Raw genomic sequence first — 111,179 nt, forward strand, 5'->3', positions numbered from 1 at the left:
TGACCCTTGACGATTGACCCTTGACGATTGACCCTTGACGATTGACCCTTGACGATTGACCCTTGACTAATGACTCTTGACTATGATGTTGTAATTATTGGCGGTAGTTTTGCAGGGCGTTCTGCTGCCTTGATGGCTACTCAACTTAAAGCTAAAGTTGCTTTAGTAGAACCTAAAATAGATTATGGATTTATTCATCATCATGTTTTGAGCGAAATTGCCAGATTCCAACACTTAAGTGATGCTGCTCGATTAGGAATCGCTGTTTCCAAGCCTCCAGATATTTTTTATTCTACAGGTGTCTACAACGGCACAATTAATAGTTCAACGGACAAAACAGAGGAATTTACCCAACAAGATCCTTTTTCGACTATATCTTTGGGAAAATCTCAAACATCTGTAGAGTGGTCAGAAGCATTACTCTATGCTCGTGGTGTTAGTTCTAATTTAGAAGAACAAAATTCACCTGCTGTATTAGCAGCTCAAGGTGTGGATATCATTATTGGTAAAGGACAATTTCAAGCTTCACCCGATTTAGTATTTGTTGTTAATAATCGTTCATTACGCGCACGTACCTATTTATTAGCTAGTGGTTCAGTTCCCCTAATTCCAGATATTGAAGGTTTGCAAAAAACTGGTTTTCTGACATTATCGGAAATTTGGCAATCTCTGGCGAGTTCTGTACCACCTAAGAATTGGGTAATTATTGGTGGTATTCCCCAAAGTATCGAGGTAGCACAAACTTTGGCGCGCCTGGGTTGCGGTGTCACATTCGTAACTCATCATCCTTCGATTATCCGTCATGCTGACCCTGAAGTTACTCAAATTCTGCAAGCACAATTAGAAGCAGAAGGTGTGCATGTTCTCACAAATACAACAGTGACTCAGGTGCGATTAATAGAAGATAAAAAATGGCTACAAGCAGGAAACAAAGCTATTGAAACTGATGAGATTTTAGTAGCGATCGCACAGCAACCAAATATTGAATCCCTGAATTTAGCAGCTGTAGGTGTGAAATGGCGTCACCAGCGCTTGGTAGTAAATGAAAAACTACAAACAACTAACCACCAAATTTATGCTTGTGGTGATGTGATTGGTGGTTATGAATTTCCTCACGTTGCTAATTATGAAGCAAGAATTGCTTTAAAAAATGCTTTGTTTTTACCTTTGTCTAAAGTTAATTATCATGGCGTTCCCTGGGGAGTATTTTCTCACCCCAGACTGACACAAGTTGGTTGGACAGAGACACAAGCAAAACGCCAGTATGGTAAAAATGAAATTATCGTCTTACGGCAGTATTTTAAAACTCTAGCAGCAGCTCAAATTCAGGAAGAAATCACCGGTATTTGTAAATTAATTGTTCGACGTCATGGAGAAATTTTAGGAGCTGCGGTTTTGGGAGTAGCAGCAGATGAATTAATTAATATTATTGCATTAGCGATCGCTCAAAAAATTAAAATCAATCAGATAGCAAATTTAGCTGCGATATTTCCCAGTTTTTCCGAAATTTTAGAACAAACCGCTAGACAATGGCATCAGCAAAGATTGCGAAATAATACGAGATTGCAAGATTTATTGGAAAGTTTCTTCCACTTTCGCCGCGATTGGAAAATTTGAAATCAGTTATCAGTTAGCTAGAGACGCGAAAAACATCGCGTCTGTACAGTTATTAACCTATTTTTTGTTTTGTTCGCTTTTGCGATCGCGTCCTTTGTTGCTACTTGTTTATTTCTCTATAGTTCTTGTAACTAGCTTGCGATCGCGGTAACGCCTGCGTTCAGCGGATGCAATTAACATTGAACCAAGCATCAAAGACTTCATTCATTCCGCTGCAACGCACTTGTTAGCCTGCTGCCTCTACATAACATGTTTAAAACTTCCTACATCTATCCATCACCGTCTACCACAGCTTCAGCATCGACTTCTACGAGAAATCTCTCCTCAGCTAGGGCTTGTACGCCAATCAAAGACATTGCTGGAAGTTGACCCACACTGAAGTATTGCTGTAGCACCTCACCAATTATCTCTGCATCTTCAGGCTGATAATTCACCACATAAATATTCATTTTGATAATATTTGCAACTGTCGCCTCAACACTTTCTAATGCTGTTTGAAGATTCCTAAATGTTTGTTCCACTTGATCTCGTAATTTACCGTTGCCAACTAGATTCTTTTGATTGTCAACTCCAACTTGTCCAGCCAGGTAAATCATTTTGATACCATTCTTTTCAACTACAGCCACTTGGGAGAAGTAGGTACTCCAATCTGGCAAAGTTGCAGGGGTAAGATAGTACTTCTTCAAAAAGTGCTCCTTGCGCTACAAATTTTCTAAGATTCCCCTTCAAGGAGGTATACAGATTCCATTTCGGATACTATACTGAATTTTTACGTATAACTACCCTTCACGGGAGGATTATAAAGAATTTTTCTGTATAACATCCTTGAGCGTACACCACACTCATAGTTTAAAGTCTTCTGGCTTCAGCCTCTTTACTTGTTCGTAGGTCATCAATGCTACCAAACTCTAACCTACTTGTCCCACGCATCTAGGACTTTTGCAAGAGGTCTACTAACCACTAACAACACTAATCATTAACCACTAACCACTAACTTTTTTTATTCTGTCCTTCTGGTACTGAAACACTACCAATCCCTTGTAAAATACCACGAACAATTAAACCCAAACCCCGACCGACTATTTTTGTGAGTAAAAATACTACTCCACTTCCTAAGAAAGATAATAATGATTTCAAAGGAGGAGCGATCGCATCACTTAATTCTAGTCCTAATGTGACTACTAAAGGAATTCCCGAAAGTGCTTCTAACTCTTGGCGACGAGGAGCGTAAATAGATGTTTTGGCGATACCACGTGGAGAAAATACAAATAACTCATAGCGACTTTCAAAAATTGCTTTCGGTTCGCCGACTAAGTTTCTGACGCGGTATTTCCAAGATAAACTATTTCTAAAGCTTTCAATATCTCGTGTTGAAATAAACTTACGGTTATAAAAATTATTTTTAATATCTTCGATATCTCCTAAATAATTCAGTAGAGGCTGGATGACAGCATTTCCTACTTGAATTAGCAAGTTTTCTAACAACATTTCTGCATTTTGATTTGCTTCAAAACTTCCGGCAGAAAGATTGGTATTATTAATTGTTAAATCTGTTTGAAATAGTAAGTAAGAAAATAACTCAGAGAATAAGGGGATTTGATTTAAAATTCCTGTTTGTAATGCTCCCGAACCTTGAGAAATCACGCTGGTAATTTCTACTTGATTGTGACCAATTTTTACACGAGAGAATTTACCAAAAAAATCTGTAGCAGATTCTTTCCATAATTCGTATAAAATTGCATTTTTTATTTCAGCTAATTGATTAATTTCTATCTGAGAACTACGTAATTCATCCAGAGTATCAGCAACTTTTTGCAAAATTAAATATAGTAATTCTCGTTTTTTATCTGAAAGTAATATATCTATTTCTAAAGACTCATCTGTAATATTTTGCAGAGGAAATTGCAGTTTATTTATACAAGATGTAAATAAAGTTGCTTGCAATGCTCTGGGGCTAAGTAGAGAAGGAGTACGCGGAATAATGCTGCGATCGCTTGGGAGATTTTCTACAGGTAGTGGTAATTGCTCAAAGGTCTGAGATTCCATTTGATCATTTATTGGCTCAGGTTGCGATGTTGATGTTATCAATAAATGATTAATCAACCAACGAGCTGCTAATAACTCTCGTTGTTGTCCAGCTAGCACTGCTCTTTCTAATACCGACTGTCCAGGAATCTGTAATTTTGTTGTTACTGCTGCTAAATTAGCATTTATTTGGGCATTTCCTGACAAACGCCAGTTTTCTAATAAGCGGCTCAAAAAACGGTGGGGAGTGCTTGGAGTCTGGGGAAATAGGGGTGATTCTTCTGTTTTTGGGTCATTGAATTCATACCAATAAATGTCACCACTTGCGACTGCTTGCATAATAGCAACCAAGTCAGTAACAGGTGTACCTTTAGGACAGTAACCATCTACACCAATCGCCTTGGCTGCTAATAGTAGTCCTTGGTCTTGTAAAGAACTCAATAATAATATAGGTAAATTTGGATACTGATTTTTGATTTGCCGACATAGTTGTAAACCCAGTTGCTGACTATTGAGCGAGCGATTATTACCTAGTTCCAAGACAACTAAATTTATACTCGTCGGGTCTTGTTGGGCAAATTCCGCAAGAATCTGCAAGACAGCAGTATTTGTTTGTGCTTCTGATACTACTTGTACATGGGAAAATTCTTCTAGAGCAACCCGTAATCCTAACCGGAAGATAGGGTCTTGGTCAACTAGCAATAATTTCAGAGGGCGATCGCTCATAATTAAAACTATTAAGTGTAGCGCTGTTTTTTGAAATTACAGGTTTTGATACTTAAATCATTGTCCCTTGTGTCGCCCAAACTATTCTCAATTCAGATCAACAGATTTTTTATCAGGGGGTACGTCAAATCCTATAAACCCTTCCTTTCCAAGCACCACCTCGTCCTTGCCAATAACGCAGTGCTGAGTCTAAAGTCATTAAATTATAGAGCAAGGCAATTATCGGTAAACAAAAAGCTAACCAAACAGGACATTGATAAAAACGAATCATTGGTAAATAAGCCAAACTCATGAGCAACCATGCTGATAAACCTGTGAGTGCAACTAACCAATTTCCTGTCAAAGCAGCGACAATGAAACCCAAAGGTGGAACGATGTAAACCAAAATCATGCCGATGATGGTTCCAATTAACAACAATGGCGAGTAGTTGAGTTGAGTAAAAGCTGTACGAGCAACCATATCCCAAATTGGGGACAATGATAAATAGGGACGTAAGCTGTGAGTTGAAGAACTTAGTCCGAGCCAGATTTTAGAAGAGTGTGGAGAAGAAATTGTATTTTCTTGTGATTTTCTATCCTGAGATTGATTAAAGCCTGATTTGACAGCATGAGCAAGGGCGCAATCGTCAATTAATGCTTGGCGAATCGCTTCCATCCCACCGATGCGTTTGAGTGTTGCTGTGTGTATAAGGATACAACCTCCCGCAGCAGCAGCAGTTGATTTTTTGGGATTATTTACCCAGCGAAAAGGGTAAAGTTTTTGAAAGAAAAACACAAAAGCCGGAATCAGAAGTTTTTCCCAAAAGCTTTCACATCTAAGTCGTACCATCAGGGAAACAAGTTCTAAATCTTCCTGTTCAGCTTTGGTAACTAGTTGATAAAGATTAGCTACATCATGTTCAATATCTGCATCAGTTAGTAGCAAATAATCTGGTTCAAGTGTTGCGATCGCTTTATTAATACCTTGTTCCATTGCCCAAAGTTTACCACTCCAACCAAGGGGTAACGCTTGGGAAGTAATAACGTGTAATTGTTGATTTTTGTTTAAAGTTTGGGCAGTTTGTTGAGCAATTTCAGCAGTTCCATCTGTACTTTGGTCATCTACCAAAAATATCGTAAATGAACCTGGGTAGTTTTGGCAAAAGAGCGATCGCAATGTTTTTGGTAACAAATCAGCTTCGTTACGCGCTGGGATAACAGCACAAACCGATGGTAATTTTCCTACGTGAGTTTCTGTACTCTTTAATTGCTGATCTGTTCGCCAAAATTGTCCCCACAAAGTTATCAGTCCGAGCCAAATCAATAAAGATAGAAGTACTACAGGAAATATAATTTCTGTCATAAATAAGTAATTGGTTATATCAGGGAACAGGGAAATTTTAGCAGCTTGAAGAATGTGTAATTAAACAAAATTATATTGGAGCTAATGAGCATTTAATCCCGATCCCCAATCCCCRATCCCCGATTAATAATGCAAGTGATTTTTATCAAATTCTATTTGACCGTATTCAAGTTTAATGATTCGGTCTGCTAAATGAAAATATCGGTCATCGTGACTAATTGCTAAAACTGTTTTACCTTGTTCTCGAAGCTTTGGTAGCAATTCTGTGTAAAATATTTCTTTAAATGCGGGGTCTTGATCAGCTGCCCATTCATCAAATAAATAAATTGGTCTATTTTCTATATATGCTGTCAGCAAGGCTAATCTTTTACGCTGTCCTTGTGATAGAGAAGTGGTAGAAAGTTTTCCATTTTTAACTTTAACTTTATGCTCTAACTGCAAAAGCTTAAGATAATCTTGGACTTGATAATCTAAATCAGAATTTTCTAATCCCCATAGTTCATCAAATAAATAAAAATCAGCAAACACTACCGAAAAATGCTGGCGATACCATTCGCGATTTTGTTCACTAATTAACTCTTCATCGAGTCTGATTTCTCCACTTTCAGGAATATAAAGTCCAGTAATGAGTTTAGCTAAAGTTGATTTCCCGCTACCGTTTCCCCCCACTATAAATACAAGTTCTTGAGGATAAATTGTCAAATCAATTGGTCCTAAAATAAAGCTATTATCTTCTTCTGCTGTGTGATAAGTGTGAGTTACATGCTTGAGTTGTAAGCTGTGCCAAGAAGTCTTGACAATGGCTGGTGCTGTTGATATTTCAGCTCGACTAGCAAGAGATAACCCTAAAGATTCTATTTTGTGTAATGCAATGCTGGCTTTGCTTAACTCAGGCAATTTGCCAATAATATTGTCCATTGGCAGCATTAAGTAAGTAAGAGTCAAGATGTAGCCAGAAAGAGTTTGAGGGTTAAGAGTAAGTATATTAGGCAGAGCAAAGATCACAAAACCCATCGCAAAAAAGAAGACAAGTTGACCCCAGCTAGTAGTGATGGCAAAAAATGTCAGACCACCAACATTGTGAAGACGGTAGGTAGTAGCAGTGGATTTGAGTTTTTTCTCTAGGAAAACTTGCCGCCGTTTGTAGTGTAATTTTAATTCCTTAATTCCTTCAGTGATAGTACGAAAGTCTTTAAAGAGAGTATCTTGGTCATCACGCGCGAGGGCTAGCAATTTTTCTCCCCTATTTAGTAGCCATTGACAACTAGCAATTGCCACTACTGTAAGTCCCGCAACCATTACAAGTACTATCCAGGATAACCAGGTGATGTATACTACACAACCTAAGATAATCGCCAAATTCATAAATAGGAAAGGCATCTGGTAGACGCCATCAGCGACCGCTTGGACATCTTCGGTCAGAGTTGCTAATAGTCGGGGGCTTCCTAGCCCTTCTAGATGACTCAACTCAGAAGAGAGAATTTGGCGACTCAAGCGCATCCGTAACTGCAAGACTGCATTTTGAGATAGGCGAATCAACATCACTTGAGAGACAATGCTGGTAACAAGTGCAACCATAGCCAGCCCAATAAAAGCCCAGATTATACTGATAAAAGACGAACTAAGGCTACGACTCGCAGTATTACTAATTAAAGCAATCAGACCAGCACTGCTACCACCACTGAGGAATCCAGTCGCGATCGCGATCGCCACCATTCCCCAAGAAGAACGCAGTAGAAAATAAATTAAATTCATGACATTTTTTATACATTTATTCAGTGAGCGCTTCTAGGGGAGTATTTTGATTTTGTTTTTTGATTTTATACCATATAAATATTTAATTATTATCAATAGCATATTGTTGAGCAAAGTCTCGATGAATTTGATATTGTATAATTTTTTGTTGAGCTATCGCATAATTAGAACTGGTGTATGGTACAGTCTTCAAAAGTGCGATCGCTTCATCCCAGTTTTCAACAACGATATTCCATTCATCTTCAGATTGTGCTAATTTTGCCAGCTTTGCAGTACGTTTAGCTTGGTTAATTGCTTTGAGATAATTATCTTTTGGTTGAGCTTTATTAGTAGTGAGTGTTGATGGATTTTGACCAGATATATTTGTTGCGGATATACTTTGTTGAAATTCTGGTAATTTAGCAAATGAATATATCCATAAAGCAACTAAAGGTATCAAAACAAATGTAAATATTTGTCTGGATGTTTTACTATATTTATTATTAAAGCTGAAGAAACCCGATTTCTTTTTAACAACTTGTTCAGTTTTTGGGATTTCAGTTACATTAACTTGTGGTTCCTGACTATTACTTGGAACTGTATCCGCAACCGGGACATTTAAATTTTTGGTTTCCACACTCACACTCTTACCAAAAACCAAACGACACTTAAATAAATACTCAATCTGAAAAAAAGCAGCAGCAATAATTATCCAAACACTCGCGAAAATCGCTTTGATTTTGCTGTAATGCTGACCAGATTCAGCAATAACTTGACTATAGTTCAACTGAAATAAAGGTAAAAGAGGAGTACAAATCACAATAGCTGTCAGTGTAGATAAAATAAGTACCAACCAGCTATATAAACTTTCTCTCCAACTGACTAATCCAGGGAAAAATCCTTGAATTATATTGATTTTTTCTCCTGGGATGCTGGGAATAAAGCGACTGAAAAGAAAGTGATGTAGAAAAGCGATCGCTGGTATAGGTAATATCAGCGTAAATATCGTCAACAGTGTGGCTGATTCTGGTCTTTGTGACCATTTAGCTAAGTTGAACCATAAGTCCTGATCACGCTTGATCATGGTAATAAATCCAGCCATCACTACCGATAAAATCAAAGCGTTCAGCCATGCATTCGGGTGAGGGAACCATTTGAGTGATTTAAATTTTTTCATATTTGGAACAAGGGTTTAGGGATGATTTTTCGGAGCGGTATAAACTATATAGACGTTATATAGGGTGTTACTTTAGCATCTTTCTTGCCAAAATGTTTACCTGTATGGTACTTAGTACCGTCAGTTTACCTGTTTTTGGCTTTTATCGAACCGTCTTGCTCGTTAGCCAAAACTCAAATAAGCAGTCTATTGTTTATGGTGAGGAAAGTGTCAACCTGAACAGAAATAGTGTCATGACAATAGAATCTGCTGTCGGTGGAGTCGGGATAGAACACAATTTAAAGCAATTTCTCTTAGTACTGTCGGTTTCTTTAACTGTGGCGACTTTACCGCAAGTTTTTAGCTGGTTTCGCCATATTCCCTACACATTACTTTTGGTAATTGCTGGCTTGGGATTAGCACTGGTGGATGTGAGATTAGTCAATCTTTCTCCAGACTTAATTTTGGCAATTTTTCTGCCACCTTTATTATTTGAAGCCGCTTGGAACTTGAAATGGTCTAACTTAAAGCGAGATTTTATTCCTATCTGTCTCTATGCAGTTGTAGGAGTCCTGATTTCTATTGCAGGTGTAACGCTAGGTTTGAATCTCTTAGCAGGAATACCGTTAACAACAGCACTGTTAGTGGGAGCAAGTTTATCTGCTACCGATCCTGTTTCGGTCACAGCTTTGTTTAGAGAACTAGGAGTAGATAAACGCCTGACGACCTTGATGGAAGGCGAAAGCTTATTTAATGATGGCATGGCAGTTGTTGCCTTTAGCTTTTTAGTTGCATTACCTTTGGGAACAGCACAACTGGGAATTCAGCCTTTGGTGGTGCAGCTATTTACTGTTGTTGGAATTGGTTTAGCTGTGGGTGGTTTGATTGGTTTTGGTATTTCCTATCTCACCCAAAGATTTGATTTACCACTCGTAGAACAATCTTTAACTCTTGTCTCTGCTTACGGAACTTACATTATTGCCGAAGAATTAGGTGGATCGGGTGTAATTGCAGTTGTCACCACTGGCTTAATTTTGGGTAACTTTGGTTCCCGAATTGGTATGAACCCACGAACACGGGTGATTGTTAGTGAATTTTGGGAATTTTTAGCTTTTTTTGTGAATTCGATTGTATTTCTGTTGATTGGAGATCAAGTTAGATTTGCTGACTTAGCAGAAAACCTGACAATCATTGCTGTGACGATCGCCGGAATGGTTTTAGCAAGAGCGATCGCAGTCTACGGTTTAGGCTTTGTTAGTAATCGCCTTGCTCATTCCAATATTCCCTTACCAGAACAAACTGTACTCTGGTGGGGAGGTTTACGCGGTTCTGTTTCTATTGCTTTGGCGTTGAGTGTACCGAATATTTTGGCAGAACGGGAAGACTTGATTAACACCGTATTTGGAGTAGTTTTATTTACTTTGTTAGTCCAAGGATTAACTACTAAACCTTTGCTAGAAAAACTCAAACTTTTGGGTGATCAGCCTTTACGACAGCAATATTTAGAATTCATTGCTCGTCAGAGTGCTATCAAACGTGTATTAGAATACTTGAGACAAATAGAAGAACGCCCAGGACTTGAGCCGGAATTTTACCGCTATCAGGAAACTTTAATCAAAGGCGAACTTCAGCGCTTGGAGGAAAAAATTGATAAATTACACAATGAGTATCCGAATCTGCGAGACTTCACTGCTGAACAATTGCGAATGGAATTACTAGCTGTAGAAGCAGATACCTACGCGGAGTTTGTGCGATCGGGTCGATTAAATCAAGAACTTGCACCTTTGCTTGAGGATGTTTTAGAAGAAGGAAATTAGAAGCAGTGGTGAAAGGGGAAGTTCAGTATAAAAATACTTCCCGTAGGTGGATAAAAGTTTCACTACTTTTATTTACGGTAGTTAAATTATGATTAACGCCGATAATTACCTTGTTCGCATCTACAACTAATAAATATGCCAGAATTTGCCGGAGAATTACCCATCCGTGAACCAGTATGGAATGCGATCGCATCTGTTGAAAATATCCAACGTCAACAGCAAAGTATAGTTTTTAACTGTGGTGTTGGTTGCCTGTCTCTCTATATAGTTGCTCCTAACCTTATCCGTGTACGCTTTTCACCCACGGGAGAATTTAGACCCAGGCGTGATTGGGCTGTAATACCCAAAGATGAAGACTGGGCTGTTGTATCTTTTGATATCCAAGAAACAGCCGATGAGGTAATTATAGAAACCGCAAAAATTCGAGTATGTGTCCAGCGTCATCCTTGTCGAATCCAGTTTTTTGACAAAGCCGATCGTCCTTTTGCCCAAGATACAGGTTTAGGGGTCGGTTGGCGACAAATGGGAACAGGTAAGTCTCAAGTTGCTTGTTGGAAAAAGATTGAGGCAGAAGAAAATTATTATGGTTTTGGGGAACGTGCAGGATTACTAAATCAAAAGGGTAAGCGTCTCACCAATTGGACAACCGATAGCTTAGATTACAATGTCCAAACTGACGCCATGTACCAAGCGATTCCATTTTTTATGGCGTTGCGTCCGGGGATAGGTTATGGTTTGTTTTTTAACACGACTTTTTGGAGTCGCTTTGATGTCGGTGCTGATCAACCAGATATTCTGTGCTTGGAAACTCTGGGTGGAGAACTAGACTATTACATTATTTACAGTCCCGAACCCGCAGAAATACTTCATACTTACACCCAATTAACAGGGCGAATGCAACTACCGCCACAATGGGCGCTGGGTTATCATCAATGTCGTTGGAGTTACGACTCAGAAACAGAAGTTCGCCAATTAGTACAGCAATTGCGTCAGCGTCGGATTCCTTGCGATGTGATTCATTTAGATATTGACTATATGTTTGGCTACCGAGTGTTTACGTGGAATCCACGTCGGTTTCCAGACCCAGAGAAATTGCTGAGTGATTTAGCAGAGGATGGTATCAAAGTAGTTACTATCGTCGATCCGGGAGTGAAATTTGAACCACAAGCAGATTACGCTGTCTATGATCAAGGGTTAGAAAAGGATTGCTTTATTCGTAGGGCTGACGGTAAAGTTTTTCATGGTTACGTTTGGCCTGGTCGGGCTGTTTTTCCAGAATTTTTGCGCCCGGAGGTGCGTCAATGGTGGGGAGATTTGCACCGTAACTTAACTGATGTTGGCGTGGCTGGGATTTGGAATGATATGAATGAACCAGCCATGAACGATCGCCCCTTTGGAGATGAGGGGGGACAAAAAATATTTTTCCCGATGGATGCACCAAGTGGTTCACCGGGCGAACGCACCAGTTACAGTGAAACTCATAATTTGTACGGCTTAATGATGGCTCGTGCGTGTCGAGAAGCAGTAGAAAAATTGCGAGAGCGATCGCGTACTTTTGTTTTAACCCGTTCTGGTTACGCAGGTGTACAGAAATGGTCGGCGGTATGGACAGGAGATAATCACTCACTTTGGGAATACCTGGAAATGTCCCTACCTATGCTCTGCAATTTGGGCTTATCTGGTGTAGCTTTTGTTGGTGCAGATATTGGGGGATTTGCGGGTGATGCTACGCCAGAACTGTTTGCGCGGTGGATGCAGGCGGGAATGTTGTATCCGTTTATGCGCGCTCACTCGATGATTAACACCAAGCGCCATGAACCTTGGGAATTTGGTTTGCAAGTAGAAGAAATCTGTCGTCAATATATTGAACTGCGTTACCGATTACTACCTTATATATACACTTTGTTCTGGGAAGCAGCGACCACAGGCGCACCTGTTCTGCGACCTCTGCTTTATCATTATTTTGGCGACCCCAAAACCTACGAATTATACGACCAAGTACTTTTAGGTTCATCCCTGATGGCAGCACCCGTCTACCGACCAGGGGTAGAAAAACGCCTAGTGTACCTACCCGCAGGAACTTGGTACGACTGGTGGACAGGAAAAGCCTACACAGGTTCAACCTATATTCTTGCCGATGCACCAATTGATAAAATGCCTATGTACATCCGTGCTGGCTCAATAATTCCCCTTGGCCCGGTAATGCAATATGTAGGCGAGTCGCCTTTAAATCAACTCCGGTTGCGAGTTACTCCAGGTACAGGCGAGTGGACACTGTATGAAGACGACGGACATTCCTTCGCATATCGTGATGGTGCTTGGTCAACTACAACCTACCGAGTGTATACGGAAGACACACAAACAATAGTAGAAATTCAAGCCAGACAAGGACAATGGACTCCTCACCCGCGTCAGGTCATTGTTGAGGTGGTGGGTAAAGGAGAGCAAGAATTTGCAGATGATGGTTCTGCACGTCGTTTAGTTTTTCTTTAATTTGTTTGTAGGGGAGCATCGTAAATGTTCAAAAAACTGCGATTGAAATCGCAGTCTCATAGTAAAAGTCTGCTTAAGCAGACTGTTTGATTTTCAAGGCAGAGAGAGAGAGAGGTCTATTCTTGTGTCGGAGTGTTAGCCTCTTTGATAGAAGCTGGTTGTAATTGTTCTATCTTTTGTACAGGCGATCGCCCCAGTGTGAAATAATGACTCAGCCACACTAAACTACCTAAAAACACAGCAATTAACCCAATTAAAGTCCGGGTTAACAATTTCACCTGAGAACGTAAAAATCTAACTTCTCGACTCTGATTATCCCATTCTGAAACAGAACTAGCCGGAGGAAGTTTTTGTTCAATAATTACTGCCGTATTTTGTACAAATTGATTTCTAAAAGTAACCTGTTGGTGTAGCCAATCAGTAATTAATTGCGGACAATTTTTTTTCACCCAATGCCAAGCAAATATTCTAAATGCCGGCTTGGACATCCTAGCTATAAATTTTAATATTTTTTTAACAGGGCGAGAGCGAAACTTTTTATTGATTAGGTGAAAAGAACCTACGTCATAAAGACGATCAAAGATGAGCTTCACAGTCGCTTCTTCTTTAGTAGTTAAATATTCAATAATCAGAAAAACTTCTTGCATAAGTTCTTCTTCTTTGGAACTCTCTGCCAAAACATTTGTTAAATCATTAGATATTTTTACTTGATTAGTCATAACCTTTGCTTTGGCAGAACATCTTATAATCTTTAAGTAAAACGATATTTTAATTATTCAAAAAAACCAATATATCAACAAGCATATTTAGAAAAAAATTAATATTCACATCGCCATCTATCTCATAGGTTATGTGGCAATTTGGATACTGCAATAATAAAACTGTACGCAATCAATGGAAATAAAAAAAGTTACAAAATTAACAAAAAACAGACAAGCTGTTTTTTAAGTGATTATACAGGTTGTAAAAATTGTAAAGACAAAATCATCTTAAAGGTTATCGTTTGCAAAAAGAATTATCTCTAGAGAGATTTAATAGATTGGTCAATAGTCAATAGTCAATAGTCAATAGTCAATAGTCAATAGTCAATAGTCGCTTGTAAATTGTCAGTTAACAGTTTAATTTGATAACTGATAACTCTCCCTTGTCCCCTGTGTCCCCGATCCCCGATCCCCGATCCCCGATCCCCGATCCCCGATCTCACCAGGGTAGACGACTACCATCCCACGAAAAGAACTGGCCGCTATCCTCAGTTTGTAGCTTTTCCATCACAGCAAGCAATTGGTTAACAGTACGTTCTACCGAAAATAGTTTTTCTGGCGGTACATTCTTTTGAAAAGGTTTAGAAAGACGGGTATCAGTTGTACCGGGGTGCAATGTGACAACTATGGTTTTTGGGCTAGTTCTGCCATATTCTATTGCGACGTTTCGCATTAACATATTCAACGCAGCTTTAGAAGCACGATAACCATACCAGCCACCGAGTTGATTATCACCAATACTTCCAACTTTGGCAGAAATACTAGCAAAAATACTGCTATCGCTATGACGAAACAATGGTAACAAATGCTTGGCAAGCAACACCGCACCAATACTGTTTACTTGAAAATAGTGCAGCAAATTTTCCGAGTTAATTTGCTTCAAACTTTTTTCTGGTTGCAGTGTTCCTTGATGGAGAACCCCAACACAGTGAACAACCAAATGTAGTTTATCTATTTCCCCACGCAGGAATTGTACACCTTCAGCAATTTGCGCTTCATCTGTAATATCCATAGCCAGACAAGTTAGTCTCTCAGGATATACATCTGATAACGTAATTAATTCAGCCGCTGACTCTTTGTGATGATAAGTTGCATAAACCTTATTAATACCCTGCAATTGCAGTAATTTTTTCACAAATCCTAAACCGATACCTTGACCAGCACCTACAATCAACGCCTTACATGAGTCGGTATAAGTAAACATAAGTTTTAGCTTAATCCTTCATAAAATCAAGTAGTCTGCTTTAAGCAGACTTTAACTATGAGACTGCGATTTCAATCGTAGGCGGTTTTTTGAAGAATATTTGGGATGCTCCCAGCTTTTCATCTTCGTGTCTTAGTGCCTTGGTGGTTCAATAATTATTTTTAAACCACTTAGACACATAGACGCGCTAGCGGCTACTTGCAGAAGTCGCTTACGCGCCTACCCGTAAGGGTAGACACTAAGAAAAATACATTACTAACTAATATCTATGATTCGGGCAATTTATACCGTCCCACGATGCGCTTGGCAAACTCTGGAACGTGTGCTGCTAATTTCTCTGGGTGATTTCGTTTCACATAAAGATAATTGCGGGTGAAGTGGGAATCGATGGAAAAACGAGCATATTCTAAACCTTTGGGACCAATTTTTTCAATTACTACTCCCATAAGTTTTGCTGCCCACATTGGTAGAGTCACAGCTTTATCGTAAGCTGGTATACTTTGTTGCACCGCCGCTGTGCGATCGCCTTGGGACATGACGGGCTGAGTTTCGAGTTGGTCTTTGACCAATTCCAGCATTTCCTTACCGCGTTCATTTCTAACTACAATCCATTGCCAACCGAAGGGTGCGCCCATATACCCAACTACTAAGTCAGCTAGGGAATTTACGTAGTCAAAGCAACTCATACAGGAAGGAGCGAACACATCCTTGAGTTGGTTTGTTTTTAAGCCAAAGAAGGGAACTGTTTCCGTTGAGCCATCTTCGTGTTTAAAATGAACTCGGAAATCTTGCATAAACTCGTAATGTACCACTGTATCAGGCGATCTACTGGTGGTTTCTAAGAATTTTTGCAGTCCAGCACGTGTGACATTATCTACACATGGTGTACCTAATACGTACAATTTTTCTAGACCCAATTTCTTTTCAACTGCCCGCAAAGCTTGGATTTGGCAACCCACACCAATTACTAGCAGCCGCTTCATTCCTGATTTTTCTACTTGTTCCAACACCGAGAGATTTGGTGAAAGTGTTGGTTTATTTACCCGTGCTGCTAGTATTTCTTCTGGGGTACGGGCAATTACAGGCATAGGGCCAAAGCGGTCTTCTTTGGTATTTTGTACACAGACCACGCCTTCGACCATGCCCCGATTTAGCATTTCAATGGCGATCGCACTTACAATTCCTGTCCATTGCGCGCCGGGAATCGGCTGTTGTTTCCGTGCTGCCATCATGTCTTGATGAACACCAAAATAGAGTTCATCAGAGTTGTCTAAATTACGAGAACGGGTGTGTGTCTGTGCTTCGAGTTCGTCTATTTGCTGATTAATAAAAGCACAGGCTTCCTTGACATAGTGAACATAGTATGTATCGCACAGCCCACATTCACTGCACAGTTCCTTGGCAGGGCGACGGCTACCAGGTTTGAGGGCTTTGGCTTTTTTGTGTTTGGGAAAATCTACTGACGTCATTAAAATTTCGTCTTTAAAAACTCAGATCATTTATTTCACACTATCTCAGAGATTAGTACCAAACGAGTCCATCGAAACATCAAAATCAATAATGGATTGTGAAGACTCTTAACTCTTAACGGAGAACGGGGAAAGGTATTTTTCTTACCTTTTCCCCTTTTCATATGCATCGCGATTTTTGCAAAAAGTCTATTCGCACAGCCAAATCTTGATAGTTCTGTCAGCACTAGCGCTTGCAAGAATTTGCCCATCTCGGCTAAAGGCTAGAGAATAAACTTCATTTCCATGTCCAGTAAGAGTAGAAATTTCTTGTTTTGTTTTGAGATCCCACAGTTTAATAGTTTTGTCAGCACTACCGCTTGCCAGAATCTGTCCATCTTGACTAAAGGCTAGAGAATAAACTTCATCTCTATGTCCAGTAAGAGTAGAAATTTCTTGTTTTGTTTTGAGATCCCACAGTTTAATAGTTTTGTCAGCACTAGCGCTTGCCAGAATTTGTCCATCTTGACTAAAGGCTACCGCGTAAACCAGGGATAAATGCCCTTTGAGAGTAGCAATTACTTCTTTGGTTTTGAGACTCCACAGTTTGATAGTTTTGTCGTGACTACCACTGGCTAAAATTCCTTCTAATTCCTCTTGGAAAGGGAAAAGGGGGCTGATAGTTACACAATTAACCCAATCTCCATGTTCCATGACTGGGAAATGTCCAGAGGAAGTGCGAATTGCTTTTCCTGTTGTGAGATCCCATAGTTGAACAGATCTAGCGCGATCGCCACTGGCAAGAATCTGTCCGTCTGGACTAAAGCTGATAGAATTAACACCGTAGGATTTTCCAGTCAATTGGTAAATTATCTTTCCTGTTTCAAGATCCCACAATTCGATAGTCTGACTCAGACCACAACTGGCAAGTGTTTTGCAATCAGGGCTGAAAGCAATAGACTTGAGAATACCTGTATTTCCCTTTAAGGTGCAAACTATTCGTCCTGTTTCCAGATTCCACACTTGAATAAACGAACTACCGCTTGCAAGGAGTTTTCCATCTGGGCTAAGGGCTATAGTTTGTGAATTACCTGCAAGAGTATGTATACACCTCAACTCTTTAGATTTTAGCAATGAGGCATTTTGGAATACAGCGCTAGCATCTGTCAGTGTTGATGGTTCCACATGATGAGGATTTTTTTGCAGAGGTGGCAATAAAGTAGAACCATAAGAACCCCCAGCAACCTTTTCAAGTTCATATCCCAAGCTAGATCCAGCTGTTTTGGGTAAGGCAGAAAATACATTTGATAGATGCGAGAGTGATAACATGGTTCTTTTTTTTAGGAGATGTGAAAAAAGTATGTTTAAAGACTAATTTCCAAGTCAAAGCAAATACTCGATCTGGAATATCAATTATTAAGATATTAAGAGATAATACATAGTTAATTTAATTTGGTAAAGAAAAATGTAATATTTTGACACTTTTATCGTAGATTTTTCAGAAAAAAGCTCTCTTTTGGTAACACACAAAGGAGTATTATTTCTCAGTTTTATCCTGCAAATAGTAACACTGTCATTGGTGATATTACGTGTGTGGATGCAAAGACATGAAATTATACCAATTTCCTTTAAAAGTCAATACCTTCGCCAAAATAAAGAGGGCTTTCCGTATTAGAGTTATTGTTTACCAGCTATTTTAAATAAATCAACAAATTCAATCCTGGAATGGTGCGAGATAATGTCCACAACAGGAGGGTGATGTAAAGTATTCCCAGGCTCCACTGATACCAAGCTAATGTGGAGATGATACCGGGGAGGTGTTTGTCTCGTAAGCGAACGTCGTTAAAACCTAATCTGAGCAGATTGTTGAGACTAAAGTCGTAGTAGTTCAGCCAATTCCAATGACGATCCCATAATAATGGCATGTAGCGATCGCGAAATACTTCATACCTGGGAATCACGGGTAAGCGTCCAATTAATAATCTTAACTGTCGCATACTTCCGTCTTCTGTGAAGTAGGAAGTGTCCATTAAGTCGTGATAGCGTCCTTGTTGATATAATCGCAATAATAAAATTACTGGTACGGGAACAATAATGATTACAAGACACGCGAGTGTCAACCAGGGTTGTTCAGCGCTGCGAAGAATCGCTAATAGTCCCAACAATGTTAAAACACTAAAACTTGTCAACATCCATATACTTTCGTCAATTGTGGGAATAATCACGTTAGGATACAGACGACGCAGCCGATCTATCAACCAGAATAATAAACCAAAATAGGCGATCGCAATTGTTCCGACGCCAAAGACTAAACGAAAATCTGTACCATAACCAGAAAGTAGTAGTAGTAAACTTAATGTCAGCCAATTCCAAGCTAATAGTAACCACCCACCCAAAAACAATGGTTCCCCAACTACTATTTGTGAACTGAGTTTGGAGTAGGTTTCTAAATCAATATCAGCAAGGGTAAGTAATTCACTGATATTACGAAACGGTTTAGTTAATCGACGATGGGCGATCGCTTCTGCTTGAGTTGGAGAGAAACCTATTTTAATTAAACTAGTTTGCGAAGCATCATTAATATTGATCGTAAGCAAACGACGAGTTAATTCTGCTAGTCTAAGTTGCTGTTTTGTATATTCGATTTGATTCGCATCAGCAATTTGCTGTAACTGGCGGAAATTTTGTCCTAAATTCCGCAAAACGTTTTGATTTCCTTGCAGTGTATTGACAAATAACTTCTCACCAATTTGACCAGAATTACCTAATATTTTGGCTTGATTTGAGTTAAAAGTTAGTCCAGATACATTTAAAAAAGCAGTTTTCGTAAAGCCAGAATCACTAAAGTCAGCTTGGTTGAGAATGCTAGCACCCCGCAGATTCACAGGTTGATTAAACTGTGCTTCTCGAAAAGTTACGGCTTGTTCAAAAGTCACTTCTGTTAAGAATAGAAACTGGTTGAAAATAGCTTTGGTAAACTGTGCCGAATTAATAAAACGTACCCCAGAAAAATCTATATTATTTTGCCATTGAACACGATTAAATTTAGCCAATTGTTTAAAATTGGCTTGATTAAAATTGGCGGTATCCTCAAAAAAGCTTTCTTGAAAAAATGCGTTTTCCTGAAACTGCGTTTGCTTAAAATTAGCTTTCTCAAAGAATATACTATTTTGCCATTGACTTTCCCGTCGAAAAGTCGCATTGTTAAAGCTAGTAGAACGACTGAAACGTGTTTCTTGCCAATTGGCTAATTGGTTAAAAATAGCACCTTGAGCATTGACAGATTGCAGAAAAAATGTATTATTAAACTGGACTGTACCAGTAAAATGGGTTTTTTCTAAAACCAGCGAACCACGAAAAACACTGATTTCGCTGGATGCTGTAGCTGGAGTTGCTAAAAGCGATCGACAATCTTTAGAACTTGGTAAAGCAACAGTCAGTGATTGTAAGCAAACCTCTCGTAGACGTTCGAGTTGTTCTTGTTCAGCAGCAGTGAAAATTGGTGCGATCGCCTGCGCGTAAAGAGGAGTTCTTAAACCCAAATCACTACCAACAAAATCTCCTTGAATCAAAGAATTACTCAAGTCTAATCCCAAGGGTTTAGAACCAGTTTTTTGTAATTCTTTTCGCAGCAATTGGTAAAAAGCATCCCGAAAAGCTGCGTTCTCTGATCGCAAATCAATCACCATCTGTCGTAAATCTATTGAAAAATTACCTTCACGGACAATTGGTGTACGCAATCTTTCCTGTAACAGTTCCAAAGTTAAAGATGTGCGTTCTGTTTGTGCAAAAGCGGTTTGGGGAAATGAAAACAGCAACAGCGTCAACAAACTAATTAAAGCAATGCAAAATTTAGGTAAAGGGAACGGGGAACAGGTAATGGGGAACAGTAATCCATGCTTAAAAGTGTAGGATGGAAACAGAGATCCCTTGCTTTTCAGGTGATAACTTCTAAAAACAAATTTTCCTTTCTGACTGGACTTTAAACTCAGAACTGAAGTGTTTTTTTGCTGTTCTCTGTTCCCCATTCCCTGTTCCCTGTTCCCTCGATTTTTTTATTCACCACAACTTCACTTGCTGTCTCAATTCTTCCATATTTAAATGATCACTTGCAAAAGCTTTTCGTAAAAGTGGATGGGGAATAAACTTGTCATACTTTTGAATTTCTGGTGCTTCCGCATCACTCAATAAATTCTCAGTCGTAATTCTTTGCTCACATAAAGAAATAATTTCTGGGTATAGAGAATTAACCTTTGTTTTGTCTAATTTAACAATCAGATAATACGGATTCACACCACCAATACTTTTAATTCCCAGAGATTCACGACAAAACATATTCAGCAATCTTTCCAAAGTTCGGTAAGCGAGCGTACCCATCCAAGGAAAAATGCAACACTTATCTTTAGCCAAAAGTAAAATATTTTTTTGATCTAAACCAGAACTACGTGTGAGTTTGCGAACCAATCGTAAACGTTGAATCGCATTAGTTTGTAAATAAGGATATTCAATATCTTCAACTAAAACTTGTCGCATTCTTTGGAGAATCCGTGTATGAATCATACCACCGCCACCCCGCCAAAAAATACTTGCTTGACCTTCAACCTGTTTGACTAAAATAATCTTCTTTTTAAAATCAACTTCTACAACTTCCCAACTTCTCCCAGCCAAAGCAAACTGATTACCTACAGGTGGCGGCATAGATATACTACCAATTTCTGTAGATCCTTGCTTCACAGCAAATTCTTCATTATCTGGGAAGACAGCATAAAATTGAAACTTACCCACCACCCTTTCACCAGTCAAACCTAAAATCAGTTTACCTTGCTCAGTCAATTGCAGATGATCAATATCAATTAAATAGCGCAATAACAACTTAAAATCATCTTTATAAACAGCAGCAAACACAGGTAAACCCAAAACTTTTTGAGCAAGAACCGCTGGCGAAATTTCCCCAACTGCCATTAAAATACTCATAGTTTGGTGATACAACAAACTGAATGGATATCTCAAAGGCTTAATCGGTTCAATCCATTTTTCCTCCAAATAAAGTTGAATAATCGCAATACACTGCAACAATTGCCAAGGAATTTGTTCCGGTAGAAGTGCCTCTAATAATACCTCCTCTTCAGCACAAACAAAGCGCATATCAGCAGCTTCACCTCTTCTACCTGTACGTCCCAAACGTTGTAAAAAACTCGCTACAGAAAGCGGTGCTTCCAACTGAATCACCCGCTCAAGATAACCAATATCAATACCTAATTCTAAAGTCAAAGTTGCAGCAGTCACCGCAGGTCGATTAGCTTCCCGCATCGCACTTTCTGCAACTTGGCGCAAACTAGCAGATATACTACCATGATGTACATAATATATATCCACTTCCCCTTCCTGAGCCGCAATCTTTCGCAAACTTCCAATCACCGCTTCAGTGTGTGATTTATTATTAGCAAAAATCAAACACTTACGATTCTTACTCAAATTAAAAATATACCTCTCATAACCACTAACACCCCAATCATATTTTCTCCCTTCTCTCCTCTCTGCGTCCTCTGCGTCTCTGCGGTTCTTTTCTCTCAAAAACTCCTGATCATCACCAACCCAAAAATGCTCCAAAGCCAACCTAACCTGCCTACTTACACCCTCAATCTTCGGCGTAATAACTAACTTCTTACTCCCAGAAGATAACCACTCCTCAGCCAACCCATAATCACCAAGAGTCGCCGACAAACCAATTCTTCGGGGTTGCTTGTGCGTCAAATCTTCCAACCGAGCCAATTGACAAAGAATCTGACAACCCCTTTCCGTACCCATAAAAGCATGAATTTCATCAATCACAACAAATCGCAAATCACCAAACAAACGCATCAGATCATCATATTTATTAATTAATAAACTTTCCAAAGATTCCGGTGTAATTTGTAAAATCCCTAAAGGCTTTTTAAGCAGTTGCTTTTTATGACTTTGAGAAACATCACCGTGCCAATACCAAACCGGAATATCTGCTTCTTTGAGTAAGCCATTCAAACGTTCAAATTGATCATTAATTAAAGCTTTAATTGGTCCAATATATAATACACCAATCGTACTCGCAGGGTTTTCATGTAATAAAGTTAAAACTGGTAAAAACGCAGCTTCTGTTTTTCCAGCAGCTGTAGCAGCAGCAATTAATAAATGAGCATCCGTATCAAAAATCGCTTGACATGCTGCGATTTGAACCGGACGTAATTCCGTCCAGTTGTGATTGTAAATATATTCTTGAATAAAAGGTGCAAGCCGGGAAAAGATGCGTAGATTTTGCTCATCTACGTGTATTTGCTTTGACATTGATAAAAATTTTCAGACTCAAAATTTCTACCAATAATAATGGGCGGACGAAACATCCGCCCCACTCATTAATAAAGCTTATTTAGCTTTAGACACTTACTAAGGACAATTAATACTAGAATCTAGCTGTGCTTTTGCAGTTTTAACTTTTGCAGATGCTTGCTGAATAGAAGTTGCAGCAGAAGCAAGAGTTTGTCTGTTAGAAAGACTATTAACCGTCTTGTCAAGGTTATTGTAGGCTTGATTAAGATTGTCTATTCTGGCTTCCTTTACCCTCTTAGCTGATTCCCTAACATTTGCGATCGCCTGATCAACTGCTCTATCAGCTGCTCTGAGATCTCCAACTGTGGAAGCAGGAGTTAAATTTGACATTTGATTAACAGCCTGTTCCAATTTAGCTAAATTTCCACAAAATTCAGCAGTTGCATTCTGAGTAGAAGTTGGCTGACAAGCTACCAAGGTCAAAAAAGGAAAAGCCACCAAGACAGTAATTGCTTTTTTCATGTTTAATATCTCATCACTTTTTGATTACCTAAATTATTCGTTTAGGTAGTTTTGATAGACATGGAATTCTGCAATTTAAAAGCGAAATAACATGATGTTACAAGGGTATTTAATTTACCCTATGTGGAAGAAGCAATTTACCTCAATCTGGTTTGATTATCTTCAAACAATATCCTAAAAAAAATTAAATTCCTATTATGAACAATCAATCATCTTCTTTGCTAGTTAAAGATATCGGCGAACAAGGACTTTTACAAATTTTGCAGCGTTTCTGTCCCGCAGAAATTATTGGAGACGATGCAGCAGTTATTGCTACTGAACCAGAGCAATCTGTAGTAGTTACTACCGATGTTTTAGTTGATAAAATTCACTTTAGTGAGATTACGACTTCCGCAGAAGATGTTGGTTGGCGCGCTGCTGCTGCTAATTTATCAGATCTTGCAGCAATGGGTGCTTCGACCTTGGGAATTACTGTGGGATTAGGACTACCCGGTGATGTTGCTGTCAGTTGGGTAGAACAAATGTATGGAGGTATGACACAATGCTTACAACAATACAATACTCCGATTGTGGGTGGTGATGTTGTGCGATCGCCAGTAATTACCGTAGCCATTACCGCTTTTGGTCAAGCTTACCCCCAACGAATTATCCGTCGCAACCAAGCTCAAATAGGAGATGCAATTGTTGTCACTGGTGTTCACGGTGCATCCCAGGCTGGCTTAGAACTGCTCTTACATCCCGAAAAGGCAAAAAACCTCAGCCAAGAGAAAACAGAGGCTCTAATCCGCGCTCACCAACGTCCAAAACCCCGATTAGATGTCTTACCCATCCTTTGGCAAATTCTTGACTCTTCCCAATTTGCGATCGCCGGAATGGATAGCAGCGATGGTTTAGCAGATGCAATAGTACAAATTTGCCGTGCTAGTAAAGTTGGTGCTGTTATAGAACGTACACAAATACCTATTCCACAAGTATTTGATCACTGGTTGACCAAAGAACAAGCTCTACAGTATAGCCTCTACGGTGGGGAAGATTTTGAATTAGTCTTGTGTTTACCCAAACAGCCAGCATATAAATTAGTACACATACTTGGTCAAGGTGCTGCTGTTGTCGGAGAAATTACAGATACTTCAACCGTAATCCTACAAGACCAAAAAAAAGAATTCCCCGACCAAGTTTTGACTCTCAGTCAGGGGTTTCAGCATTTTAGTCAATAGTCAATAGTCAATAGTCATTGGTACAGATGCGATATTCCTCGCGTCTGTACAATAGTCAATACTCCAGAGTCGAGAGTCCATAGTTGACAGTTTTGACCATTGACCATTGACCATTGATTATTACTTCCACTTCACAGCTACTAATTCTGCCAGGTCGAGAACGCGCTGGCTGTAACCCCATTCGTTGTCGTACCACGCCATAACTTTCACCATGTCACCGCCCATAACCAGTGTTAAGCTGGCATCAATAATGGAAGAAGCATCAGTACCTTGATAGTCAGAGGATACCAATTGTAGTTCACTGTAGTCTAAAATGCCTTTTAGCTCATTTTCAGAGGCACTCTTGAGAGCTGCGTTGACTTCTTCCGCAATTGTTGGCTTTTCAACTTGTATGACAAAATCCACCATTGAAACATTGGGGGTAGGTACACGCAATGCTACACCATTCAGCTTGCCTTTGAGATCTGGCAGTACCAACGCTACAGCTTTTGCTGCACCGGTGGAAGTAGGCACAATGTTAATAGCCGCAGCACGCGCACGGCGGACATCACGGTGAGAAGCGTCTAGCAAGCGCTGATCACCTGTGTAGCTGTGGGTGGTGGTCATTGTACCTTTGATGATGCCGAATCTCTCATGTAACACTTTGGCAATCGGAGCCAAGCAGTTGGTGGTACAGCTAGCGTTACTGATTATGTGGTGTTTGTCGTGATCGTAATCGTGATGATTTACGCCAATTACGAAAGTACCATCTTCGTTTTTGCCAGGAGCAGTGATTAGAACCTTCTTGGCTCCAGCATTCACATGCTTCATAGCCCCTTCTTTAGCGGTGAATACCCCTGTAGCCTCGATAATTAGGTCAATTTCCCACTCTTTCCAGGGCAAGTTTTCTGGGTTGCGATCAGATACACATTTTACGGTCTTGCCGTTGGCGATAATCGAGTTATCATCAGCAGTAATATCAGCATTTTTTAACTTCCCTAGCATCGAGTCATATTTGAGCAAGTGAGCGTTGGTTCTAGGGTCTGAGGTGTCATTGATAGCAACCAAGTCAATATTGCTATTCTCTCTACCCAACCAACAGCGCATAAAATTACGACCGATGCGCCCGAAACCGTTGATAGCAACTCTAATCACAGCGTCTTGCCCTCTGTTATATATGCCTAATTAAATCTTATGGTTGACCCCGATCATATCGCAAAGGGGGGAGTATATATAACTATAAAATGTGAGATCCCAAAAAAAATTTTAAATTTTTTTTAATTATAGGGAACAGGGATCGGGGATTGGGGATCCCCAATCCCCTACTTCAAGCATAGAGATTGTGATCAGCTATGTAACTTCGGACTGATTCCGGGACTAGGTAACGAATTGATTGGCGATCGCGACGCAAGTTACGAATCATGCTTGAAGAAATTCCAACTATAGGGGTATGCAACAAGCGCCAATTTATGCTATAAATCTGCTTTGCTAGTTTTTGCTCCACCTCTTTGCAGATTAAATCAGTTTGAGTTACACATTCACTACCAACAAATCGAGGTGCAATTAACCAATCGCATAATTGTGCTAATTCCTGTGCGCGATACCACTGAGGTAACTTTTGAAAGGTATCTAGGCCAACAATCCAATACCAATGAGTCTTGGGATAAGCAGTGGCTAAATCAATCAGGGTATTGATGGCATAAGAAGTACCAGATTGCAATTGCTCAATCGGTGAAACGGCAAAGGCTGAATTGTCTGTTGTCGCTGCTTGCAGCATTGCTAAACGATGTTGGAATGAAGCCGCTTTTTTATGAGGAGGATCTGCTGATGGCACCCAAATAACTTTTTCTAGGGGTACTTGATTGAGAGCGGTTTCGGCTACGATGAGATGTCCCCAATGAACAGGATCAAATGTGCCACCAAAAATTGCGATTTTTGCATCCACTCTCTTTAATTTTGCTTAAGTCGATATTAAAGTGATTAACCATCAGCCCACTATTATAGCCAATTCCAGCAATGAAACAAAAATTATGTGTTTGAAAATACAGTTGTATATTTCCCGAAAGTGCAGAAATTTGCAGAATAAACATAATATTAGTTCATGAAGAGAAAAACTACTAACGAGGTTAAAATCATTCTGAAGTAATGTCATCTGAGCATCAAAATCAACCAATCATGAGTATGAGATTTATATAGAGGTAGTATCTTTAAAAAACAAAATCCTGTTATGATACGCGTGTTATTTGTGATGATGGTGTGGTGTGGTGTTAGAGGAGTAATAGATGAATAATTGTGTAGACTTTAGCGGTAGACCATTTCATTTTATTGGGATTGGTGGCATAGGTATGTCTGCTCTGGCATATGTGCTAGCCAAACGACAATTGCCAGTTTCTGGTTCGGATCTTCGCCCAAATCACATAACTTGTAAATTGGAATCTCTCGGCGCTCATATTTTTGCCAAGCAAGAAGCAAGCAATTTGGAATTCTTTCGTCCAAAAGAGAATGAAAATCAAGTAGTCTTAAATACTAAAAATCATGTGTCAACTGATAAAGTGGCACAATTACCACAAGTAATTTGTTCAACAGCAATAAATACTAATAATCTGGAATATAAAGCAGCATTAGAATTAGGCTGCCCAATTTTCCATCGTTCAGATGTATTGGCAAATTTAATTTCTGAATATGACAGCATTGCAGTTGCTGGAACTCATGGCAAAACCACCACTAGTAGCATGATTGGATATATGTTACTGGAAGCGGGTCTTGACCCCACAATCTTAATTGGTGGTGAAGTTAATGCTTGGGAAGGTAACGCTAGATTAGGGCAAAGTCGCTATTTGGTAGCAGAAGCAGATGAATCAGATGGTTCATTAGTCAAACATGCCCCAAAAATCGGTGTAATCACGAATATTGAACTAGACCATCCTGACCACTATGACAATTTAGAAGAAGTAGTGGAGATTTTCCATACCTTTGCTAAAAGTTGTCAGACTCTAGTGGCTAGCATTGATTGTGCAACAGTGCGCGATCGCTTTCAACCAACAATAAGTTATAGCTTATATTCAGACACAGGTGCAGATTATACCGTTACAAATATAGATTATCGTGCTGATGGCACTACCGCTTTAGTTTGGGAGCGGGGCAAAGCCTTGGGTGTGTTAAAGTTACGTTTACTCGGTCGCCACAACCTCAGCAATGCTCTGGCAGCAGTGGCCGTTGGTCGCGTTTTGGGATTAGAATTTGGTGAAATCGGCAAGGGTCTTGCAACTTTTGAAGGTGCAAGACGCCGCTTTGAATTTCGGGGTGAAGCTCATGGTATCACATTTATTGATGACTATGCTCATCATCCCAGCGAAATTCGTGCAACTTTAGCAGCTGCACGTCTACAAGCAAGACCAGGACAAAGGGTCGTCGCCATCTTCCAACCCCATCGCTACAGCCGTACACTGGCATTTTTAGAAGAATTTGCCGAATCTTTTACCCATGCTGATGTAGTTATACTGACTGACATTTACAGCGCCGGAGAAGTCAACTTAGGACAGGTAAGTGGAGAACAACTAGCACAGGAAGTTGCAAAGCATCATCCACAAGTTAAGTATCAAGCAAACCTCAGTTCTATGTGTGATTTCTTACAGCAAACACTACGTTCTGGAGACTTAGCGTTGTTTTTAGGAGCTGGAAATTTAAATCAGGTAATTCCGGAGGTAATTGCTACACTTCGTCAGCCAGCTACAGCAACATCCTAAAAGTTTCACTAACTAGTTTCCCTATCTGGCATAGTGTCAGTTTTGTAAATTTCTTTAAATTGCATCAACAAATAACCGTGTTCCTACGGTGGATAAACATCAAAATAAAACAGATTCTGGTAAATATGGTAATTTCCCAGGCAGCTGTAGATGTCTGCACAAATTCTGGTGTGACTGTAAATAAACAACAAACGACAAATTCCGATATTAAGGAAATTCCTTTACTTGGTACTGACTGCGCGATCAAACCACAAGTTCCTCTGTCAGCATATACCTCTTACAGAGTAGGAGGGCCAGCAGAATGGTATGTTGCTCCACGTAACATTGAAGCAATGTATGCTAGTTTAAGGTATGCAAAAGAGGAAGGTTTGCGAGTAACAGTACTGGGAGCAGGTTCTAACTTGCTAGTAAGCGATCGCGGAATTCCAGGTTTAGTCATCGCTACTCGTCGCCTTCGTCAAACTCATTTTGATCTAGAAACCGGTCTATTAACTGTAGCTGCTGGCGAACCCATTCCCGGTTTGGCCATGGCAGTCGCAGAGCAAGGATGGCAGGGCTTAGAATGGTCTGTAGGTATCCCTGGAACCGTCGGTGGTGCTGTGGTGATGAATGCAGGAGCGCATAATAGCTGTATTGCAGATATCTTAGTTAGCGCTCAAGTACTTTCACCTGATGGCACTATTGAAACCGTGACTAGCGAGCAATTGGGTTATAGTTATCGTACTTCGATTTTACAAGGAAGCGATCGCATTGTTACCCAAGCCACATTCCGAATGCAACCCGGTGCTGATCCCGCCTTGGTAATTGCAACAACCAAGCAACACAAACAACACCGACTGACAACCCAACCCTACGACAAACCTAGTTGCGGTAGCGTCTTCCGCAACCCCAAACCCTATTCCGCAGGCTGGTTAATTGAACAAACGGGTTTAAAAGGCTTCCAAATTGGTAACGCACAAGTAGCACAACGCCACGCTAATTTTATCGTCAACTGCGGTGGTGCGAGTGCGTGGGATATTTTCAATCTCATTCGTCATGTGCAGTATCAAGTACAGGATCGCTGGTCAATTTTATTAGAACCAGAAGTTAAGATGTTGGGAGAATTCCCAGCAGTTTGTTGATTTGATAATTGTGATTTATATTCATGACTGTGAGCGTCAGCTTCTAGCTGGCGCTTTTGGTTGGTAGATAGTTTGTACAATCAGAGCAAAGCCAGTGGTTGAGATTAGACCAATCCAGCAACATCAAATCGAACAAGCCAAGCAAATAGTTATGGGAGTTTCCCTAGAAATTTGGCAAGGTGTACTGACCGAAGCAGATTTGAGGCGAATTGATTCCATGTCTGATATCGAGAATGTGCAGTCACACTATTTTGACAATGGCGGTACGTTCTTGGTTTTGGTTGATGATGAACAAGTTGTAGGGACTGGGGCGATTCGACGACTCGATGATGAAATCTGTGAACTCAAGCGAATGTGGTTTCTCAAAGAGTATCGAGGACAGGGTTTCGGCTGGAAAATGGCTCAAACGCTCTTCGATTTTGCACGGCAAGCAGGGTATCACAAAGCCAGACTTGACCTAGCTAACGAAGAGCGACAATCACAAGCACTCAAACTTTACAGCAAACTTGGTTTTTACTCGATTGAACGGTATAATGATAGTCCATGTACTGTGTTCATGGAGAAAGTTTTATAAGCACTTAAGTGCTTACTACGAAATATTTCCCTATCTATCCGCATGAACATAGTCCACAAAGTAAAATTTAGGACTAAGCCAGAATTTTAACCAAGCATAAGCTGCAAGTCCAAGTAGGGCTGTGATTACCAGAGGTAAGCCAAGTTGAACTCGAAGTGCATCGGGAAGAACAGCAACTCCAGCAACAGTAATCGCAAAGTATGCTAAAAGTGCTATTTGTAAGCGTTGCACAACTTTCAGCGCACCCCGACAGCTACTACAATGCTGCGTGTGTTGTTTGTAACGATCCAAAACTTGTTCGCGATTTTCATTGATATTCCTGATTTCTGGAACACTTATTCCCACTTCACTCCAGGGTAACTGTCCATGACAATACTTATCAAACCACCCCCTATACTCAATCACTAAACGGTCAGCACTGGTAGGTAGTTTATAGGCAGTTTTCCAGCTTTGTGACGATTCTGTCTGTTGGAGAAAATACTCTTGCTGTTGTAGAAGCACCATATCTCCATCAAGAACTTCATTACGTTCGCTAATGTGATTCCACCAACGGGGTATGAAACGACGAGCTGTATTGGCAAAGTTACGAGGAAACTGAGCCACAATCCGAGATTTACCAGGAGATACTGGTACACAATAAGTTACAAGTCCAATCTGCTTTCCAGCGTCGCCAAACTTGATTGCATATTCCAACCGACAAGGTGGTTCAAAAGTAATTGTTGTTTGGTATCGTCCGATAGTACCTGCTTCAATCAAATTTGCTGTTGATTGCAGAATTTCAATTGGTATAGGTTTTGCTTGTGCGCGATCGCCTTGTACCCCATGATGAGCAAAAGGAACATGACTAGGATCTGCGACGTTTTCTACTAGGATTTCCCAGTCATATTCTAAGTCACGTACAAAAGAAGACCAAACAAAACCTTTGGTTGCATCGACTTGCGGTGACACAGGTAAAGCTGTAGTCGCCGCGAGATCCGCTGATTTAACATCAGGCCACACCCAAAGTAGATCCTGTGCTTGGCGAACTGGTAAGGTAATTGCACACAGATTTTCTTTATTCTTACTCACAAGTTCTGGATTTTCTGCTTGGGGAATGTGAGTACAAATTCCTTGCTGATCAAATTGCCATCCATGATAACTACACATCAAATTACCTGTTTTCTCGTCAATCCGTCCCTCACTTAAGGGTGCAAGGCGATGGGGACATTTATCCAAAAATACGCGATAGTTCTGATCTGACTTAGGTTTCCAAATGACTAAGCGCAGTCCCAAAAGTGTAACTGGTGTTGGTCTTTTGGGGTCTAGGTCTTCAACGGGTGAAATGGGATACCAGTGCTGAAAAAAGTTGAATTCTGATTGCATTATGTAGTTACAGTGATGGGTATTTCAAGAGTCTCCTTTTTGTATTTTGACCATAAATTGGAAGATACAGCAAATAATAGCCTAGCTGATCTTGGAAGGTAAGTGTAACTTTTGAGCTAGTAGCGTGCTTTAGCAACAGCGTAACGAACGTACAACTTTGGTTATAGCTAAATATTAAACTGCTGCCGTTGATACAGCGACCAATACAAACCTTTTTGCTGCAATAGATCTGTATGTGTCCCGCGTTCGATCAAAACTCCTTTTTCTAACACCAAAATTAAATCAGCACGTTTTAAAGGTGCAAAGCGGTGAGCAATTAAAAATACAGTCCGTCCTTGGGAAACTGTTTGCAAGTTTTGCAGTACCTGTTGTTCGGTTTCACTATCTAGGGCGCTGGTAGCTTCGTCTAATATCAAAATAGGCGCTTGGGAAAGAAACAACCGCGCTAGGGCTATACGTTGGCGTTGTCCCCCAGATAAAGCTGTACCCCGTTCGCCAACATTGGTTTCGTAACCATGGGGTAACTCACTAATAAAGTCATGGGCAACAGCAAGTCTAGCAGCTTCTACTACTTGTTCTGCGGTAATTTCTGGATTCCCCAGGGTGATGTTATCTAAAATCGAACCGTTGAATAAAAAGTCTTCTTGCAAAACAACGCTAATCTGTTGACGCAAGGAAGTTAAGTCAGCGCTTTTAATATCAAAACCGTCAATGAGAATGCGTCCTGATTCGATTTGATAGAGACGTTGCAAAAGTTTAGAAAGGGTACTCTTACCAGAACCACTGCGTCCGACAATACCAACAAATTGCCCTGGCTGCACGTTAAAAGAAATACCCCGTAGCACAGGTTCAGTATTTTGGCGGTAGCGGAAAAATACTTGATCAAAAGCGACTTGGCCTTTCAGGGGTGGTAAAACTAAACCTGTACCTGGTTCTGCTTCTGGGGCGACGTTGAGAATATCGCCAATTCTGTCTACGGAAAGCAGAACTTGTTGCAGATTTTGCCACAGTTGTACTAATCTTAACAATGGGCCAGTCACTCTACCAGAAAGCATTTGAAAAGCGACAAGTTGACCAACTGTAAGTTTGTTTTCAATGACTAACTTAGCACCAAACCAGAGAATGAGTAGGCTAGAGAAATTAGTCAGGAAGTCACCGATATTGCTGCTGATATTAGAAGTGGTGGAAGCTTTAAAACCTGTGCGGATAAAACGAGCAAATAAACCTTCCCAACGATCGCGTGCTACTGCTTCGGCTGCATGGGCTTTCACTGAATGAATTCCTGTGACTGTCTCTACCAAAAATGACTGGCTATCAGCACTGCGGTTAAAGGTTTCGTTGAGCCAGTTACGAAGAATTGGTGTAGCTACTAGTGTCAGAATCGCAAATAAAGGTAGTACCGCCAACGCCGTGAAGGTGAGGGGAATGCTGTAGTAGAACATCAATACCAGATATACCACAGCAAAAACGCTGTCTAACACCACAGTCAAAGCTGTACCAGTGAGAAACTGACGAATTTGTTCCAGTTCCTGCACCCGTGCAACTGTGTCTCCTACCCGGCGTGATTCAAAGTAAGCTAAAGGTAAGCGCATCAAGTGGCGAAATAGCTGGGCGGACAAACTTAAATCTAAGCGTCGGGCGGTGTGAGTAAAGACAAATAGCCGTAGAATACCAAGTGTAGCCTCAAAAATTGCCACTAATAACAATGCGATCGCCATGACATCAAGAGTAGCCAAACTCTCTTGTACCATGACTTTATCGATTACAACTTGGGTAATCAGTGGCGTTGCTAACCCCAGCATTTGTAACGTCAACGACGCCAGCAACACTTCCCCTAATAGTCCCCGATATTGCCAGACAGCCGGTAAAAACCAATTAAGGTTAAATTTTTCCTGCTTTTGAATTAACTCTACTTGCCACAGTTGCCCATTCCAATACTCTTCTACCAATGACTGTGACAAAATTTCACAAGTGCGATCGCCATTGAGAGGATTGGCTATGAGTAAGCGATCGCCCCTCACAGCATAAACTACCACCCAGTTACCTTCAGCTTCCGGTGATTCACCCCACTGCAATAAAGCCGGAAATGACAACTGTTGCAAATCCATCCAACTCACTTGCAATCTTCGCAGTACAAAGCCTAACTTTTCTCCTGCTTCTACAACATGTTTTGGCTGCTGTCCTCTGACTTGGCGTTGTACCCATTCCAACTTCACAGGTTGATCTAACTGTTGCGCCACCATTGTTAAACAAGCAGCAGCCGTATTCCGACTAGCAACAAACGGGTAAGTTTGCTGGGAGGTGTGGGGAGTAATGTAGAGACGCGATTCATCGCGTCTGGGGGTCTGGGGAGTGTGGGGGGAGTAAGAGAAGTCCCCCTTGTCCCCCCTGTCCCCCTCGTCCCCCCTATCTCCTTCCCAAAATTCCTCAATTTGTGGTGTGGAAATTTCTGCCCATACTTTTACAGGCCAACGTACAACTACTACATCTTTGCTAGCAGCTACAGCTTTGCATTCGAGCGGTAATTTCTGCAAGCTACCAAACCAATCACCTGTCGTTAAAGTTGCTAGTGGTTTACCAACTCCTTCCTCCCGCAGGCGGACTTTACCACTGACAATCAAAAACTGATAACCTACTCCATCTTTTGGCCAGATTCTTTTTCCTAAACCGAAGCGTAGAGTTTCTGACTTTTGTTGCAATAGGGTTTGCTGTTGTGAACTTAACCAACATAGCGGTGCTTGTGTCCAAGGTAGAGAGGCTAGCACCCTTGTATGTGAAGACTCATCATCTATCAGGTTTAATTCACTTGCAGTTTTACCGTTAGCTTCTGAATTTTCTCTGCTAGCCATTTCTCAAACAACTCATTCTGTAGTGCTTGCTTTAGTTGAGTATCTTCCAACGAAGCTGGCAAAATTTGTTCTAGACGAAACAAACCATAACGTTCTTCCAGCTCAATTGGCCCTACTATTTCCATTGGGCTTGCCACGTCTATTGCTGCTCTGAGTGTATCAGGCAATGTTCCTCGACTGACTGGACCCATCATGCCGTTGACGATTCGATCATCTGTAAGCGAATATTCTCTAGCTAATGCTTCAAAGCTAGCTCCTTCCTCTATTTGGGCTTGTAATTCCTCGGCTAATTCCCGGTTGTCTATAATAATTCGCGAAATTACCACCCGATCCAGGAAAATTTTCCTTTCGATGAAATATTCTGGCAGTTTGGGTTCTGTGATCACTGCTTTGAGTTTTTCTAACTTGAAGCCCAGAGCAACACTAGAGTGGAAAGAATCATAATCTTTACCATTATTTTGTAGCCATTCTTGAAAACTTTTTGGATCTGTTAGTTGATTTTTCAATCGAAAATCAATAATTGCCTGTTCAGTGAGAGCCGGACTAATAGCTATATCTTCACGAGTTTCTAATTCTTTTTCTATTACATATTGACGTAGAATATCCCCAATAAATTGTCCTAGTTTTCCAGAGTTTTGCAAATATTTTACTACTTGTCCAAACGAAATTTGTTGCTCATTAACAGTTAAAAAGGAAGAAGATTCCATAGGATAAATACGTAGATCTACGAAGAAGAGTAATTATACATTTTCCCCTCAGAGGAAATTCGTAATTGAATTGACATTCTTATGCCAACTTTATATTGCCATGGTAAGACTTACAAGACAGAGTGGCAACTCTATCTTGTAAATTATTCGTAAAAATATCTACCTAGTATCGGAAAATAATTAGGACAGTATCGCACAAACAACTAGAGTGTTTTAGGAAAAATAACTACGCATTCAAAATTTCCGGAAAATGCCACGTGATTATAATTACAATTTCCTTGGTTTTGTGGATCGACATTATGCAATTGTAATTGCCCAAAACCAAGCCAAAAAAATCGCTGCGATCGCACCGATCAATGTATTTAAAATATTCACTAATTCATTAGTTAACCAAGTGTATTTTGATTGCAATGTTGCTCCAATGACGCTTTCTATATTTGTGGCAATAAATGCAGCTACTACACACCAAACTACACTCAAAGGTTGAACTAAACCAATAACCCAACCCACAAAGGCGATCGCCACTGAGGCCACCACACCAGCCAAAGTTCCTTCTAAACTGACTGCTCCTTCAGTTCCACGGGGAACTGGTTGTAAAGTAGTAATCAAGAAAGTACTCTTGCCATAAGCTTTCCCCACTTCACTTGCACAGGTATCAGATAGCTTTGTACTAAAACTTGCGACATAACCCAGAAGTAGTAGGGAGCGAGGATCAGGGATCAGGGATTGGGTAACGCCAAAGACTTCCAAGTCTAGCATCCCTACTCCCAAAGCGCACAGTGTTCCAATTAAAGCTGAACCCCAGACATTTTCTGGGCCTCTTGCACCAGAACGCTTTTCCGCAATACCTTCAGCTTCCTTCTGGGCCATCCCAATACGCGTGACAAAAGAACCAACTAAAAAATAGAACATCACAATTGTGTATCCTTGCCAACCTAATGTTCCCCAAGTCAGGACACCAAGTAACCCAGCATGGAAGTAACCAGCAGGAGTAAGCAGCTTTTTAGGAGCAATCCAAGCTACAACCAACAGCATAGAATTTAATGCTGCTCCCACAACCCAGGGATTTACAGAGTTAATTAAAGAAAACATTGTTTCTGCGTTTGGGTATTTTATTCAAATCACCAACAGAATATCGAATTTCCGCTACACTCCCAAACCCCCATAAACTTGTAACCCAGTGAAATCACGCAGCTATTTTTTGAAGTTTTGGTAAATTTTTGATGCTTATTCATTAAAGTAATGCATATCAGCATTATTTTTTCCTGAGAGAAGCAGATGATGGATGGTAAGAAAATTATCTTGTAGTTTGAAATACTAAGTTAAAAATGTCATCAGACCTTGCGGGCAATTCTCTAGATCAAGCTAGAAGTTTTACATTTACAAACAATTCTCACACGTTTAGTGATAAAGTCTCTCTGAAAGACCCTATCGATTGTTATAAATTCACACTTGACGGTAGGAGTAGTTTTCAACTTGACTTAACTAACTTAAGTGCCAATGCTGATGTGCAGTTGATTCAAGATGCAAATGGCAATGGTGTAGTAGACCAGGGAGAAGTGATTGCTGCTTCTAACCGTACTGGCAAAAAAGCTGAGTCAATCAACACGACCTTAGAAGCTGGTACTTATTACATTCAAGTCCATTCTGCGGGCAAAGCCAAAACCAAATATGAATTGAGCGTTTCGGCAATACCGATTGACAATGCAGGTAACACTCTAGATACTGCTTTGGATATCGGTGAAATCTCTGCTAATCCTCAAACTATTAGTTATACGGATTGGGTAGGTAAATCTGACAATTATGACTATTATAAGTTCAACATCAATAGTACTAGTGATGTTAATTTATCACTCAAAGATTTGGGTGCTGATGCAGATATGCGACTGTTAAATTGGCAGGGTGATATACTCGCTGGTTCTGCCAATATTGGGAATACTGATGAATTTATTACTAGTAGTTTGACAGCAGGAACATATTATATAGAAATTTATTCGTATAACGGTAATCAAACTTTTTACAATCTACATTTATCATTAACATCACCAGATTCTACAGCAGTAATTCAAACTTCAGATCAACTAAACTCGGTAGATGGTGGCAATACTACAGCTACAATACCGACAAATGCTAATAATCATCAAGGTACACTTAGGGCAGATACATTTATATATACACCGAATTCTACACAAACAGTCTTTTCTGGCAAAGGTAATGTTGACTTTGGTAGTGGAGGGCGAGACACACTAGATCTGTCTGCTTTTGTGTCTACACAAGTTTTATCATTTAATTATGCTAATAGTGTGAATGGTGGCGTGATTTACGATCCTGGTGATTCACCAGCCCGTGTGTTTGATGCGATCGCTTTCTCTGATGGTAGGCAAATTTTATTTGAGGGTATCGACACTATTAAGTTTGCAGATACTGTCATCAATTTATCAGTAACACCAAATGATCCGCTATTTAACCAACAATGGAACTTGCACATGATGGATGTGCAGAAAGCTTGGCGGTTCACCACAGGTTCAAATCAGGTATTAGTGGGAATTGAAGATACAGGACTAGCACTTGACGTTAATGGTAATCTTCACCCAGATTTACGATTCACCAATAGTATTAGTTCTAACTCTTTTGATGAGTATTCATCATCTTCTTCTCACGGAACTTTAGTCCAGGGAACGATCGCAGCGACTAGTAACAATAATCTTGGTATAGCTGGTATCAACTGGAATTCTCCCGTTATGCAGCTCGATGTTATTGGTGGTAATCCTGGCGACTATAGTTTAGCTGAGGCTACACAGACATTGATCAATTGGGCAGATAGTCAGAATAAGCCTTTAATAATTAACCTCAGCCTTTCTGGTGGTTACTCAGCAGCATTTGAAGAACTAATTGCTAACAACCAAAATGATGTCTTGTTCGTCATCGCTTCTGGTAACGGTAATCAAAATACCATTTCTAGTCCTGCGGATTTAGCTAAGAAATACCAAAATGTGATTGCGGTAGGCGCTTCTTGGGGAACTCAAGACTACTACGGTAATGCGAAAACACCAGGAACAAGAGTTGATTATCCTAGTCAAGGTATACAGTGGTGGGGTTCTAATTATGGAGATGGTTTAACTTTAGTAGCACCAACAGAGTTTACCTCTACCAATGCTAGCCGCAACACATCCGAACTCTTCTACAATAAATTAGACTACACAACCAATTTCAACGGCACTTCTGCCGCAACAGCAAATGTTACAGGAGTAGCATCATTAGTGTGGAGTGCTAATCCAAACTTAACAGCAACACAGATACGCTCAATTCTTTCAACCACTGCTTACGATCTTGGTACTCCCGGTTATGATACAGTCTACGGCTACGGCGTTGTCAACACTGACGCAGCTGTACGACGCGCACTGGCCATTTCTAGGGTTCAGACTACTACGGTTTAGTCGAGAGAAGGGACTTCCAAATAAAAAAATAATCAATCGGTTTAAGGAGAAGAAAGAGGATAACCTTAATTACCTAATGCGAGACGACTGAGGTAGAAGACTGAAACAGATAAACAAGATAAGCACCTACGTTCCGAACGTAGCAGCATGAAAATTTACAAGTTATTCCCTATGTTCAACTGCGCCTAAAGCTTTCAAAGTGGCTTTTTCAGGAGTAGTTAAACCTTGAATACCTGTAATATTCATACCTTCATACGGACGAGGTGGCCTCAAGGTTTTCAAGCACTCACCTGTTTTGACATTCCAGAAGTTTATTGTTTCATCGTAACTGCTACTAACAAGTATTTGACTGTCTGGACTAAAAGCAACAGACTTGACCGGAGCGGTGTGTTTTCGTAAATCGTGAAGACATTCACCACTAGAGATTTTCCAAATTTTCAAATTTAAAGTTTTGTCTTCACTTCCACTTATTCCAGTTCCATTGGCAATCAGATGTCCGTCTGGACTTACAGCAACCGATAATACTCCTCCTGTATGACCTTGTAAACTTTGGAGACATTCACCGGTACTAACGTCCCAGATTTTTATTGTGCGATCGTTACTACCACTAATTACAGTTTCACCATTCGGGGAAAAAATCGTTGACCAAACTCTATCTGTATGTCCTTTTAAAGTCTTAAGACACTGACCAGTAGAAACATCCCATATCCTCACAGTCAAATCATTACTACCACTAACTAAACTTTGACCATCAGGACTGAAGGCTACTGTCCATACTCTATCCTCATGACCTTCCAAAGTCTTCAGGCACTGACCGTTAGAAACATCCCATATCTTAATGGTTTTGTCTCCACTACCACTAGCAATCATTTTATTATTAGGACTAAAAGCTACTGCTCTTACCCACATATTATGACCATATAAAGAGCTACATTCACCAGTATCAATAGTCCATAACTTAATAGTGTTATCGTCACTTCCACTAACAATAGTTTTACCATCAGGACTGAAGGCTACCGACCATACCATTCGCTCATGACCCGAAAAAGTTTGGAGACATTGACCAGTTTGTACATCCCAAATTCGCACTTTTTGGTCTTCACTAGCACTAGCAAAACGTTGTCCATCGCTACTAAAAGCAACTGACAAAACCCAATTGCTGTAACCATACAGAGTACTCAAGCATTTACCAACTTTAACGTCCCATGTCTTTAACACTCGATCTTGAGCACTGCTAGCAAGAGTTTGACCATCCGGATGAAAAGCTACTGAGCAGACTCCAGCAGTATGTCCCTGTAAAGTTTTAAGGCAATCACCGGTATGAAAGTTCCAGACTCTAATTGTTTTATCAAAGCTACCACTAGCAAGAGTTTCTCCATCTGCATGAAAGGCAATTGAACTTACCGATCCTCCTTGAGGAATGCTCAGGCTCTTAATACATTCGCCAGTATTAACGTTCCATAACTTCACAGTTTTGTCATCACTACCACTAGCAAGAATTTGTCCATCTGGACTAAAGGCAACTGCCCGTAGCAAAGAACTGTGAGATGATAAGGTTTTAAGACATTGGCCTGTATTGACGTTCCATAACTTCACAGTTTTGTCTTCACTGCCACTAGCAATAATCTGTCCATCTGGACTAAAAGCAACTGACTGAACTCTACTACTATGCTTATGTAGGATTTTAAGGCATTCACGTGTGTTAACATCCCACAGTCTTACAGTGTTATCATCGTTGCCACTAGCGAAAAACCTGCCATCTGGGCTAAAGGCAACAGACCTAATTCTATGAGCATTTCCAGGTAACATTTGAATACATTGACCTGTATTAAAATTCCATATTCCTAAACGTTTATCTTCACTTCCACTAACAAGAACTTGTCCATTAGGACTAAAGGCAATTGATCTGACCCAGTCATCATGTCCACGACAAACAGATATTTGTTGACCATCTACTGTTCGATATACACGAATTTCACCTTTAGCATCACTTATAGCTAACAACTTTCCATCAGGACTATATGCTACTGAATAAATAGTTCCTAAAGTTTGAGTAAAAACATACTTATATAGTTCAGAATTTGTAAAATTGCTGTCATGAATTTCTATGTCTTGCAAGTAGGCTTGCCAAATAACAAGATTAGAAAACACTGACTCAAAATTATCAAGTATGATTAAGCAACGTTTTTGACACAAATATTTTAGTAACTGTTGTGTAATTTGCTTTTCTACCGTATCCAATAAATTAATTTCTTCCTGATCTGATAAGAATTTGATAATGTCTTTTAGAATTTCTGTAAAAGGTGGGCTATTACGTAGACTTCGCCAAATTATATAGTCAAAATAGTTTTTAATCTCGTTTACGAGTTTGAGCAACAGATCTGTTTTACCAATACCACCACGCAACGTTACAGTTAAACTAGTTTTGCCAGTTCCAGCTATACCTACAATAGCTACCATTCGACAGAGATTTTCATCACTTTCAGTATTCTTAGCAACAATCCACTGTTTCAGAATGTCAATTTCTTTTGTGCGTCCAAAGAAATTTGATAAACCAGGTGCATCTCCCCAGTCTTCTTTTGTATTAATATCAATACTGCCTTGCCTTTCCTCTTCCACAGGCTGAGTGCTAGGATATAGCTCTAATATCTTTTTTTTATAACCTGCTTTTTCAAGTAAGTAAGCTACATCTTCCCACTTCTCAATCTTTTTAATCTCTACATTTTGCTGTCCTTCTGAATTTAACAAGTACTCGACGTATCTATAAACTGTCTTAGATAAAGCATCACTTACTGTACCTAACGACACACCACGCTTGTCGGCAATTTCTTGAGGACTATTTCTGCAAAGCAAACCTCTCAGATGACACTTTTCTACTGATGTCAGTATTTTTCTCCGTCTCACATCTTTTGCTGGAAGTAAATCTTCATACAAGCGTTCTAGATCCCAATCCTTAGACTTTTCTATAAAAAGGGTGTCGTCTTTCTTTGAGGTCATTGCTGTATTAATTAAATTCCTTATCTAAATCCTAATTATTTTTCTAGAATACTTTAATTTCCTTGAAAAACCATAAGGATTTCGATGTGGAGACTAATTTTTTGCATTTCCTTACGCTAGAGGCATCTCATGTTTCAACATTATACTTACTAAGTAACAAAGGAGTTGTATGCGTCAGAATGCCCCTAATAATTTTTTTCACATGGATTTAAGTGGTCACGATATGAGTAATTGTGATCTGAGCGGATCTAATCTCATAGGTGCTCAACTCAATGGCAGTAATTTGAGGAATACAAAGCTGAACGGTTCTAAATTGCAGGATTCTCAACTACGTGGAGCTGATTTGAAAGATGCCAAATTGTGTGGCGCGCAATTATCTGACGCAGATCTAAGTGGTTCTGATTTACGTCGAGCAGATTTAACTGGAGCTGACTTAAGACGAGCTAATTTGGCAAACGCAAAACTAGATGATGTTAATTTGAATGGCGCAAACGTTCAAGGTGCTATTTTTCAAGCTAGTACTGGACTAACTGAAGATATAAAACATGCCCTAAAAAATCGAGGTGCAGATTTTAAGAATTCTTCTGTGGTTAAGTTCGATTCTGTGGATGCCAAGTGGTGGATACAGTATGTAGTTGTCCCACTCATTGTTACTTTTATAGGAGGTGGTGGCATTATAGTAACTATGATTAATGCCTCAAAAACTGAACAACCACCCAAACCTACACATACTATTCAAGCTACAACTCAAGAGACTCCATCACCAAAGTCAATGTCTAGCATCAAACATAAAAGATAATTTTCTAATGTGCAATCACCCTCTTAACCCTGTTTTGTCACTTTCGGAAGAGAATAATCTAGGATGCTTACAGCATAAGACTTTTACCAAAAAGCTTGATTTTAGCCATTCTAGAACGAAAATAAACGCTCAAATGCTCGCTCTATCTACAGTTGAAAATTTGGCTCTTATTTTTATTTTCCCAGAGTGACAAAACAGGGTTATTGCGCGATCATTTAACTTAACACCAGTGTTACCAGGTCTCGTTGGGGTGCAGGGCTATTGCATTCTCATCCAGCCCGCCTCAGAATTAAGAACTTTTCAAACATCCTCTCACGAATATTCCCCGTTTCATTAATCGATAAAAATATATACAAATCGTTGAAAAGAATAAATAAGCTTGATGGTTGGTGATTTAATTAAAATTTAGTTATTAATCTTGATAGCAACATCTCTTTTAGAGCTTGAGTTATATTTCATTCATTTCTAGAATTAGTAAACTGGCATACAATTTAAAATTGCACTTTGCTGTATCTGCTATCTTCAGGGGGAATAAACCATGAGCCGTCCAATTATTCTTGGTATTGTTGGTGACAGTGCTGCTGGTAAAACTACGCTGACAAGAGGGATTGCTCAGGTACTTGGCCCAGAAAATGTCACGATCATCTGTACAGATGATTACCACAAGTACGATCGCAAACAACGTGCAGAAATTGGGATTACGGCTCTCCATCCTGATTGCAACCATCTGGATATTATGCAGCAGCATCTCTCGTTGTTGCGGACTGGTCAACCTATTCTCAAGCCAGTTTACAGCCACAAAACTGGTACTTTTGAGGCTCCAGTGTATATCAAACCCAACAAATTTGTGATTATAGAAGGATTGCTTGGCTATTCTACCCGTGGCGCTCGTGATTGCTATGATGTGAGAGTTTACCTTGCACCTCCCGAATCTATACGCGCTAGTTGGAAAGTCAAGCGAGATACGCAAAAGCGCGGATATACAGAAGAACAAGTACTAGCAGAGTTAGAAAAGCGAGAACCAGACTCAGAACAGTTTATCAGACCGCAACGGCAATGGTCAGATATCGTGGTGAGTTTCTATCCACCCAACGATGATACTAATAACACCAACGGACACCTAAACGTGCGTTTGGTATTACGTCCTACAATTCCCCATCCAGATTTTACTCAAATTCTCGATATTGGTGATAGTACCATGTCTGCCATCCGTCTAGGATTAGATCGGGATATGGGTAAACCAGTTGATGTCCTGGAAGTAGATGGTCATGCAACTCTAGAACAAGTCAACAAATTAGAACACTTGATTTGCTCTGATATGCCATATTTAAAGAACGTATGCGATCGCGAAAGTAATCCAGAGATAGGTAAAGTCGCTGGTACAACTGGCGAAACAATCCAGAGTTATCCCCTCGCTATCACTCAGCTTCTGACAACTTATCATATGCTCAAAGCAACACAGATGCATCAATAGTGGTTAATTATTCCAATTAACAAACAATAAACAACAAAATTTGGAAAAATTTAGCAAAAAGACATAGATTTTGAGAGCTAACAAGGGATTACTAGAGTATACATACTCTTTATGATATTATTCCCTTGATTTATGACTTATAGCCTCAGAATTGCTGATATGCCAGAGACAGAGCGTCCACGGGAACGCTTGATGGCTCATGGCGCCAAAATATTATCTACTGCTGAATTATTAGCAATTTTGCTCGGCACTGGTCAAGGTGCGGGAAAACTTTCGGCTGTGGGTTTGGGACAATATATTTTACATGAATTGAGCAAATGCGATCGCGAACCCTTAGCAGTACTGCGAGACATCAGTGTTGCTGAACTCATGCGAATACCTGGTATCGGCCCAGCCAAAGCAACAACTATTCTAGCCGCTATTGAATTGGGCAAACGTGCCTTTCAATCGCGCCCTGCGGATCGTACAGTGATAGATAGCCCAGCTGCTGCTGCTGCTGCTTTGAGTCAAGATTTAATGTGGCAAAATCAAGAACGTTTAGCAGTTGTCCTCTTAGATATCAAAAATCGTTTGTTAGGGACACAGGTAATTACTATTGGGACTGCTACCGAAACCCTCGCACCCCCCGGTGAGATTTTTCGAGAAGTGATTCGCCAAGGTGCAACGCGGTTGATAGTAGCACACAACCATCCTTCCGGTAATCTTGAACCCAGTAATGAAGATATTGAACTCACTCGTCAATTGTTAGCAGGAGCGAAATTTTTAGCTATTCCCTTACTTGATCATCTGATTTTAGGAAATGGCAATTATCAGAGTATACGGGAAATTACAACTTTGTGGAATGAGTGTCCCCAAGGAGATTGAGCAGAAATTTTAGGACTAATCCTTTCAAGGTGTAATGTACTTTTCTTGGTGTCTTGGTGTCTTTGTGGTGAAAAAATCCATTTTTGAAACACCAAGACACTAAGACACAAAGGTGAAAAGCCCTATATTTCCGAGAATAAAACATCTTCGTAAACCTCGGCAAGAGAACAAGAAAAATTCACGCTGGTTAACTCTAAATCTTGATTTCCTCTATAGCTGTAAAGCACCCATCTGCCTTCATTATTGCGTCGAAAACAATCAATCCGCTGGCGGGTTTGACTGATTAAAACATATTCTTGTAATGTTTCCAATTCCTGATAATCATTAAATTTATCACCCCGATCAAAAGCCTCTGTCGATGGTGATAAAACTTCTATAATTAAGCTGGGATAGCATTTGAAATATTCAAATTTTGTATCTCGTTGGTCGCAAGTGACCATAATATCAGGATAGTAGAAAATATTCAGTGTTTCGATCCGTGTTTTCATGTCAGCAACGTAAACACGACACCCGGTTCCTCGGATGTGATTTCTGAGGAGAGTAACTAAGTTAGCTGTAATTGTGACATGAGCATCACTTGCACCGGACATTGCATAAATCTGCCCTTGGATATACTCATGTTTAATCGGGCTAGATTTTTCCGTTTCGAGGTACTCTTCTGGGGAAAGATAGGAATGAGATGGACTAAGAGTCATTCGATAACTCCAGTACTTCAGTTGTATAGGCTGTAGTTTAATATGTAACCTGAGTTCGGGATAAGGAAAAGGACAGATAAGTAAGTCGGCGGGAAAAATTCAATGTATATGAAGAAATATAAATTAGCTGTAGTGGCGTGTCTAGACTAAAATGATGCAATAGAAAAGGTTGGTAGTAAGCGCTTTAACGCTAAAAAAACTAAAAATCTAATGCACTATTTTAGCCTTGCCACGCCACTACATTTAAATTTCTTAACATAGCTGTAAATATTAGCGCCAACTTACTTAGTAAGCTGAAAATAACAACAAATCCAGCAACCTGTCCTATGTTTAGTTTAAATGCTTTGTTCTGTCATGTATGTATTGTTATAGCCTCTACTGCTTGTACTTCCTCAGTTTCCGATTCATCCCTAATTTTGAAGTAGTAATAGAGATTTGCAACAGTTAAGTCGGAAGCTTGCTGTAAATTTTTTGGAACTAATGTTCTGTAACCAGCAACACCAGCTTGTTGATTTACGTAGGCTTCATAGTCTTTACGTAATCCTGGCTTAAACATAAATATTAGCTGGTCACGCAAGGAGTAAAAGTGAGATTTTTCGCTTAAATTTTCGTACGTAAATTGTTCTGGTGGTGCTAAAGCGGTTGTGTCTTGCTTGGTGTCCGGGGTGCTGTTAGATTCTTCAGTGTTGAAATCAGCGATATTTAAGAGTTTAAGTTCTGATGAGGGGAGCGATCGCATCCAGTCAACTTGATTGTGCCATGTTTCGACAACTACTAAATCGTGGTTACGAATACGGCTGATTTCAGGGAAAAGAAAATCGAGTTCATCGTATGAGTCACATGAATCAATTACCATGCAAGCGTTTTCACTGATGGTATTTTGGAGATGGTAAAGCCTATCGCTAACGGCTGACATTTCGTTTTGGGCTTGATATGTAGCAACAATCCCCTGTTCAATTGTCCAAGCACATTCCAGTCTGCGGAGTTGTCCAGCTGCACAAGTTTCTGACAATAAATGGGGATTAGTGTAATCTGCTAAAGCCTCAAAAAACATTCCCCTTACACCATCAATCTCAGCGTTTTTCCGGCTAATGTCCTGTAATTGCATCGCTGAACGAAAGCGGTTCATAGCCTGAATAAACAGCCCATACGCCCGAATTAAAACAGTGCGATGTTGTTCAAATTTGATATCTTGGGCTACTTGCTCAATTAATTGCCTAATTTCTGCTCCTTGGTCTTTTAAAGCTTGTTTCAGGTCAATAAAGCCATTGTTGACCTCCAGCCGCATTTGCTCTACTTCTTTTCTCAGCTTGAGTGTTTGATGTAGATTTACTGCCGTTAGTGCTACACCTGCGACTGTTCCCACACCAATCAAAGCCGTTGTGGCTTGCAGCACTCCCAAGCTAGTTTGTAAAGTTTGCAGACTATTCAGTACAGATGTAAAACCTTTATGGGTTTGATACATTTGCACTCCACTCATCAGCAAATTAGAAGTAACTACCAGTGGTGATAGAGGACTGTTGTTGACTGTCGCACCAATCGCATGAGCCACAAACTGTCCCGTAACTGCATCTCTAGCCATAGCTATTGGTATTTCATTGCTAAAGACTTGTAGATATTTACCAGTCTCAATACCAGCTTGAATTGCAGGAGCAAATTGGAACAGCATATTTCTGCATTGTTAAAAGCTAATTTTTTTGAGCCTAACTGGTTTCTAGTCAGGAAAATAACCGTATTTATTCGGTAAATAGTTGAACTTTGGCTAAACCTGGGCATACTAAACCCAGAAAACTCTATCGGCTCACAATCTTTATGGATAATTCACGGATTGGCGCTCAGACTGTTGATTTATTGTCTCGCATTACAGGACAAAAGCTGAGTCAACGAGATATCACGCCGCTTGTGATATTTTTAGCCAATTTAGTAACACTACTGCTGGGAGTAATATTTGTAGATGGCACAGTAGCAGAGTCAGAAAAGCAAAGGTCAGTAGATCACAAACTTTTCCCGAAAGGGCGATCGCTGCGGATTTTTGTAAGATAGGATACTTTTTGTTGTCATATTTATAAAAACAGTGCAGTAATTAATAAGTTACATTTATAAATGGTTGACAGTTTTGTTTTCAGCATATTAACTAGACGGAAGATAAACAGCTTGAATAACTTGATATTTTCGTTCAACAGCTTGACGCAAGAATGCTAACATCTGCTTCAGACCAAATAATTGATGATAAACGAGCCTTCCACCTCTTCTATTCAGGCTAATTTTTAACCAGAGAAGATAAACCCAAATATTAACTAAAAGGAAAGAAATGCCAACGAATAATAATCGAAGCGCTGGTTTTTTATTAGTGGTTCTAATTCGACATAAATTTTTTAACCGATAACTGCTTTCAATTCCAAATCTTTTTCGATAGTGTTGATGTATGTAAGATAAACTAGTTTTTACTTGATAAATAACATAAGCGAAATACTCAACTCCATGTTTACCTCGCTTACCTTTTCTATATTTACAGACTATCCATAAGTTAAAAGTTACTGAATCATCTTTACCCTTGGTCATCGTATAATGGGTTTTATAACTTTTTTTACCTTTAAGAAATTGTTTGATGCCTTTTTGCTTACCCCTGCGTATTGCTGGCATAATAAAAGGTATATTTAGAGCTTGCAACCAACGAATAACCGAAAGGCTGAAAAAGCCTCTATCAAGCAATAATTTCTTGATTTGAATTTTTAGAGGTTCTAGTTCGGCGAGTAAATATGTAATAATTGCTACATTAGTATCAAAGCAGCGTACGCCTCTTACTGCCAAAGTGATGCGCTTGTTTTTGGTAATTACATATAAAGTTGCATATGCATAAAATGAACAAGTACCAGACTTTGCTTGGCTTCTATATATATAAGGTAATTCTTCAGGACTAGGCTTTCCATAATAAGGAATTAGGTTTAAATCTATAGCAATAGAATGACTTCCATTTTTGATTCTTGCAGGAATACGACTTAACAGAGCCTGATTAATTTGTAATTCTAATTCTTCAAAATTATTGATTTTGTCCAAATGATATCTAACATCATTCCCAGAGGGAATATTATCTAATATTTTCGATGTGTTCTCAATACTATCTCCACTACTAGCTGCTTTAATTAAAATCTCAAATAATGTTTTTTCGTCACAGGCACCTTGGGTATCAATCGATATATTTTATACTAAACAATTAAGAACTTCGTCAAGCGTCTCTGAGTCTGTAAGAGATGGATTATCTCGTAAAACAGTCAATTTTTTTCACCACATTTTGATTCACAACTCTAAATCATTTCATTTTTTAGCTCGTAGTCAACTATAACTTTTTATTATGTATTTTCCCTGAAAGTGTGCTGCATCTCACCAGCGATCATCCTTTCGGGAAAAGTTTGTGATCTACTGAAAATAGGAGAAGCAAGTGGACGGGATGTAAGAATACGTATATTGGCATCTAATCTGGTAGAGCAACTTTATGAGGAAGCTGCTAAATCTTGGGATGAGTGGCGTGAAGGATTAGGTGAAAGAATGGTTGAAAAAAGTCAATTTTGGTATTCGGAGCATAACCCAGTTTTTAGCCAAGATAAACTGGTTAAAGATTATACTAATCAATTTATCAGAGATTTATCAAAAGAAATAGATGAGTGGGGTAATCAAATACTAAAAGATATTATTCTCAAAGAAGGTATTGATTATTTAGATGCAAATATCGCTTATGAAATAGAAGCAATACAAGGAGATTTTAAACGCTTAGATCAGCAAGTTAGCACAAATTTTAGTCAACAAATGAATCTTTCTATTACAGGTATCAATGATGAGTTTATGGGCTTAGGAGGGATAGGTGGAGGGCTGGGAATAGGTAGCGCTTTAGCGGCTGGCTTAATAGTGTTCACAGGACTTGGATTCATAGCAGTTGTTGTTGCTAGTGTTGCTGCTACAATTGCTAGTTCGTTTGGGTTGGGAATACTAGACCTAGATGGGTTAAAAGACCAAATAAAAGTCAAAGTTTTTGAAGTTGGTTTTGAAAAATTGGATGAATCAATAGATAAACTTTCTGAGAAGTTAGAAGAAATAATTAGTACAGTTTTTGAGAGCCGCATTGAATCAGCAAGTCGAGTGATTGAGCAAGCGATCGCACTTTATGAAAATCTTCTAGAACAGCAAGAAAAAGCTCATCAAGAAACTCTGGAACAACGCGAAGCTGAAAAAGAATTGATTTATCAAAAGCGTCAAGAACTTGAGCAGGTACAAAATGACCTGGAAGTTCTACTCAGTCAATCTACTGTTCAGTAAATGCTCATAAGGATAGCATCACCTAAATTGACCTTTGAGTTTGTTCTAATTTGACAGAGCAAAGACGTTGGATTCTCAACTTTTTTGCTGCCCCTTGTCAAAAATATTATCTTCTTTACTAACCAACCTGCGGAATATGGGTTACTACTGCGTAAGTCCTGTTGGTGTCTTGGTGCCTTGGTGTTTGAAAAATCCATTTTTGAAACACCAAGACACTAAGACACGAAGGTAAAAACACCACCTTCTACAGAGACTATTTTCAAAGCGGGCGGCGGGAATCGAACCCGCATCAATAGCTTGGAAGGCTATGGTTTTACCACTAAACTACGCCCGCAAATTGCCAACTTTAATAATATAACACAGCCTTTGATAAAAATCAAGCTAGCGACGCTCTATTTTTACACGTACAACTAAGTTGCTTTGTGGCGGTTTGCTGCCATCTTGGTTTCTACCAGGGCTAAATGGGATATTTTGGAAAAGATCGATTAAGAGTTGTTGGTATTTACTTTTCTTCGCTGCTAGTTCTTCGGGAGTCATATCTATAATATCGATTGCTGGGTTGCCATTGGCATCACGAGCAATTAACTTGCCATTTTGATCAATTGCCAAGGAAATGAGCAAATCTACATTATCTAAATCCGGTTCACTGCTGATAAAATCTACAGGCAATTCTTTTGTATTCTCTCCCAGAGGTTGAGCTAAAAAATCTGGTGGTACATCTTGTATCAAGACTCCTTTTTGGAGCAAATCAATCATTTCATCTCTAGAATAAACATTCCAAGTTGCGACTAGTCCTCCATTACTTTGAGTCTCATTGGCGGATAATGAGGGTGGTGGCTGGATGGATGGATTTAATGTTGGTAGTGAAGTTGATTCTCCTAGCGAGATATTAGTATCTGGTTGTTTGGGGAGTTGAGAGTTGATTGGCGAATTTGTAGAAGCTGAAGTATCTGTGGGGGGAGTTGTAGCGTTTATGTCTGGTGATAAAGCTTGATTTTGCTCATCTGGGATGAGATTTTCTGATTCTGAGGTTGGGATGTCTGTCTGATCAAGAGGCGGTATAGGAGATGTAGTATCAGATTGTTGATCTTGGGTTGGCGGTGTAGCAGGTGTAATATCAGGCTTTGGAACTGCTGATGACTCTGGTTGAGGTGTGGGGGAAATGCTAGGTGTAGATTTTGGTTGTGTCGTTAATTGAGGTTTTGCTGTTGCAGTTTGTTGCTGATTAACAGTTGGTTTGGCAGATGAATTAGGATTAGAAGCGATCGCTGTTTGTTTGTCTAGTATAGCGATCGCATCTTCATCAGTTACAGGAACGGATTTTTGAGTATTTGATGATGACTGGGGTGAACCAGGTTTGGCTTTAGTTTGTGGTTGAACTTTGGAACGTTCTGTTGGGGAAAGTTCGATAATTTCAATCGGTATAGCACTATTTGAGTTTTGCTGTCGTATGAGGCTCAACTGATATGAATATGAGCGCAAGAGCCAAAATGCAACCAAATGTAGCACAGCTGAACCCGTAAACACAGCGATCCACAAACCAGGGGGATCGCGATGTCGGCGATCAATCTGTGATGAAATTGGTTTTTGGTCAGTGACCGATTTTGTCATAATTTTGCTAATTACTAATTTTTTGTCCTTTGTCATTAGTTATTTGTTATTTACCTATAACTAATGACCATTGACCAATGACAATTTTAGCGATTAGCTGCCAATTCTAATCTAAGATGAGGGAAAAAGTCAGAACTGTTTCGTCTATTCCTTTGAGTTCTAGCGGACTACCTTTTATAATTTCTTCGTCTTGTAAATAATCTGCAACCGCCGCAGAAACTAAGACACTTCCGGGATTCGCTGCTTGCTGTAATCTCGCAGCAATATTGACACTGGGACCAATGGCTGTATAGTCGGCGCGTTCTGAGCTACCAAACATACCGACAACGGCTGTACCTTGGTGGATACCACTGCGAAATTGTACACTTTCACTTTTAGTCGAATCAAAAATACCCTGTCTTCGCCAGTGTTCGTTTAACTTTGCGAGCGATCGCACCATCGCTGTGGCTGTATTCACCGCCCGTCGCACTTGTTCGTTAGGTGTTAGCTCTTCTGGCGCTCCAAATAAAGCTAAAATACCATCTCCCATAAATTTATCTACTGTACCACCGTTATCAAATACCGCTTTTGTCATCACTTCTAGATATTCATTGAGCAATTCAGCCACTCGGCGTGATCTGAGGGTATTTGCTAACTGGGTAAAACCGACAATATCACTAAATAAAACTGTGATTAAGCGCGGTTCTGGTTGCAAATCCAGAACCAAGTCTCCTGCTGCGGCTTTTTTAACCAAAGCAGGTGGCAAAAAGCGTTTTAATACGGATTCTGTCAAATAAGCATTTAATTCTATCACTTTGCGTTCATTTGCTTTCAATGCTAAAAGATTACGCACCTCTGCTAAAAGTTCACGGTCGTTAAATGGTTTAGCTAAATAAGCATCTGCACCCCGTTCTGTACCTGTAATGCGAGTTTCTTCATCAGCTTTTGCTGTCAGTAAAATGATTGGTGTTCCTTTTAATTTCTCGTCGTTGCGGATCATCCGAATCATCTCCAGCCCTGATACTATGGGCATCATTAAGTCACTTACAATCAAGCTGGGTGAAATTTCCTGAGCAAGTCGAAACCCTTGTGAACCATTGTGCGCTGTCCGTACTTGGTAGCCATCAGCGCGGAGTATACCAGATACATAAGCTCGTAAATCTGGGTTGTCGTCTACAACTAGGATAGAAGCACTAGAGTGAGTAAAAGATTCTTCCTCAACTTCTGCTGCTTCTGTGGAGCCTAATTCCCAGTCTGTGGTACCTTCTGCGAGGAATTCCAAATCAGCCAGTTCCACAGCTGCACGGTTGGTATTGACTTCCACGGCTGTTTCTAATAATTGATCTGCGCTGAAGTGACTACTACCAGGAATCAGCCAGACGCTAAAAGTAGTACCTTGACCATAAACTGATTTTACCGTTACTTTGCCTCCGTGGAGTTCTACTAATTCTTTAACTAAAGCCAAACCTAAACCTGTTCCTTCATAGGAACGGTTTTCTGAACCTTCAGCTTGGCGAAAACGTTCAAATAGGAAGGGGATTTGTTCTGGTAAAATACCAATACCAGTATCTTCTACTATCAAAATGCAATGCCCATTTTGAGATTGCATAGCAACAGTAATCATGCCACCTTCAGGAGTAAACTTCATGGCGTTAGACAAGAGGTTGTAAACTACCTTGTCAAATTTTTCTATGTCTAAGTATACTTTCGGACATTCAGCTATTTTGGTGACCAGACGCAGTCCTTTTTTTTCGCAGTAGGGACGAAACGACTCGATAATTTGGCTGACAAATTCGACTAAATCACAAGGACGAAAAGTCGGTTGCATCCGACCTGCATCTAAGCGTTGCAGATCCAGCAGTTGGTTAACAAGTCTTAACAAACGACGAGAGTTACGTAGGGCGATCGCACTTTGTTCGTAAGACAAACCCTCTTGGGAAGATACTGCTGTTTCCAGTGGTCCTTGAATTAAGGTAATGGGAGTACGAAACTCGTGGGAAATATTTTGGAAAAATTCGGTTTTTTGTTTATCTAATTCCAGTAAGCGTTCGGCTTGTTCGCGGGTTTTTTGGTACAAGTGAGACTGTTGGACTGCGATCGCTGCTTGTGCTGCTACTGCTTTCGCTAACTCAATTTCTGAAGTTAGCCACTTACGATATTTTACACTTTGCGTCAAAGTAATACTACCGATGATTTTTCCATCAGCTAACAGCGGAACTACCATCAGTGATTGGGCTGGCGATCGCAAAGGTAAGTCAAAGCCCTTGGTTTCTGGCGAACACTGGCTCGTATCGGAAATGATCACCGATTCTTGTGTCCGTAATATTTGTTGCAGAATCGGATTGTCTTTAATTGGCGCTTGAGATTCAGGTAAATTGTGAGTGTTGACATTCTCAATCTTTTGGGAATCATGAGTCCCTAAGTCTTCCGAACGATCATACAAACCGACGCAGCAAGCAAACTCATCATCTTGTGTCCACAAAGACAGCATACAGCCATCCACTTGTAAAGCTTGTCCTAATTTTTGGGTAATAGCAGCAAAAATATCTTGTGGATCTAAACTAGAGCGAATCGCACTGGTAATTGTATTAATCAAAGCTTCTCTTTGAGCAAGCGCGTGTACTTGCTCGTAAGCATAGGCTTGAGACAAAGCCAAAGCAGCTTGATCTGCTACCATCATTACTAACTGGACTTCGTCATCACTCCAGATACGAGGTGTATGACATTGGTGGAGTGCTAACACAGCCATTAGTTCTTGTTGGCAAATCAGTGGTACAACTAAGCTAGAGCAAATGTTGGCTTCAGTGAAAGCAGCAGCACGCGATCGCAACTCCAAAATATCCCCTTGAATACGTTCATCACTAGCTACATCATGAATTATTTGTACTTTACGAGTTTCCCAAATAGTCTGAGATAGTAGAGGTGATAAAGCTTCAGAAGACGCAGTCACACCAAAACGTGGTGACACCGAGAGTATCTCCCTCTCGTCCACGCCAGGTGCTACAACGGAGGGAACCTCCGCAACGCACTGGCTCCCCTTGTCCCCGTGTCCCCCTGTCTCCATGTCTTTCTCTACTGGCTTGTGATAAATAAATCCTTCATCAACTAATTGATTTTCTTGGAAAGGACGCAAGAGGCAAACATCTACCTCTAACATATGTCCTACCGTATCAACAATTGTTTGCAAAATTTGCCGATAATCTAAAGCGCTACGAATCGTATTGGTGACAGTGTTCAGTAGGGATTCCTGGCGAAGTGTGCGGGTTAGTTCACGAGTCCGGGCCTTGAGGACATTGTGGGTATCCAAGGCTTGGCGCACTACTGCTTTGAGTTCCTCTGCTTCCCAAGGTTTGGTAACATACTTGAATACTTTACCAGAGTTAATCGCATCTACCAGGTCTTCGACATCGGTGTAGCCAGTCAATATTATCCGGATGATATCTGGATACTGAGTTGCTGTCAGGCTTAAAAATTCAGTACCACTCATCATTGGCATTCGCTGATCAGAGATAATGACTGACACATCACCTTCCTGCGCCAACAGCTCCAATGCAGCTGGTCCAGAACTTGCTTTCAACACCTTGTAATCGCGATAAAAGGTGCGATAAAGCAAATCTAAGTTGTCGGATTCGTCATCGACAACCAAAATTTTAGGCTTACTGTTTGCTTGGGATTTCATGCACCGCTTTCCTGCTGCAAAGGCACTCGGATAAACAATAATCTGATCAGATAAGGATAAAACTGACTCAGGTAAGAGCCAGAGCATTTCGACTCCATATGCCGTTTGCCCATATGACTGTCACTCGTGAGAGTATTTATTTACAGCCATTTGTCTCTATAGAATTATGCCGATTACTGTTTGGTTTGGTACACCCCAATTAATTTGATCTTGAGTATTAGTCTGACAGAATTTGTGTTTGCTAGCCAAATTTCTGCTCACCTCCGACGAGAACTGTTCCATACCACATACAGCAATCCAGGCTGATTGAACAATCCGACTGAAACTGCATATTAATTTTTCCCGCCTTAGCACTGACACTAACATTTTCGGGTGAATTTCATTTATGACAGTCATTTTATAGTCAGCAATCTCGCAATAACTAAGATTAAAGAGCAAAGTATACTATTAGACAAATAGTTATTTACATTTAGCCATTAAAATTATGTGCTAGACAAGTGGTAGTTAGGGGATCGGGGATTGGGGATCGGGGAAAGGGGACAAGGGAGAGTGTGGGAAGTGTGGGAAGACAAGGGAGAATCATTTAACTGGTTTCTTCTTAATGACCAATCCCCAATCCCCAATCCCCAATCCTCAATCCCCAATCCCCAATCCCCAATCCCCAATCCCCAATCCCCAATCCCCAATCCCCAATCCCCAATCCCAAACACCAGTTATTTTAAGTTTTCACATAGTCTAAATGGTGTTTTAGGATATTTGAAAAGATTTTTATTCAATCAATTCACCACATAATTAGCCTTGACACCCTGGTTTTTCCAACAATCTTATCAACCACCTGTCACAGCAGCATCTGCTGAACAAGCTTCCTGTCGGTTCCAAGTCCGTGCAGCTACACCTGCTGATTTGACTAGTGTTGCTCAAATTATTGCTGAAAGCTTTCACTCCCAAAATGGTTTTTGGGCATGGGCTTTTCCTTTGTTACGCTTAGGTATATATGAAGATTTAAGACATCGGCTTGTATCATCTACATCCCACCATGTCTGTTTGGTTGCTGTTGACACCGCAGCCAATACAGCTGATAACTTAGTGGGTACTTTGGAGGTAGGTGTGCGCTACAGTGATTCTTGGACAGAGGTTGGCAAAAGTTTGCCTTACCTGTCTAATTTGGCAGTTTCTTCAAAGTACCGTAGACTGGGCGCAGCTTCTCAATTACTTCAAGCTAGTGAAAAATTTGTTCGAGAATGGGGATTTGAAGATTTATATCTCCATGTTCTAGAAAATAATCACCAGGCACGACAACTCTATCTCAAGTTTGGATATCGAGTGTATAAAGTGGAGTCTAATTGGAATATATTATTTTTAAGAAACTCACGGCAGATATTATTGCATAAGCATCTTATGCTCAACTCCAATAGCTAATTTTGAAGTTGTGATCGCTCCACAAAGGGGAAGTAAAACTATTTTGGATTTTGGATGTTAAATTTTTAATCAATTCCACAGATAAATCTAGGGGTTTGGAATCAGGGCTATTTTATTCTAGACATAAACCGCCCTGAACTAATGTTCAGCGGCTCATATAGGACTCATATTTGATTTCTGAAATACACGTAGGGGAGGCAAAAAGGGGTGTAGATTTTCTTCCCCCTTTGTTGCCGTTGTGTTACGCCAAAGGCTAGGGAACAGCTCCGCCATGTTAAGGCGGAACAAATCTAAAATCGTCAATTTAAAATCTTCAAGCCCTGCACCCAAGGAGTGGTCGGGGTCAATCTAAAATCGCAAATATAAAATTCCTGACGGGGCGACAAAAGAGCTAGGATGGAGCTAGAATAAGTTCCATCGCCCTAAGACCTCGTTGGTAAAAGGGGCGCTTATTGCGATTTAATAGCATTAAATTGGTGACTAAATCTTTACATTGCTCCATAAAATTAACCCAAGTTTCACCATATAATCCAATATAAAAGCTGCTATGACGCCTTTCAATACGACCAGCTTCTTTAAGACGACCAACGTACTTTTGTACACCTTTGTGTTTAATTTGCTGTCCATGAATTGTGGCGGAAGTATAAGCGATAGCCATCAATAAAATTAGAGTAATTAACCGCTCGCCAGAGACATTAGTATCCTCTAAGTTATAGCCACCTTTTTTGAAATCTCGAAACATTTCTTCTATATCAAATCTTCTTTTGTACGCTGCGTTAGCGAAGCTCCTCTGAAGGAGGCTCGCGAACTCAAGAGTCTCTAGGTTTGTTAAAATGAACCATCCTTCTTTTGGAACAACGCCTAAGATTTTACGTTTCCATTTACAGGCAACATTAAAGCTGAAAAAACCTTGAGTTTTAGTGACTTTTACCCCGGAAAAAAATAATGAGACTCCTGGTGATAATCCTACCTGTTTTAGTTAAGCGCCAAATGTCTTCTTTTATCTCGACAAAATGATTTTTTTTGAGTCGTAAACAAAAGTATACATCTCTTTCTCTGAGCGAATTTGCCAGCTTGACAGAACAAAACTCTCTATCTCCCAATACACAGATTTTATAAGTTCTAAAAAGTGGCAATACCTGTGAGAGAATCTTTGTCTGTTCATCCAAATTACTATTACCTAACTTTGGTAGTAAGGAAAAATATACTGGAAATGCTCTCTTGTCCCAAACGACACTAACCATGAAGAGATTTATTTGACCGAAGAAAGGCACTTATGCTGAGGGCAGAAGGCAGAAGGTTTAAGAAAAAATTTATACCAAAAAATTCAGTCCTCTTCATTCTGCCATTTGGTTTCAAGCCCCCGAATTTATTCGTGGAAAAGATAATAAGATTTGTATCAAGATGCGTAGCACAAGATACAAGGCGTCCTTGTTAGAAACCCCTATATTTATTTATGGGGTTCCCTTCAGCATAAGTGCCTTCTTCCTTCTGCCTTCTCATTCCAATTTGTCCTATCGATCACCACATAAATGATTTTTTCTTTCTCAAAATATGTTGATAACCAACTCGCAACTATCGGAAACCAAATTTTTTCAATGGAGAGGTTTGGCAATGATAAAAATCTTTGTATTCTCTTTCTTCTACTTTCAAATAAAACAGGAATGGGCAAAGAACTAGCCAGCGCTTCTAAACTAACTTTTTTAATGGATTGTAGAAGATTAATTAGAATTTGGAGCAACAAATATTCCGCAGAACTCAGATTAACTTGCAGGTGTGTTTGGTAGAATAATGGTAACATTTTCAATAAATAGGTCTTCTTGACAAAGTTAGACCTACTTTTTTTACCATAAATTGCTGCACTCTTTACCTCACAAGGTTTTCAGGGTGCTTTGTCGCCCCGTCAGATAAAATTCAAAATCGATTGACCTAAACGCGTAAACGCAACAGCGGCTACTTCTGTGAAGTTGCTACGCGCCCACCGAAGGTAGCAGCTTCAAGGTGGAGTAATCTAAAATTTAAAATTGTTTGACATGTTTAAATGAAGAAAAAATTTGGAGTGCTATACAAAACAGATTATTGTTTAAATATAATCAGTAAAAATCAGTAAAAATACTATCATTAATCTGTCAATCCCTCATAATAACTTTGTATTAAAAATGTTCATCTTTATAGAAACTTTAAAAAAAGATACCAGTAATAGCAGACAAATCAATGTTAAATCTCATAAAATATGAATAATCAATTACACAATAACCTCTGTTAATGTTCATCGTAAGTTAGATTGATCAAAGGCATCTTGTTAACAGCAAAATAAAAACTCTGATTTAATAGCAATTTATCTATAATTTAGGTATAAACTAGTCCCCAATTCATCCTCGTTTTGAAAGAAGATGGATAGCGCAAAAAACCAACGCTATCAGACTCCTATGGTATCCACTTATTACCCGGACACAAGTTTTCTTGACTATATTGTCATGCAAGATGGAACTGAGCAATCCTGTGGCTCGGATATCCTTACACAATTGTTGAGTAGGAAAGTTTTCATTGTTAACAGTCGAAGACGAAATGGTTTGATATTGTTTAAACGCTACCATACAGAATTTGCTGGTCCAGGAGCAGCTGTAGGTGGCGATTATGATTGTGATTGTCAAAAAGTATTACCAATAGGAAATTTATCTTTATTAACTCCTGAAACAAATGAAGAGCGACAGAAGGCTTATTTAATTAGGCGACAGTGGATTCGGCTCATCAAACAGATTACAGAAAATCCTATTCCTAGTCAGCGAGTTCAAAAGATTCTTGATCAATTTGAACAGTATTTTCCACTTGAGATGGTGGAAAATTTGCCAGATGAAGCATTTGCATTATTAGTGGGTGTTTTACCACAAACGGTTTCCATAGTACGCCGCTTAGGCAATGATGTAGATACTAGACTGATTTATTGAGCTTGTTCAGATTTGAAGTCCGGAAAACAGTTTGCCATTGATTCACACATAGCTATTTGACTAATAAATTTATAAAGTTATTTTTAATCCTGACCAAATTTTTATGACAAGATTGCTGTTAGCCTTGAATTGTTCATTGAGTTTTGGATCTGCGTTTTGTGGGTGAGAGTGAGTTGGGTCAGATACAAGTAAATTACGAAGACTAATCGTATAGGGGATTTTGAGTTTGTTTTATAACCAATTGTGCAGCTTCATAATACTACAATTTCAAAATTTTATTTATTTTTTACTCAAGATCTACTACAGATAAACTGGAAATAGTTGCCAATATGGCATACATTAGCAAACTTACTTTAGCTGATATCTTGCACCAGTTGCAATCAGCCATCAAATAAATTTTTGGCTCAAAGCTTAAACCCATTTAAATGGGTTAAAATATTAGCCCGTCGGTTTTGAACCGACTTTAGTTTTCAGCCCAAATTTTAATTTCGGGCTAGGTGTAAGATATAAGTTAGGATATGTTGCAAAATCGCCGAATTGACTGCCAAATTTCTGCTAAGACGTTAGCTAAAGCATGATCACTGTCTAATTCCACTAACTCTACCCAAGGACGTGATTTGGCAAAATCACGACTGGCTTGAATTGGGATAACCTCATCATTTTTTCCATGCAGAATGAGAGTAGGAATAGGACGCTGTAATACATTTTCTTGATATTGAGTCGCATCTGTAATGAAATCATAACTTAAAGGTAGCGATCGCTCTTCGCCATAGTGATAAACCATTAAATACTTTTGTTGTTGCCAAAGTTGAACTTGTGTATCTCCTAACTGAGTTAGCCAGTGATATAAAAAGCCAAAGGCGGGTGCTAATAAAACGAGTCGCTGCACCTGGGGGTATTGCTGTGCTATGTGAGCAGCTGTTAAACCACCTAAACTGGAACCAATGAGAATTACTGGTGCAGCTTGAGACAAAGATGGTTCTATATCCTGTTTGCCATCTGCTAAGATTATTGAGGCTACTTGATGAATTTGGCGAGTAATTGTCAAGTGAGAAAAATCGCCAAAATTCAAATCAGGAATATTCAAGTTGATTTTGCATTCAGCAAAGCGATCGCGTATGTAGCGAGCTTTGGCAGAATGAGGACTAGAAGCAAAACCATGAAGATAGATAAACTGGTTCACCATCAAGCTTTTGTGGGAAGTGTGGGAAGTGTGGGAAGTGTGAGGGGTGTGAGGAGCTCTTAGCAAGGAGCAGGGAGCAAGGAGATCTTAGCAGGGAGTGTGGGGAGACAAGGAGGACAAGGAAGAATTTATTCCAATGCCCGATGCCCGATGCCCAATGCCCGATGCCCGATGCCCAATGCCCAATGCCCAGCAAACTAAACAATTACCGCATTGTGACAAATTCTTCCGCTGCTGTCGGATGAATTCCAACAGTGGCGTCAAAATCTTTTTTGGTTGCGCCCATGTTCACAGCGATCGCCACACCTTGAATAATCTCACCTGCATTTTCTCCTACCATTTGGGCGCCTAAAACTTTGTCGGTTTTAGCATCTATTACCAATTTCATCATAGTTCTTTCTTGAGCGCCGGTTAAACTGTGAAATAAAGGACGGAAACGAGTGCGGTATATTTTAACTCCTTCGTCTCCCAGCTTTTCCCAGGCTTGAGCTTCTGTGAGACCAACTGTTGCTGCTTCAGGTGTAGAAAACACAGCAGTCGGGACATTTTCGTGACTAAATACGCGGCGATGACCACCAAATTCACTATCTGCAAAGGCTCGCCCTTCACCAATGGCGACGGGAGTTAAATTCATCCGATCAGTAACATCACCGACGGCAAAAATATTTTCTTGCGAAGTTTGACTGTATTCGTTGACAGCGATCGCATCTGTTGTGGTATATCCGGGACCTTCGACGGTACTGCAACATGTTGCGACTCCAGCTTTTTCTAAACCTAGTTCTTCGATATTGGGGGTGCGGCCAGTTGCTACCAAAAACACATCAGCAATTATAGATTCTGCCTGATTTCCAGATAAATTGATTTTGTAACCCTCTGGGACTTTTTCCACTGTTTCCACTACATGATTCTGGATGATTTTAATCCCGTGGTTGGTCATCCCTTCTTGAATATTGGTACGAATGTCTTCATCAAAACCATTGAGGATGAGGTCTTTACGGAGAATCTGAGTGACTTCGCATCCCAAACCACGCATAATGCAAGCAAACTCCGTACCAATATAACCAGCACCAATAATTACTATGTGCTTAGGTTTTTCTTGCAGATGAAACATTTCGTTGGAGGTGATACCATATTCCATCCCCGGTAAATCAGGTTTGATCGGGCGACCACCAACAGCGATTAAAATTTTATCGGCGGTGACTTTACGTCCATCAACTTCGATAGTATGGGGATCTAAGAGAGTAGCACGACTGGGAATCAGTTCTACCCCAGCTTTTTCTAAGAAACCAATGTGTAGTTGGGAAAGTCGATTGACTTCCTTATCGATCGCTGTAATAAAATATTTCCAGTCTAATTCTGCTTCGCCTACCTTCCAGCCGTAGCCTGCTGCATTATGAAATAATGCTGGAAAATGGGAACTATAGACCATTAATTTTTTGGGAATGCAGCCACGAATCACACAAGTACCGCCGACTAAACTTTCTTCGGCGATCGCCACTTTTGCACCGTAGCTAGCAGCACGCTTAGAAGCTGCTAATCCTCCAGAACCGGCACCAATGACAAACAGGTCGTAATCGTAGGTCATAAATTTAGATATCTTTTACAAAAAATAAAATTTGATACCAATTTACCAATTAAAAATCGAGAAATTTCACCAAGGTAAAGTGGTATCTAGGACAAGAACGCTTGACAAAACACGTTCCAAATTACCTCAACCATTATCTCGATCCTAGCTTGCTCATTCAAATCATAAAAGCTGACAGCAATCCCATTCTGTAGTTGGGGTGGGAGGGACAAGGGGGACAAAGGGGACAAGGAAGCTATGACACTTGACCAATGACACTTGACCAATGAATGTAAATATCTAAGTTGTCATCGATAATCTTGTGGTTGTAGTCTGTACAAGCTAAACCAGTGACGAACCGCTAACCAAACTGCGGAAAGAAAGCCAGCTAAACTCAGTGTTAATCCACTGTACGATACTAATAATCCAAATACGGGTAGCACAGCGCCAGCAATCGTACAAATCACCGCAGCCAAGGAAGCTCGAACATTTGTACCCAATCCCCAAGTTAATACTAGTAAAACTAGAGAAATCAAAGTCCAAGCAAATTGGGGACTCATGACGCGACTAGTGTAGGTTAAAGCTAACAGACAGGCAAAAAATATACCCGCAGCAACAGCGATATTTTTTAAGTTTATAGGAATAGACAAATATAGCAATAATATCCACCATAAAAATATGGCTGGCGCTAACAATAATAACCGGGGAAGCACACCTGTATTACGAACAGGGTTAGTATTTGTAAACACGCCAAATGGGTTTCTCACAGAAACATTATCGTCAAATACCCAAGTAAAGCGGGTACTTTGTCCTTCGCCTGCAATTTCCGTTGGTACAATACCACTTGCAAAATCAGCACTTGGAAAGTTAGCAGTGGCTACGAGGCGAAAATTTTGGAGTAACTGTCCATTAGCACTATAAACCCAGCGTGACCCCCCTTGAGTTTTATAGGTAACTCGAAAGCTGGTTTCTTCCCCTGGTTGAAGACGGAAGGGAAAACCATAGTCACCTGGATTGGTTTGTTGCAGTCTATTACCGTCACGCTCTACTTTATAGTTAGAAAGCAGCGAATAACCGTTAGGTGGTGGTGTTTCAAAGAAAAAACTATCAATATCTTTGAGTTGATTAACTACTTTATAGTCTGCTGTATAGTCTACGCGATATGTAGCACGGCGATTCTGCACATCAGGAGTTTGATCAATTTTTACTTGAATTTGCGAACCAGCTAGCGTCAGGTAGCGATTTTCTTCTCGCGTTTCATTGACCTTAACAATTTTGCCGTTAACTTGCGTGGTGTAACTGTAGGGTACTTGCACTACATAACGTATTTGCGGCGCGATTTGTTCTAGTCTGTCACCAGCAACACTTTCTGCTACTTGTGCGACTTTTGCTTGTTCCCAGTGGTGATATCTGTTACTCAAAGTTGAGCAAAGAAAAAATCCTCCGATTAATAAAATTAAAATTAGAGTTAAGTGTGGTAATCCTGATAGAATTTGCGAATAGCGAATTGCCCATTCATCAATGAAATTTGCCTGTTCTGCTTGATTACGACGCAGGGAGAAGTTGAGCAGAGCGATCGCAATTCCCAAAGCAATAACTATAAGTACTAATAACAGCGAACCTTTGAGAATATGATTTCCAAACTGGATCAGTTCGGTAGGATGCGTAAGATCAGGTATTCCGGGAATACCTTGAGCTTGTTCTGGCATAAGAGAATTTTCGGAGAATGTGAATCATCAGACTGATAACATCTCTCGGAAGTTTCTTACTTTTGATAAATCTATTTCTATAGATAGATGTTGGAAATATTGCTTCTCTCACTCTTCTAACAATTTCTGCATGAGTGTATAAATATCACCTTTATAACCCTCTTTTCGTAGTCCTACACCAACTACCAAAACCACTACTTTTTCAAATTCAACTTTATAAATGATTCTGTAACGTTGACCTACAGCCCTAACACTACGATATCCCTTTAGTTTATCAACTAAAGGTTTACCCTGTTTTTCTGGATCTGTTTTTAACTTATCTATGCGATCGCTTAAAGCTTGCTGTTGACGTTTATCTTTAACACCACCTAAGTAGGTGGGCGCTAAAAAACACAACCAGATTAAGAAATGTAAATCGCTTAAAAGCTTATATTCAAAGCGTTTCTGATGCTTTACATAAGTTTACATAGTTCGGTTTAATTGTGCCTACCTACTTAGCATCTATAAAGCTAGTGGTGTTAATTCAATAGCATACTCTGTGTTAGAACTTTGTGGAGTCTCAGAGTCCAAGCTTTGCTTTCGCTTCCTCCCAGCTGATAGTTTCTCCCTGTTCTGCTTGAGCGATACTTTCCTCTAAACGTTCAGCAAATTGTTGATCTGCAAAAATACACAATGTCTCTAGTATTGATTCATACTGTTCAAAACTAAGTGCAGCAATTACTGGTTTACCGTGTTTGGTGATGATTACTGGTTCATCTTCCAATTGATCTGGCAAATCTAATAAATTTTGCCTAGCTTCCGTAATTGTTAGATATTTTGTCATTATAGTCAATTAAATATACAGTAAAATGTACACTTTTATTCTACACATAATAAATTGTTCTGTTTTGCTCTTTCCTCTGTTGTCCTGTGCAGTTTAAATTCAAAATTAGCGATCGCTCTACCTGTTTGCGCTACATTGACAAATGCAAGCACACGGAGGAATAAGTCATGAAAGCAGTATTAATGACAGCACCCGGAAATCCTGAAGTTCTGCAACTACAAGACGTCACAAATCCTGGTGTTCCTGTTGGTGAAACTGAACTTTTGATACACTTAAGAGCAGCTGGTGTTAACCCCATTGATACCAAACTTCGCAAACGTGGCACTTTCTACCCCGATCAAATGCCTGCTATTTTAGGATGTGATGGTGCGGGTGTAGTTGAAGCAGTTGGTGCTGCTGTCAAGAATTTTAACGTTGGCGATGAAGTATATTTTTGCAATGGTGGGTTAGGCGCACACCAAGGTAATTATGCTGAATATACTACAATAGATGAGCGTTTTGCAGCCCACAAACCCAAATCTGTCTCGTTTGCAGTTGCCGCCGCCGCACCTTTAGTGTTAATTACTGCTTGGGAAGCTTTATATGAACGGGGAAGATTAGAACCAGGCGATCGCGTCTTAATTCATGCTGGTGCTGGTGGTGTTGGACATGTAGCTATTCAGCTAGCTAAACTCAAAGGCGCGGATGTCTGCACAACAGTAGGTTCTCAAGAAAAAGCCAATTTTGTCAAACAACTCGGTGCAGATTATCCTATTTTGTATAAACAAACAGATTTTGTCCAAGCAGCTTTAGATTGGACTGGTGGCGAAGGTGTAGACTTGGCTTTTGATACTGTAGGTGGAGAAACTTTTCACCAAACCTTCCCAGCAGTGCGGATGTATGGCGATATCGTGACGATTTTAGAACCAAATGCTAATACTGTTTGGAGAACTGCGAGAAACCGGAATCTCCGCATAGGTTTAGAATTAATGCTCATACCGATGGCCCAAGGGATGGTAGAAGCACAGCAGCACCAAGCAGAAATCTTAACAGAGTGTGCTAAATATATTGATGCCGGTAAGTTGAAGATTCATGTCAGTCACGAGTTACCGTTAGCAGAAGCAGTAAAAGCACACCAGTTAATTGAATCTGGTTCGACAACGGGTAAGATTGTTCTGGTGTTTTGAGCTTCGACGCCTAATACCATTTCACAAAAAATCTGATACAAATACAGACCCTGTACCAGACGCGATATATCGCGTCTCTACAAAAGATTGTGGGCATAACTCAATAATTAATCAAGGTGTACTATCTTGTTCGCGCTTGTCTTCATCTAGTGCCTTTTGGATGGCTTGACGGCAAAATTCACCTGGGTTATCTTTGCTTTTTACTTCTTGGTAGGTTGATTCAGATACCCTGATTGACAGTGTTTTGGTAAGTGGTTTTTCTCCAGCAGACTCAAAACCATGATTTTTGATGTTTGGATTACCGCCTTTTCTAGCCATTCAAAAATTAATACAAAATTGCTCTAATAATTCGTGTACTATTATATAAACGCAATTATGGTGGCTGTGCTTCCGGGAAGTTGCTGTAGCCACCATATCCAATTGACAACCAATGGACATTTATATGATGACACGAGAACAGCTGGAATCACTATCTTTAGAAGATTTGAAAGCGATCGCCAAGCATTATCGAATACAGCCACTTGGTAATCATGATAAAGCAGAAAGCTGGATGAATGTCCTGCTGAGATTTCCGTATCGGGCGATTGATCAAATGCGTGAAGGAGTGGGATTGCGATCGCCTGGTAATCATGCTGTACTTTATTTGGAGTACATGCTTAATCTCATTGGTGAACCAACAGACAGCCAGTTTGCTTTAATTCGGGCTACTCAAAATGATGAATGGCTACAAGATGAGGATTGGCAATTTTATCAGCAAAAGCTTTTTGAGATATATCGAGTTAAGTTACTGCTGAAGGAAGCATTGAAAATTCTGGTTGACTAATTAGCTTGATTTACTCTAAATCGTCAGATAATTTTGTCTGACGATGTTGTTATACCAAACATTTATTTAGAAGAGAATGAATTTCATTGCTATCCAAATTTCTACCAATGAAAACTAGCTGATTTTTTGGTGTAGTCAACCATTCATCACCATCTAATTCATAACGAGGGCCACTCAGTTGAAAGATATGGCGTAAATTACTATCACTAAACCACAGAATACCTTTTGCTCGAAAGACATATTGTGGCATTTCTTCATTTAAAAAATTCTCAAATTTATGAACATCAAAAGGTCTTTCACTTTGGAAAGAAACAGAAATAAATCCATCATTTTCTAAATGATGGGAGTGATGCTCATGATGATGATGTTCATGTTCATGGCTATGACTATGAACATGAACATCATCATCATGAGCATCCTCGGTAAAAGATGAATATTCATCTTTTGGAGTCAACTCCACACCTAAAATTAATGGTAACGGCACTTGCCCATATCTGGTGTGCAAAATTTTTGCACCTGCTTTCACTTCCCGAATATAATCTTCTAGTTTCTCCAGTTTTTCTTGTGTAACCAGATCAGTTTTATTTAAGAGAACAATATCTCCATAGATAATCTGTTTTAAAGCTGCTTCACTTTGAAAATGTTCATGATTAAATGCTTCCGAATCTACCAATGTGAGAATAGAATCTAAGTTAGTTAAATCTCTCAATTCTGTTCCCAAAAATGTCAAAATTATCGGCAAAGGGTCAGCAATACCTGTAGTTTCGATAACCAGATAATCAATGCGTTCCTCTCTTTCTAAAACTCGATAAACAGCATCAACTAAACCATCATTTATCGTACAACAAATACAGCCATTGCTCAGTTCTACCATATTTTCATCCATTGAAACCAGCAATTGGCTATCAATATTGATATCACCAAATTCATTAACTAGGACAGCGACTTTTAAATCTTGTTTATTTTTAAGAATCTGGTTGAGCAGAGTCGTTTTTCCACTACCTAAAAATCCTGTAATGATAGTAACAGGCATTCCCCGTTTGGGAATATCAGGAATTTGGTTGGAATTTGGTGCAGTGAAAGTAGTCATAGTTCATCCTATTTTTTAGTACTCTAAAAATCCAAAATCGTTTGACTCGGTTACATCAACATCAGTGCGACTTCCTTAGCAAAGTAAGTCAAAATCAAGTCAGCACCTGCTCGTTTCATGCTAGTCAATGTTTCTAAAATTACTCGCTTCTCATCTATCCAGCCATTTTGGGCAGCGGCTTTAATCATGGCATACTCACCACTGACGTTGTATGCAGCTACGGGTAAATGCGTATAATCTTTGACTTGGCGAATAATATCCAAATAAGCTAGTGCAGGTTTTACCATGACAATATCTGCACCTTCAGCAATATCCAGTGCCACTTCCTTAATCGCTTCTCTAGAATTTGCTGCATCCATTTGATAAGTCTGCTTATCCCCAAATTTTGGTGCAGAATCCAAAGCATCGCGAAATGGGCCATAGTATGCAGAGGCATATTTTGCAGAGTACGCCAAAATTCTTACATCTACGTATCCTCCTGCATCTAGAGCTTTACGAATTGCTCCCACTCTACCGTCCATCATGTCAGAAGGTGCAACCATATCTGCCCCAGCTGCGGCTTGTGTCACCGCCATTTTTACCAAAACTTCTACTGTTGGATCATTGAGAATCACACCTTTCTCATCAACAATACCGTCATGACCATGAGTAGTAAAAGGGTCAAGTGCAACATCGGTAATTACTAGTATTTCTGGCACAGCTTCTTTGATTGCTCTCACGGTTCGCTGTACCAATCCATCTGGATTGTAGCTTTCTGTAGCAGTATCGTCTTTCTTTGGTTCGGGAATCACTGGGAACAAAGCAATCGCACCAATCCCCAATTGATGCACTTGTGCTATTTCTTGGAGTAATAGATCTAAAGTATAGCGATGACACCCAGGCATGGAGGCAATTTCAACTTTTTGTTCTTCACCTTCCATCACAAACATTGGATAAATTAGGTCATCTACACTCAGGGTAGTTTCTCTCACCATACGTCGCAGGGTTGCAGTGCGACGCAGGCGACGGGGACGAATAATTGGATTTGTAGAAACCTGATTAGTGTTATTGGTAGTAAGATTTTCTGAGGTCATGATTTTTTTGGAGATGAAACTGTTTTCATTGGTTGAATTTGAAATCCTTTAGCCAAGCCATAACGGATTGTTTTAAATTCCACTTGATTGTGGCTGGGATTATATAAGGTATAAGTTGCTTCACCTGGTTTACGTCCGACATTACCAACACAAATCACTTGATGTGATGTGAGACTGACACTTTGTGAATCAGCTTGACTATCAAGAGTTGTGGTTTCTGTGGTGATAGAACCTGCACTCAATTGATATTGAAAAGCTAATCCCGAACGACCACAAAACAAATTATTGGCTTGCATCCGCATGAGTCTATCTAACATTTGAATAGGCGGGGTTTCTGGGGTGAGTTCCTCGTCAACAGATACTGTCGTACCGTGAATTAACAAACAATCCAGTTCAAAAAACCCAAAATCCAGGCTTCTTATCCATTGCACCGTCTGACGAGAAACCGAGTCCCACAACTGCTTTACTGTTTCTGCACCATATTTCGCCATTAACTCTTTCGGTTCGCCAATCGTCCCCAGTCCATGCAGAATCAAACACTGTTCTTCCCACCATCCTTTACAGACAAGGGGTTTTAACTCTCCGCGATGGGGTTGACGTACCCGTTCTACTAGCTGCTCGGATTCTTGGTGTGGACCTACTACATCACCAAGGATATACAAGGCCTCTATTGAAGCAGCTTGACGTTTAATATCTGCCATAACTGCTTCATAAGCTGCTAAATTACCTTCAATTCCACTTAAAATTGCCCATTTAGTCATTGGTTCGTTTTTTACGTTTGATGTGAATTGTTTGAGGTATCGACCACCGATAATTTTTTTGTTGTGTCATCTTGTACAAACATGAGTTGGGTCATCAGCTCGTTCTGCATATTCGAGTCCATGGGCCAAACGCCAAGCAAAAATTGCAGGTAAACCTTTTTCGATAATTGCTGCACAAGTTTTTTCAACTTCGTAGGCCACTTCTCTGAGTGTGACTTTTTGAATATTCGTGTCATAAATTACATATGTCGCATTTGGTCGCCCATGTCGGGGTTCGCCAACGGAACCGACATTCACAATTCGCTTGGCAAGGGTGTTAAAGTTGATTTGCTGTTGTTTTTGACTCTCACTTTTGACGCAAGCTTGCAAGCTAGCTGCATCTAAATTTCGTACGTAAGGTACATGAGTATGTCCGCAAAATAGCACGTCTGCTTGTGTGGAAAGTACTCGCTCTAGGGCGACAAAAGCATTGAGTTCTGGTAATAAGTACTCATGATTACTATGGGGGCTACCATGAACAAAAGCAAGATTTCCATAGCCTAAGCTGGGGGGTAATTGTGCTAGAAATTCACGGTTCTCTGGTTTGATTTCTTGATTTGTCCATTCGTGAGCTTGTTTGCCTCTTTTTTCTGCTAATAATGAAGGATAACTACACTCACAAGCATTTAATCCTTCGACAATATCTTCATCCCAACAACCAACACAGGTGGGAATATTTAAAGAGCGAATTCTTTCTACAACTTCATTTGGGTAAGGACCATAGCCAACTAAATCACCAACACAAAAGATTTTTTCGGCTTTTTGTGTATCGATATCTAGCAAAACAGCATCTAAGGCTGCTATATTGCCATGAATACAGGACATAACTGCTATTTTCACGCTTCTTGTATCTCCTGAAGTAGAGTTTCTTTTACTTGTTGTTGGTAATGCAAAATTGCGGCTTCAGATAAACAACAATCTTGCAAAGTTTCTTGTAAAGAAACCTCATCTAAGTTATTTCCCAGGATTTCTAAACCACTAAAACGCTGGGGTATACCATCTAGGTGACGATAAAATGGCGATAATTGTATTGTGAATTAGTAATCCTAAGCACTTTGAAGATGAGAAAGCGCCATACTTGGCTTGACAATTGCTGGAACAATCTTTTCACTTGCCATTCTTGCACCAGATAAATTCCGTGCTGTTGGGCCTACTTGTAAAGCTGCTAACCCACCCATGAGGAATAATTCACAACCAGGAACACGCAAATATTGATCCAAAACAGGTAAACCGTTAACTATTTTGATTGGGTACACTTTGAATACTTCTTGTAATAACGTCTCAGCTGTCGCATCAAATTTAGTACCAGTGGAAAGCCAAATCCGACTGTACTCATGTTGACTACCATCACTACATTGCACTTGCCAATTTTTACCCGTCCACTGGGCTAAAATCACTTGACAGTTTTCAGTCATCCTGAGATTACCCCTACGTACTTCTCGTCGCAGGTGCATTCCCATAGCTGGTGTTATGGAACCACCGTTACGGGCTTGTAAAATTGTCGCAAAGCGTTTTTGGTAATCTGGTTCTGCAAAAAATCCTTTCAAATACTTTGGTCCTAACCAACCGGGTTCAGCATCGAATAATTTTTCTTGCAGTTGTCGCCGTATCATCAAGTGGACTTTTACGCCACGAGAAATTGCACCCACCGCTAAATGTCCACTTGTTAAGCCGCCACCCACAAGCAATACTCTTTCATCTGTTAAATATAATTTACGTAAATCTACTGTTTGTGAGTGACAAAGCTTATCCTGGGGATACCCTGATTCTATCTGGTTTACCCAGTTTGGTAGTTGTATTTGACTACTACCTGTTGCCAATACTACCCGCCGCGCAATAATTGATTGTCCATCTTGCAACCATAGGCGCAGGCGAGAACGAAAAACATGAGGTAAAGGTTCAATACGTGTCACACCAAGAGGAATTACTTGCTGTTGTAACGAATAGCGGTGAATTACATGCTGACAAAAATCTTCAAATAGCTGAGTTCCTGGTAAATCGTAGGGAGTAAAAAATTCATGAGGACGAGATTCGGCAAATTTCCGTAAAGCAAAGGGATTAGGGTCGGGATGATGGACAGCAGGAGAGCGTAAATGCGGAATTTCCAAAGCAGCAAATTGGTTTTTCCAGCGACTCATCCACATACCACTAGGATCAAATACCAGAAATTTCCCCCACATAGTTTGCCGTTTTTGCAGCAAGTGAGTTACCAAAGTTAAAGCGTGGGGACCAGCACCGATAATTGCCAGGTCAGTTTTAGTGGGTAAGGATGGTGGAGTGGCTTCCATCTTTGTAAGGCATGAATATGATAATTATTATCATATTCATATTGAGGGTAAAATTGTAAAGTCAATTCGCTTAAACTTTCACGTGACTTAGCAGTTTTTATACAGATGAAACAGATGAAACAGAGGTTATGTTACGCTATGTGCATTTGAAGTGTAGAGGTATCTTCAAATGACAAAGTTACGGGTAGGGTTGCTCTTTGGTGGTTGTTCCGGAGAACATGAGGTGTCAATCAGTTCAGCACGAGCGATCGCCAAAGCTTTGAGTACAGGAGAAAATACTAATAAGTACGAAATCTTGCCTTTTTATATTCAAAAAGATGGACGTTGGTTAGCAGGAGATACACCGCAACAAGTTTTAGCATCAGCAAAGCCACTGTCATTACCAAACTCTGAAACTGATAATCAATTAGCTAGTGCTAGTTCCCAATCTCTGAGTCGTTGGCAATTTCACGAGCTTGTTGGGGAAGTAGATGTCTGGTTTCCCATTCTCCATGGTCCCAACGGCGAAGATGGTACAATACAAGGTCTGCTGACTTTGATGCAAGCGCCTTTTGTGGGTTCTGGGGTGTTAGGTTCAGCACTGGGAATGGATAAAATAGCCATGAAAATGGTTTTTGCCCAAGCTGGATTACCGCAAGTCAAATACAAAGCAGTCAACCGTTCTCAAATTTGGTCAAATCCTTGTGTTTTTCCCAAAATATGTGATGAAATCGAGTTGAGTTTGGGTTATCCCTGTTTTATTAAACCTGCGAATTTAGGTTCATCGGTGGGAATTGCCAAAGTGCGATCGCGTCAAGAATTAGAAGCAGCCTTGGATAATGCTGCTAGTTATGATCGTCGAATTATTGTAGAAGCAGGAGTCGTCGCCAGAGAATTAGAATGTGCTGTTTTAGGAAATGAGCAACCAAAAGCTTCAGTAGTGGGTGAAATTACTTATAACAGCGATTTTTATGACTATGAAACTAAATATACAGAAGGCAGAGCAGATCTGGTTATTCCCGCAGCAGTACCAAATGCTGTTACCCAGCAAATTCAGGAAATGGCTTTACAAGCTTTCGCTGCTGTTGATGCTGCGGGGTTGGCAAGAGTAGACTTTTTCTACGTGGAAGCAACAGGCGAAGTATTAATTAATGAAATTAATACCCTACCTGGCTTTACGGCTACAAGCATGTATCCTCTACTTTGGCAACACAGTGGTGTTTCTTTTCCTGAACTGGTTGATCAACTAATTCAATTAGCTGTTGAAAGATACTCTCCTGTAGAAGTAGCAGAATCTGAGTAGTGATTTTACTACTAGGGTAAACAGTAGCAAAAAATACTGACATCTTGTCACAAATTCGGTTTAAGTAGTCTTATTCTTTATAAAAAGGCTACTAAAATCCGAACTTTTGCCACGGATACGTAATGGCTGACTCCTCCAGTACAATTATTGACAAGAGGGGTACACATTTGAAAGTAGTCATGGAAAATACTCAAAATGTACAGCAGCCATTGGAGGCAAAAGCACCCACGAATGAAGCTGTAAAAACTAGATCTGAACTACAAACAAGCAAAAACTCTCTGATACATTTGTTAGTTCAACACCCTTGGTTAATAGTTGCAGGAGTGTTGCTATCTTTGATCAGTGCTGCTGCTGTAGCTGTGTATAGTCTAGGTTACGTGGGACGTGTAGAACGTGAAGAACCAGAATTTCTACAGTATGAAACAGAATTAGCCACAACTACAACCCCTCAAATCACAAAAGTATCCTATAGTCCTGTTTCTTTGCAGATGATAGCAGCGATCGCCATCAGTTGCGCTGGCGGATGCTTTATCGTTTTTCTTTTGCTTAACCGTCTGACACAGCAGAAACTTCCAGAAAATCCTCATAAGGTTCAACCACGGTTGAAACAACGTCGTCAAAAGCGGTTAGAACCATCCCCCAGTAATAATTTACCAATGTTTGTACCACCAGGAACCCAAGCTTCTCATACATCTTCAGAAGCAGCAAATGTTGTAGTTACTGTTTTACCACCAGAAGCAGATTTTAACGAAGATGGCAAAGACTCTTTAGCAAGCATGATGGATCTTCGTAAACAAACTTCTTTGTCTTCACTTCTGCGCGAGTGAAAAATTAACGTTGGTCACACAATTTTAGATTTTAGATTATCCTGCGCTTCGACACGTAGACGGACGAAGTCCAGCTTCTGGTGGAGTAGTGGCTTTTCACATCCCACCAAAGGTTCCCGTTCCCTCGCTGCGTTAGCTTCCCGCACTTTAGAGAGTTCCCGTCCCAATACGGTTCGCTTAAGAATTTTTCGTCATAATTTTGGGCATGTAGAGACGCGATATATCGCGTCTCTGGTGGATTGAAATTTAAGAAGGCAGAAGTACGAAGGCAGAGGGCAGAAGGAATCCCTATAAATAAATTTAAGGGATTTAGCAAGGACGTAGTATTTCTTGCGCTTTGCGTCTCGAAATACATATTTTCTTACTTTTCATAAATGAATTTAGGGGCTTGCATCCCTCATGGCAGAGGTTGTTTTCTTTTCCCTTCTGCCTCCTGCCCTCTGCCCTCTGCCTTTCTTCGGTCAATCGATTTGTCTAATCCGAACCGTATTGAAGCGGATCCCTATAGTTATATAAAAAATATAAATTATGATTTAAAGTTTAAATTTAAATCATAATTTATCTAGCAAAATACATGTCTTTGACACAAGATACTATCGAATTGAATTACATAATTGCCATTCTGCCAAAATACTATCTTGAGCAAAATCTGTTCGTAATTACATAATTTAAATACGAAAAAAACAGATGAGGGCTATAGGTCATGAAGGGTCATACCACTCACCCTAATATTAGCTAAAACTTTAAATAGTCAGATAATTATCTAAAAAATATAAAATTAATAAATATCTGTTGGAATCTTTTTATATATAAATATAAATAATGTTTGGCAGGCTACATATTTCTGGTTAAATTGGCAATTTACTGCTATGATTCAACGTTTTTTCAGATTTTTTATAAGGAGAAAAACTTGCCAATCTGGCAACCAAGCTCTGATTTATTCAGTTAAATTGAATTCAAGATAAACGACTTCAAGGGTGTTGTTATCAGGGTGTACCACAATAAAATATTTTTTATGTGGTATACCTCTACCGAATAAATTACAGGCAAAAATACGATATATTTACATATGATATATAAAATTATTGCCTGATAAAATTAAAATTAGTTAGTTATGTATAAAGGTGATGATAGAGTTGATTTTCTGGATTTATTAGTTGGTTAAAAATAAATTTTTCCTAACTAACAACTAAGAATATTCATCAGATTTGGCATTTACTGCACCAGGAAATTAAATATGTATTGGCGTTGTTGTTCCACACTTAGCCCCCTAAACAAATAACAACGCTGGTGCATATTCCTGTTCTCTTCAGTGGTAAATGTCTGGGTGGGAGTCAAAAGCGACTGGTATGCTGACTCCCACTCTTTTTTTATGGGTTTTATCTGTTCCCCGTTCTTTTATTTTTCCAAAGTCCAAAAATGCGTATCTTGCAAAAATTCTAGGATTGCTGCATTTAATACTTTGGAAGCACCTGTGGAAGCATCATGACAGCAGTTAGCCAGAATTTGTAACCTAGAATTAGGAAGGCGTTGATGCAATTTTTCTCCGTGAGTAGCGGGAAACCAACTGTCTTGTTCTCCCCACAAAACTAATGTCGGACAGTGGATATAACTAAGATGACTTTGCACTTTGCTCAACAAATTGGGTTTGTTTGCTTTCAGGTTCTCAATTTCCCTGATCGCTATCTTTACTTCTTCAGCTACTTTAGTGAGAGTACCCCTGAGTTCAGTGTATGGATAAGTTATCCAGTAAACATCTTCATCTGTTAAGATAGACGGATCAAACAGAACTCGACGCCGTTCTATGCCCATTACTTCTCTTACCAGGGGAGCTATAAAATTTGCCAAGCCTAATGTATCTATGGTTTGTATGACTTCTAATGGAGTTTGGGCGAGCAATGACATCCCCCAATGGGGAAGACTTTCGGCAAAAATTGGTACATTTACTACTACTAACCGTGCTACTAGCTGCGGATTTTCTTGAGCCAAAGCCAGAGCAACTAATCCACCTAAAGATTCTGCCACAATTGTCACAGGCTCATCACTTAGTGATTGGATTATTCGCTCTAATTCGATTACTTGATGACCACTGTGTTCTCTTCGCAGCAATGGTTTTTCGGAAAATCCATAGCCTTTAGCATCAAAACAAATTACCCGAAAGTATTTTGATAAAGGCTCTATACTGTGACGCCAATTATAACTCCAGCTACCCAGACCATGTAAAAAAACTATCGGTCTGCCAGTACCTATTTCTCCATAAGCAATTTGTACAGGGTAGCCATTAGCATCAGAAATTGTAATACTTTGCTGCCCTTTTGGAAAAGTAACTTGCCACCAATCTTTCATTCTTTTTGTGAAAACTCATTTAACTACCGGTTAAAGCTCCCCACAGCAGTCTCATTAGTATCACAGGCAAGGCTACTAATACAATGGCAACTAATAATAATCCAATCAAAACCGCGAATACAAACCACTTATCGGCGCTTTGGTTTTGACTAGGAAACCTTAAATGTTCTTCTAGAAGCTTGACATTATGCTCGTTTGCTGTCCAAGTAAAATCAAACAAATCTCCCAGTACCGGGACAGCACCGATCAAGCTATCAATAATGATATTAAACACCATTTTGCCTAAAGTCCTTGTTGGCACACCTAAGCGTGCTGATTCTAGGACAATGTAAGCAGAAAGCATGACACCCAAAAAATCACCACCAATGGGTATTAGTCCCAAAATCGGATCTAAACCAATACCAACACGTGTTCCGGGAATCACAATGGCTTTATCTAGCAAGCGACTAAGCTGACGTAGACGCTTGAGGGTAGGTGCTTTGGCTTCAGGTTCAATAGTAGAAAAACGACGACGAGGTGGCTGAGACATGGAAGCGATCGCGCCTGTTGTGATCAAATCTTCAATATTTTACTCTTATGCTGGGAATTTGCAAGATTTTTTTGATATTGGTGTCTAGATCACCACCTTATAAGCTCTATTGTGTCAGAGCATCAAGTTTAGGTATTGTGTACTGCTAATTCCTGCGATCGCCTGAAATTTATCGAACTCAAATACTTAACGAGGAAGAATATCATCTAAGCGAAGTTGAAGACGGGGTAAAAGCGGTGAGTTAATAAATTGATTTAATCGATATTGTTGTTGAGTATAAGTCTCTTCAACTAGTTGACAGACGGTGAAGGTCGGTTGTTTCGGTTTACCAATAAATGCGACTCCACCTAATCCTCGATAATCCACAATCCAATATTCAGGAATGCCTAAAAGTGCATACTCTTCAACTTTGCGAGCATAATCAGTTTCCCAGTTTGTACTAACAACTTCAACCACTAGTTTAATTGATCGTCCCAGTGTAATTACGGGTTCTCGCTCCCAAAGGGGTTCGCGAGCAAGAACGGTTTCATCAAGAACCACAACGTCAGGACGACGAACTGTAGCTGCATCCGCGAAGGGGTAAATTAAACAAGTGCGAGGAATAAACCAGGGGAGTTTTTCCGCAACAAGATGTATACCAATTTGGGTTGCAACTTTCCCACTCACGGTTTCGTGGGGGCCAGTGGGTTCCATGTCAATTAGTTCTCCGTCTGCTAATTCATAGTGGGGATTATCTCGGTATTGAGAGAGAAAATCTTCTTTGGTGAGGGTTTTTTGGGAGATATATGTCATTGAGCTAATCTCCTGAAGGTATTGTAGTTTTAATCTTAAAGTATCAACTAATGGAAGATCGCACTCTGAGCAACTGTGTCAAATAAGCGACAGCCTGAGAGAATTATGGCAAATCTATAATAACTTTTGCTATCAGCGATAGTTGTAATTACTAGACCTCTTGCAAAAATATTTTTACCCCACCCTAACCCTAAGCGTAAACGGGGAGGGAACTAAATTTTCCCCCTGTTTACGGGGAGATTGAGGGGGGTTAATTCGACTTTTGAAAGAGGTCTACTGAAATGAGAAAGCATTTAAGCTTTAGGAGAAAACAAACTGCGGTTTGCTTGAGGAAATCACCTTTAGGAGAAAGCAAACTGCGGTTTGCTTGCGGAAAACACTTTAGGAGAAAGCAAACTGCGGTTTGCTTGCGGAAAACACTTTAGGAGAAAGCATTTAAACCAAATGAGAAAACAAACTGTGGTTTGCTTACTCAATTTGCTGAAATGAGAAAGTAATTAGGCATTTTGAGAAAAATTCTTGATGGATGTAAATTACCCGAACGAGACGCTTCGCAGCCGCATTTATTAATAGCTTAAAATAGTGGACATTGCTGAGACATCTTGCTTATTTTTGCTTTGATTACAGCCTCAGCTTTTGTTGTATCTTTTTTAATCCATCGAACTCACATGAGTCAAGAATTAACACAGCAGTGGTTAACTGAAGTCCAAGCGCTGAAACAGCAGATAGCAAATTTGCAACAAGAACGGGATGCTGCTTGGGAAAGTTCTGAAAAATGGCGAAAACTCTATAACACTGAAGCAGAACAACGCCGTACAGATGCTCAACTCTCAAAACAGGCGATCGCATCATTGCAAGCACAAATTCAACGCTTACAAGGTATTGAAGCAGCACAACTCAATGATGGTGCAGCGATAGCAGCTATTCAGCAAGAAATAGCCCCTATTAAATCAATAGAGGAATTAAAAGCGAAATTAGTAGCTGCGATCAAAGAACGCGATCGCTTACAACAAGCGTTGAAAAATGAACAAGACGAACACGCCCAAACTCGTAAAAGCCTGACTACCGCTTTGGGTGATGCGATTGATAGCCTAACGCGTCAGCGTGCAGCAACAGGAGAATAATTCAATGAGGAATTTTGACAGTAAATGTTGTGCCAACTCCTACTTTACTTTCTACAAAAATTTCTCCTTGATGGAGTTCCACACATTTTTTGACAACTGCTAATCCTAAACCAGTACCAACGATGTCTTCAACATTTTGCCCTCGATAAAATGGCTCATAAATTTTCTGCTGTTCGGGTTGTGGAATTCCTATTCCTTCATCTTTAACTTGGAAAATCGTAGCTTCTAATTCACATTTTAATAATAAATAGATATTGCCTCCTTGAGGTGAATATTTAATTGCATTCAAAAGCAAATTGCTGAGAATAGAATATAGTAGCTTCTCATCCATATTGGCGCTATAATAGCGACCGTGTTTAATAAAATTAACTATGGGCTGCTTTGTGTCAAAAATCTGAAAATCTTCAAGTAAATTTAAGCAAAAATTTTCTAAATTAATCAATTGCGGATTGAAATCTAATTTACCTGCTTCTGCTCTTGTTAAAGTCAACAAATCAGTGATTAGCCGATTCATTAATTTAGCAGAAGCTTGAATTCGGTATATATTTTTTAATTTATTTTCATCAACAAATTCCTGAAGAATTTCTTTTAATAATTGAGAGGAAAGCAAAATCACACTTAAAGGCGTACGAAATTCATGAGAAATCATGGAAAAGAGGCGCAGTTTTAATTCGTTTAATTCTTTTTCTTGAGCTAAGGATCTTTCAAGAGCTTCAACTTCATCATGTTTTATCCATTGACGATAAAGTATAAAACACAAACTAAAAACTATAAAAAAGCTTAAAATCGTACCAATTATTTCAATTGTTGTTCTATATTGAATACTGTATTGCGATTCCTTGAGTGAGTTTCTTAAATAAGTTTGTTCTTCTGCCTTGAGTTCTTTTAGGACTTTGAGAATATTCTCTCGAATATTAACACTCTTTTTTGTAATCAAAGATTGAGTTTTAAATGCTGATTTATTTTTTGTATAAAGTTCTATTGATTGCTGCAATAAATCTAATCTCTGAGCGACTAAAGAGTGAAGAAGATTTAACCGCTGTTGCTGACTAAAATCAGGGTGTATTTGATGCTGGAGTGCATGAATTTCAGTCTGCATATTTTGAACAGCAGTTTGGTAGCGTTCCAACTCTTGTGTACTTCCCAAAAAAATGTATCCTCGCCTTCCTGACTCAGCAACTGACATCGCTGCATAAAAATTTGTCAGCGTATTGAGAGTTTCATAGGTATGCTGCACTCTATCAGCACTTTCTCTAATTTCGATAGTATTTTTATAGGAAGCGAAACCAACTAATCCCATCAGCAAGAGGGTTATGCAAAATCCTCCTGCTATCCATTTGCCTTGAGAAGACCAATTCGTAAATTTTTGAGTCATGATAAAGTCAAATTACCTCCTTTGTACTTCTCTGGGTTGAACAAGAGTATGGTGGTAAGTTTATGCGTATTTTGGTAGTTGAAGATGATACCCAATTGGCAGAGGTACTGTCAGAGGTATTAACTAGGCGTCAATATGTAGTAGACATTGCCAAAGATGGAGAAGCAGCCTGGAACTCGGTTGAGTCAATCAAATATGATTTGCTGGTATTGGACGTGACGTTGCCCAAATTAGATGGTATTCGTTTTTGCCAGCGTTTACGCACTATTCAAGCCAGCAACCCAGCACATCGTAATTCTGCTGCACCAGTACTGATGCTAACGGCTCGTGACACAGTAGCAGACAAAATTACTGGATTGGATGCGGGAGCGGACGATTATGTAGCGAAGCCATTTGACTTAGAAGAGTTAATGGCTCGTATACGTGCTTTGCTCAGACGCGGTAATTGTACAACCACATTAAGCTTATGTTGGGGAAACCTGCTTCTTAATCCCAGTACTTATGAGGTTACTTATGATAATAAACCTTTGAGCTTAACGCCGAAAGAATATGCCATTTTGGAATTATTGGTTGCCAATGGCAGACGTGTTTTAAGCTGCTCTAGTATTATAGAGCAGGTTTGGTCTATGGACGACTCGCCTGTTGAAGAAACTGTTAGATCTCACATCAAATCTCTTAGGCAAAAACTTAGAGTTTCAGGTGCTTGTGAAGATTTTATCGAAACTGTGCATGGACTGGGCTATCGTCTCAAGTAGAGATGTTAGTCGGTTGGCACAAATGTACCAGATGTGCTATGGCTCGTTTGGAACTCGTTAGGATCGTCATTTGTCATTAGTAAGCGTTTCAGCGATTTTATATTTTTTTCTGTCTACTTACTTAGAACTTACTGTTTGTCAGGAAAACTCCACAATTTCTGCACAAATTCTACACGGAAATTGCATATCTAGGTTTTATATTCTTCAGGTATTAGAAGCTGCGAGTCTGGCACTAATACCAATTCTCCAAAATTCAGCAACACATCCAAACTTGGAAAACCAATAAAATTCTTTGTTCCAATCTACAAGTTTATGGCTGATTTTACATGCCTTTGTCATGAGTTATACCAATGGCGCGATCGCATACCGCGTCTAAATATACGAAACACCTGCCAGCCAAAGATTTTATCAGGCGATCGCGGTTCTGGTAGGACTATACATTTATAGTAATAATAAGCACTAAAACCATAAATCAAATCTGCCTAAATCCTGGGCGCGACAAAAACCAGTTTACGGCATTTTGGAGAGCTACCCTCAAAGGAGACTGAGGTAAACCCAATTCTCGCACAGCTTTAGAAGCATCATAGAACATAGTTTGCGTTGCCATACGCACACCATCTAGGGGAACAGATGGTGTTTTTCCTAAAGAAGCTAGAATTTTTTCATCAAACCAGGCTACACCCAGGGGTATACAAGCAGGTATAGCTGTTTGCGGGGATTGCAAACCTGTAATCTCAGCAAGTTGATCGAGTAGTTGTTTGAGCGTCAGGTTTTGGTGTCCTAAAATATAGCGATCGCCTGATTTACCTTTTTGTAAAGCGAGCAAATGTCCTTTCGCCACATCTTGCACATCAATAAAATTTAGCCCTGTGTGCATATAAAAAGGCATTTGTCGGCGCAAAAACCGTACAATAATATCTCCTGTGGGCGTTGGCTTGATATCCCAAGCTCCAATTGGGCTACTAGGATTGACTATAACTACATCCTGACCATTTTGAGCTGCTTGCATCGCTTCTTGTTCTGCCCAAAACTTAGACTTTTTGTAGTCACCAACCAGTTTTTCTACAGGACTTTGGTAAGTTTCATCTACAACTTTACCATTAAGTCCCGCTCCAATAGCCGCTACAGAACTGGTATAAACTGTTCTAGCAATATCGGCTTTCTTGGCAGCCGCGAGAACATTGCGCGTACCCAAAACATTGTGATTATACAATGCTTCTCGGTCTTTTTGCCAAAGAGAATAGTGAGCAGCGACATGAAAAAGGTACTGACAACCACGCATTTGTTGCCATAATTTCGGGTGATTTAAATCACCCTTAACAAGTTCTACATCGAGATTTTGCAGATTATCGAGTTGGCTATGAGGACGGACTAACGCCTTGACAGTATATCCTTCAGCTAAAAGTAACCGTACTAAGTTCGCGCCAACAAAACCAGTACCACCTGTAACAAATACACGCATTATTCAGTTATCAGTTATCAGTTATCAGTTATCAGTCTATCTCTTATGAAAGCGGGGAAAAAAATCATCAAGGACGGCGTATACCACTGGTACAACAATTAAACTCAAGATTGTAGAACTCACCAACCCACCTGCGATCGCAACAGCCATGGGCGATCGTAATTCTGAACCAGCACCTAAACCCAAAGCGATGGGTAGCATACCTAAAATTGTCGATGCAGTGGTCATCATAATTGGGCGCAAACGCACTGGTCCAGCTTGGAGAATCGCCTCTGTACGGTTTAAGCCGGAGTCTCGTAACTGGTTAATACAGTCTACAATCAGGATGGCATTTTTGTTAGCTAAACCCAGCAAAAAGACAAAGCCAATCAACGAGATCATCCCAAAGTCACTTTTAGTGATTACTAGCGCCACCATCGCCCCTACTAAGGCTAAAGGTAGAGAAATCCCAATGACTACCGGATCTACCCAACTCCGAAATAGAGCAATCAGTACAACGATAATACACAATGCTGACAACGCCAGAGTAGTGCCGAAACTCCCGAAAACTTCGCCACTCCGCTCAGAGTCGCCTCCTAAATTCAAAGTCACACCAGCAGGAATCACAGTCTGAGCTTCAGCTACCAACTGATCAGTAGCATCACCAAGGGGTAAATCCTTGCCAAGATTAGCACTAATATAAGCAACCCGTTGACTATTCAAACGTTCGATGTGAGAAACTTTTTCTGGTGTATTTGTTGTACCTATAACTGTAACATCAGCAAATCCTGGTAATTTTTGCATCCGTTCTTGGATGGTTTGGGCAGTTTTACTTAAGCTGTTGAGGTCGTTACCCTTTAATGCTACTTCTAAAGGTTTTTGAGTACCAGAATCCACAAATTGGATATCTTCAACGCTAATCGTCACACCCTCTAATTTCGGCAAATCAGAACGAAATTGATCTTGTAATTCTGAAGTTTTGATCCTGTGGTCATTTTTGAGTTTGACGTAAAGCCTACCTTTATTCGGTTCTCCTTCACGGGTACCCGCAACAGTAAATACTGTTTCTACTTCTGGTGATTTTCTCACTACTTCCTCTAGTTTCTTGCCTACCTCAAGAGAGTTATTCAAAATAGTTGCGATCGGAGATTCTGAGGGGAGAAGAGATGAGACTGATTCGGAGACACTCAAACGGGGTGAGGTAGAAAATTCAGAAACAAAATCCCCCCCGTCTGAACTTCCCAGTGTCCCAGTGTCTTGTGCTTCTTGTCCCAACTCTGAGAAATTCGGTAATGTTGTGGTATAAACTATATTGAATTCGCCCCGGTCTAGTTTGGGAATAAACCCTTTGGGAACTAGGGGAATCAAGGCTATACCTGCAACAAAACTCAGCACAGCTAAACCTATGACTATGGCACGATGATTCAGTGACCAACTCAGCAAATTTCGGTAAGCTTGGGAAAAATTCAACCATCTTCTGACTTCGCGACGTCTAGAATTTGAAGGCTTAGGTTTGAGCCAGTAACTAGCTAAAACGGGTGATAAAGTCCGAGCAATTAACAAAGAAGCTAGCATAGCTGCGGAAACAGTGATCCCAAAAGGCTTGAAAAATTGACCAATGACTCCACCCATTAACCCTATAGGTAGAAACACGGCAATCGCTGTAAAAGTTGCTGCTGTCACTGTCAAGCCAATCTCATTCGTAGCTAAAGAAGCAGCTTGTCGGGGATGTTCTCCGGACTCGATGTGCCGCATAATATTTTCGACATCAACGATCGCATCATCAACAATACTCCCAATCACCAAAGCTAGAGCCAAGAGTGTAATTGTCTCTAGGTTGAAGCCAAACATGGCCATGACAATAAAAGTTGCTAACAAAGATATGGGAATCGCCAATGCAGAAATGAGAGTCGCTCGCCAATTCCACAAAAACGGAAAAATGACGATGACTGCCAAAACTATAGCTTCAATTAAAGCATCAATGGTGGCTTTGGTGGCTTTGCGGATATACTCTGCTTGGGTAGCAGCCAGGGTAAGTTTAACATCGCTGAACTTGGAGCGTAGATTTTGCACCTCGTTCTCCACCTGGGAAACCACTTCCAAGGTGTTAGCATCACCACGTTTGATCACCTGTATAGCTAGAGCATCTTTACCATTGAATCTGACTAAAGTTGCTCCTTGTTGAGTGACAGCAGTGGTGTTTGAATCAGATGTTGCAGAAGAAGATGCAATAGGAGCGCCCAAAAGCGCTACTTTTAATACTCCTGATTGTTTAGCTAGCGTCGGGATAATTTGCTCGTTAGTTAACTTAGTCAGTTCTGTTAAACTTCGCGATGGACTTTCAATGGCGTAACTAACAGCAGCTGACTCATTTAGTCTAATGGGAATAATATTAAAAGATGAACCCTCAGGTAGAGATACTTGTTTAAGTTCTGTTTCTACCCTTTCGCTAGACTTTTCCAGGTTAGTACCAACAGCAAAAGACAAACTGACCACTGTTTGACCAGGATATGTAGAAGAACGAATTTCATCAAGTCCTTCTAAAGAATTGAGGTGCTGTTCTATGGGTTGGGTGAGCTTTGCTTCCGTATCCAAAGCAGTCGAAAGTGGAGTTGTAGCATTTACCACGACTACGGGAAAAGTAATATCTGGAAACAAAGCATACTTGAGGGAACTAAAAGCTAGTATTCCCGCAATCATCACAGCTAACCAAAAACTCACCGTCAGTCGGGGATGTTGCATCGCTAATTTAGAGATATTGAAGCGCTCACGGAGAGAATGAGAGCGATTAGGCTTTACCATCATGACTGAGATTATTGAGACTATTGCTTGTTTTTGATTTTAGTTGTAATGACATATATTTAGCCTAGCACCGGACAAACGAAGCAACTTCACGCAGGATGTCTTTGCTACAGTCTAGGGGTTAAAAAATTACGCCCCTCCTGAAAATCCAAGAGGGGCTGTTTTGATGAGGTTATTATATTTCATACCATTTCACGTTAATAGCGATACATATTAATCTTGTAGAGACGTAGCATTGCTACGTCTCTACACACCTGTATTTGTATCAAGATTTTTGTGAAATGGTATCAGTCGTTTTCAGAATCGTTAGAAGAATTTCCGACGGTAGTAAAATAGTAGCCTGTCACAGCAGTGGCTGGTGGTCCGAGAAATGTGTAAAGGGTTTTAGCTGCTTCGTTAACACTTGATATTGCACCTTTAATTCTTTCGCTATATTGTTCTTTATCATCAGCCGAGGGTTTTTTGGTTAACTGCCAAGAAAAAACGATAGTCGATACCATGTGGCAAGTTACTACCCCTCCCAACAAATACCACAAAAATTTTGCTAGTTGTCCTGAAACGCGAGTTCTGTATGTTTTGCGTGCTTCTGCTAAAGATTGGACGCTTCCAGGAGAAGGTGCAATACTATGGAGTTCCTCTGATGCTTGTTCAATGGTAATTTCTTCTTTCTTCTCTTGTTTTTGACTAGCAAAGCCATCACTTATAGTCTGTGATGGCTCTACCTCAATTTCGAGATGATTTTCTTCTTTGTCTGACATGGAGATTCACTAGGCAAGTATTAATTCCCTGGTTTTGTCTCCTTCCTTCAGTAAAATAGCTGTTGATTCACCATCTTTTCTTTCCTTTTCTTTGAGTTTTGCGTACAATCCCATCACAGCTAGACCTTTTCGCAAAACTTCAGACTCTGATATTCCTAGTTCTGTTGCTATTTCTTTCAAATCTTCTGATGCTTTTTCGTTGAGACTGACTTTTACTGAGCGTTTTAAACCGGGCATTTTGCCTCCTGTGTTTACTTTTGTGTCTGACCAAGGATAGTTTTGGGGTAAAACATACCCCTAATCTACCCTTAAATTACACCTTTTACACCAAAATGTAATCCGTGTGATTTCCATAATGCCTGTTACTAATTTCAATAACCGTCAGAGTTTGAGGGTAGCTTTGGGTAGGAATTATATAACGGAAAAGTATCAATGAATCAAACATCCATCCAAGCAATCCTAGTTTGTCAAGGCGCAGAGTACCAAGCTGTGTGCCGAGGCTTAAGCCGTGTCAGTGGCTATAAACCCCTGGTGATTCCTATACCTGTAGGCAGCAAACATGTATACACATACTTACAAAAAAGTCAAGAAATAAAAGATATTCTGAATCATCCACAATCCAAAATATTAGTGATGGGTTTGTGTGGCAGTCTCCAACCCCGCTATCAATTAGGGGATATTGTACTCTACACAGATTGTATTTATCAGCAAAACACTGGTGAGATTTTGGTGTCTGAGTGTGATTCAACTTTGACAGCATCTTTACAGCATAGTCTGCAAGAAAAAGCTGCTGTTGTCAAAGCATTCACAAGCGATCGCATAATTTGTTTGAGTAGTGAAAAACGCCATCTCGGTCAAATTTTAGCAGCCAATGTTGTGGACATGGAAGGCTTTGCTGTTCTGGAATTTTTCAAGTCAACTGGAGTGCGAGTGGGAATGGTGCGGGTAGTAAGTGACGGATGCGATCATAATTTACCAAATCTGAATTCGACCCTGAATTCTGATGGTTCACTTCAGCCTTTGTCTTTAACTATAGCTATGCTGAAACAACCCATTGGTGCAATGAGGTTGGTTCGAGGTGCTTTGCAGGGACTGCAAGTATTAGAGAAAGTGACAACTTGTTTGTTTCAATAGCTAATAGCTAATAGACATCTCCAGATTAACTATGGGTTGCCCAAAATCCTTGTAGAGACGTGAAATTACCCTGCGGGAACGCTAAAAGCGAACACGTCTCTACATTCTTTTTCACGCCTATGTCTATGAGCCTTTATTTGATTCTTCTGGGACGATATCTACTAACAGCTTGCGATTATTACGCAAAATAGTCAGTTGCGATCGCACTCCCACACGTTCTGGTGTTAAAAACTTCTGCAAGTCTTCGATTCCGCGCAGTGGGGAATTATTCAAACCAACTATGACATCTCCTTGCAGCAAACCAGCTTTTTTCGCCGGACTGTTTGGTTCAACGTGCATCACAAAAATACCAGTATCCACAGCTAATTCATTAAATAGCATGATGCGCCGGGAAATTTGGACATTTTGTCCACCAATACCAATATAACCACGCCGGACTTGACCATATCTCATCAAAGTCGGGATAACCATTTTGGCTGTGTTAATCGGTACTGCAAAACAAATTCCTTGCGCCGCCATAACAATAGCAGTATTTACACCAATAACTTCACCGTGGGAAGTAACTAAAGGGCCACCAGAATTACCCGGATTCAAAGCAGCATCAGTTTGGATAATATTTTCAATCACCTTACCAGAACGAGATTGAAAAGAACGTCCCAATGCACTGATCACTCCAGTCGTCACTGTTGTTTGAAAACCATAAGGATGACCGATCGCGATCGCTAACTGACCAACTCGTAAAGCTTGGGAATCACCAAAACGTGCAGCGATTAAATTTGGTGCATGAATTCTAATGACTGCCAAATCTGTATCAGGATCATCACCAATCATTTCGGCATCGTAACTGCGACCATCAGACAGTGTAATCTGAATTTTTGATGCGCCGTGTATAACATGACTATTAGTAAGAATGTAGCCATCCTGAGTGAAGATCAATCCAGAACCATTACCACGTACTTCTTGAGTTAAAGGTTGATAATTGCGTCCGCGTCCTGTCATCCATTTTTGCACATCAATATTAACAACCGTAGGACTAACTTTTTCCACTACATTGATAACAGCTTGCGAATAAGCATCAAGAAGTTGTTCATCAGTTTTTGGGTTGTTTTGTGGCGATCGCGAATTATCAGGAGCAAAATTATCGTTTGATACCCATCCCAAATTTCTGAACATAATTTGTCAATCCTATCATTTTACAGGCAGAGATCAAGTGAGGAGGTGGGAGTGTGGAGAGTGAAGACAGACAAGGGAGAAAACCGAAAACCAACCACTAACCAACAACCAACCATCAACTATGTCCTTACTTCCTGATTCTGACAAAAATTTTTTAGTTTTGACAAAAGAAACGTTTTGTGATGTTGTTTTGCGATCGCAATCAACCTTAGTGTCTTCGTGTCTTGGTGTTTCAAAAATCATTTATTCACCACTAAGTCACAAAGACACCAAAAAATTAGGTTGAGTTAAACGCAAAAACTCAACCTACTCTTAATATTGTCCCCTTTCCCCAATCCCCAATCCCCGATCCCCGATCAAAACCTCAAACCGACACCACCCTGCAAAGAGAAAGTTGTACCACCACCCCGCAAAGCATCAAAGCCAATAATGGCATTACCAAAAAGCACAGTATTGCTATTAGGTACAACATAATCAATACCCGGCTGTAAAGCAAAGCTAATTTTATTACCAACCGGTGAAGGCGTATCACCACCAGCAAAAATTAGCCCAGCTCCTAAATAAGCATCAGTTTGCCAATTTAGGGGAAAATCATAGGAAACTGTTGGTACGAGCGCTATGTTATTAGCCAAAAAAGCTTGACCGCGAAAGGAAACAGGTGTTTCCAAAAGTTTGTAACGAAAGGCTACAACCCCACCAATTTGAGTACCATCTGCAAAACCAACCGCAGGTCCCACACCGACGTAACTACCATAGGCTGCTTGAGCATGTGCTGGTTGGGTAAATTGGCTCAAACTCAAAATTGAACTAGCCACACCCACAAACACAGATATTAAATACTTAAGACGCTTCATTTGCCGACTCTCCTCACTTTTGTTGGTAGTTGCTGGTTACTGATTGTTGGTAGTTCAACGCCCAATCCCCCATGCCCAATTCCCCATGCCCCATGCCCAATTCCCCATGCCCAATCCCCAATCCCCAATCCCCAATGCCCAATCCCCAATGCTCAATCCTACGGACACCGGGGATGAATACCACCTTGAGTACAAATGTAAGCTAATTGCTTGGGATCTAAATTTTTGACTTGGCTAAAATCGACTCCTTTAACTACAGCAGATTGTGAACCGGTGGATGGAGTTTGGACAAATTGATCGGCTGGATCTTGTTTTGCTGGTAAGAGAACAGCGCCTTGAAAATCAGCTTCTGTGAGATTTGCTCCCCGTAAATCAGCAAGACTTAAATCGGCATTTCGGAAGTTGACACCGGTCAGGTTAGCAGAACGGAAATTAGTGTTGGTTAAGCGAGTTGCACTAAGATTAGCATTGCTGAGATCTGCACGTTGCAAATTTGCTCCTGATAAGTCTGCTGCTTGCCAATCAGTTTTGCTCAAGTTGGCAAAGGGTAATTGTGTACCAATAGCAATGACACGACCCAAGCGAGCAGCATATAAATCAGCATCGTTAAATATAGCTTCGCTCAAATCTGCTCCGGTAAGGCTGACATTTTCTAAAACTGCACCACTGACATCGGCTCCCATTAATTGAGCGCTGCTCAAGTTGGCACCAACCAGACGTGCATTAGATAATTTCGCTCCCTTTAAGTTAGCGCGGCTAAAATCTGTACCTACCATCAAGACACGGCTGAGATTAGCTTCGCTGAGATTGGCTTGTTTGAGTTGAGCGCCATTTAAATTTGCAATCCAATCATCGAAGGTATCCCAGCGTTGATCGTCACCTACTCCCCGGAAGGTAGCGCCTTTGAGACTAGCAAAGGAAAGATTTGCTCCTTTGAAATTGACTCCTGATAGATCAGCTTTATCTAGTGCCAAGTTAAATATAGGACGATCTGCGGCACCGTATTGAAATAATTGAATACGGCTGAGGTCGAGGTCGTTAACTTTAGCGCTATTAACTGCAATGATTTTGTTAATTGCCTGCTGATTATTCTGCAAGTGCTTCTGTCGCAATTCCCGTTCTGGAGATGGATTGCTGGTTGATTCTAAGTCTTCAGCCAAAGACTGATTCATGCGTTTTAAATCAGGGATGGCTGAGAGACCGATATTTGCCAAGGCCCGCTCTATTGTCTCGATTTGGCTAGGGTCAGTTTCTTTAGCCAACAGTTCTACAAGGTATTTGGTGGCTTGGGGATCATTGAGAGTACCCATTGCCAAAATAGCATTACGCCGATCTGCATTGCTGATGCCAGAGTTAGGACTCAATTGCTTAATCAGGGCAAGGAATTGTTGACTATTACGCTGCTCGGAGACTCGTCGATTTTGCTGAGTCTGGATGTATACTTGAGTACCGACCAGAGTTGTTAGTACACCAGCCATACTCAACAGTGCGATCGCCAGTAGGGTCATACTAGGATTACGTTGCAACCATTCCCAAGGATTAGCAGGCGGTTGCGTTTTGTCTGTGATCACAACTGAAGCGATCGCAGCGTCTTCATCTCCTGTTTCTGTCCATTGAGTTTGCTTTTGTTCCTCTAACTGTTCCGTGAGCGGTTGATTTGCGTCTATGACGTAAGTACCTGCAATCACGTCATGAAGTGCGCGCCTTTTTCCCAATGGCAAGCCTCTGGCTTCTAAGAGCATCATCAAACCAGCGACTACAGTGAAAACACCTAAGTTAGGAAAAGTTGGGCTATTGCGCCAGAGCATATAAGCTACAGATAGACTCAGAGTCCACCGCCCAATACCTTCTCGCACTAGAACAGCCCCTACACCAGGCGGTTTGCCTTGAGAATTGACAACCCGCACACCAAACCAGCGTTTGGGAATAGTGCTACCTGTTTTTGCTAATAGAAGCAATTGCCAAGCAGAAAGTGTTAGGGGCGCTAGTATTGCTACTGTCCACAAAAAATTTGTCGGCCATGCAATATTGCGAGTGCCGTAGCTTACAGGCAGAGCTAGGGGACGAGCGATTTCTCTTTCTGTTACAATCAATACAGGGTTCAGTGGCACTCGGTTAAGGTCAGTTCTAGTGTTCAGATATGCACCAAGGCTGAAAGGAACTAACCCACTGATCACCACTAGCGTCATTTCCGTTACCCAAGCGGCTACACGTCTAGTATCCAGAGGCAGTATTTTTGGTTTACCTGGTTCATTTGACTGACTAGAACTAGATTTATCATTACTTCTCCTCACAATTGGGGTTGCCATTGCAATATTTCCCTTGAACTTTTATATATATGCCGCTCTAGGCGTGTCAAAATATACTATTTGTTGCGTTGCGAACTACTAGACACAATAAATTTGTATCCGAAATAAACTAGTCCTGCCAAGAGTGCCAAACTAATTGCAGAAGCAACAAATTTAAACACTGCTTGCACCACCGCCAAACCTAATAAAACACCAACACTCCCAACGACTATTTTTCCTGTTCCAGATAGGGTATTAAACCAATTTGACAATTGCCGTAATTGCGAATTTACATTGGAAAAACTAGGCACAGAGGATTGATCAACTTGTTGTGACTTGGTTTTTTTCTTAGAAGACGAATCAATTTCTGCCTCCAGTTTGCGGAGACGTTGTTGTAAGTCTTCTTCAGATTGAGGATTCATAAGATCTCCTGGAATGTGTGGAAACGAGCGTGTCTTTAGACCTGAGAGGAAACACGACTCAAGCGAACGCCACTTGCTCCACTTGGGGAAACCCCAAGACCGCAGTGGCTCCTTTAGTCGCAGTGGATGTTCTCCATGATCCGTAAGCCTTGAAAATGCAATCTTTAGGGGTCGCATTTTGTGTTAATCGCTTACCAGTTGCAAAGCTATGCAAACTAATTGTTTTTCTGTTTGGATCTTTTTTAGTGGGTGATTCTTGCCAACCACCGACATAACAAAATCCAAATTTAGGATGTCTTACTACTGAACCGCGTTTAAATCCTGCGCTAATTGTTCCGCCATATCTAGAGCGAGTATGCCCAGCAGAGTGCTGCAATCGGTGAAGTTGACGACGATGAAATTCTAATGGAACAATCTCAATCAATTGAGTGTTTTCTGGCTTTTGGTGTCCACCTACAAACCAATTAGCTAACACCCAGGAATCGACACAGTGAGCATCAAACTTATTAGATAGTTTGTTTTTAGACTTTTTCAAACCTAAGTTTTGACGGTTTTCGTAAGTGTCATTGCCTGTTCGGGTTTCCAAGTTGGCAATTGTTTCTAGTTCTGAGTAGAACCATTTTTTACCAACTTCCAACGGACTAAACATTACGTTCCACTTTTTTGCACCAATAAGCGTTTTTGCTTTGATATCTTCAATCACAAAGGTGGAAACTGGAAATATCAAAGTTAGCAACTTGCAAATACGTAATTTCCATTGCCACCTAGCTTTTGTTGATGGAGGTAATTTCTGCTTATTTACAAGCCTGTTTTTACGATTTTGCCGGCATGGAGTATTGCGGAATCTTCTAGCACGCCGCATATTACGACGTACCTCTACATGGTCTTTAACCCAATCAACAGCATGGGTTTGAATGTTTAGATAAGTGTGAGATTGTGATTTAACCGTAAATCCTTCTCGTTTTGAACCTGGATCAACCCCAACCGCTATTGGTTGAGTGCTTCTATTAGATGGCTCTTGGTTTAGTCGAACACAAAATACTCCTTTTTTAAAGAATGGTGTAGCCTTACCTGATTTAACCCAACGTCTTGCCCTACTTGGGGTTGTTGGCATTAGAGTCCGACTGCTTTGAGCAACTACTGGAACGAACATTTACGATAAGTCCTATTGCTAGGTGTATATATCCCTTCGCTACTGACTGCCACAGAGGTTAAAAACTAGGGAGGCATTCTTAACGTGTTTTGAACTACCACGCTCAGGCAATTCAGTTTAATTAGCTAGACACAAGTTTTAACTTGATTCAGGAAGTGGTAATTTCCCCTCTTGCAAGCCCAGTGGCTTTAGCCCTGGGTTAGTGACCTAAAACCCAAATATATCTGATCGTTAACTGTTGTCTTAGTGATTTTAGCGAATGTTATTGTCTGGATCAGAATGCGATCGCTAGTAGCAGTAAACAAAAGTTAAAAAGCTTATATTATTTAACTTTTGTACTTAATTGGTGATTATTTAATTATTTTGGCTGTCATTGTATGTCTTTTTCAGCTACTTGTATTTAAGTATTTAATGAAATTTTATACCAAAAATTTTGGGGAACAAAAGTGAATTTGCGGTCGTCCATAAATTCAGAATATTATGTATGAATATCGCTCTTGATTAATCAGGAGCAAATCACATCATAAATTATGAAGACGTATAAATTATTGAATTTTTTTTCATCAGTTATAGCATTAACAGCAAGTTTGCTACTCAGTAATCCTAAGTCTGCGATCGCAGATATGGTGACTATCAATCCTGATTTCCAGCCAGATCCAATGGTTTTAAATGGTAAATCTGGTGGTTCAAAACCTAGTGATTGCGGTAACATCGCTGCTACACCCAATCAAGTTATTGAAGTTACAAAGCCCATACCTTACTTAAAGCTTGCAGTCACAAGCGATGGTAAACCAACTTTGTTAGTTGAAGGGCCTGGTGGACGTTTCTGTGTTTTACCAGATAATTATTCTGGAGACAAACCAGAAATTTCCGGTTTTTGGCAAGCTGGTAAATACCTTTTGTACGTTGGGGAATTAGTCGATGGAGAACATGCATATACCCTTTCAATTTCCCAACAGAAAAATTAATAATAGTCAATGGTCATTTGTCAATGGTCATTTGTCATTTGTCATTGGTCATGAATCAGTTAACTGTTTAATTTGATAACTGATAACTGATAACTGATAACTGACAAGTCTCCCTCACCTTTTGGGTGTGAGATCACCAAATTTAATTAGCAGTGCGATCGCAATACTTACAGCTAAAATTAACACCATACTCAACGCTGAACCAAATCCCCAATTTTGGGTAGCACCAAGGAATTGATTATAAACTAACCGTGCTGCTGTGCTACTCGAAGCACCACCTAGTAATTCTGGATTAATAAAATCTCCTAAAGCAGTAATAAATACTAAAAAAGAAGCTGCTGCTATACCAGTGAGAGTTTGGGGTACGGTTACTTTCCAAAAAGTTTGTACAGGATTTGCACCCAAGTCAGCTGCTGCTTCTAACAAACGTTTGTCTAATTTTTCCAGAGATGCGTATAAAATTAATACCATGTAGGGTAACAAACCATAACTCATACCAATTAAGACAGCAGGACTGCGGTTAAGCAAATCTAGAGTTGGTAATCCCACACTATTTAAAACTGTGTTTAGTAAACCAGTGGGACGTAAAATTGCAATCCAAGCGTAGGTACGAAGTAACGAGGAAGTCCACAACGGTAAAACAAAACCGATTAAAAGCAAATTTCGCCAGCGCTGTGGTACAGTCTGCGCGATCCAATAAGCGATAGGAAAACCCAAGATTAAACATATAATTGTACTCTTAACAGCAAAAGATAGCGATCGCCTAATCACTCGCAGATACAAAGGATCAAACAGTCGAATATAGTTATCAAAACCACTAGGAATGACTAAATCACCTGGTCGAATTCCAGGTACTAAACTTAATTCTAAAATGAGCAGTGTTGGCAATACTAGCAGCAACAACAACCAAATTCCAGAGGGTGCGAGTAATGCGAAAGGTTGTAACCAGTTTACATTTCGACGCAATTTTGGAACTGGGTTAAATTCGCTTGTGGAATCAATTTGAGAAGAGGGAATTTGAGTAGACACGGTTATAAATTATCAAATATTTTCGGTCTTTATGCACTAGTTAATGCAGTCCAATAGCGATCATATACTTCTTCAATTTTTCCCAAAGGTGTGATACGTTCACACTTTTCTAGTATCGATTCTGGGGGAAATATATTAGGATCATTTTTGATTCTTTTTGGTAATAATTCAAAAGCAGCTTGACTCGATGTCGTCACCCAAAGACGCTGGCTAAGTTGTGCTGCTACTTCGGGTTGAAAAATAAAATTTATCCAAGCATAAGCTGCATCAATATTGGGAGCGGTGGTTGGAATTACAATTGTATCTGTCCAGAGTGAAGAACCACTTTTAGGAACAATATATTTGAATTTAGGATTTTCTTGAGTAATTTTCACCGCATCTGATGAATAACACATTGATAATAATAAATCTCCCGCCAATATTTGATTGCGCCAAGCATCTGTATCAAAAGCTGCGATCGCAGGTTTGAGAACTTGCAATTTTTCATAAGCTTGTTTAATTTCACTTTCTTTTTTAGAATTATAGGAATAACCCAGCATCTTTAATACAGCCCCCATCACTTCTCTGACATCGTTTAACAAAGTGATTTTTTTGTTGAGTTGCTGTTGATTTTGCCAAAGATAGTCCCAATCTTCCGGTGGATTTTTGAGAATCTCAGAATTATAAATTAAACCTGTTGTACCCCAATTGAAGGGAATGCTGTAGCGATTATTGGGGTCATAAGCAGGATTTTTAAAGCGGGTAAATAAATTGTTTAAGCCTATCAAACGTTGGTGATTTAGTTCTATTAATAAACCCTTATCCGCCATTTTTTGCACCATATAATCAGAAGGGTAAATTACACTATAAGTTCCGCCACCACCAGCTTGTAGTTTATTGAGCATGACTTCGTTAGAATCATACACGTCTGTAAATACTTTGATACCAGTTTCAGCATTGAAAGTTTTAAATAATTCTTGATCTACATATTGCGCCCAAGTATAAATATCTAGTTGATCGCGAGAAGTTTTATTATTAGAATTCGCCCGCACCTCAGCTAGTCTCCAACCACAACTAGTTAAAGATAAGCTAGAAAGTAATACTAAGTGTTTTAAAAATAGTCGTCTTGTAGTCATTTGCTATTAGTCAATGGTCAATGGTCAATGGTCAATGGTCAATGACTATTGACCAATAACTAAACAATCATTTTCTGTCCACCAAGCATAGATGGGGATATCAGGATTTGGTAAGCTGCCAAAGGTGTTAGGTTGCATGACGGTGATACACACGTCTTTTTTTAATTCAACTACATAATTAACGTGAGTTCCTAAATACATAACGTTCACTAATCGCCCTTCAAAACAGTTAGCTTGGACACTGGGTTGATAAAGTGAAAGCTGAATTTTTTCTGGACGCACGCTCACTACTACTGGTTGTAATAATTCAGCAGGTGTATCAACAAAACGAGAAACTGTTATTTTTAATCCTGTTTTTGTTACCACTTCTACAGTGGATGTATTTACTTCTGTAATTTCGCCTACAAATAAATTTGTATCACCAATAAAATCTGCAACAAATGCTGTTTGGGGATTTTCGTAAATTTCGTTGGGTGTACCAATCTGGTCTATTTTGCCATGATTCATTACGGCAATGCGATCGCTCAAGGATAGGGCTTCTTCTTGATCATGTGTAACCATAATAAAAGTCAAGCCCAGTTCTTTGTGTAAATTTGACAGTTCCACCTGCATTTGTTTACGCAGTTTTAAATCTAACGCTCCTAATGGTTCATCCAATAACAACACAGCTGGACGGTTGACTAATGCTCGTGCTAATGCTACACGTTGTTGTTGACCACCAGAAAGTTGACTAGGAAAGCGCGATCGCAAGCCTTCCATTTTTACTAGTATTAAAGCTTCGTTGACTCTAGTTTCAATTTCAGTTTTACGTATTTTTTTTAACCGCAATCCAAAGGCGATATTATCCCACACATTTAAGTGGTTAAACAAAGCATAACTTTGAAATACAGTATTAACTGGTCGGCGATAGGGAGGAACATTAGTCATAGATTCTCCCTGGATCACAACTTTACCAGCATCAGCTCTTTCAAATCCTGCTATCAAACGTAGCGTCGTTGTCTTACCACAACCAGATGGACCGAGAATACTAAAGAATTCCCCCTGTCTAACACCCAAGTCTATTCCATGCACTGCTGGCTCTTGGTTAAAAAACTTGAAAACATTACGCAGTTCAATATCAAGGGACTCAAAAGCCATAAGAGATATTCTTTTTAGATTATTTGCTACCAAACCCCGGTTAAATAGTAAGTATTATTATATACAATTAATTATAATCTTGGAATTGAATTTTGTTTTGTCTACTTGACTATTGATGTGAAGTACCCCACCCTAGTGGAGTGTCAAGGCTAAAATAGTGCGATAAATCTCTGATTCTATCTCTGTGTTCTCTGCGCCTGGGGCGGTTTATTAATGCAACATTTTAGTCTAGACACGCTACTAGAGAGCGATGGGGAATTAAGTAAGTTGACCAATGACCAATGACCAATGACTTACTTAGAGGTTAACCTTGTTTAGCTCAAGATTTTCCCAACACAACCTTTGAGTCGTCGGAGGAAGCGTCACTAACCATCCCTGAATATTCTCCGTTATAGTTGGTAAATTCAGACGGTGATCGGCGAATATTAGATAGACGAATTTGCCAATCGGAAACCTGCTCGTAGGTAAGGTGATTAGTATTGGAAGTAGTTGTCCATACCCCCCAAAGACAGGTGTCTTCAAACTGTAGCATTCCTGTCTTGCGTAAGTTATAGGCTTGCGGAGTTCCGGGCAAGGGGATAATGCTGTAGCACGAAGTTTGAAATTCTAATTGAGGGTTAATCTCTACCAGTTCATCTACAAGATCTGAAATCGCTTCCTCAAGACGTAACAAATCATCATGGTCATCATCGGGTAGCCCGATAATGATGCCATAAGCAATGACGGGTACACCTGTTCTGACTACAGATTTCATCAACGTACAATGCTCTTGCCAAGGTAGCAGTTTCTTGTATGCTTCTCGCCCAAAAACGGGACGTTCGGCAGGGATATAAGCTAAAGGACAACCAACTTTGCCATCCCAGCCAAACAGGGCTTCAATCAGTTCTTCGTCAGGTCTGAGGTCGGTGGTTTCGTAGTTACGCCCAGCTCCGAGAGTTGTTTTCCTCAGTTCTAAACCATTGGGCCACATGAGAGTTATTCCCATCTCCCGCGCACCATTGGTAATTGCGAGGATCTCTTCTCGCCCTTCAGGAAAGAGTCCACGGGCGAGGAATTGATCGGAACCGATATTGATCGAAACAGCCCCCGCTTCTTTCTGGATAGCCAACCATTTGAAGGCTGTTTCTGGGGACATTCTCCGAAAACCAGTGCCATAGGTGGGTGTCATGCAAAAATCGCAGGTGCGATCGCAACCAATGTCAGCTACCAGTGAACCGACTGGTACACATCCCTGGACATTGGGGAGTGTCCCTAAACAGTCTCGCGCCACTTCCACCGAGGGTAATGCCCACTCATCTGGGGTTTTTGCTTTATTCTTTCTGGCATACTGTTTACCATCTGCCAAAATAACACCCGTGAGGTCTTCCCGTGGGGTTTTGCCGAGTACATAGTCAAAAATAGCCCAATTCGCTGCCCCAGATTTATCCTGAACGACTGCTGCTGCGCCCGCTTTCAAGTAGTGATGCGGTTCAGCGAAAGCATCCGATCCGCCAACGACAATGGGACGACCGCCTTTAGCCAGATGCTTAATCACCATACAACTGACTTGACGGTCTTGAGAGAAATTAACTGTAACTCCCCACGCATCATAGGCGTGAGGATCGAGGGCGGAAATTTTGCCCCCAACGTAAGTTTTTCGCAGGGTCATCCCTTTCCAGAAAACCTGCCCAAATTCTTCACTATAATTATCATCTCTGAGGTTGACCAATTGAGCATCAAATCCTCCTGCTTGCAAGTCAGGGATCAAAACTTGCTTGCTGATTAAGGAACGATGTCTATATAAAGAAGTCCAATTTTTGCCTTCTGCATCGTATAATCCCGTTGCTGGAACTTCAATAAGTCCAATTGTTGGAGACTTTTTAGCTACCATATTTTAGGGTGCGTAATATGGGATAACAGTAGGAGCTTTTCGATCTGTCCCAATCGCAATTCCTTGCCCTTAGGACAAGTCGGTTAGCCAATTTTCTATCAAATCAGATAATAGCAGAAAAATCCAATAAATATCAACCAAGAAGTTTTTTTTACAAAAGGAGGATAATCGAAAATCTTGTGTTTTTTATGATTTTTTGTCCCAAATTTTCAGCAGCAGACGTAATATATATTAAATAATTCGTATTTATCTAGGTGATAAATTATTAATATTAAGCAATGGAGTGTAAATACCTTCAACAAGTTTATGTTTACATTTAATAGTGTGACATAAAAACGCCAACATCTGCTTTCATCCGAAAATTTTACGATAAATTAATCGAGTTTAAATCGATTGCTATTTTAAATAATCTCTCTGAATTATCCCAGGAATTTTACTTTACAAATCTTGATTATGTGTGCTTCTAGTAACTCAAAATTATTAATTTTATCAAGATGATATCTAAATACTTTTAGCGGTTGAAATAATAAGTATTGCTAACACTAATATTTTGAGTGTTCTGAAGCACTTGACCCTACGTAATTATTTCTTGGCGATCGCCCTGAGGAAAAACTTTTTGGTTGACCAAACCTAATTCAGCTCACACCACTGTTGTCATTGATGATGTTAAAGCTAAAGGGGCTAGTTATCTGTTCTTGGTCAATTTGTTTGTACCAATTGCCAAGAACTCAAGTACAACCTCTTCTCACCATCGCCAGATCTCGAATTAGCGGTAGCCTAGAGCTAATATAGGCACGGATGACTTGCATTTCTTCACTGCTGAGTAGTTTTTGGTTTTCCACTCGCCTTAGCAACTGTTGAATTAATTCCGCGTCGTTGACTTCTAAAAGAATATTGGTCTGAGTGTCTTCAATCAAAGACCAAACTTGACGTAATGTTGATGCGTTCACAGCACTTACCCCATTGCGACAGCTTACAGCAAAACTTCAAATAGCTGACATTGACAAAAGCCCCGGTTTAAAACCGGGGTTTCATTTGTGTCGGTTATCGTGAACAATCTAAAGAAAATATTAAATTCAAAATCTTAAGAAAATATTAAATATTACAAAATTTAACTAATTTGATGGGAATCTAAATAGCAGTTTACTTTTTGTAATAAAATGGGGTCAGCTTATATAAAGACCCTGAATATAAAATCTTACCGTGTTCTTTGTGTGAAAATTCAGTGGTGAGTAAGAATTATTGTCTACGTGTTGAAGTATCCTAATACGGAGAAATCCCGGCTCCTGTAAAGCAACGGTTAGATTTTCTAACGGCAGTATGACAAATAAAGAGCGAATAATAGCAGGTTGACGCTCGCGTACCCCAACTCGTAAGCTGATGTGCGCTTAGATTAAATATTCTTGCGTTAGGACTGTCCAGGGTCAACAGTCCAAAGTCCAAGCTAGTCTTTGACTCTGGACTGTTGACTTTTGACAACCTGATCGCAAAATATACAATTTAAATGGATAGCAGCTTACCAGACGAGCCATGGCGCGTCTGGTACATTTGTGCCGAGTTACTTCCCTGCAAGCTCTTGCAGCTTTTTTAGCGCCTCTTGAACATGACCTTCAAAGTTAAACATTGAATCAAAAACATATTGCACAACTCCGTGTTGGTCAATTACATAAGTAACACGTCCAGGTAATAAACCAAAAGCCGCTTTTGCACCGTATAGCTTTCGCACTTGGTCGCCTTTGTCACTCAACAAAATAAACGGTAGATTGTACTTCGCAGCAAATTTTTGATGTGACTCACTAGAGTCACCACTCACACCAATTACTTCAGCGCCAGCGGTTTTAAACACTTCATACTGATCGCGAAAGGCGCAGGATTCAGCAGTACATCCCGGTGTGTCATCCTTCGGGTAAAAGTACAGGACTACAGCGTTTTTGCCACGAAAATCTTTCAGGCTCACCGTTGATCGGTTTTGAGAAGGTAGGCTGAAATCAGGAGCAGTGTCTCCAACTTTAACAGGCATAGTTAAATTTAATCAAAACTAAGTTTCTTAGACAATGTTTAATAAAATATTACACAATATTAAAGCAGACTGCTCTTCAAAACTCTACCTTCAATATGCATTACCGTCTGTAGGTCGGAGTTCGGCTTTATTTAATGTGCATATGGAGTTAAGCGGATTCGAACCGCTGACCCCCTCAATGCCATTGAGGTGCTCTACCAACTGAGCTATAACCCCAGAATCCTTAATTAGCAAGCTTGTTAAGCTTTTTTAGTTTAGTTCCTGAGTTGTCTTTGTTTTTATAGTATGCAAGTTTATGCAATTTAAGTCAACACAAGTTTATTAAGATAGGTAAATTTCAAGTTCAGAAGGCAGCTATGCTGGAGGCAGAAGGCAGAAGGCAACCCACCCTTAAAAGAGTGGGATTGAAACAAGAACGTTTTATACCTCACTGCAAGCAGTTTCGGTATAATTATCATTCTGAACTGGGCTTTAGACCCAGAACTAAAGTATCAATTAACACTCCCCAGCATAAGTGCCTTCTGCCCACCTACGGAAGCCGCTTTGCGTCTACGACCCTCTGCCTTTCTTTGTAATGTATCAATTGACACATTAAAAATATAATAGGATATCCCTCTCAGATTGACCTAGAAAGGGCTTCTAATTTGATCAAATTAAAATAGTTAAAAAATATATTTGCTAATTACTCAAAGGCTTCAAATAAGCGATCGCCTGCTTCCAAATGATCACTTGTTGAGTGGTATCATTCACAAGACACACACTATATTGATCTTGCCACATCACTCTTCCCGTCAATATATCACCCGTCAGCAATTTAATCTCAATCGGTACTGTTTCCTTAATCAGGTTTTGTAATTGGCGAGTGCTAGGTAAAGAAGTGTCAAATTCGGTAATCATAATTTAATAGTCAATGGTCAATGGTCAATGGTCAAAACTGTCAACGATGGACTCTGGACTATTGACCAATGACAAAACATAAATATAGTTCATGGATCTTGGGAATGGCAATAGAATTTACTAAGTATCACGGTTTAGGTAACGATTTCATTTTGATTGACAATCGCTCTAACTCAGAGCCTGTAATCACTCCAGAACAAGCAGTGCAGTTATGCGATCGCCATTTTGGGATTGGTGCTGATGGTGTAATTTTTGCACTACCAGGTGAAAACAATACTGATTACACCATGCGGATTTTTAATTCCGATGGTTCCGAACCCGAAATGTGTGGTAATGGTATTCGTTGTTTAGCTGCATTTTTGGCTGAATTGGAAGGTGACTCACGCAAAAGTAATCAATATCGGATTCATACCCTGGCTGGTGTAATTACACCCGAACTGATGTCCGATGGACAAGTAAAAGTTGATATGGGTATCCCCAGATTACTTGCTGGCGAGATTCCTACTACATTATGTCCTGCTGATGAGAAAGTTATTAACCAACCCTTAGAAGTAGCAGGAAAAACTTGGGATGTCACCTGTGTCAGCATGGGTAATCCCCATTGCATAACCTTTGTTGAAGACGTCGCAGCAATTCCCCTAGATCAAATTGGTCCACAATTTGAACATCACCCAGTTTTTCCCCAACGAACCAATACTGAATTTATTCAAATTGTCCGCCCAGATTACTTGAAAATGCGAGTTTGGGAACGTGGCGCTGGAATTACTTTAGCTTGTGGTACTGGTGCTTGTGCTTCCTTAGTAGCTGGAGTGCTAACACAAAGATGCGATCGCACTGCAATTGTAGAATTACCTGGAGGTTGTTTGCAAATTGCTTGGTCAGAAATTGACCAAAGAATTTATATGACAGGCCCAGCAGAACAAGTCTTTCAAGGAAAGTTAAAAATTTAGTCAGATGAGTTTTTCTTAGTGTCTTTGTGCCTTTGTGTTTCAAAAATAATTATTTCACCACAAAGACACAAAGGCACAAAGAGAAATAGTTTAATCTGGGAAAGCTAAACCAGTTCTTGGATCGCGGATATACAACCCTAGTGTGAGACTACGCATCACTTCATCCCAAACCGATATTAGCTGTTCTGCTTGATCTGCCCAATAATCGAATGTAATTAAGCATTGCACATTCGACCCCAAGCCAATGCAAGTCCGCGAAAAGGCTTCTCGTGGTTCTTCTTGGGTGTCGATAAATTTAATTTCTGCCCACATAATTTTGGCAGTTTGGCGCTTGACGGTAACAATTTCTCCCTTCTCGATGACGTTGCGTTCGTCGTTGTCTATGATTTTCTTTAAAGTGGGTTTGAGTGGAAACAGACTCCAATCATTGGGTGGGAGGCGATTAAAAGATACTTCTAAGCAGCAATCATCGTTAGGTGGTTTTTGATCGAGGAACTTGAAGGATTTTTCTTGTGGCTCCAAAACCCAATTTTCGGGAACATTGAAGCGAACAGCTCCCCGACCTGCAACAAAAATTTTGTAGCCAGATGGAGATTCCCAGCGATGATCAGGTTTTAGTTCAAGCGTTTCTTTGATCCATTGAAGATTGCTTTTTTTTGGCTTTGCCATGGTGTGTTTGCAAAATCTGCTCTAGAAGTGCGATGGTGCGATCGCCCCCTTTGTTAATAGTATCAAATCGCTAGGGTGCGTTGTCGCTGACGTCATACACACTTCTTAACTTATATCTTGCATCTAACCCTAAATTAAAATTTGGGCTTAAAGCTAAAGTCGGTTTTAAACCGACTAGTTAAAGTTTTAAGCCATTTTAATGGGTTTAAGCTTTGAGCCGAAAATTTATTTTACGGCTGATTGCAACTGGTGCAAGATGTCAGTTAAGCAACACCGTAATCTGTGTACTGTCTTTTATACGGAGGTTGTAAGCCCAAAACAATGTCGTCTTTGGGAACGCCCATTTTAACCAGTTCTTCAGCAGGATTCTGATCTGTTAAGTTCTGCTGAAGCCATATTTTTCCGTTTTTAATATCAAAATGGATCACACATCGATAGATGCGATCAAATTCTTGCCAACCCACATTTATCCATTGATAATGATCTCGTTGTGTATCGAAGATCAGTTGAGTCTCCACTTCATCATCTGAAATATCATCACTGGCATAACAAGTCAGCAAGGTCTGAATGTATTCTCGATACTGAGCTATTTTATCCATTGCACAATCACCTCATGCACAGGGTCGTAGACAACTAACAAAACTTGATATATTTGTACTGCTGTCTGCGTGAACTCAAGTTGAAAAAAAGTTCGATAAGCATCTATTGGAACTGCCAAATATAATACTCGCTCCGGCTCAGTTGCTTTTAGCGCTAGCCGATAACTGAGAAATTGACCTAAAGCACCGTAAAAATCTGTAATGGCAGAAGGATTTAGAAAGCTTTTAATCTCAACAGCTATTTTCTCACCTGCTCTCTCGGCTGCAACTAGTTTTTCTGCACCTAAATCAACCTGAAAGTTGACGTTACCAAATTTAAATTTGAGTGGATCATCTGTAATTATCCACTGCTCTTTTTTTAGAGCTTGCTTGACTGCTTCGTGAAAGATGTCCTTTGCTGACACAGATAAAAATTGCTTAGGTTAGTTTGTGGGCGATCGCCCACTTTGTTAATAGTATCAAATCGCTAGGGTGATTTGTCGCTGACATGGTACACCAAATCTCGTACTGTGTTGATGTGTAGTTAAGTAAGTTTGATCACCTCACAGGAATTAAATCTTTATGGATATTAATAAGCAATAGTCCTGAATTTAATTAGTTAAACTTGTAATATTTTTAACTAAGATATATACTATCTTGCAGTATTTTTTATCAACAGTGAGTTAAAAGGAGCCTCTAAAATGAGTGGATTATTTTTAAAACAAGAAGAATTTGAAAATATTTTTACATCCCATCTTAAGATTGAAACATACTCAAAATCGATAGAAGCTCTTTTTAGTCTGAGACAACTAAACAAAATAAATTACCAACCTTATTATCAAAGAAATTATGTTTGGGATAATCATAAAGCTTCTTATTTTATAGAAAGTATTCTTCTTGGAACTGAAATACCGCCGTTAATCTTTTTTAATAAGACCCAATTTCTAAATATTTTAAAAATACGTTAAAAAAAGACAAAATTTTTATCGAGTTAGTATACAATCTATTTTTTAAGAAAAAAACGGATAACAATATTGAACCTGATATCGGAAAAATATTGCAATTTATCCGACGCTATTTAGTCCTGAAAAATTTTCCAATTAAATATTATGCTAGAGGTCACTCTAGAACTGAAATTTTAGTTAAACTTTATGAATTTTTATCAGATACTACAGATGAGATAGAATCTTTGTGTTTATCATTTATTGAAAAAATTTATATAATTGATGATATTAATAAGTATTTATCAAAACTTGGATTTTCGCATAACCACTTAGTTTATGAGTGTTTATTATGGAGCTTATTAATTTTAGAAAATGAAAAGTTTGATTTACAGCAAATCACTAAAGATGACTTTATTAAACATTTAAGTAAAGTCATTATGGAGAACACTGAAAAATACACAGAAATTCAAGCCCATTACTATAGTCAAATTATTAATAGATATACTTTCACGGCCAATATCTTTGAGAAATGGTTTAATATCAGTTTACAAATTTATATAGAAAATACACAGATAAGAGATGAATTTAAAAATATTAAATCAGATTATGATGAAGATACTAAAACCAAACTTGGTGAACTTGAATCGCTAAGAATAACAAAGCCAGACCCCTCCAGAACTTCAATAGATGATATTACTAGAATGATGGAGCGTAATAAATTTTTAGTACGACCTTCCTACCAAAGATCAGAAGTTATTAACTTATCTAAGGCATCTGCTATTATTGAAAGTATATTATTAGGTATTAATTTACCTCCTATATTTATTTTTAAACGTTTAGACGGTGTATCAGAAGTTATTGATGGACAACAGCGCCTTCTAACAATTCTTGGATTTATAGGAAAAGAATATATTGATGAGGATAACAAAAGACGTACAACAAAAAATCCAAACTTTGCCCTAAAAGATTTGAGAATTCTTAAGCAATTAGATAATAAAATGTTTTCAGAATTAGAATCTACACTACAAGACAAAATATATGATTTTGAGCTTTTTGTCGTTGAAATTCAACAAGCTCTTAATCCTCATTTTAATCCGATAGATCTATTTGTAAGACTAAACGATAAACCATATCCAATTTTAGAAAACTCTTTCGAGATGTGGAATTCTTGGGTTGATCGTGACTTGATTACTAAAATTCGGGACAATGTTGGTAAACATCGTGACTGGTTCCACCTCAGATTACCAAAAAATTCAAACGATAGGGATAGAATGGAAAACGAAGAACTATACACATCCCTAGCATATTTAGAGTTTCGTAATTCAAAAGAAGAGGATATTAAAAAATATCTTTATATTTATCAGCAGAATAATAGAATTAATGCCAGAATCGGCTCTGCTAAAGATATTACAAGTGTATTGACTGAAGCATCTGAGAATCAGATTTCAAAGAAAAACTTCCTGGACAGTATTAAGAATATCGAAAAATTTATTTCCAAATTGAAATTGGTTTTGCTTGACAAAGATATCTCTGACAAAAACGAACTAAAAAAATATTTTGCTACAGAGTTAGATACCCTCTTTAAAGGCAAAAAGGAAACTAGAGGTTTTAGGCGTACTAAGCAGGATTTTTATATTCTTTGGTATGCACTTAATAAAATTAATATCCAAATGGTGAAATTCCATAGAGTGGAAATTAAGAAGCATATTCAAAATATCTTCTTTTATATGAAGAGCTTAGATGATATGAATTATGATAACTCAGGTCAAGAAAAATTCATTGAATTAATACACGAATTTCACCAGAAATATAAGAAAGAGGAAAGAAATATTAAACTTTCAGACGCAGAAAAAGAAGAGTTAATTAAGCAGCAAGATAATCGCTGTCCTATTTCTGGCTCACTTATCTTTATGGGAGATGAAATTGAGGTAGATCATGATAAGCCATTAGCTATTGGAGGAACAGACTCTATAGAAAACCTGCAAATTACCCATAAAATAGATAATCGTAGCAAAGGAGTAAATTATCCGAATAAAAGAACAGAGTAAAAATGACCATAATTTAAAAGGTGCTGGAAACACCGGGAGTATTGCTACGCTCAATAAAGGGAAGTTGATTTAGTAAGCAAAAAGCCATTTCACCTTCTCGAAAAGCCATTCCACCTTCTCATTTCAGTAAAACACGCAAGTAAAAAGCCATTCCACCTTCTCAAAAAGCCATTCCACCTTCTCATTTTGGTGGATCACGCAAGTCAAAAGCCATTTTACCTTCTCATTTCAGTAAAACACGCACTCATTTCAGTAAAACACGCAAGTAGAATGCCATTTTACCTTCTGATTTCGGTAAAAAACGCACTTACTACAACTATACTCTGTGTAGCAAAAGTTATCGCAGATTTAGTGGAATACTCTCAGGCTGATCAATACGGAAATTTTTTAAGGTAAATAATGTTAACCGTACTGTGTTACAGGATGTATATGGCTCGTCAAAAAAGAAGTTCTAAGGTGTTACTAAAAGCAGCGCGTCGCGCAGCTGCTATCAACTCAATTGATCCAAATTTAGATTTAGGCAATGGACTTACCCTATCAGCCTTCTCAAGTCTAATAGAAAAGATGCAAATAAAAGAAAAGGTATACAACAGCGCTCTTTCCAACTTGGATGGATTATATCGTGAAATGTTAGAAACAGAGCGCGAGTTGGGAGATATGGCCGAGCATATGCTAATGGCAGTTGGGACTCGATATGGCAAAAGCAGTGTAGAGTACGGTATGGCAGGAGGAGTTCCTAAAAACCAGCGTCGCAAGGGACTACGGGGCGAGTCGTCAGTTCCCGTTCCTGCGGAATAGATTGGAGATGAAAAAAAATGGTGTCTATTGACACCACAAAAACGTTTCCAAGCTGAGTCTTGAAATTCAGCATTCGCGTTTTACAAGTTGTTTTGAAACAGTTCTAGAACATGTTCCCAAGCATCAGGAGCAGCTTTAGGGTTATAACTTGGGTGCTGCTGTATAAATGGGTGCTGGTCTTTGAAAAATCCGTGGAAAAATCCGTGTCCGGCGTCGTATCGAAATACACGATGATTGATATTATGTTTCTTTAATTCTGCTTCGATTTTCTCGGTTTCTTCCTGGGAAATTAATGCATCTCTTGTACCAAAAAATACATAAATAGTACCTTGAATTTCCGAGGTGCGATTAACAGTCGAAGTTTGTTCACCATAACTAGAAGTAGTAATCCCAGCGCCATAGAACGAAGCTGTGGCTTTGATATCGCTTAATGTTGCAGCCATGTAAGCAACATGACCACCAAAACAGAAACCAATGACACCAATTGCATTATCTTTGACATTGGGTAAAGTTTTGAGGTAGGCGATCGCAGCTTGAATATCGCTGAGTATTTCTTGATACTTAACTTGTTGATAGTATTGCAAACCAAGTTGATAACCTTCTGGGCTATAGCCAAAATCTTCTGGGCTATAATTAACCTCAAAACCAGGAGCAATACGTTGATATAGCGCGGGTGCGATCGCTACATAACCTTGTTGAGCAATAAGTTCGGTGATCTCTCGAATGTTACTGTTGATTCCAAAAATTTCTGGAAAAACTATAACTGCGCCAAAGGTTCCTGGACTAGTCGGTTGAGCTAAATAAGCATCAATTTCCAAGTCATTGTTGGGTACTTTGACTTTTGCTGTGTTAATTTCGATGTTTGTTTTTTGTACCATTTTTGCGTTCTGATATGAGTGCTTAAACAGCTAGTAGATTGATCTATTTTGACTGTTTTTTAGCACAAGTCATAATTGTTAATCCTGATCACAACGCACCGTAGATAAATTCAGGACTTACGCAAAACATAACGCGCATTTGCGGTAATTCATGAATTACCGCTACGCAAGAATAAGGTTTTCGGTCACATCTTGCGTAATACCATTTCACGTTAATCACGATACACATAAATTTTGTCCCAGACGCGATATATCGCGTCTCTACACCATTTGTATTTGTATCAGGGTTTTAGTGAAATGGTATAAGTCCTGAAATTACTCAACCCACTCTTCCGCTTCCTCGTTCTTCTGGATAATAACTATCACAAACTGTCTCGAAAAGTAGTCCTTTACAGCAACTATCCTGAGTTGGTGATGGAGACTGTAGTCCCAGGGAAAACGCAAGAGTGCGAACTACCATCCTGACAATGTTGCTTTGCTGTAGCTCCTCTGAGTGTGGACAAAGACTAATCCTATCGAGTTTGAGCAATAAACTACCCAAATTTTCAGCAACATCAATGAGAGTATGTCTTTTCCAAATTACGTATCTAAGTATTTTCACGGTAGATGCCCTATCTGATACTAAAGACATTTTATAGCGGTTATTGACGACAAACTATCTAGGTTTTTCCTAGAACAAGAAAAAAATATTACATTCAATTTTCTTGATACACTATATTAACGCTAATCAGAACAGTAATAATAAAGACTTTATTAAACAATAGATTGCTTTCAAATAGCCATGTTTGAAGCCAAGCTACTAAAAGGTTTGCGACAAAATCTCCAAAACTTAATTCATTATCTTAACAACAAAGAAAAACTAAGTGTATTCACTTAGATAAGCTTCGTTGAATCATGAATAAATCTAAATAAGACTGCATCAAAGAACCAATATAAGTAGCAGTCTTTACATTCAATAGGTGAGATTTTTTCATTAGAACTGCATTGAAGCGACGTTGATCTGGCTGGAATTATGTTCACACAAGTGATTCACCCTTTTGGGTGAATACGATCGCACTCAGAAAAATCTACTCTGAAAGCAGAAGAGTGGCTAGAAAATGGGTGTAGGGATGTGGGAGCTTATATAAATACAGAATTTAGCAATTTTTATTTTTAATTTCTGACTTTGAATTCTTTACCTGGGATGGATTGCAGATGAAGACTAGAAACCGCAAGCTAAGGGAGGAGGAATTACATCAGGTTGAGGCGCGTTATCAGGCGATATTAAATGCTATCCCCGATACAATGTTCTGTATCAGCCGTGATGGAGAGTATTTAGATTTCAACAGTGAGTGTATCACACAAGAGATTATTGGTAAAAACTTGTGGGATATTTTGCCTGAAAATGTAGCTGTGATCAAGCAAGAAGCGATCGCTAAAACTTTGGCCGCGAACACTTTACAAGTTTGTGAATATCAACTGTCAACCCCTTTGGGAATGCGAGATTATCAAGCACGGTTAGTCAAAAGCGGTGAAAACGAAGTCTTAGCAATCGTTCGAGATATTAGCGAACCTAAACAAACAGAAATTGCTTTGCAGAGTTTGGCTGAAAAATTTTCTAAAGCTTTTCGTTGCAGTCCTGATCCAATCACAATTAGCACACTTAAAGAAGGACGCTACATAGAAGTTAACGATAGTTTTGTTCAATTGAGTGGTTATCAACCTTCAGAAGTTCTTGGACATACAGCTTTTGAGTTGGATCTTTGGGTAAACCCAAGCGATCGCACAAATTTACTACAACAATTGCAAAATCAAGGATCTATTCGCAATCAAGAAATTAGATTTCGGAAAAAATCTGGCGAAGTAATTTTAGTACAAGTTGCGGCAGAAGTGATTGAATTAGATGGTATCCCTTGCTTACTTGCAATCAGTCGTGACATTACTGAACATAAACAAACTGAGGAATTATTGCGACTATCTTCTCAACGCGATCGCTTGTTAGCAAAAACATTAATGCGAATTCGCCAATCCCTCAACCTAGATGAAATTTTGCAAAATACTGTTACTGAAGTTCGGCAATTTTTGCAAGCAGACAGGGTATTTATTGCCCTTAATCATAGTCGTGATCTATTTAAAATGATAGCCGAGTCGGTCGAGCCGCCATATCCATCTGTTCTGAATTGGAAGAAAAAAGATCAAACTCTTTTACAAGAATTAAGAACCAAATTCTTAACCGATCAAGTGCGTGTGATTGAAGACATCACCAAAATCACAGTATCTCCCCAACTAGCAGCACTTTATGAACAATTTCAAACTAAAGCTAGTTTGGCTGTACCTATTATGCTGGGTAAAGAATTGTTTGGCGCCTTAATTGCTAACTCTTGTGCGAAACCACGACATTGGCAAAAAATAGAAATAGATTTACTTCAACAACTCTCACAACAACTAGCTATTGCTATCCAGCAAGCACAACTTTATCAAAAACTCGAACAACTCAATAATAATTTAGAACGGCAAGTAGAAGAACGCACTGCTCAATTACAGCAGAAAATGCAAGAACTGCAAGAAATTAACCGAGTCAAAGACGTACTTCTGCACGCAGTTTCCCATGATTTGCGAACTACGGTAATGGGTAATTTAATGGTGCTGAAAAATTTGCTGAAAAGTCCGGGAGTGAAGGGACATGGGGGAGATGAGGGAGATGGGGGACATGGCTCCAATGCCCAATGCCCAATGCCCAATGCCCAATGCCCAATTACGAACTACGCCCAAATCACAATTATAGACACAGGTATGGGTATTTCTTCGG

The 111,179-nt window shown here is 39.8% G+C and carries 88 protein-coding genes, 2 tRNA genes and 3 pseudogenes; 28 read left to right on the forward strand and 65 right to left on the reverse strand.

Going from position 1 to position 111,179, the window contains the following annotated elements; all coding sequences use genetic code 11:
- Window positions 1-69 precede the first annotated feature (69 nt).
- Entirely contained in the window at window positions 70-1,617 is a 1,548-nt protein-coding gene (locus tag B4U84_RS00320; RefSeq protein ID WP_131114900.1) for a dihydrolipoyl dehydrogenase family protein, read from the forward strand.
- Between the two features lie 269 nt (window positions 1,618-1,886).
- On the opposite strand, the gene B4U84_RS00325 is transcribed toward B4U84_RS00320, so the two are convergent.
- The 5 genes from B4U84_RS00325 to B4U84_RS00345 form a co-directional block, all read right to left on the reverse strand.
- On the reverse strand, window positions 1,887-2,303 hold the full coding sequence (locus B4U84_RS00325) for a RidA family protein (RefSeq protein ID WP_242677500.1): 417 nt from the start codon (window positions 2,301-2,303) through the stop codon (window positions 1,887-1,889).
- 304 nt (window positions 2,304-2,607) lie between these two features.
- A complete protein-coding gene (locus B4U84_RS00330; protein ID WP_131114902.1) occupies window positions 2,608-4,368 on the reverse strand; it encodes a DUF3685 domain-containing protein in 1,761 nt (586 codons plus the stop codon).
- Between the two features lie 124 nt (window positions 4,369-4,492).
- Window positions 4,493-5,710, reverse strand: coding sequence for a glycosyltransferase (locus tag B4U84_RS00335; protein WP_131114904.1), 1,218 nt, complete (start codon window positions 5,708-5,710; stop codon window positions 4,493-4,495).
- Between the two features lie 123 nt (window positions 5,711-5,833).
- Entirely contained in the window at window positions 5,834-7,465 is a 1,632-nt protein-coding gene (locus tag B4U84_RS00340) for a cyclic peptide export ABC transporter (RefSeq protein ID WP_131114906.1), read from the reverse strand.
- Window positions 7,466-7,547: 82 nt separating this feature from the next.
- Window positions 7,548-8,621, reverse strand: coding sequence for a hypothetical protein (locus B4U84_RS00345; protein WP_131114908.1), 1,074 nt, complete (start codon window positions 8,619-8,621; stop codon window positions 7,548-7,550).
- Between the two features lie 233 nt (window positions 8,622-8,854).
- Between B4U84_RS00345 and B4U84_RS00350 the strand changes: the two genes are divergently transcribed.
- Window positions 8,855-10,417 carry a Na+/H+ antiporter gene (locus B4U84_RS00350; protein WP_026082096.1) on the forward strand — a complete coding sequence of 521 codons (1,563 nt, stop codon included), beginning with the start codon at window positions 8,855-8,857 and terminating at the stop codon, window positions 10,415-10,417.
- 135 nt (window positions 10,418-10,552) lie between these two features.
- Window positions 10,553-12,910 (forward strand): glycoside hydrolase family 31 protein, encoded by a 2,358-nt coding sequence (locus B4U84_RS00355; protein ID WP_131114910.1) that lies wholly within the window; start codon window positions 10,553-10,555, stop codon window positions 12,908-12,910.
- 116 nt (window positions 12,911-13,026) lie between these two features.
- On the opposite strand, the gene B4U84_RS00360 is transcribed toward B4U84_RS00355, so the two are convergent.
- From B4U84_RS00360 to B4U84_RS00390, 7 genes are all read right to left on the reverse strand, one after another.
- Complete coding sequence (locus B4U84_RS00360; protein WP_131114912.1) at window positions 13,027-13,629, reverse strand: hypothetical protein; 603 nt, start codon at window positions 13,627-13,629, stop codon at window positions 13,027-13,029.
- A gap of 481 nt (window positions 13,630-14,110) precedes the next feature.
- Window positions 14,111-14,875: an SDR family NAD(P)-dependent oxidoreductase gene (locus B4U84_RS00365; RefSeq protein WP_131114914.1), complete on the reverse strand. Its 765-nt coding sequence runs from the start codon at window positions 14,873-14,875 to the stop codon at window positions 14,111-14,113.
- A 266-nt stretch (window positions 14,876-15,141) separates the two neighbouring features.
- Window positions 15,142-16,344: a Coenzyme F420 hydrogenase/dehydrogenase, beta subunit C-terminal domain gene (locus tag B4U84_RS00370; RefSeq protein ID WP_131114916.1), complete on the reverse strand. Its 1,203-nt coding sequence runs from the start codon at window positions 16,342-16,344 to the stop codon at window positions 15,142-15,144.
- A 189-nt stretch (window positions 16,345-16,533) separates the two neighbouring features.
- Window positions 16,534-17,652, reverse strand: coding sequence for a WD40 repeat domain-containing protein (locus B4U84_RS00375; protein ID WP_131114918.1), 1,119 nt, complete (start codon window positions 17,650-17,652; stop codon window positions 16,534-16,536).
- Between the two features lie 362 nt (window positions 17,653-18,014).
- Entirely contained in the window at window positions 18,015-20,351 is a 2,337-nt protein-coding gene (locus tag B4U84_RS00380) for a pentapeptide repeat-containing protein (protein WP_242677501.1), read from the reverse strand.
- A gap of 31 nt (window positions 20,352-20,382) precedes the next feature.
- A complete protein-coding gene (locus tag B4U84_RS00385) occupies window positions 20,383-22,644 on the reverse strand; it encodes a DEAD/DEAH box helicase (RefSeq protein WP_131114920.1) in 2,262 nt (753 codons plus the stop codon).
- A 99-nt stretch (window positions 22,645-22,743) separates the two neighbouring features.
- Window positions 22,744-23,148 carry a hypothetical protein gene (locus tag B4U84_RS00390; RefSeq protein ID WP_131114922.1) on the reverse strand — a complete coding sequence of 135 codons (405 nt, stop codon included), beginning with the start codon at window positions 23,146-23,148 and terminating at the stop codon, window positions 22,744-22,746.
- A 197-nt stretch (window positions 23,149-23,345) separates the two neighbouring features.
- Between B4U84_RS00390 and thiL the strand changes: the two genes are divergently transcribed.
- Complete coding sequence (gene thiL / locus B4U84_RS00395; protein ID WP_131114924.1) at window positions 23,346-24,365, forward strand: thiamine-phosphate kinase; 1,020 nt, start codon at window positions 23,346-23,348, stop codon at window positions 24,363-24,365.
- A 120-nt stretch (window positions 24,366-24,485) separates the two neighbouring features.
- Here the strand turns inward: thiL and B4U84_RS00400 are convergent, their stop codons facing one another.
- Together B4U84_RS00400 and nadD are read right to left on the reverse strand one after the other, a co-directional pair.
- Window positions 24,486-25,499, reverse strand: a complete 1,014-nt coding sequence (locus tag B4U84_RS00400) for a type I glyceraldehyde-3-phosphate dehydrogenase (protein WP_017312563.1) — start codon at window positions 25,497-25,499, stop codon at window positions 24,486-24,488.
- 172 nt (window positions 25,500-25,671) lie between these two features.
- On the reverse strand, window positions 25,672-26,289 hold the full coding sequence (gene nadD / locus B4U84_RS00405; RefSeq protein ID WP_017312561.1) for a nicotinate (nicotinamide) nucleotide adenylyltransferase: 618 nt from the start codon (window positions 26,287-26,289) through the stop codon (window positions 25,672-25,674).
- A 337-nt stretch (window positions 26,290-26,626) separates the two neighbouring features.
- Between nadD and murC the strand changes: the two genes are divergently transcribed.
- From murC to B4U84_RS00420, 3 genes are all read left to right on the forward strand, one after another.
- Window positions 26,627-28,090, forward strand: a complete 1,464-nt coding sequence (gene murC, locus B4U84_RS00410) for a UDP-N-acetylmuramate--L-alanine ligase (RefSeq protein ID WP_131114926.1) — start codon at window positions 26,627-26,629, stop codon at window positions 28,088-28,090.
- Between the two features lie 125 nt (window positions 28,091-28,215).
- Entirely contained in the window at window positions 28,216-29,211 is a 996-nt protein-coding gene (gene murB / locus B4U84_RS00415) for a UDP-N-acetylmuramate dehydrogenase (RefSeq protein ID WP_017312559.1), read from the forward strand.
- A 94-nt stretch (window positions 29,212-29,305) separates the two neighbouring features.
- Window positions 29,306-29,785 (forward strand): GNAT family N-acetyltransferase, encoded by a 480-nt coding sequence (locus tag B4U84_RS00420; RefSeq protein WP_131114928.1) that lies wholly within the window; start codon window positions 29,306-29,308, stop codon window positions 29,783-29,785.
- Window positions 29,786-29,815: 30 nt separating this feature from the next.
- Here B4U84_RS00420 and B4U84_RS00425 read toward each other — a convergent pair whose 3' ends face one another.
- The 4 genes from B4U84_RS00425 to B4U84_RS00440 all read right to left on the reverse strand — a co-directional run bounded on the left by B4U84_RS00425 (window position 29,816) and on the right by B4U84_RS00440 (window position 35,795).
- A complete protein-coding gene (locus tag B4U84_RS00425; RefSeq protein ID WP_131114930.1) occupies window positions 29,816-31,147 on the reverse strand; it encodes an aromatic ring-hydroxylating dioxygenase subunit alpha in 1,332 nt (443 codons plus the stop codon).
- Between the two features lie 167 nt (window positions 31,148-31,314).
- Window positions 31,315-33,996, reverse strand: coding sequence for a peptidase domain-containing ABC transporter (locus tag B4U84_RS00430; protein WP_131114932.1), 2,682 nt, complete (start codon window positions 33,994-33,996; stop codon window positions 31,315-31,317).
- Window positions 33,945-34,703: a peptidylprolyl isomerase gene (locus B4U84_RS00435; RefSeq protein WP_131114935.1), complete on the reverse strand. Its 759-nt coding sequence runs from the start codon at window positions 34,701-34,703 to the stop codon at window positions 33,945-33,947. The genes B4U84_RS00430 and B4U84_RS00435 overlap by 52 nt, the downstream gene beginning before the upstream one ends.
- A gap of 297 nt (window positions 34,704-35,000) precedes the next feature.
- Window positions 35,001-35,795, reverse strand: a complete 795-nt coding sequence (locus tag B4U84_RS00440; protein WP_017312554.1) for a TIGR00297 family protein — start codon at window positions 35,793-35,795, stop codon at window positions 35,001-35,003.
- Window positions 35,796-36,031: 236 nt separating this feature from the next.
- On the opposite strand from B4U84_RS00440, the gene B4U84_RS00445 reads away from it, so the two are divergent.
- Window positions 36,032-38,140, forward strand: coding sequence for a S8 family serine peptidase (locus tag B4U84_RS00445; protein WP_131114937.1), 2,109 nt, complete (start codon window positions 36,032-36,034; stop codon window positions 38,138-38,140).
- Between the two features lie 162 nt (window positions 38,141-38,302).
- On the opposite strand, the gene B4U84_RS00450 is transcribed toward B4U84_RS00445, so the two are convergent.
- Window positions 38,303-41,137 carry a WD40 domain-containing protein gene (locus tag B4U84_RS00450; protein WP_131114939.1) on the reverse strand — a complete coding sequence of 945 codons (2,835 nt, stop codon included), beginning with the start codon at window positions 41,135-41,137 and terminating at the stop codon, window positions 38,303-38,305.
- 169 nt (window positions 41,138-41,306) lie between these two features.
- Between B4U84_RS00450 and B4U84_RS00455 the strand changes: the two genes are divergently transcribed.
- The 3 genes from B4U84_RS00455 to radC all read left to right on the forward strand — a co-directional run bounded on the left by B4U84_RS00455 (window position 41,307) and on the right by radC (window position 44,274).
- On the forward strand, window positions 41,307-41,936 hold the full coding sequence (locus B4U84_RS00455) for a pentapeptide repeat-containing protein (RefSeq protein WP_131114940.1): 630 nt from the start codon (window positions 41,307-41,309) through the stop codon (window positions 41,934-41,936).
- Between the two features lie 538 nt (window positions 41,937-42,474).
- Window positions 42,475-43,410: a phosphoribulokinase gene (locus tag B4U84_RS00460; RefSeq protein WP_017312551.1), complete on the forward strand. Its 936-nt coding sequence runs from the start codon at window positions 42,475-42,477 to the stop codon at window positions 43,408-43,410.
- Between the two features lie 132 nt (window positions 43,411-43,542).
- On the forward strand, window positions 43,543-44,274 hold the full coding sequence (radC, locus tag B4U84_RS00465; protein ID WP_026082093.1) for a RadC family protein: 732 nt from the start codon (window positions 43,543-43,545) through the stop codon (window positions 44,272-44,274).
- Window positions 44,275-44,396: 122 nt separating this feature from the next.
- On the opposite strand, the gene B4U84_RS00470 is transcribed toward radC, so the two are convergent.
- On the reverse strand, window positions 44,397-44,969 hold the full coding sequence (locus B4U84_RS00470; protein WP_026082092.1) for a Uma2 family endonuclease: 573 nt from the start codon (window positions 44,967-44,969) through the stop codon (window positions 44,397-44,399).
- 352 nt (window positions 44,970-45,321) lie between these two features.
- Complete coding sequence (locus B4U84_RS00475) at window positions 45,322-46,638, reverse strand: hypothetical protein (protein ID WP_131114942.1); 1,317 nt, start codon at window positions 46,636-46,638, stop codon at window positions 45,322-45,324.
- 143 nt (window positions 46,639-46,781) lie between these two features.
- Here B4U84_RS00475 and B4U84_RS00480 point away from each other — a divergent pair, with 143 nt between their 5' ends.
- A complete protein-coding gene (locus B4U84_RS00480) occupies window positions 46,782-47,012 on the forward strand; it encodes a hypothetical protein (RefSeq protein WP_207390951.1) in 231 nt (76 codons plus the stop codon).
- 87 nt (window positions 47,013-47,099) lie between these two features.
- On the opposite strand, the pseudogene B4U84_RS00485 reads toward B4U84_RS00480, so the two are convergent.
- A pseudogene (locus tag B4U84_RS00485) lies at window positions 47,100-48,245 on the reverse strand (ISH3 family transposase).
- A gap of 189 nt (window positions 48,246-48,434) precedes the next feature.
- Here B4U84_RS00485 and B4U84_RS00490 point away from each other — a divergent pair.
- On the forward strand, window positions 48,435-49,280 hold the full coding sequence (locus tag B4U84_RS00490) for a hypothetical protein (protein ID WP_242677502.1): 846 nt from the start codon (window positions 48,435-48,437) through the stop codon (window positions 49,278-49,280).
- Between the two features lie 263 nt (window positions 49,281-49,543).
- Here the strand turns inward: B4U84_RS00490 and B4U84_RS00495 are convergent.
- The 3 genes from B4U84_RS00495 to B4U84_RS00505 all read right to left on the reverse strand — a co-directional run bounded on the left by B4U84_RS00495 (window position 49,544) and on the right by B4U84_RS00505 (window position 54,549).
- A tRNA-Gly gene (locus B4U84_RS00495) sits at window positions 49,544-49,614 on the reverse strand.
- Window positions 49,615-49,661: 47 nt separating this feature from the next.
- Window positions 49,662-50,891 (reverse strand): hypothetical protein, encoded by a 1,230-nt coding sequence (locus tag B4U84_RS00500; protein WP_131114944.1) that lies wholly within the window; start codon window positions 50,889-50,891, stop codon window positions 49,662-49,664.
- Between the two features lie 106 nt (window positions 50,892-50,997).
- Window positions 50,998-54,549, reverse strand: coding sequence for a response regulator (locus B4U84_RS00505; RefSeq protein ID WP_131118629.1), 3,552 nt, complete (start codon window positions 54,547-54,549; stop codon window positions 50,998-51,000).
- Window positions 54,550-55,347: 798 nt separating this feature from the next.
- Here B4U84_RS00505 and B4U84_RS00520 point away from each other — a divergent pair.
- Window positions 55,348-55,968, forward strand: coding sequence for a GNAT family N-acetyltransferase (locus B4U84_RS00520; protein WP_017312542.1), 621 nt, complete (start codon window positions 55,348-55,350; stop codon window positions 55,966-55,968).
- A 391-nt stretch (window positions 55,969-56,359) separates the two neighbouring features.
- Here the strand turns inward: B4U84_RS00520 and B4U84_RS00525 are convergent.
- Together B4U84_RS00525 and B4U84_RS31395 are read right to left on the reverse strand one after the other, a co-directional pair.
- A pseudogene (locus tag B4U84_RS00525) lies at window positions 56,360-57,233 on the reverse strand (IS4 family transposase); the annotation flags it as partial.
- Window positions 57,234-57,472: 239 nt separating this feature from the next.
- Window positions 57,473-57,769, reverse strand: a pseudogene (locus tag B4U84_RS31395) (IS4 family transposase); the annotation flags it as partial.
- Window positions 57,770-58,361: 592 nt separating this feature from the next.
- On the opposite strand from B4U84_RS31395, the gene B4U84_RS00535 reads away from it, so the two are divergent.
- Window positions 58,362-58,916 (forward strand): hypothetical protein, encoded by a 555-nt coding sequence (locus B4U84_RS00535; RefSeq protein ID WP_017312538.1) that lies wholly within the window; start codon window positions 58,362-58,364, stop codon window positions 58,914-58,916.
- Window positions 58,917-59,427: 511 nt separating this feature from the next.
- On the opposite strand, the gene B4U84_RS00540 is transcribed toward B4U84_RS00535, so the two are convergent.
- The 5 genes from B4U84_RS00540 to B4U84_RS00565 form a co-directional block, all read right to left on the reverse strand.
- Window positions 59,428-60,102 (reverse strand): YqiA/YcfP family alpha/beta fold hydrolase, encoded by a 675-nt coding sequence (locus B4U84_RS00540; RefSeq protein ID WP_017312537.1) that lies wholly within the window; start codon window positions 60,100-60,102, stop codon window positions 59,428-59,430.
- A gap of 202 nt (window positions 60,103-60,304) precedes the next feature.
- Window positions 60,305-61,684, reverse strand: coding sequence for a glutathione-disulfide reductase (gor, locus tag B4U84_RS00545; protein WP_131114948.1), 1,380 nt, complete (start codon window positions 61,682-61,684; stop codon window positions 60,305-60,307).
- Between the two features lie 287 nt (window positions 61,685-61,971).
- A complete protein-coding gene (locus B4U84_RS00550; RefSeq protein ID WP_131114950.1) occupies window positions 61,972-63,372 on the reverse strand; it encodes a hypothetical protein in 1,401 nt (466 codons plus the stop codon).
- Between the two features lie 108 nt (window positions 63,373-63,480).
- Window positions 63,481-63,768: a type II toxin-antitoxin system RelE/ParE family toxin gene (locus tag B4U84_RS00555; RefSeq protein WP_242677503.1), complete on the reverse strand. Its 288-nt coding sequence runs from the start codon at window positions 63,766-63,768 to the stop codon at window positions 63,481-63,483.
- A 163-nt stretch (window positions 63,769-63,931) separates the two neighbouring features.
- On the reverse strand, window positions 63,932-64,195 hold the full coding sequence (locus tag B4U84_RS00565; RefSeq protein WP_131114955.1) for a type II toxin-antitoxin system Phd/YefM family antitoxin: 264 nt from the start codon (window positions 64,193-64,195) through the stop codon (window positions 63,932-63,934).
- Between the two features lie 167 nt (window positions 64,196-64,362).
- On the opposite strand from B4U84_RS00565, the gene B4U84_RS00570 reads away from it, so the two are divergent.
- Complete coding sequence (locus B4U84_RS00570) at window positions 64,363-65,361, forward strand: zinc-dependent alcohol dehydrogenase family protein (RefSeq protein ID WP_131114957.1); 999 nt, start codon at window positions 64,363-64,365, stop codon at window positions 65,359-65,361.
- Window positions 65,362-65,472: 111 nt separating this feature from the next.
- Here the strand turns inward: B4U84_RS00570 and B4U84_RS00575 are convergent, their stop codons facing one another.
- Window positions 65,473-65,679, reverse strand: coding sequence for a hypothetical protein (locus B4U84_RS00575; RefSeq protein ID WP_016860834.1), 207 nt, complete (start codon window positions 65,677-65,679; stop codon window positions 65,473-65,475).
- A gap of 112 nt (window positions 65,680-65,791) precedes the next feature.
- On the opposite strand from B4U84_RS00575, the gene B4U84_RS00580 reads away from it, so the two are divergent.
- The gene (locus tag B4U84_RS00580; RefSeq protein WP_242677504.1) at window positions 65,792-66,184 is read left to right on the forward strand and encodes a hypothetical protein; all 393 of its coding nucleotides are present in this window, start codon (window positions 65,792-65,794) and stop codon (window positions 66,182-66,184) included.
- 49 nt (window positions 66,185-66,233) lie between these two features.
- On the opposite strand, the gene B4U84_RS00585 is transcribed toward B4U84_RS00580, so the two are convergent.
- From B4U84_RS00585 to B4U84_RS00610, 5 genes are all read right to left on the reverse strand, one after another.
- Window positions 66,234-67,274 (reverse strand): CobW family GTP-binding protein, encoded by a 1,041-nt coding sequence (locus B4U84_RS00585; protein ID WP_131114958.1) that lies wholly within the window; start codon window positions 67,272-67,274, stop codon window positions 66,234-66,236.
- Window positions 67,275-67,324: 50 nt separating this feature from the next.
- Window positions 67,325-68,347, reverse strand: coding sequence for a porphobilinogen synthase (hemB, locus tag B4U84_RS00590; RefSeq protein WP_131114960.1), 1,023 nt, complete (start codon window positions 68,345-68,347; stop codon window positions 67,325-67,327).
- Complete coding sequence (locus B4U84_RS00595) at window positions 68,344-69,108, reverse strand: hypothetical protein (RefSeq protein ID WP_017312529.1); 765 nt, start codon at window positions 69,106-69,108, stop codon at window positions 68,344-68,346. Before B4U84_RS00595 ends, hemB begins: the two co-directional genes overlap by 4 nt.
- A 66-nt stretch (window positions 69,109-69,174) precedes the next feature.
- Window positions 69,175-69,987, reverse strand: coding sequence for a metallophosphoesterase family protein (locus B4U84_RS00600; RefSeq protein WP_131114963.1), 813 nt, complete (start codon window positions 69,985-69,987; stop codon window positions 69,175-69,177).
- A gap of 206 nt (window positions 69,988-70,193) precedes the next feature.
- On the reverse strand, window positions 70,194-71,435 hold the full coding sequence (locus B4U84_RS00610; RefSeq protein ID WP_131114965.1) for an FAD/NAD(P)-binding protein: 1,242 nt from the start codon (window positions 71,433-71,435) through the stop codon (window positions 70,194-70,196).
- Between the two features lie 169 nt (window positions 71,436-71,604).
- Here B4U84_RS00610 and B4U84_RS00615 point away from each other — a divergent pair, with 169 nt between their 5' ends.
- Both B4U84_RS00615 and B4U84_RS00620 read left to right on the forward strand, forming a co-directional pair.
- Complete coding sequence (locus tag B4U84_RS00615; protein WP_131114967.1) at window positions 71,605-72,717, forward strand: D-alanine--D-alanine ligase family protein; 1,113 nt, start codon at window positions 71,605-71,607, stop codon at window positions 72,715-72,717.
- 122 nt (window positions 72,718-72,839) lie between these two features.
- A complete protein-coding gene (locus B4U84_RS00620; protein WP_242677505.1) occupies window positions 72,840-73,544 on the forward strand; it encodes a hypothetical protein in 705 nt (234 codons plus the stop codon).
- A 1,398-nt stretch (window positions 73,545-74,942) separates the two neighbouring features.
- Here B4U84_RS00620 and B4U84_RS00625 read toward each other — a convergent pair.
- From B4U84_RS00625 to B4U84_RS00635, 3 genes are all read right to left on the reverse strand, one after another.
- Window positions 74,943-75,890 (reverse strand): alpha/beta fold hydrolase, encoded by a 948-nt coding sequence (locus B4U84_RS00625; RefSeq protein WP_131114971.1) that lies wholly within the window; start codon window positions 75,888-75,890, stop codon window positions 74,943-74,945.
- Window positions 75,891-75,909: 19 nt separating this feature from the next.
- The gene (locus B4U84_RS00630) at window positions 75,910-76,419 is read right to left on the reverse strand and encodes a DUF4112 domain-containing protein (protein ID WP_131118631.1); all 510 of its coding nucleotides are present in this window, start codon (window positions 76,417-76,419) and stop codon (window positions 75,910-75,912) included.
- Window positions 76,420-76,605: 186 nt separating this feature from the next.
- Window positions 76,606-77,211: a Uma2 family endonuclease gene (locus B4U84_RS00635; protein WP_131114972.1), complete on the reverse strand. Its 606-nt coding sequence runs from the start codon at window positions 77,209-77,211 to the stop codon at window positions 76,606-76,608.
- Window positions 77,212-77,879: 668 nt separating this feature from the next.
- Between B4U84_RS00635 and B4U84_RS00640 the strand changes: the two genes are divergently transcribed.
- Entirely contained in the window at window positions 77,880-78,335 is a 456-nt protein-coding gene (locus tag B4U84_RS00640; protein WP_044452973.1) for a hypothetical protein, read from the forward strand.
- 1 nt (window position 78,336) lies between these two features.
- On the opposite strand, the gene B4U84_RS00645 is transcribed toward B4U84_RS00640, so the two are convergent.
- Window positions 78,337-79,710, reverse strand: a complete 1,374-nt coding sequence (locus B4U84_RS00645) for a sensor histidine kinase (protein WP_044452967.1) — start codon at window positions 79,708-79,710, stop codon at window positions 78,337-78,339.
- Window positions 79,711-79,772: 62 nt separating this feature from the next.
- On the opposite strand from B4U84_RS00645, the gene B4U84_RS00650 reads away from it, so the two are divergent.
- A complete protein-coding gene (locus B4U84_RS00650) occupies window positions 79,773-80,465 on the forward strand; it encodes a response regulator transcription factor (RefSeq protein ID WP_044452966.1) in 693 nt (230 codons plus the stop codon).
- 335 nt (window positions 80,466-80,800) lie between these two features.
- On the opposite strand, the gene B4U84_RS30220 is transcribed toward B4U84_RS00650, so the two are convergent.
- From B4U84_RS30220 to B4U84_RS00670, 5 genes are all read right to left on the reverse strand, one after another.
- Window positions 80,801-80,941, reverse strand: coding sequence for a hypothetical protein (locus B4U84_RS30220; protein WP_165490230.1), 141 nt, complete (start codon window positions 80,939-80,941; stop codon window positions 80,801-80,803).
- Window positions 80,938-81,927 carry a hopanoid-associated sugar epimerase gene (gene hpnA, locus B4U84_RS00655; protein ID WP_131114974.1) on the reverse strand — a complete coding sequence of 330 codons (990 nt, stop codon included), beginning with the start codon at window positions 81,925-81,927 and terminating at the stop codon, window positions 80,938-80,940. The genes B4U84_RS30220 and hpnA overlap by 4 nt, the downstream gene beginning before the upstream one ends.
- Window positions 81,928-81,963: 36 nt before the next feature.
- On the reverse strand, window positions 81,964-84,708 hold the full coding sequence (locus B4U84_RS00660; protein WP_131118633.1) for an efflux RND transporter permease subunit: 2,745 nt from the start codon (window positions 84,706-84,708) through the stop codon (window positions 81,964-81,966).
- A gap of 287 nt (window positions 84,709-84,995) precedes the next feature.
- Window positions 84,996-85,466 (reverse strand): hypothetical protein, encoded by a 471-nt coding sequence (locus B4U84_RS00665; RefSeq protein WP_131114976.1) that lies wholly within the window; start codon window positions 85,464-85,466, stop codon window positions 84,996-84,998.
- Window positions 85,467-85,475: 9 nt separating this feature from the next.
- Window positions 85,476-85,703, reverse strand: a complete 228-nt coding sequence (locus B4U84_RS00670; protein WP_131114979.1) for a hypothetical protein — start codon at window positions 85,701-85,703, stop codon at window positions 85,476-85,478.
- Between the two features lie 195 nt (window positions 85,704-85,898).
- On the opposite strand from B4U84_RS00670, the gene B4U84_RS00675 reads away from it, so the two are divergent.
- A complete protein-coding gene (locus B4U84_RS00675; RefSeq protein ID WP_131114981.1) occupies window positions 85,899-86,600 on the forward strand; it encodes a phosphorylase family protein in 702 nt (233 codons plus the stop codon).
- A gap of 123 nt (window positions 86,601-86,723) precedes the next feature.
- On the opposite strand, the gene B4U84_RS00680 is transcribed toward B4U84_RS00675, so the two are convergent.
- From B4U84_RS00680 to B4U84_RS00700, 5 genes are all read right to left on the reverse strand, one after another.
- Complete coding sequence (locus B4U84_RS00680; protein WP_131114982.1) at window positions 86,724-87,773, reverse strand: S1C family serine protease; 1,050 nt, start codon at window positions 87,771-87,773, stop codon at window positions 86,724-86,726.
- 356 nt (window positions 87,774-88,129) lie between these two features.
- Window positions 88,130-88,627 (reverse strand): hypothetical protein, encoded by a 498-nt coding sequence (locus B4U84_RS00685; protein ID WP_131114983.1) that lies wholly within the window; start codon window positions 88,625-88,627, stop codon window positions 88,130-88,132.
- Window positions 88,628-88,785: 158 nt separating this feature from the next.
- Complete coding sequence (locus tag B4U84_RS00690) at window positions 88,786-90,936, reverse strand: pentapeptide repeat-containing protein (protein WP_131114984.1); 2,151 nt, start codon at window positions 90,934-90,936, stop codon at window positions 88,786-88,788.
- A gap of 56 nt (window positions 90,937-90,992) precedes the next feature.
- Complete coding sequence (locus B4U84_RS00695) at window positions 90,993-91,337, reverse strand: hypothetical protein (protein ID WP_017312510.1); 345 nt, start codon at window positions 91,335-91,337, stop codon at window positions 90,993-90,995.
- Between the two features lie 58 nt (window positions 91,338-91,395).
- Complete coding sequence (locus tag B4U84_RS00700; protein WP_131114985.1) at window positions 91,396-92,490, reverse strand: RRXRR domain-containing protein; 1,095 nt, start codon at window positions 92,488-92,490, stop codon at window positions 91,396-91,398.
- A gap of 530 nt (window positions 92,491-93,020) precedes the next feature.
- Here B4U84_RS00700 and B4U84_RS00705 point away from each other — a divergent pair.
- Window positions 93,021-93,458: a hypothetical protein gene (locus B4U84_RS00705; RefSeq protein ID WP_131114987.1), complete on the forward strand. Its 438-nt coding sequence runs from the start codon at window positions 93,021-93,023 to the stop codon at window positions 93,456-93,458.
- A 114-nt stretch (window positions 93,459-93,572) separates the two neighbouring features.
- On the opposite strand, the gene B4U84_RS00710 is transcribed toward B4U84_RS00705, so the two are convergent.
- From B4U84_RS00710 to B4U84_RS00745, 8 genes are all read right to left on the reverse strand, one after another.
- A complete protein-coding gene (locus B4U84_RS00710) occupies window positions 93,573-94,487 on the reverse strand; it encodes an ABC transporter permease (protein WP_131114989.1) in 915 nt (304 codons plus the stop codon).
- A 29-nt stretch (window positions 94,488-94,516) separates the two neighbouring features.
- Window positions 94,517-95,602 (reverse strand): polyamine ABC transporter substrate-binding protein, encoded by a 1,086-nt coding sequence (locus B4U84_RS00715; RefSeq protein ID WP_131114991.1) that lies wholly within the window; start codon window positions 95,600-95,602, stop codon window positions 94,517-94,519.
- Window positions 95,603-95,647: 45 nt separating this feature from the next.
- A complete protein-coding gene (locus B4U84_RS00720) occupies window positions 95,648-96,739 on the reverse strand; it encodes an ABC transporter ATP-binding protein (RefSeq protein WP_131114993.1) in 1,092 nt (363 codons plus the stop codon).
- Between the two features lie 319 nt (window positions 96,740-97,058).
- A complete protein-coding gene (locus B4U84_RS00725; protein WP_131114995.1) occupies window positions 97,059-98,609 on the reverse strand; it encodes a radical SAM protein in 1,551 nt (516 codons plus the stop codon).
- Window positions 98,610-99,337: 728 nt separating this feature from the next.
- Complete coding sequence (locus B4U84_RS00730; RefSeq protein WP_131114997.1) at window positions 99,338-99,559, reverse strand: hypothetical protein; 222 nt, start codon at window positions 99,557-99,559, stop codon at window positions 99,338-99,340.
- A gap of 608 nt (window positions 99,560-100,167) precedes the next feature.
- Entirely contained in the window at window positions 100,168-100,629 is a 462-nt protein-coding gene (locus B4U84_RS00735; protein ID WP_017312503.1) for a peroxiredoxin, read from the reverse strand.
- A 143-nt stretch (window positions 100,630-100,772) separates the two neighbouring features.
- A tRNA-Ala gene (locus B4U84_RS00740) sits at window positions 100,773-100,845 on the reverse strand.
- Window positions 100,846-101,307: 462 nt separating this feature from the next.
- On the reverse strand, window positions 101,308-101,526 hold the full coding sequence (locus B4U84_RS00745; RefSeq protein ID WP_131114999.1) for an Hfq-related RNA-binding protein: 219 nt from the start codon (window positions 101,524-101,526) through the stop codon (window positions 101,308-101,310).
- A gap of 104 nt (window positions 101,527-101,630) precedes the next feature.
- Here B4U84_RS00745 and dapF point away from each other — a divergent pair, with 104 nt between their 5' ends.
- Window positions 101,631-102,476 carry a diaminopimelate epimerase gene (dapF, locus tag B4U84_RS00750; protein WP_131118635.1) on the forward strand — a complete coding sequence of 282 codons (846 nt, stop codon included), beginning with the start codon at window positions 101,631-101,633 and terminating at the stop codon, window positions 102,474-102,476.
- A gap of 90 nt (window positions 102,477-102,566) precedes the next feature.
- Here dapF and B4U84_RS00755 read toward each other — a convergent pair whose 3' ends face one another.
- From B4U84_RS00755 to B4U84_RS00765, 3 genes are all read right to left on the reverse strand, one after another.
- Entirely contained in the window at window positions 102,567-103,145 is a 579-nt protein-coding gene (locus B4U84_RS00755) for an Alr1449 family protein (RefSeq protein ID WP_131115001.1), read from the reverse strand.
- Between the two features lie 263 nt (window positions 103,146-103,408).
- Entirely contained in the window at window positions 103,409-103,744 is a 336-nt protein-coding gene (locus B4U84_RS00760; protein WP_131115003.1) for a XisI protein, read from the reverse strand.
- Window positions 103,732-104,148: a XisH family protein gene (locus tag B4U84_RS00765; RefSeq protein ID WP_131115005.1), complete on the reverse strand. Its 417-nt coding sequence runs from the start codon at window positions 104,146-104,148 to the stop codon at window positions 103,732-103,734. Before B4U84_RS00765 ends, B4U84_RS00760 begins: the two co-directional genes overlap by 13 nt.
- 276 nt (window positions 104,149-104,424) lie before the next feature.
- On the opposite strand from B4U84_RS00765, the gene B4U84_RS32050 reads away from it, so the two are divergent.
- The 3 genes from B4U84_RS32050 to B4U84_RS00780 all read left to right on the forward strand — a co-directional run bounded on the left by B4U84_RS32050 (window position 104,425) and on the right by B4U84_RS00780 (window position 107,513).
- Window positions 104,425-104,691: a DUF262 domain-containing protein gene (locus B4U84_RS32050; protein WP_131115006.1), complete on the forward strand. Its 267-nt coding sequence runs from the start codon at window positions 104,425-104,427 to the stop codon at window positions 104,689-104,691.
- Window positions 104,692-104,780: 89 nt separating this feature from the next.
- Complete coding sequence (locus B4U84_RS00775; protein WP_131115008.1) at window positions 104,781-106,715, forward strand: HNH endonuclease; 1,935 nt, start codon at window positions 104,781-104,783, stop codon at window positions 106,713-106,715.
- 429 nt (window positions 106,716-107,144) lie between these two features.
- On the forward strand, window positions 107,145-107,513 hold the full coding sequence (locus B4U84_RS00780) for a hypothetical protein (protein ID WP_131115010.1): 369 nt from the start codon (window positions 107,145-107,147) through the stop codon (window positions 107,511-107,513).
- Between the two features lie 80 nt (window positions 107,514-107,593).
- Here B4U84_RS00780 and B4U84_RS00785 read toward each other — a convergent pair whose 3' ends face one another.
- A complete protein-coding gene (locus tag B4U84_RS00785; RefSeq protein WP_131115012.1) occupies window positions 107,594-108,391 on the reverse strand; it encodes a dienelactone hydrolase family protein in 798 nt (265 codons plus the stop codon).
- Between the two features lie 319 nt (window positions 108,392-108,710).
- Complete coding sequence (locus tag B4U84_RS00790) at window positions 108,711-108,992, reverse strand: hypothetical protein (RefSeq protein ID WP_131115014.1); 282 nt, start codon at window positions 108,990-108,992, stop codon at window positions 108,711-108,713.
- 593 nt (window positions 108,993-109,585) lie between these two features.
- Here B4U84_RS00790 and B4U84_RS00795 point away from each other — a divergent pair.
- Window positions 109,586-111,179, forward strand: a 1,594-nt coding sequence (locus tag B4U84_RS00795; RefSeq protein WP_242677506.1) for a PAS domain S-box protein, incomplete at its 3' end; no start/stop codon positions are given.

It is taken from the genome of Westiellopsis prolifica IICB1 (genome assembly GCF_004323185.1).
Classification (GTDB): Bacteria; Cyanobacteriota; Cyanobacteriia; order Cyanobacteriales; family Nostocaceae; genus Pelatocladus; species Pelatocladus prolificus_A.

Excerpts from the sequence above, each read along its gene's own strand:
- B4U84_RS00320 (WP_131114900.1), top strand. The coding sequence starts at position 70 with ATGACTCTTGACTATGATGTTGTAATTATTGGCGGTAGTTTTGCAGGG.
- B4U84_RS00330 (WP_131114902.1), bottom strand. The coding sequence starts at position 4,368 with ATGAGCGATCGCCCTCTGAAATTATTGCTAGTTGACCAAGACCCTATC.
- B4U84_RS00335 (WP_131114904.1), bottom strand. The coding sequence starts at position 5,710 with ATGACAGAAATTATATTTCCTGTAGTACTTCTATCTTTATTGATTTGG.
- B4U84_RS00340 (WP_131114906.1), bottom strand. The coding sequence starts at position 7,465 with ATGAATTTAATTTATTTTCTACTGCGTTCTTCTTGGGGAATGGTGGCG.
- B4U84_RS00345 (WP_131114908.1), bottom strand. The coding sequence starts at position 8,621 with ATGAAAAAATTTAAATCACTCAAATGGTTCCCTCACCCGAATGCATGG.
- B4U84_RS00350 (WP_026082096.1), top strand. The coding sequence starts at position 8,855 with ATGACAATAGAATCTGCTGTCGGTGGAGTCGGGATAGAACACAATTTA.
- B4U84_RS00355 (WP_131114910.1), top strand. The coding sequence starts at position 10,553 with ATGCCAGAATTTGCCGGAGAATTACCCATCCGTGAACCAGTATGGAAT.
- B4U84_RS00360 (WP_131114912.1), bottom strand. The coding sequence starts at position 13,629 with ATGACTAATCAAGTAAAAATATCTAATGATTTAACAAATGTTTTGGCA.
- B4U84_RS00365 (WP_131114914.1), bottom strand. The coding sequence starts at position 14,875 with ATGTTTACTTATACCGACTCATGTAAGGCGTTGATTGTAGGTGCTGGT.
- B4U84_RS00370 (WP_131114916.1), bottom strand. The coding sequence starts at position 16,344 with ATGACGTCAGTAGATTTTCCCAAACACAAAAAAGCCAAAGCCCTCAAA.
- B4U84_RS00375 (WP_131114918.1), bottom strand. The coding sequence starts at position 17,652 with ATGTTATCACTCTCGCATCTATCAAATGTATTTTCTGCCTTACCCAAA.
- B4U84_RS00380 (WP_242677501.1), bottom strand. The coding sequence starts at position 20,351 with ATGGGGAACAGAGAACAGCAAAAAAACACTTCAGTTCTGAGTTTAAAG.
- B4U84_RS00385 (WP_131114920.1), bottom strand. The coding sequence starts at position 22,644 with ATGTCAAAGCAAATACACGTAGATGAGCAAAATCTACGCATCTTTTCC.
- B4U84_RS00390 (WP_131114922.1), bottom strand. The coding sequence starts at position 23,148 with ATGAAAAAAGCAATTACTGTCTTGGTGGCTTTTCCTTTTTTGACCTTG.
- thiL (WP_131114924.1), top strand. The coding sequence starts at position 23,346 with ATGAACAATCAATCATCTTCTTTGCTAGTTAAAGATATCGGCGAACAA.
- murC (WP_131114926.1), top strand. The coding sequence starts at position 26,627 with ATGAATAATTGTGTAGACTTTAGCGGTAGACCATTTCATTTTATTGGG.
- murB (WP_017312559.1), top strand. The coding sequence starts at position 28,216 with ATGGTAATTTCCCAGGCAGCTGTAGATGTCTGCACAAATTCTGGTGTG.
- B4U84_RS00425 (WP_131114930.1), bottom strand. The coding sequence starts at position 31,147 with ATGCAATCAGAATTCAACTTTTTTCAGCACTGGTATCCCATTTCACCC.
- B4U84_RS00430 (WP_131114932.1), bottom strand. The coding sequence starts at position 33,996 with ATGGCTAGCAGAGAAAATTCAGAAGCTAACGGTAAAACTGCAAGTGAA.
- B4U84_RS00435 (WP_131114935.1), bottom strand. The coding sequence starts at position 34,703 with ATGGAATCTTCTTCCTTTTTAACTGTTAATGAGCAACAAATTTCGTTT.
- B4U84_RS00440 (WP_017312554.1), bottom strand. The coding sequence starts at position 35,795 with ATGTTTTCTTTAATTAACTCTGTAAATCCCTGGGTTGTGGGAGCAGCA.
- B4U84_RS00445 (WP_131114937.1), top strand. The coding sequence starts at position 36,032 with ATGTCATCAGACCTTGCGGGCAATTCTCTAGATCAAGCTAGAAGTTTT.
- B4U84_RS00450 (WP_131114939.1), bottom strand. The coding sequence starts at position 41,137 with ATGACCTCAAAGAAAGACGACACCCTTTTTATAGAAAAGTCTAAGGAT.
- B4U84_RS00455 (WP_131114940.1), top strand. The coding sequence starts at position 41,307 with ATGCGTCAGAATGCCCCTAATAATTTTTTTCACATGGATTTAAGTGGT.
- B4U84_RS00460 (WP_017312551.1), top strand. The coding sequence starts at position 42,475 with ATGAGCCGTCCAATTATTCTTGGTATTGTTGGTGACAGTGCTGCTGGT.
- radC (WP_026082093.1), top strand. The coding sequence starts at position 43,543 with ATGACTTATAGCCTCAGAATTGCTGATATGCCAGAGACAGAGCGTCCA.
- B4U84_RS00470 (WP_026082092.1), bottom strand. The coding sequence starts at position 44,969 with ATGACTCTTAGTCCATCTCATTCCTATCTTTCCCCAGAAGAGTACCTC.
- B4U84_RS00475 (WP_131114942.1), bottom strand. The coding sequence starts at position 46,638 with ATGCTGTTCCAATTTGCTCCTGCAATTCAAGCTGGTATTGAGACTGGT.
- B4U84_RS00480 (WP_207390951.1), top strand. The coding sequence starts at position 46,782 with ATGGATAATTCACGGATTGGCGCTCAGACTGTTGATTTATTGTCTCGC.
- B4U84_RS00500 (WP_131114944.1), bottom strand. The coding sequence starts at position 50,891 with ATGACAAAATCGGTCACTGACCAAAAACCAATTTCATCACAGATTGAT.
- B4U84_RS00505 (WP_131118629.1), bottom strand. The coding sequence starts at position 54,549 with ATGAAATCCCAAGCAAACAGTAAGCCTAAAATTTTGGTTGTCGATGAC.
- B4U84_RS00535 (WP_017312538.1), top strand. The coding sequence starts at position 58,362 with ATGGATAGCGCAAAAAACCAACGCTATCAGACTCCTATGGTATCCACT.
- B4U84_RS00540 (WP_017312537.1), bottom strand. The coding sequence starts at position 60,102 with ATGGTGAACCAGTTTATCTATCTTCATGGTTTTGCTTCTAGTCCTCAT.
- gor (WP_131114948.1), bottom strand. The coding sequence starts at position 61,684 with ATGACCTACGATTACGACCTGTTTGTCATTGGTGCCGGTTCTGGAGGA.
- B4U84_RS00550 (WP_131114950.1), bottom strand. The coding sequence starts at position 63,372 with ATGCCAGAACAAGCTCAAGGTATTCCCGGAATACCTGATCTTACGCAT.
- B4U84_RS00565 (WP_131114955.1), bottom strand. The coding sequence starts at position 64,195 with ATGACAAAATATCTAACAATTACGGAAGCTAGGCAAAATTTATTAGAT.
- B4U84_RS00570 (WP_131114957.1), top strand. The coding sequence starts at position 64,363 with ATGAAAGCAGTATTAATGACAGCACCCGGAAATCCTGAAGTTCTGCAA.
- B4U84_RS00575 (WP_016860834.1), bottom strand. The coding sequence starts at position 65,679 with ATGGCTAGAAAAGGCGGTAATCCAAACATCAAAAATCATGGTTTTGAG.
- B4U84_RS00580 (WP_242677504.1), top strand. The coding sequence starts at position 65,792 with ATGGACATTTATATGATGACACGAGAACAGCTGGAATCACTATCTTTA.
- B4U84_RS00585 (WP_131114958.1), bottom strand. The coding sequence starts at position 67,274 with ATGACTACTTTCACTGCACCAAATTCCAACCAAATTCCTGATATTCCC.
- hemB (WP_131114960.1), bottom strand. The coding sequence starts at position 68,347 with ATGACCTCAGAAAATCTTACTACCAATAACACTAATCAGGTTTCTACA.
- B4U84_RS00595 (WP_017312529.1), bottom strand. The coding sequence starts at position 69,108 with ATGACTAAATGGGCAATTTTAAGTGGAATTGAAGGTAATTTAGCAGCT.
- B4U84_RS00610 (WP_131114965.1), bottom strand. The coding sequence starts at position 71,435 with ATGGAAGCCACTCCACCATCCTTACCCACTAAAACTGACCTGGCAATT.
- B4U84_RS00615 (WP_131114967.1), top strand. The coding sequence starts at position 71,605 with ATGACAAAGTTACGGGTAGGGTTGCTCTTTGGTGGTTGTTCCGGAGAA.
- B4U84_RS00620 (WP_242677505.1), top strand. The coding sequence starts at position 72,840 with ATGGCTGACTCCTCCAGTACAATTATTGACAAGAGGGGTACACATTTG.
- B4U84_RS00625 (WP_131114971.1), bottom strand. The coding sequence starts at position 75,890 with ATGAAAGATTGGTGGCAAGTTACTTTTCCAAAAGGGCAGCAAAGTATT.
- B4U84_RS00630 (WP_131118631.1), bottom strand. The coding sequence starts at position 76,419 with ATGTCTCAGCCACCTCGTCGTCGTTTTTCTACTATTGAACCTGAAGCC.
- B4U84_RS00635 (WP_131114972.1), bottom strand. The coding sequence starts at position 77,211 with ATGACATATATCTCCCAAAAAACCCTCACCAAAGAAGATTTTCTCTCT.
- B4U84_RS00640 (WP_044452973.1), top strand. The coding sequence starts at position 77,880 with ATGAGTCAAGAATTAACACAGCAGTGGTTAACTGAAGTCCAAGCGCTG.
- B4U84_RS00645 (WP_044452967.1), bottom strand. The coding sequence starts at position 79,710 with ATGACTCAAAAATTTACGAATTGGTCTTCTCAAGGCAAATGGATAGCA.
- B4U84_RS00650 (WP_044452966.1), top strand. The coding sequence starts at position 79,773 with ATGCGTATTTTGGTAGTTGAAGATGATACCCAATTGGCAGAGGTACTG.
- hpnA (WP_131114974.1), bottom strand. The coding sequence starts at position 81,927 with ATGCGTGTATTTGTTACAGGTGGTACTGGTTTTGTTGGCGCGAACTTA.
- B4U84_RS00660 (WP_131118633.1), bottom strand. The coding sequence starts at position 84,708 with ATGGTAAAGCCTAATCGCTCTCATTCTCTCCGTGAGCGCTTCAATATC.
- B4U84_RS00665 (WP_131114976.1), bottom strand. The coding sequence starts at position 85,466 with ATGTCAGACAAAGAAGAAAATCATCTCGAAATTGAGGTAGAGCCATCA.
- B4U84_RS00670 (WP_131114979.1), bottom strand. The coding sequence starts at position 85,703 with ATGCCCGGTTTAAAACGCTCAGTAAAAGTCAGTCTCAACGAAAAAGCA.
- B4U84_RS00675 (WP_131114981.1), top strand. The coding sequence starts at position 85,899 with ATGAATCAAACATCCATCCAAGCAATCCTAGTTTGTCAAGGCGCAGAG.
- B4U84_RS00680 (WP_131114982.1), bottom strand. The coding sequence starts at position 87,773 with ATGTTCAGAAATTTGGGATGGGTATCAAACGATAATTTTGCTCCTGAT.
- B4U84_RS00685 (WP_131114983.1), bottom strand. The coding sequence starts at position 88,627 with ATGAAGCGTCTTAAGTATTTAATATCTGTGTTTGTGGGTGTGGCTAGT.
- B4U84_RS00690 (WP_131114984.1), bottom strand. The coding sequence starts at position 90,936 with ATGGCAACCCCAATTGTGAGGAGAAGTAATGATAAATCTAGTTCTAGT.
- B4U84_RS00695 (WP_017312510.1), bottom strand. The coding sequence starts at position 91,337 with ATGAATCCTCAATCTGAAGAAGACTTACAACAACGTCTCCGCAAACTG.
- B4U84_RS00700 (WP_131114985.1), bottom strand. The coding sequence starts at position 92,490 with ATGTTCGTTCCAGTAGTTGCTCAAAGCAGTCGGACTCTAATGCCAACA.
- B4U84_RS00705 (WP_131114987.1), top strand. The coding sequence starts at position 93,021 with ATGAAGACGTATAAATTATTGAATTTTTTTTCATCAGTTATAGCATTA.
- B4U84_RS00715 (WP_131114991.1), bottom strand. The coding sequence starts at position 95,602 with ATGACTACAAGACGACTATTTTTAAAACACTTAGTATTACTTTCTAGC.
- B4U84_RS00720 (WP_131114993.1), bottom strand. The coding sequence starts at position 96,739 with ATGGCTTTTGAGTCCCTTGATATTGAACTGCGTAATGTTTTCAAGTTT.
- B4U84_RS00725 (WP_131114995.1), bottom strand. The coding sequence starts at position 98,609 with ATGGTAGCTAAAAAGTCTCCAACAATTGGACTTATTGAAGTTCCAGCA.
- B4U84_RS00735 (WP_017312503.1), bottom strand. The coding sequence starts at position 100,629 with ATGCCTGTTAAAGTTGGAGACACTGCTCCTGATTTCAGCCTACCTTCT.
- B4U84_RS00745 (WP_131114999.1), bottom strand. The coding sequence starts at position 101,526 with ATGATTACCGAATTTGACACTTCTTTACCTAGCACTCGCCAATTACAA.
- dapF (WP_131118635.1), top strand. The coding sequence starts at position 101,631 with ATGGCAATAGAATTTACTAAGTATCACGGTTTAGGTAACGATTTCATT.
- B4U84_RS00755 (WP_131115001.1), bottom strand. The coding sequence starts at position 103,145 with ATGGCAAAGCCAAAAAAAAGCAATCTTCAATGGATCAAAGAAACGCTT.
- B4U84_RS00760 (WP_131115003.1), bottom strand. The coding sequence starts at position 103,744 with ATGGATAAAATAGCTCAGTATCGAGAATACATTCAGACCTTGCTGACT.
- B4U84_RS32050 (WP_131115006.1), top strand. The coding sequence starts at position 104,425 with ATGAGTGGATTATTTTTAAAACAAGAAGAATTTGAAAATATTTTTACA.
- B4U84_RS00780 (WP_131115010.1), top strand. The coding sequence starts at position 107,145 with ATGGCTCGTCAAAAAAGAAGTTCTAAGGTGTTACTAAAAGCAGCGCGT.
- B4U84_RS00785 (WP_131115012.1), bottom strand. The coding sequence starts at position 108,391 with ATGGTACAAAAAACAAACATCGAAATTAACACAGCAAAAGTCAAAGTA.